Here is a 114,305-nt window from a genome sequence, read left to right on the forward strand (position 1 = left end):
GAGCACGGCCAGGTCCTGGAAGACGGTCCGCCGGCACAGCTCATCGGATCCGAGGACGGCCGGTATGCCGCGCTGCACGAGGCGTGGGTGTCCTCGCTGGCCTGAACCTCAGTCGGTCTGCCCCGCGAGATCCATCGCCATCAGGCTGATCAGGTCGTATGCCGTGTGCGACGCCGCGATGCCGGTGATCTCCGCGTGGTCGTATGCCGCAGACACCTCCACCACATCGGCTCCGATGATGTGGCAACCGGCGAGGCCGCGCAGGATCTCCAGCAGTTCACGACTGGTCATGCCGCCGGCCTCCGGTGTTCCGGTGCCCGGCGCGTGCGCGGGGTCGAGCACGTCGATGTCCACCGAGACGTAGACCGGTCGGGTGCCGATCCGCTGACGCAACCGGTCAACCACCTCGTCGACGCCCTGACGCAGGACATCAGCGGCGGTGAGGATCCCGAAGCCGAATCGACGGTCGTCTTCCAGGTCCTTCTTGCCATAGAGCGGTCCGCGGGTGCCGATGTGACTGAGCGCCTCGGTGTCGAGAATGCCTTCCTCGACGGCACGGCGGAACGGTGTGCCGTGTGTGTACTCGGCGCCGAAGTAGGTGTCCCAGGTGTCCAGGTGGGCGTCGAAGTGCACCAATGCAACAGGACCGTATGCCGCAGCCGCCGCGCGCAGCAGCGGTAGTGACAGGGTGTGGTCACCGCCGATGGTCATCAGCCGGGATCCGCGATCGGCATACGAGCGCGCGGCGTGCTCGGCGGACTCGATCGCTGCATGGATGTCGAACGGGTTGAGGTCGATGTCGCCGCCGTCGCTGACCTGCACCGTGTCGAAGGGCGCGATGTCCAGTGCCGGGTTGTACGGCCGCAGCAACCTGCTCGCCTGGCGGATGTGCGCCGGGCCGAACCGTGCACCAGGTCGGTAGGACACACCGGAATCGAACGGCATACCGAGCACGACGATGTCGCTGGTCGGCACCTGGTCCAGACGGGGGAGCCGGGCGAAGGTCGTCAGACCTCCGAAACGTGGTGACGCGGATCCGTCCGCTGGTCCGATCGGCGTGGTCATGCAGGTTCTCCTCGCAGGCGATCCGATGACGCGCATCACAACACGCCGAGGGCAAATCTAGTGCTGCACCCTCACCCCTGGGCTCGATCTTCGACACCAGGGCGGGCATCGCCGCCGCAGCGTCGAATATCCGCGCGAGCGCGGACCGTGCACGGAGTCTCGCCGCTAGTTGCCGGCACCCAGCTGCGAGAGCAGCTCACGCTCCTCGGCCGCGCTGAGACCGGCTTTCCGCTGCCGCCCAGGTCCTGCCTGTAACTCCCAGGCGAGGGTGTCGGTGATCGACTCGCGCATGTCGCGGGTGCGCAGCCCGGTGGCATACGCAGCATCGACTGAGCGGGCCATGAAACCGGCGTATGCCGCACCGGGCAACCACAGCGGCAGGCTGCGCGGACCGGCCCACGGTTGCACACCTCGCTCGGTCAGCCAGTCCGCATCGGCGAGCACCAGTTCGCCGCTGAAGGCGGTCACCGCAGCAACATCCAGGAAGTAGTCGTGCATCGTCGTGACACGCCCGGAAACGTTGAGGGTCCCGGCAATTCGGCTGGTTGCGGCAAGGACGAGGAAGTCCGCCAGGTCGCGGACGTCGATGAGCTGCACCGGCTGAGCGCCGCTCGCAGGTGCGAGCACCCGTCCCTCTGCCGCCGGATGCGCCAAGCGCAGCGGCCAGTAGCCGGTCCGGTCGGAGATGTCACCGGGACCGGTGATCAGACCGGATCGCGCGACGAGGAAGCGATCCGCGGTCAGAGCCGCAGCCAGTGCCTGCTCACAGGCCACCTTGCCCTCTCCGTAGAACTCGTCGCTGTACGCCGTGGTCAGGGCGGGCAGCAGCGGCGCGTCCTCGGCCGCGCCCGGCCGGTCGTGGGTGGCGTACACCGAGCACGACGACACCAGCACCCAATGCTCGATCCGTGCTTCCAGCGCCGCCACCGCGCCAGCCACGTGGGCCGGATCACGCGCGACGTCGATCGCGGCATCGAATTCGCCCGCCAGTCGCGAATACCCTTCATTGTCGGCACGATCCGCCTTCACAAGGGTCGCGCCCGTCGGCACCGGACCATTGCCGCGGGCGAGGCAGACGACGTCATGACCCTGGACGAGTGCGGTCGAAGCGACCTGGTGACCGAGCCATGACGTGCCGCCGAGAACGAGTACGCGCATCCGCTCAGCCCATCACGGCAGACCTCGCACGGCAAGGTCACCGACCGTCAGGCCCTGCCTCGCCTACGCTTGGCCCATGGAGCGGCGGATCTTCGGAATCGAGAACGAGTACGGCGTCACCTGCACGTTCGACGGCCAGCGCCGGCTCACGCCCGACGAGGTTGCGCGCTACCTGTTCCGCAAGGTTGTCTCGTGGGGTCGCTCATCGAATGTCTTCCTGGGCAACGGTTCACGGCTGTATCTCGATGTGGGCAGCCACCCGGAGTACGCCACTCCCGAGTGCGACGACGTGCGTGAGGCGGTGATCCACGACAAGGCCGGCGAGCGGGTCATCGAGGGCCTCGTCGAGGATGCACAGAGCCGTCTCGCGGACGAGGGCATCGAAGGCAAGATCTTCGTCTTCAAGAACAACACCGATTCGGCAGGTAACTCCTACGGTTGTCACGAGAACTTCCTCATCGGTCGCGCGGGTGAGTTCCAGAAGGTCTCCGACATACTCATCCCGTTTCTCGTCAGCCGGCAGATCACCTGCGGCGCGGGCAAGATCGCACTGCTCGGTCACAAGCCGACCTACTGCGTCAGTCAGCGTGCCGACCACATCTGGGAGGGCGTCAGCAGCGCAACGACGCGGTCACGACCGATCATCAACACCCGGGACGAACCGCATGCGGATGCCGAGCGGTACCGGCGCCTGCACGTGATCGTCGGTGACAGCAACATGAGTGAGACCACCACGATGCTCAAGCTCGGCTCGGCCCACCTGGTGCTGCGGATGATCGAGGAGGGCGTCAGCATGCGGGATCTCAGTCTGGAGAACCCGATTCGCGCCATACGCGAGATCAGCCACGACATCACCGGGCGCAATCCGGTGCGCTTGGCCAACGGCCGGGAACTGTCCGCGCTGCAACTGCAAACCGAATATTTCGACAAGGCCAGCCAGTTCGTCGACCAGAAGGGTCTGACCGACGATCTCACCAAACGGATCATGGATCTGTGGGGCCGCACACTGACCGCGGTCGACACCGGCAATCTCGGCATCGTCGACACCGAGATCGACTGGGTGATCAAGCACAAACTGCTCGACCAGTATGGCGCGCGGCACGATCTGCCCCTCGACCATCCCCGGATGCTGCAGCTCGATCTGACCTATCACGACATCAACAGGCGTCGCGGCCTCTTCTACCTGCTGCAGCGTCGTGGGCAGGCTGCTCGGGTGTGTTCGGATGTCGAGGTCTTCCAGTCAAAGACCTACCCGCCGCAGACGACACGCGCGAAGTTGCGCGGCGACTTCATCCGCGCGGCGCAAGCGCACCGCCGGGATTTCACGGTGGACTGGGTGCACCTGAAGCTCAACGACCAGGCGCAGCGCACGGTCCTGGTGAAGGACCCGTTCGCCGCCACGGACGCCCGGGTGCAGCGCCTCATCGACGGGATGTGAGGGCAGGTCGCACAGCCCGCCGCGTTATGGTGGGCGCCGCCTGGTGGCACATGATCTGTCAGGTGTAGTTCGACCCAGAGTCCCCCGACATACCAAGAGGTTCGATTTCGTGCGCCGTTTCCCAGTCCGTCTGCTCGCACTCGGTGTCCTGCCAGCGGCGCTGCTCGCCGGCTGCGGCAGCAGCAAGTCCAACGCCACGGGATCCAGTTCGTCGGCTTCGACGTCCGCGTCCAGCTCGTCCTCGGCCACCACGACGAGCATCGCGCCACAGGACGTCAGTCCGATGTCGGCCATCAAGGTCAACAACCCCAACAGCTCGAATCCGACGATCACTTTGGGCAAGAAGCCCTTCCAGGTCAACAAGACCACCGTCGACGTGCTCACCAAGGGCACCGGTGCGACGGTCGGCGCCGACCAGGTCGCTGTGGTCAACTACGCGGTCGCCGACGGCGCCAGCGGCAAGATGCTGACCCAGACCTTCACGACGCCCGTGCCGATCTACATGAAGGACCCCAGCCAGTTCCCGGGCCTGATCACCGCCCTGAAGAACGTCAAGGTCGGCACGGCCGAAACTGTCGCCATCCCGCCGGCCGACGGCTTCGGCACCTCCGGCAACAGCACCTACGGCATTGCGCCGACCGACACCCTGGTGTTCTACATGAAGGTCACCGCCGCCACCAACCCGCTGGTGAGCGGCACCGACGCCGCGCCGAAGTCCGGTTTCCCGACGGTCAAGATGAACGGCCCGGCCTCCCCGGCGACGATCACGATGCCTGACGCGAACCCGCCCAAGACGCTGGAGTCGCAGAATCTGATCAACGGCACCGGGGCCACGGTCAAGAAGGGTCAGACCCTGATCGTCGCCTACACCGGCGTCGTCTGGGTCAACGGGAAGGCCGGCACACTGTTCGACTCGACCGGTTCCCGCGCGGGCGCGCCGGCGTCCTTCGTCATCGGCGAGGGCCAGGTCATCACCGGCTGGGACAAGACCCTGGTGGGCAAGAAAGTCGGCGACCGTGTCCTGATCGTGGTGCCTCCGGCCGACGGATACGGCAGCAAGGGCCAGACGAACTCCTCCGGGCAGACGATCATCAAGGGCACCGACACGATCGTCTTCGTCGTCGACATCCTCGGTGTGGGCTGACCGGGCACCTTCGACTTCCTAGGAGCACCAATGGTTTTCAACGAGAACACCACCAAGCCCGACATCGACTTCCCCGGTGACGAAGCGCCCGCCGACCTCGTGATCGAGGACATCGAGGTGGGCGACGGTCCGCAGGCTCAGGCCGGCGACCAGATTCGCGCACACTACGTCGGCGTCGCATGGTCGACCGGCGAGGAGTTCGACTCCTCCTGGAACCGCGGTGAGCCGCTCGGCTTCCAGGTCGGCGTCGGCCAGGTGATCCCCGGGTGGGACCAAGGCCTGGTCGGTATGAAGGTCGGCGGCCGGCGCAAGCTCACCATCCCGTCCCATCTCGCGTATGGCGACCGTGGCGCCGGCTCGGCGATCGGGCCGGGGGAGACACTGATCTTCGTGGTCGATCTGGTGTCGGCCAACAAGCCCGGCGCCGGAGCAGCCTTCGGCATCGGCTGAGGCGCCGCCAGCACGTCCCGATAGCGTCGGATCCATGGAATCACCCCATGGGTCCGGCGCTTTCGATCTGGGTGCGCTGCAGCACGCCGACGGCGACCCGGACGGCCAGTCCGGCGAGAGCACGCTGACCGTCGTCATCGCCCTGATCGCGAACGTCCTCGTGGCTCTGGCGAAGTCAGCCGCAGCGGTGTTGACCGGATCGGCCTCGCTCGTCGCCGAGGCCGCGCACTCGTGGGCCGATTCGGGCAACGAGGTCCTGCTGCTGGTCGCTGATCGCCGCTCCCGACGCGCTCCGGACGAGCAGCATCCGCTGGGCTACGGCCGGGAGGCCTACGTCTGGTCCATGTTCGCGGCCATCGGCTTGTTCGTCGCCGGTGCGGCCGTCTCGATCTGGCACGGGATCCAGGAGTTGATCAACCCCGAGCCGGCGAGTGATTTCGCGATCGGTTACATCGTGCTGGTCATCGCGTGCGTGCTTGAAGGCGTCTCCTTCCTGCAGTCCGTGCGGCAGGCGAAAGCCGGAGCGCAGGAGTTCGACCGCGACCTGCTCGAACACGTCCTGGCCACATCGGACCCGACGCTGCGCGCGGTGTTCGCCGAGGATGCTGCCGCCCTCATCGGGCTCGTCGTCGCGGCCGTCGGCCTCGGTCTGCACCAGGCCACCGGATCACCTGCCCCGGACTCCATCGGCTCCATCGTCGTGGGTGTGGTGCTCGCCGTAGTCGCGGTCATCCTGATCCGCCGCAACCTGCGCTTCCTGGTCGGGGAGGAGGTCGACCCGCAGGTGCGCTCGGCAGCATTGAAGTCCATCCTTGCCCGGCCGGAGGTCGACCGGGTGACCTATCTGCGGCTGGAGATCGTCGGCCCGCGAAAGGTCTACCTGGTGGGGGACGTCGACCTCGTCGGCGATTCGGTCGAGCACACCGTCGCCGAGCAGCTGCGTGCTCTCGAGGCCAGGATCTGCGAGGGTCCGGCGGTCGTCGGCGCGGTGCTCAGCCTGTCCGCTGCCGACGAAGAATCGCTGGTGCCCTGACCCAACCGTCGACGACGATTCGCGCCCGGTCGATGAGATACGGTCGGGCCATGGCTTCGCCGTCACCCGCCGCAAAGACCGAGCGGCTGCTCAATCTGGTGATCTGTCTTCTCTACACCCGCCAGCCGCTGTCCAAGGCGCACATCCGACGAGCCGTCCCGCAGTATGGCGAGTCCACCTCCGACGAAGCCTTTGACCGCATGTTCGAGCGTGACAAGGACGAACTGCGCGACATGGGAATCCCGCTGCGCATGGAGCCTATCGACGCCTATTTCGACGACGAGACCGGATATCGCATCGACCGTCGCGAGTATGCCCTTCCCGAGATCGCATTCGAGTCCGACGAACTCGCTGTGCTCGGTCTGGCCAGCCGCACCTGGCAGCAGGCCAGTCTCGCCGGCCCGGCGGCCACCGCCCTGCGCAAACTCGAAGCCGCCGAGGTCGAGCGTGACGCCTCGTCACTCGTCGGCCTCGAGCCACGGATTCGCACCAGCGAGCCTGCCTTCACCGCAGTCAAGGATGCGGCGCTGCGGCGGCGGGTCATCACGTTCACCTATCGCAAGGTCGGCGGCGACGCATCCCAGCGGCGGCTGCAGCCGTGGGCTGTCACCAACTGGCACGGCCGCTGGTATGTCACCGGGTTCGACCTCGACCGAGCTGCGCCGCGCGTGTTCCGCCTCAGCCGGATCGAGGGTGCGGTCCGAGCGTCCGGCAAGGATGCCGCCTATGACGTCCCGGCGGACCACGATCCGTTGGTGATGATCGCCGGATCCGAACCTGCCAGCACGCCGCTGAGCGCGACCCTGCTCGTGCGGACCGGCGCCGGCAACGCTCTCCTGCGGCGGGCAGCGTCGCGGACCACCACCGAGGTCGGGACGGAACTCGTGATCGGCTTCACCGACGCGGAGCTCTTCGCGGACGAGATCGCCGGATTCGGCCCGTCTGTGCGTGTCGTCGATCCGCCGGAACTCCGTCAGGCCGTGATCCGCCGGCTGCAGGCGGCGATGCAGAGCAACGGAGCAGCCTGATGCCCACCAACGAGAGCGCGACCGACCGGCTCGCGAGACTGCTGACGATGGTGCCGTGGCTGATCAACCGGCAGGGTATCGACATCGCCGAGGCCGCCGCCGAACTCGGCGTCACCCCTGCGCAGGTCGAGGCCGACCTCAACCTGCTGTTCGTCTGCGGGACGCCCGGGCACATGCCCGACGACCTGATCGAAGCCGAGTGGGATGTCGGGCGGGTGTACCTGCGCAATGCCGACACCATCGCCCGGCCACTGCGGCTGGGCCTCGACGAGGCAACGGCGCTCATCGTCGGGCTGCGCGCCCTGGCGGCCGTCCCCGGCCTGGACGAGCACGACGCCGTTGATCGCGCACTGGCGAAACTCGTCGAGGCTGCGGGTGATTCGAGCACCGCTTCCGACCGGGTCAAGGTCGCACTGGCTACGACGGTGCCGTCGGACACGTTGTCGGCAGCCCGGACGGCACTGGCCGGTCATCGCCGCGTCCACCTGACGTACGTCGTCGCCTCGCGGGACGAGACGACCGAGCGCGACGTCGATCCGATGCGGTTGATCAGCCTCGACGGCCACTGGTATCTCGAAGGCTGGTGCCATCGCGCCGCAGATGTCCGGCTCTTCCGGCTGGATCGCGTGGTCGGCATCGACGTGCTCGACGTCGACGGCACCCCGCCGGCGGAAGCTCACCCGCGGGACCTCGGGACCGATCTGTTCACTCCCGGTCCGGACGACCTGCGGGCGACCCTGCGACTGCAGCCGGAGGCGGCCTGGGTCGCCGACTATTACCCGGCCGAGACGGTGGATCGGCACGCCGACGGCACATTGACGCTGACTGTCCGCACCGGCGACCTGACCTGGTTGCGGCAATTGGTATGGCGCCTCGGTGGTGCGGCCGAAGTCCTTGAACCCGCCCACCTGCGTTCCGAAGTGGCGCAGGGCGCCGCGGAGGCACTTGCGGCATACGGCCTGTGATGCCGTGGTGGGGATGGGTCCTCCTGTGGCTCGCGCTCACAGTTGTCGGTGCCGCATATGTCGCCTGGCGGTTGTGGCGCCTCTGGTCGCCGCTGAAGGCACTGGGGCGGGAACTCGCTCAGGCGAGCGATCGTCTCAGCGAGATCGAGCAGCGGGTCCGGGATCTGGAGAGCGAACTGCGGGATGTCGACGACCTCGCGGTGCTGCAGCATCCGGCCGTCGTGCGGCAGCAGCGCGCCGACCTTCGCCGGCGAACCCGTGCGGAGCGGGCAGCACGCCGACACGCACACCGCCCGGACTGGGTCGATCACGTAGACTGACACGTAGGTGCGACCGACGTGAGGTCGACCGCATTCATCCTCTGAGGAGTTCGTCATGTTTCGTGGTGCGATCGAGCCGTGGCACATCGTCATCCTGGTGCTCGTCGTCGTCATTCTGTTCGGTTGGAAGAGGCTGCCGGACGCCGCGCGCAGCCTCGGCCGGTCAGCGCGCATCCTGAAGAGCGAACTCAGCGACCACGAAGACGGCAACAGTCCGGCCGCAGGGCAGACCGTTCCCGGTCAGACGGCACAGCCGGGTGCCGTCCCGGGAGAAGCGTCGGTTCCTGGCTACCAGCAGCAGTGGGCTCAGCCCACTGCACCCGAGCAGTCCGGCTATCAGCAGCCCGCTGCCACCCCCACATATCAGCAACCTGCCGGATATCCGCAGCAGCCGGCCCCGGCACCTGCCTACCAGCAGCCCGCTGCCTACCCGCAGCAATCGCCGGTCCAACCCGCCTATCAGCAGGCGCCCGTTGCTCCCGCACAGACCCAGCCGACTCAGACCCAGCCGTCGCAGCAGCAGCCTCAGGCATATCCGCAGCAGCCTGGTAACCAACCGGGCGCGGGCGCCTGATCCACTGCCTCAGGGCAGATCTCCGGCGAAAGACGACTCACATCGATGGCGCTGTTACGGCGTAAGGACAATCCGGAAGCCCGGATGTCGTTGGGGGAGCACTTCCGCGAATTCCGACGACGGGCGCTGATCGCGGCACTGGCAATCCTTGTTGCCGGCATCTGGGGCTGGATCATCTACGAGCACACAATCATCCCGTGGCTCGAGCACCCTCTCGACGTGGTGCACAAGCACAACCCCCGGGCCGGCCTGCTCAACTTCAGCGCCAATGGCGTGACGGAAGCATTCGGCATCAAGCTCAAACTCTCGATCTGGTTCGGCATCCTGGTGTCGAGTCCGATCTGGCTGTGGCAGATCTGGGGATTCCTTGCACCGGGGTTGACCAAGAAGGAGAAGCGGATCAGCCGCGGCTTCATCTGCACCGCTGTCCCGTTGTTTGCTCTGGGTTGCTGGGTGTCCACACTCGCGCTGCCCAACGCGATCTCGTTCCTGATCGGCAGCACGCCGAACACCAGCCTCAGCGCCAACTTCACCGACGCCAACAAGTACGTCTCCTTCGTGACGAAGTTCGTCCTGGCCTTCGGCTTCGCCTTCCTGTTGCCGGTCTTCCTCACCGGTCTCAACATGCTGCGCATCCTGCCCGGCCGGTTGATGATCAAGAGCTGGCGTGTGGCGATCATGCTCATCGCCGTCTTCTCCGCCGTGATGAGCCCGAGCCCCGACGCCTGGTCGATGCTGGCGCTCATGGTGCCGATGATCGTGCTCTACTTCGCGGCAGTCCTTATCGCTCTGATCCTGGACAAACGCCGCGCCAAGGCACAGGGCGACGCCCGGCCCGACTGGCTCGACCTGCCGGACGATCAACGCTCCACGCTCTGACCGGGTCGGGCAACTAGCCTGACCACCATGCCGAATCCCGTTCAGCGCGACGCCGCTGACAGTCGCAACACTGGTGACGGTTCTGAACGACCGCGGTTCGACTCCAGCCACGTCACCCGTTTCGCCGACGGCTACGACTTTCCGCTCGACGATTTCCAGGTGCAGGGATGCACCGCAGTTCAGCAGGGGCGCGGCGTGCTGGTCGCGGCTCCCACTGGTTCCGGCAAGACCGTGGTGGGCGAGTTTGCGGCATACCTGGCGGTCCAGACCGGGCGAAAGACGTTCTACACCACGCCGATCAAGGCGCTGTCGAACCAGAAATACACCGACCTGTCCGAGCGGTATGGCGCAGCCTCGGTCGGCCTGCTGACCGGTGACTCCTCCATCAACGGTGAGGCACCGATCGTGGTCATGACCACCGAGGTGCTGCGCAACATGATCTACGCCGGCTCAGCGACCCTGGAACGTCTCGGTTTCGTCGTCATGGACGAGGTGCACTATCTGGCAGACAGGTTCCGCGGAGCCGTCTGGGAGGAGGTCATCGTCCAACTACCTCCGTCGGTGCAGGTGATCTCGCTGTCGGCGACCGTGAGCAACGCCGAGGAGTTCGGCGACTGGTTGCGCGAGGTGCGCGGCGACACCGACGTGATCGTCGAAGAACACCGGCCCGTGCCGCTGTGGCAACACATGATGGTCGGCCGGTCGTTGTACGACCTGTTCGTCGACGACGACCGTGACAGCTCGCGATTGCGTGTCAATCCTCAACTGCTGCAGCGCATTTCGCAGATCGAAGCAGACCGGGGGAGTCGTTACGGCAGACGCGAGGACGCCGGTGCGCCACGGGGGCGCCACGGCCGCACGAGGGGTGGCAGCGGCCGCGAGGTCGTCCGACAGGGCCGCCCGCCACGCGGCCCGAGCCGTCCGGAGGTCATCGAGGCCCTCGACCGCGACGGGCTGCTGCCGGCAATCACCTTCATCTTCAGTCGTGTCGGCTGCGAAGCGGCCGTGGGACAACTGTTGTCGTGGGGCACCAACCTCATCAGCGATCAGGCCGGCCGACGGATTCGCCGTCTGGTCGAGGAGCGTGTCGCCGGACTTCCCGAGGAGGATCTCGCCGTCCTCGGTTACTACGACTTCGTCGAAGGCCTCAGCCGCGGGTTCGCCGCGCACCACGCCGGCATGCTGCCGACCTTCCGCGAGATCGTCGAGGAGTTGTTCACTGCCGGCGAGATCATGGCCGTGTTCGCGACCGAGACCCTCGCACTCGGCATCAACATGCCGGCCCGCACCGTCGTGCTCGAACGCCTGGTGAAGTACAACGGCGAGACCCACGCCGACATCACGCCCGCGGAGTTCACCCAGTTGACCGGGCGTGCCGGTCGTCGCGGGATCGACTTCGAGGGCCACGCCGTGGTGCTGCACTCACGTGGCCTCGAGCCCGATGCCGTTGCGGGTCTGGCGTCGACCCGGACCTTCCCGTTGCGATCGTCCTTCGTCCCCACATCGAACATGGCCGTCAATCTCGTTGCGCAGGTGGGCCGTTGGCGGGCGCGGCAGGTCCTCGAGCAGTCGTTCGCGCAATTTCAGGCGGACCGCGCTGTCGTGGGGATCGCCCGCGCCATCCAGCGCAATGACGAAGCTCTGGAGGGTTATGCCGAGGCCATGCGTTGCCACCTCGGCGACTTCACCGAGTACTCCGGACTGCGCCGACGACTCAGCGACCTCGAGAAGGCCACCGGCAAGCGCCGCTCCGCCAGCAGGCAGGCCGCGGCAGCGGTGTCGCTGACACAGCTGACGCCCGGTGACGTGATCAGCGTGCCCGACGGACGTCGGGCCGGTTACGCCGTCGTCATACCGCCGGACCGGCGGCCGAAAGCGGGTGCCGACCCGACCGTGCTCACCCTGGACGCACAGGTGCGCCGGCTCACCGAGACCGATGTGCGCGACGAGGTCGAGCCGGTCAACCGGTTGCCGATCCCTGCGTCGTTCTCCAGTCGCAGCCCGCGGGCGCGTCGCGACCTGGCGTCGAGCCTGCGCAATCTGCTGCGTGCGGAACCGCCGCCCGCGCCCGGCAAGGACAACGGCCCCGACCTACAGGACGCGCAGGAGCGCAAGCAGATCGAGCAGTTGCGCGACCAACTGCGCCGGCATCCGTGCCACGACTGTCCCCATCGCGAGCAGCACGCGCGATGGGCCGAACGCTGGTGGCGGCTGCAGCAGGACACCGAGGGCCTGCGCCGCCAGGTCGACAGCCGCACCCACACGGTCGCGCGGACCTTCGACCGGATCTGCGACCTGCTGTCCGAACGCGGCTATCTCTCCGCGGACGGCGAGCGAGTCACCGCCCAGGGGGAAGTGCTGCAGCGTCTCTACGCGGAGAAGGATCTGCTCGCCGCGGAGTGCCTGCACCACGACGTATGGCGCAGGCTGGACCCGGCATCACTGGCCGCCGCCGTCAGCTCGCTGTTCTACGAGCCGCGGCGCGATCCTCAGCCCGAAGCTCCGCGCATGCCCAACGATGCCGTGCGCGACGCCCACGCGGAGATGGTGCGCATCGCCGTCGGCCTCCAACAGGCCCAGCGGCGATTGGGTTTGGCGGTGATGGGGGAACCCGATGCCGGAATCGCCTGGGTCGTGCACCGATGGGCAGGCGGCGGCCGGTTGGAGACCGTGCTGCGCGACAGCGACCTGTCGGCAGGTGACTTCGTGCGGCGCTGCAAGCAGCTCGTCGACCTGCTCGACCAGATCGCCGCTGCGGCAACACATGCGGTGCTGCGGGAGAACGCTCGCGCGGCAATCGACCTCGTGATGCGCGGTGTCGTCGCGGCCGACCGCCTGGACTGACGTGGCAGGATGCCGGTATGGCCTTCAACCCCAAGCATCTGGCTCGCGGTGAGCAGATTGACATGGAGATGCGAACCCACGCCAAGGCGATCCTCGGACCGATCCTCATCGCAATGGTCACCATCGTCATCGCCCTTGCCGGATCGGTGTGGTTCAGCGACAAAGGCTGGTCGGGGTGGCTGACGCTCGCCTTGTGGATCGTCGCGCTCATCGTGCTGGTGTGGTTCGTCGTGGTGCCGGTGCTGCGGTGGTTGACCACGATCTACGTGATCACCAACCGTCGGCTGATCACTCGTCGCGGCGTCATCAGCAAGTCAGGACGCGACATACCGCTCTATCGCATCAATGACGTGTCCTACGAGAAGGGCCTGCTCGATCGCATGCTCGGGTGCGGCACGCTCGTGGTCCACGATGCCACCGAGCAAACCGGTGTACGGCTGTATGACGTGCCGCGCGTCGAAGAAGTGCAGGTGCGGCTCAACGAGCTGCTGTTCCACCACGACGACGGTGGCGACGATGACGGCACCTTCCCGCCCGGCGACCCCCGCTCGCACCACGGACGTTCCGGCTACTGACCGACCACCCCAGCGGCCGCGGACGTGCTTCGCACCGCATCGTCACGCTCCGGCGAGGGGATCGCCCGCCGCCTCACACGCTCAACGCAGCCAGCAATCGGCTGACCGGCGTACGCAGATCGGCCTGTGCCACAAGCTCGTCCAGTCGAGCTGGATCCGCGACGCGAGTCGGCACGGACGGGTCGAAACCTGTTGGTATGTCGATGTTTCGGGCGACCTGCACCACCGTGGGTGCGACGTCCAGATACGCCGATGCGGCCTCCAGACGCGCGCGCTGAGCACCCTTCAACGTCGGATCGCCGCTGCTGACCGCGGCACGCAGCGACGCCAGATCGCCATACCGGTTGATCAGCGCCGCAGCGGTCTTCTCGCCGATCCCGGAGACTCCAGGCAGCCCGTCGCTGGCGTCACCGCGCAAGACCGCCATGTCGGCATATGCGGCGCCGGACGACACGTCGTACTTCTGCTGGAGAAAGGCCTGATCGACGACGTCGGGTGTTCGGACGCCACCTTTGGCAGTGTAAAGCACCCGGACGCTCTGCTCGTCGTCGACCAGCTGGAACAGGTCACGGTCACCGGTGACCACGTCGACCTCACTGACGCCGTGCGCGCGCACGGCCAAGCTGCCGATCACGTCATCGGCCTCGTAGCCGTCGACACCCAGACGGCAGATGCCGATCGCGCGCAACACTTCGACGATCACCGGCACCTGCGGAGTCAGGTCGTCCGGCGATTCCTCGGCACCGGCGGTTCCTTCGGTGACGCGGTGCGCCTTGTATGACGGGATCGCGTCGACGCGGAACTGCGGCCGCCAGTCGTTGTCCCAGCAGGCGACAAGGTCGGTCGGAGCGTGGTCGTTGACGAGCGTGGCGATCATGTCGACAAATCCGCGAATCGCATTGTTGGGCAGGTCGGACGGGTTGCGCCGCCGGTCCGGCACACCGTAGAAGGCCCGGAAGTACAGGCTGGCCGAATCCAGGAGCAGCAGACGCCGTTTCATGTGCCTATGCTGCTGCACCGAGCCGACACCGGACAAACGGGCCACGTTCGTCGACAGCGGTGCAGGTCAGCCTCGCGCAGGGTTGCCGGGGCCGGGGGCCTCGTCGCACTACAGTGCGTCCATGGAGGATCTCGACCGGCGCATCGTCGAACTGCTGGCCGCCGACGCCCGGCTCAGCTACACCGATCTGGGCAAGTCCACCGGGTTGTCGACGTCGGCGGTCCACCAACGGGTGCGCCGTCTGGAAGAGCGCGGCACACTCCGTGGTTATCGCGCCGTCGTCGACGCCGAACAGGCCGGTATGCCGCTCACCGCGCTCATCTCGGTCACTCCGGTCGATCCGGCTGCACCGGACGATGTGCCAGAGCGGCTGCACGACATCCGCGAACTGGATTCGTGTTTTTCCGTGGCAGGCGACGAGAGCTACGTGCTGAAGGCGCGCGTTGCCGGCCCGGGTGAATTGGAACTGTTGCTCGCCCGGGTTCGCGCCGCCGCCAATGTCACCACCCGTACGACGGTCGTGCTCAGCACGCCATGGGAAGACCGCTCACCGTTGGCCACGCAGTCGCATCCGTAGTGACGACCTCAGCAGGACGCCGGCCCATCTGGAGCCGACCTCGGCTGCACGTCATCGGGCGATGGGCGCGAACAACGCGCGGGTGATCGTCTGCAGGTCACCAGGAGCCACCTCGACGTCCATGCCGCGCCGTCCGCCGCTGACCAGCACCGTGGCCAGTGTGGTCATCGAATCGTCCAGCACGGTGGTGAGTGGCCGCTTCTGTCCGATCGGACTGATGCCGCCGACGCGGTACCCCGTCATACGTTCGGCCACCTGCCCGTCCGCCAAGGTTGCCCGCTTGCACCCCACCGCCGCCGCGAGGGCTTTGACGTCGAGTCGCTGCGACACCGGCACCACCGCGACCACCAGACCTTTGTCATCGACACGGTCGGTTGCGACGACGAGCGTTTTGAAGACTCGCGCGGGATCGACGGCGAGCACCGCAGCCGCCTCCGCGCCATACGCGGTGACCGACGGGTCGTGGTGGTACTCGTGCACCGTGAAGGCGATGCCGGCCGCCGCCATGGCGAGCGTGGCCGGTGTGACTGGTGAGGGCGTCGTTTTCGATGTGTTCGCGCGCGGATTCACACCGTCCATGATGGGCTACGGCGTGTCGTCGGCAACACGCCGTCGCGTCGGGATGAATCTGGATCCGAGCGCGGCAGGCTGACCTGCACGAACGCAGATCGTCGCAGGTCAGACGACGGTTGACAGGTGAGCCAGGATCGGTAAATTCAGGTCTCACGTCCCGCCGCTGCGGGGAGGGGCGACAGGCTACGGATGGGCCCGCTGTCTAGTAGAAAACGTGCGCTGCATGCCGCGGCGTATTGGTCCCAACGACGATGCGGGCCCATCTGTATGCCGCACAGCTTCGCTTCACCCGGGTCACCTACGCTGTGCGGGTGATCGTGCGCCTCGCCCTCGCCGTGGCCGGTGGCCTGTGCATCTGGCTCTCCTTCCCAGGCCCCGCTGTCTGGCCGTTGGCCATCGTCGGCGTCGCACTCCTCGCAATGGCGACGCGCGGTTCGCGGCCCAGAGCGGGATTCCTGCTCGGTCTCGTCGGCGGGTTCGCCTGCTTCGGACCCACGCTGCACTGGGCGGGCACGTATGTCGGGGCGGTGCCGTGGCTCGCGCTGTCGATCACCGAATCGGTCTACATCGCGGTGATGTGCGCGCTGTGCTCGCTGGTGCAGTCTGCGCGTCCGTGGAATCGGCTCCCGCCGTGGGCACGTCGCATGTTGACGCCCGCAGACGGCCCACACATCCGGCCGTTCGCGATCGCCCTGTTGTGGGTGCTGCAGGAGGCCATCCGCGACTCGATGCCGTTCGGTGGATTTCCCTGGGCACGGTTGGCGTGGTCCCAGGCCGGTTCACCGCTGTCGCACCTCGCGTCCATATTCGGAGCGCCCGGGTTGACCTTCACCGTCGCTCTGCTCGGTGGAGCACTCGCCGTCGCCGCGGAACGCATCCGGACACGCGACGTCGCAGGCTGGGCCCGCCGATGCTGGCCGGCCGTCGCGGCGATCGCCGTCGTCGCGGTGTCCGCTGGATACCCCACACCGACGAACGGCCCCAAGCTGCAGGTCCTCGCCATACAGGGCGATGTGCCGACGGCAGGACTGGAATTCAATGCGCAGCGACGTGCCGTGCTTGATGACCATGTCCGCGAGACCGACAAGGCTGCGGCCAAGATCCGCGCCGGGCTCATGAAGCAGCCCGCGGTCGTGATCTGGCCGGAGAACTCCTCCGACATCGACCCGACGCGCAATCCGGACGCGGCGACCGAGATCACCCAGACCGTCAACAACCTCGGGGTGCCGCTGATCGTCGGAGCCGTGCTGGATCAGCCGGTGGGGCACACCAGCAACACGTCGCTGTTGTACGAGCCGGGCAAGGGGATCGTGGCGGAGTACGTCAAACAGCACCCGGTGCCGTTCGCGGAGTACATGCCGTACCGCTCGTTCTTCCGGCACTTCTCCAGCAAGGTCGACCTGGCCGGCAACTTCGTCGCCGGACACAAGACCGGTCTGTTCACGATCCCGACGACGACCAACGGTCAGGTGAAGATCGCCCCCATCATCTGTTTCGAAGTCGCCTACGACTCACTGACCCGCAATGCGGTGCGGGACGGCGCGCAGATCCTGGCGGTGCAAACCAACAACGCCACCTTCGGATACACCGCCGAATCGGAGCAGCAGCTGGCGATCTCCCGTATCACGGCAATCGAGTACGGCCGGTCGATCGTGCACATCTCGACCGTCGGTGTCAGTGGTTTGATCACCCCGGACGGCGTCGTGCACGACAAGACAAGCCTGTTCACAGCAGCCGCTCTGGACGGTGCACTGCCGTTACGCACGCAGATGACGCTCGCGACCGAAGTGGGCGCTGTTCCGGAATGGATCGGTAGTGCTGCCGCGTTGCTCCTGTGCGGCGTTGCCATCGTTGCGAACCGGTCGTCTCGTCGCTCGAAGGCAGCGACGACCCCACAGCAGAAAGTTCATGAGCTTGCCTGAGATCACGACGCTCGACACCGCGGCCGACAAGGTGCTGGTGCTGATCCCGACATACAACGAGCGCGAGAATCTGCCGGTGATCGTCTCCAAGGTGCGGTCGGCGGTGCCGCACGCGCACATCCTGGTGCTCGATGACAATTCGCCCGACGGAACTGGTGCACTCGCCGACGAGATCGCCGGCAACGACGATCATGTGATGGTGCTGCACCGCACTGCGAAGGAAGGTTTGGGCAAGGCCTATCTGGAAGGCTTCGCGTGGGGCCTGGACCGCGGTTACGACCGGCTGGTCGAGATGGATGCCGATGGTTCACACCCCGCCCAAACACTGCCGACCCTGCTCGAGGCCGCGCGCCATGCCGACCTTGTGATCGGTTCACGCTGGATCCGTGGCGGACGGGTCGTGAATTGGCCGTTGAGCCGCAAGGCCCTCAGCGTCGGCGGCAACATCTACATCAAGACCTTGCTCGGCATGGGTGTCAACGACGCGACGGCGGGTTACCGTGTCTATACGGCGTCCGCCCTGCACACCATCGGACTGCAGGATGTCGCGTCGTACGGTTACTGCTTCCAGGCCGATCTCACCTGGCGTGCGGTGCGATCAGGCTTGACCGTCGTGGAGGTCCCGATCACCTTCGTCGAACGGGAGATCGGAGAATCCAAGATGAACCCCGACATCGCCCGTGAGTCGCTGCTCAACATCACACAGTGGGGTATTGCCTATCGCACCGACCAGGCGAAGGCGCTGGTCGGCAAGGTCGGTCGGCGGGTGGTCGGCGCCCGGCGGCGGGTGACCTCGTGAGCAAGACGGGTCGCACCTCGCGACTGCCGTTCTGGGCGCGCCTGCTGCTCGTGCTGGCCCTGCTGATGCCGGTGATCGAGATCATCGTCATCGTCGTGGTGTGGCATGTCATCGGCTGGTGGACACTCGTAGCGCTTGCAGCGTGCTTCGTCGTCGGAGTGCTGGTCATCAAGCGTGCCTCTCGCGAGGCTGTGAGCGAGTTGCGGGAAGCCGTGCGCACCGGGCGACCGCCGTCGCAGCAGCTTGCGGATGCACCACAACTCGTGGTCGGCGGTGTGCTTCTGCTCGTGCCGGGTTTCGTGACCTCGCTGATCGGACTCATCGCGATCCTGCCGGGCGCACGGCACCTGTCGAGGGTGATCGTGCGCGCACTGTTGGCCCGACGGGTGGTGCAGTTCACCGCCACGCCGTATGGCGGCAGCGGTGCGTCACCGCGCGCCGACCACATCGCACACGACAGCCGCAGCGGCGACATCATCGAGGGCGAGATCGTCGAAGACGACCGCCTGAACTGATAGCGCCGGCGGCCGGCCACGATGCTCACAGCGTAAACGAAGGGCCTGACCGAGTCCGGTCAGGCCCTTCGTCATACGTCGGCGGCGGGCGCTCAGGCGCTGCGCTTGCGACGCGGCTTCTCACCACGCGAGGCACGCAGCAACGTGAGGCGCTCCTCCAGAAGTTCCTCGAGCTCCGGGATCGAGCGGCGCTCCAGCAGCATGTCCCAGTGGGTCCGGACCGGCTTGACCGGCTTGCGCTGCGGCTCGGGGCCGTCCTGCAGCAGAGCCTCGGCTCCGCAGCGGCATTCCCAGATGAGCGGAACGTCTGCCTCGACGGAGAACGGCAGTTCACTGACGTGGTTCTCGGGGCAGACATACCGCACCAGCTGCCGCTCGCTGAAGGCAATTCCGTCTTCAGTCTCCAACGACAGGGTGCTGAGGTTGGTCCCTCGCAATGAACGCTCTGCCATGACCCATCACTTCTTCCCACATATTGGCTGCCGCCCGCGAAATCCAGGGCTTGCGAAACGGCGATCTACGTGCTGCAACGGTCGACGCTGTCGTGATGTTCCCGACAGGTGAACATCCACCGGACGGTGGCTCGCCAACCGTGATCTCGCCCTGTAGGACGTGGCAGACGCCGTTCTGGTTGCCTTGTCTCGGCGCCGGGCCCATAGGACCCTGTCGCGTATGGCGGTGCTCACACCACCTGTGGCGGGGTGTTTCCGGCGGTGATGATGCCCTCACGAACCTGTACACCTCTCAACAGGACCGCGCCAACTCCGAAAAAGACAACCAACGCGACGATCGACAGCCGGTAGTCGTGAAACAACTGGTAGACCAGACCGAACACCAGGGTTCCAAGCCAACTGGTGCCGCGCTCCATCGCCTGATAGAGGCTGAAGTACTCCGATTCGCGCCCGACCGGCACCAGTCCGCTGTAGAGCGAGCGGCTCAGCGCCTGGCTGCCGCCGAGCACCAGACCGATCGCGACCGCGAGCAGCAGCCAGAGCAGGAACTGGCGCTCGGGCAGGAAGAACGCGATGCAGACAACGGCGGTCCACAGATAGAGGCTGGAGTAGATGAGCCGCTTGGCGCCGTGCCGGTAGGCGAGTCGACCGAAGCCGAGTGCGCCACCGAACGCGATGAATTGCACCAGCAGGATGGTGATCACCATCTGGCTGTCGCTGAACTTCAGCTGCTTGGTGCCGTAGAGACTCGCCGCCACGATGACCGTCTGGATCCCGTCGTTGTAGAACAGGTAGGCGAACAGGAACCTGCGCGTCTGCGGATACTCCTTCAAGCCCGCGAAGGTGGACCGCAGCTGGCCGAAGCCGGCGCCCAGTCGGCGACTGCTGGCGACGGGCACGCCGCGCAACTCCCGCAGCCCGCGCAGCGGGATGGTCGCGAAGCCGGCCCACCAGAGGCCCGCGACCAGGAAGGTCACCCGAACCGCCGCTGCGGTGCTCAGGCCCAGCGCGGTGTGGACCGTCAGCAGCACGAGGGTTGCTGCCAGCAGCAGCCCGCCGCCGAGGTAGCCGTAGGACCAGCCCTTGGAAGAGACGCGGTCACGGTCGTCCGGCGGCGTGATGCGGCACATGATCGCTGCATAGACGATCAGGCTGCCGCCGAGGCAGAGGTTGGCGATGATGGCCAGGATCACGCCCAGCTGCCAGTTCGTGCCACCGATGAAGACCATCGCCGCGGCGGCCGTCGCACCGACTGCAGTGAATCCGCCGAGGAAACGAACCGGATGGGTCGAGCGGTCGGCGAGAGCGCCGATGAAGATCAACACGATCGCCGAGATGATCGTCGAGACGGTGAGGGTGTAGGGCACCAGTGACCCGGGTGCGACGCCGATGCCCAGCACCGAGATGTTGGTGTGGCAGGTCTGATCGCTGCTCTGCCCCGGGCACGCCGCAAGGTTCGCGATCGACGTCAGGTATGGCGCGAACAGCACCGTCGCGGTCACAGTCGCGTATGCCGAATTCGCCCAGTCGTACCAGTACCAACTACGTTGCAGTCGCTGCTCGCGCGGCGTGGAGGTCATCGAGGCGGCCGCGTTCGGGGTGCTCACGCAGGAACTCTGGCACACCTGCCCTGCCCGGTCAGCCTGCCACCGCCGGTGATTCGTCGGATGTGTCATCGAGGACTTCGCTGGTGTCCGCGAAGGCGGTGCGAGGGACCAGCAACAGGGCTCCGGCTGCCAGCAGAGCGGTTCCGGCGCACACCGCCCACACGGTGATGTACCCCGACAGAGGGGAGTGGCCGGTGGAGGAGTCGGTGTCCTTCATCCCGGTTGACGCGAGCGCGATCGCGAAGATGGACGAGGCGAGCGCGCCGCCCAGGGTCTTGGTGGTGTTGGTCATGCCGGTGGCGAAGCCGGTGCGGTCAGCAGGCGCTGCGGCGGCAGCCGTCGCGGGCAGCGCCGCGACCAGACCACCGGAGCCCACACCGATGACGCACATGTTGACCACCGCTTCGGTCAGACCGGTGTGCAGCACGATCCATCCGGCATACCCGACGGCGACGAGCACACTGGCGGTCACCAGGCTGCCGCGCGGCGTGAGTTTCCTTGCTGCGTATGGGAATCCGAGTGCACCCACGACCATCGTGATGACGTAGCAGCCGATCAGCACCGACACGAAGGATGCTGATGCGTTGAGGCCGTAGCCGGTGACTTTGGGATCGGTGCGCGCGAAGGTCGACAGCGGTATCTGAGCACCCAGCACCGACATACCGGACAGGAATGCCGTCAACTGAACCGGCCATTGATCCCGGCGGCTGATCAGCCGGATGTCGACAAGAGGATCGTCCGTGCGCAGTTGCAGCCGGCTGAACGGGATCAGCAGCACCACGGCGACCAGCCCCAGCACCCAGCCGGTCACATCGGTCACCCCGTGCAACCGGATGAGGATGAGCCCGCCCATGAGCAACGCGATGATGCCGGTGATCGCCGCGAAGCCACGCAGATCGAGTCGGCCACGATCGGTCGGCGGTGCGGCTTCGACGCCGAACCACACGACCGCGACGCAGGCGGTGACGAAGACAGCGGGGATCGAGAGCACCACGGTGATCGGCAGCACCGAGATGAGAGCGCCACTGGCCAGTGCACCGACGATGACGCCGGCTTCGAGGGCGGCTACGAGTCGTGCTGTCGCTTTGCGGGTCAGCCGTGCGTTCTGCCCGGTGCCGGCGGTGCGACCGTGGATGATCGAGACCTCCATCGGCAGCCAGACCGCGTAGAACCCCTGCAACGACCAGGCGATCAGGAACGTCGTGAAACTCGGTGCCACGGCGACACCCCACGACGCGAGCGCTGTCACGGCGCCGGTCAGCAGCAGCACCTGCCGGTGGCCGATGAGGTCGCCCATGCGTGCGAGCACCGGAAGCGCGATCGCACTGACGACCAACTGCCCGGCCTCGAACCAGTTGACGTCGGCCACGTGCATCGACAGGTGCTGGGCGATGTTGGTGTAGATCGGGGTGTAGAAGCCCTGCAGCACGCCGCTGGTGAGCTCGACACAGACGAGGAAACCGACCAAGCGTGCGATCGACGGGACGCCCAGAGCGGGGCGCGGCAGCGACGTGCCACTCACGCGGGCAGCCTCTCAATGAGTTCGCGGAACCACCACACGCCCTCGGCGAGAGCGTCGAGGTGCAGGTGCTCGTCGACGCTGTGAATGCTCTCACGCTGCACCCGGGACATCCGGAAGGGCGCGAATCGATAGACGTTGGAACAGATTTCGGTGAAGAACCGGCTGTCAGTTGCCGCCATCATCACGTATGGCGTTGCCACCGCCTCGGGAAAGACTGTCTGGATCGCACCCGTCACGTGCTCCCACGCAGGACCGGAGGTGGGGGAGAGCGGGCTCGGTTCGGACCCGGACAGCAACACCACCTCGACCTGGTCGTCGTCGACGACCTTGGTGATGTGAGCCACCGCGTCGGCCACGCTTTCGCCGAGCATCACCCGCACATTGACCCCGGCGGTCGCCGTGCTCGCCAGGACGTTGTGACCGGGCGCACCACGCAGCCGGGTGACGGCCATGGTGGTGCGGGTCATCGCGGATGTCTCGGGTCCAAGCCGATCGAAGGCCGCCGCCAGCAGTCGTCGCCTGCCGTGGGTCAATGCGAGAGCCAGCCGCACGGCACCGGACGAGTGGCGACCGACGCGGTCGATCATCTGAACTGTCGGCTCGGGCATCGCCCGCGTGAACGGGTGATTCTCCAATCGGCTGATGGCTCTGGCCAATCGGGCAGTCGTGCCCATCCGCGGGGGCATCGACGCGTGTCCGCCGGCACCGGTGACCCGCAGTTCGACGTCGGTGACGCCCTTCTCGCTCACTCCGACGACGGCGACAGGCCCGTCGACGCCGGGAAATGCTTCGCCGGCGACAGCGCCACCCTCGTCGAGCACCAGCCACGGCGTGACCCCACGCCGGCTCAACTCCGCGACCGCCTGCGCCGCGCAGTCGCCCGAGACCTCCTCGTTGGCCCCGAAGGACAGGTAGACGTCTTGCGCCGGTGTGAAGTCCTGCGCAAGCAGCAGCTCCGCAGCTTCGCAGATGGCGATCAGCGCGCCCTTGTCGTCGAGGGTGCCACGACCCCAGATGACGTCGCCGTCGACAGCACCGTCGAATGCCGGTTGCTGCCAGGGGGTTTCGTCGTCGATGGGGACGACGTCCTGATGAGCCATCAGCACGAGCGGCTGCGCGGCACTGGCACCGGCCCAATGGAACAGCAGGCCGTGATCGCCGATCCTGGTGAGAGTCAGACGCTCGTGGAGGAGCGGGAACTCTTCGCGCAACGCATCGTGCAGGGCATCGAAGGCGGCCCCGTCGGCGACACCCTCATCGACATACGACACGGTCGGGATCCGGACGACACGCTGCAAGGTCCTGGCGGCCCGATCACGCAGGTCGTCGAAGTCCGGCGGACGGGTGGCGGGTGTCCCGAGCTCATCCAAGGGGCGATACCCCCGCACCGCGGTGACCACGGCCGCCACCGAACTCGCGGCGACCACACCCGCGGCGAGCACTTTCACATTCGGCATGCGCTCACAGTAGGTGTGTGCGCCGCCGCTGCCCAGGAGGCGACCGGCGTGGCCGAGACCTCAGACGAGCAGGCCGGAGTAGATGCGCCTCGCGGGGTCGTGCGACTGCCGCACCTGCGCCAGCCTGGCGCGGTTCCCCGCGTAATAACGGCTCGCCGGCATACGGCTCTCGAGGTAGTTGACGTAGCCGCCGACGGAGAACTTCGTGACGTCGCGGTGGGCGCTGTTGATCCAGTTGTATGCCGAGGCGTACCCGGAACTGGCAGCAACATTGCAGTACCACTGGATCGAGGCACTGTGGCGGCGCCACGGGAAGGCTGTGCCGGTGGGAGCGACGTCACCGACCGCACCGGTCAGTGGGTCCAGCAGAGCGCTCGCGGTGCTGCCGGCCCTCGAACGCGCAGCGACCGCACCGACGATGGCGTCCGCGGTGTCTGCCGTGACGGCCGCGAGAACGTCAGAGCCACCGGCGAAACCCTGTCGTTTCGACGTCGTTCCGCCGCCGAGGTACAGGATGCTGTTCGCGTAGCTCATCTCCTGGTACTGCGTTGACACCGGTTCCGCACCGATCGCGCCGATCAACGCCGCGGCGGCGGACCTCTCGTAGCCCGCCTCGGTCACCCCGAGGATGCTCGGCGTGATCGCGCCGTTCCCGTCGGCGTCGATGTGGACACCGGCCCACTGGCTGCGCGGTGCACCCTCAGACCAGGTGGACCAGCCGGTCACCATGCGGGTCGCGTCGGCGCTGGCGAAGTAGAGGCTGAAGATTCCTTTCGAGGTCGCCTGGTGGGTGCGATAGGTGAGGCTGGTGGCGATCCCGATGTTGCCGCCGCCGCCCCCGCGCAACGCCCAGAAGATGTCGCTGTTGTGAGAGCCGTCGGCGGTGACGGTCTCACCGTTCGGCAGGACCAGGGTGGCCGACTGCAACTGGTCGCAGGTGAGGCCGTGGGCTCGTGAAGCGACACCGAGCCCACCACCGAAGGTGAGTCCGGCCGCTCCGACCGTGGGGCAGGTGCCGGTGGGGAAGGTGCGTCCGTAGGGGAGCAGGGCATTGTGCGCCTGGTAGAGACCGACGCCCGAGCCGATCGTCGCCAGGCCGTTGGCGCTGTTGTAGTCGACCGACTGAAGGGCACGTATGTCGAGCACCATGGTGCCGTTCTGAGCGGAGGCGCCGACGTATGAGTGACCTCCGGAGCGGGCGGTGACCTGAAGATTGAAACGTCCGGCGAAGGCCATCGCCTGGGCGATGTCGTGGGCGCTGTGCACACCGAGCACTGCGACGGGTGCAGAGCCGTCATACCGGGTGTCGAAGAGCAGTTTCGACGAGGAGTACTCGCTGGTGCCGGGCAGGTCGACCGGGCCGCTGACGGTCTTGGCGAAGGCAGTCCAATCCGCGCGGGTCGGTCGCGCCGTGGAGGAGCGCCACCCACCAGCAGTGGCGATGTCGTCACGGTGCACGACTGCGACCGCGGCTGTTGCTGCGATTCCGGCGGTACCGATCACGGCGGAGCGGCGAGTGATCTTCTGCATACCTGGTGGACGCCGCAGACCGGCCGGCGGTTGGCCCCGACGTCGCTGAGGTCGAACGGAACTCGAGAGTGGGCTGGATCTGAACTGAGCCGGACCCGAGGTTGAGGTGGCACTTGTTGTCGTTGAGACGCTGTCGTAACGACAACGACCGCCAGGTCGACCTGGGCGCAGCCCGACTCTGAGGTTGAGCTGGCACCAGTTGTCGTTGAGACGCGGTCGTAACGACAACGACCGCCAGGTCGACCTGGGCGCAGCCCGACTCCGAGGTTGAGGTGGCACTTGTTGTTGTTAAGACGCGGTCGTAACGACAACGACCGCCAGGTCGACGGGCAGACAGACGCCCACGCCGCCGGGAGCCTGACGACGACGGCTACGGCGGGCGACGACCGTGTGGATAACTTCTGCGTTCCACGGCGGGCGGCGGGCAGGGTGGCCCGATGAACCCACGAATTCCTGTCGGCAGCACCGATCGGCCGCTGACCGCGGAGCGTCTTGCGTCCGCCGTCGACCGACTCACCACATTTCCAGATCGTCAGCGCGGCTGCGTGTTGCTGCTGTTGCTCGGGCACGACCGGATCCTTCGGGCGCCGGTTCTGATCGAGGACGTCGACGAGACGACAGATCCGCTGACGGTCACCGAGACCTTCGAACGCCTGGCGCGGGTCGTGCGCGACTGCGACGGTTCGGTGGTCTTCGTGCGTGGGCGCAGCGGCACATCAGCGGTCACCGCGCAGGACCAGTCGTGGGGGCAGTGCATGCGTCATACGTTCGGGGAACTTCTTTATGCGTGCTTCATCGCGACGCTTGAGTCAGTCGTCGAGCTTCCGGCGCGGTCCGCGGCCGCCAGTTGAGGGAGATCCTGCCGGCGAGCTCAGATTGCGCAGCCGTCCGGGCCGCAGACCTGCGCCGAGTCACCGCGCACCTCCAGCGGATGCTCCGCACGCCACGCTTCGTCGAGCACCTGGGTGAAGGTAGCTGCGGGCTGCGCTCCGGACAAACCGTACTTCCCGTCGATTACGAAAAAAGGAACGCCCTGTATGCCGTAGGCCCGCGCCGCCGCGAAGTCGTCTTCGACCGACTGCCGAATCATGCTGTCCTGCAGGGCATTTCGCACGTCTGCGGCGTCGAGGCCGTGCGCGGCACCGATCGCGACGAGCGCCTCCGGATCGCCGATGTCGATGCCCTGTTCGAAGTGTGCTGACAGCAGATCCTCTTTGACTGCGTCTGCGACTCCGTGCTTCGCCGCCAGGTGCAGCAGGTGGTGAGCCGGCAGGCTGTTTGCGACGACGAGTCGGTCGAAGTCGTAGTGCAGTCCCTCCGCCTCCGCCTGCGCAGCGACCTGGCCGGTCATCTGGAGCACCTTGTCACGAGGCATCCCCTTGCGCTCGACGAGGTAGTCGACCTCGGAGCCGTCATAGTGCGGCGGAAGGGTGGGGTCCAACTGGAAGCTGTGCCACACCACCTCGACATCGTCGCGGTGCGTGAACTCGCGCAACCCTGCCTCGAAGCGACGCTTGCCGATGTAGCACCACGGACACGCAACGTCTGACCAGATGTCGACCAACATGCCGCCGTCAACGCCACGGTCGCATGCGGCATTCCCGTTCGAGAGCGAGTGGCGGGCACTCGCCGCGGCATACGTGCATGATGGCCTCGGGGTGCACCCGACCGAGCCCCTGCGTCGACGCAAGGATCTACGACCGATGAGCCGTACCCCACTCCGCCATCCCGCTGACAGTCACGACGTGATCCAGGTCGTCGGTGCCCGCGAGCACAACCTGAAGGGCGTCAGCCTGCAGTTGCCCAAGCGGCGGCTCACGGTGTTCACCGGGGTGTCCGGATCGGGCAAGAGTTCGCTGGTCTTCGGCACGATCGCAGCCGAGTCGCAGCGGATGATCAACGAGACCTACAGCGCCTACCTGCAGGTCTTCATGCCCTCGCAGACCCGGCCGGACGTCGATGTCCTCGCGGGACTGACCACGGCGATCGTTGTCGACCAGGAGCGGCTCGGGGCCAACCCGCGTTCGACCGTCGGGACGGCGACCGACACCGGGGCCATGCTGAGAATCTTGTTCAGCCGGCTTGGCGAGCCGAACATCGGCTCACCGCAGGCATTTTCGTTCAATGTCAGCTCGATGAGCGGCGCCGGAGCAGTCACGATGGAACGCGGCGGCGAAACGGTCAAGGAGCGGCGCAGCTTCAGCGTCACCGGCGGCATGTGCACACGATGCGAGGGCCGTGGCTCGGTGACCGACATCGACCTGACCCAGCTGTATGACGACAGCCTGTCGCTGGACGACGGCGCCCTGAAGATTCCCGGCTACAGCATGGACGGCTGGTTCGGGCGCATCTTCCGCGGCTGCGGGTTCTTTCCCACCGACAAACCGATCCGCAGATTCACCAAGCGGCAACTGCATGACCTGGTGCGCAAGGAGCCGACGAAGATCAAGGTCGACGGCATCAACCTGACGTATGAGGGGCTGATCCCGAAGATCACCAAGTCGATGCTGTCCAAGGACGTCGAGGCCCTGCAGCCGCACATCCGTGCCTTCGTCGAGCGCGCGGTGACCTTCGCGGTGTGCCCGGAATGCGACGGGACCAGGCTGAGCGAGCTGGCCCGCTCCAGCCGGATCGACGGGACCAACATCGCGGAGGTCTGCGCGATGCAGATCACCGACGTGCAGACCTGGCTGGCGGGCATCGACGAGCCGTCCGTGACACCACTGGTCGAGGCGTTGCGCCAGACCCTCGACGGATTCGTGCGCATCGGGCTGGGCTACCTGTCGCTGGATCGACCCGCCGGCACGCTGTCGGGTGGGGAGGCGCAACGCGTCAAGATGATCCGCCATCTCGGTTCGGCACTCACCGACGTCACCTATGTCTTCGACGAACCGAGCATCGGCCTGCATCCACACGATTTGCAGCAGCTGAACGCTCTGCTGTTGCAGTTGCGCGACAAGGGCAACACCGTGCTGGTCGTCGAACACAAGCCGGAGACGATCGCGATCGCCGATCATGTCGTCGACCTCGGCCCGGGAGCGGGAACAGCGGGCGGTGAGATCTGTTTCGAGGGGAACGTTGCCGAGCTGCAGCGCAGCCGGACCGTGACCGGTCGCCATCTCGCCGATCGCACGGCCGTGAAGCCGTCGGTGCGCACGTCCTCGGCGACGATGACCGTGCGCGGTGCGGATCTGCACAACCTCAAGGACGTGGACGTCGACATACCGCTCGGCGTGCTCACGGTGCTGACCGGTGTCGCAGGGTCGGGCAAGAGCTCGCTGATCGACGGTTACGTGGCCGGCCGCGACGGCGTGGTGTGCGTCGACCAGACTCCGATCAAAGGCTCGCGACGCAGCAGCCCTGCGACATACGCCGGGGTCCTCGATCCGATCCGCAAGGCGTTCGCCAAGGCCAACGGCGTCAAACCTGCTCTGTTCAGTGCAAATTCAGAAGGTGCCTGTCCGGTGTGCAAGGGAGCGGGGGTGATCTACACCGATCTGGCGATGATGGCCGGCGTCGCCTCGACGTGTGAAGAGTGCGACGGCCGGCGCTTCCAGGCGTCGGTGCTGGAGTTCACCCTGGGCGACCGGAACATCAGTCAGGTGCTGGCGATGTCGGTCGACGAGGCGGCTGGATTCTTCGGCGCCGGTCCGGCGAAGACACCGGCCGCGGCGCGAGTCCTGCAGCACCTGGCCGAGGTGGGACTGGGCTACGTCAGCCTCGGGCAACCGCTGACCACCTTGTCCGGCGGCGAACGGCAACGTCTGAAGCTCGCGACGCACCTGGGCGAGAAAGGCGGGGTTCTTGTGCTCGACGAACCGACGACCGGACTGCACCTCGCCGACGTCGATCAGTTACTGCGACTGCTGGACACCCTGGTGGATGCGGGCACATCGGTGATCGCCATCGAGCATCACCTGGCGGTGATGGCGCATGCGGACTGGATCATCGACCTCGGCCCGGGAGCCGGACACGACGGTGGCACCGTGGTTTTCGAGGGCACACCCGCTGAACTCGCGACTGCCGGGTCCACCCTGACCGGTCAGCATCTGGCGTCATACCTGGCAGGCCGCCAGCCGGCGAACGCCCGAGAGGTATGACGGGACTCCGCGCTTTATTCAGGTTCAGATCTACATCTTGCATATATTAGGAAATATCCTAAACTAGCTGGTATGAAGGCTTCGATCGTCATCACCGCCGATCAAATCGGCAGTCGCCGTGGCAGCTCGCCGCCGGCGAAAGTCACCCTCGATCTGCTCGAACCACTGGTCCATGGGGCCGGTTCCAGAAAGTTCGCGCAGCAGGCGGGTGACGAGATCCAGGGATTGCTCACCACCTCAGTCGACGCCGTCTCGGCGCTGGAAGTGCTGACGAGAGTGGGGAAGTGGCGGGTCGGCGTCGGCATCGGCATGGTCGACACCCCCGTGCCACGGGACGTGCGCGTCGCCAACGGATCCGCCTTCGTCGCGGCACGGCACGCGTTGACGGCGGCGCGCGGCGCACCACAGGACCTTCGCGTCGAGGCAGCCGATGCACCAACGGGGCGGGCGACGCGGGTCGCCGACGGTGTCCGCGACCTGCAAACCGCACTGTGGCTGACCCGGATCGTGTGGCGCCGACGCACCGACACCGGGTGGCAGGCCATCGACGCGGTGCAGCAGTCGCGCACCCAGCAGGATGCAGCGCTCGCGCTGGGGATCACGCCCTCCGCGCTCAGCCAACGACTCAGCGCGGCAGCACGCGAGGAAGGCCAGGCCGGCAGTCGCCTGGCCGCCGTGCTCATGGACGCTCTGCGCGACGCAGTCGCCGCGAACCTCGGCACCGCTGTCGGCACCGACCGATAGCGTCGGGCGACATGAGGAGTGCTCTGGTCATCGCCGCTCTCGGTCTTGTCGCGGTCTTCGCGGGCATCGCCGTGACCATGGGTGTCTTCCGCTTCATCGACGCCAGCGACCGGCATGCCGATGACGCTCACGCTGAGCAACCGCAGGGGGAGCGGTCGCAGGTCGCGCACACGATGGAGTCCGCTGCGTCCGCCCTGCGGGGTGGCGCGTGGATCGGCGCGCTCGAGCGCGCCGCCATCTTCGCCGGACTGATCGCCGGCTGGCCTGAGACCATCGCGATCGTGCTCGCGGTCAAGGGCCTGGGTCGTTATCCCGAGCTCAAATCCGGCGAACAGCCGGCAGTTGCAGAGCGATTCATCATCGGCACGTTCGTGAGCGTGCTGTGGGCGTGTGGTTGCGCCGGCGTGGCCCATTGGCTGACGACCTGAGCGTGGGTGCCGTGCGGTCCTCGCCGACGTCATAGGGGCTGTCAGTTGAACCAGCCGACATCGGCATACACGGCGCAAAACCCGTCGGTACGCCCTAGATTTAGCTCGCCGCTGGTGGGCGGCGGCGGACTCGCCCTGTGACAGGAACAGCCACAGAGCCATCGCAGGATCGATGTGACGAGATGAATCGATGCCGGGGTTTTGTGGGCGTCTGTGTGCTCCTGTTGTCCACCTTGTGGATCGCGTCGACGTCGATGGCCGCGGCCGCCACGCCCGCGCCCACAATCGTGTCCGGCTGGACGACGACCGCCTTGACCGCGGGCCGGGGATATCCGGTCTCGACGCCGGTCACCGTGCAGACCGGCGCGGGCCACGCCATACGGCAGGTTCGGCTGCAGCGACAGACCTCGGGCGCGTCGACGTGGTCCACGATCTCGACCCTGTCCACGACATCGGCCGGCACGGCGACCATCACGTATGTCGTCCCGGGCATCGGGACTTGGGCCTACCGGCTGTATGTCGCACCCACCGCCACGGCCGCGGGCGTGACGACCACCAGCAGAACGGTCACAGGGACAGTCGGAGCGGGCTGCTCGAACCCGCTCGTCTCAGTGTTCGATATCCAGCCCGGCGTTTACCCGTTCGTCGGGCTGGAGTTCGACGGTGGCAACGGGCTCACTGTCAACTGGGGTGGCGCCGGGAGCGGGACAACGGCAGGGTCCGGCAAGGCACCACTGCTGAGCTACGGACCGAACCCGGGATGGCTGTCCTACACCTATACGACGCCTGGCACCTACACCGTGATGGCCTGCGGCAGCGCAACCCACTTCGCGGACGTACCGACAGTCAACCTTGGGGAATTTCCCCAACCCCACCTGACGCAACTGTTGAGCTTCGGCTCTCTTGGCATCACCGATCTCACCGACGCCCTCGCCGAATCACCGGTCACGGTCGTTCCGTCGGCACTTCCAAGAGGAGTCACCAACCTCAGCGGGATGTTCGAGAACGACTGGTTGTTCAACTCTCCGATCGGCTCGTGGGACACCAGCAATGTGACCGACATGAGTGAGATGTTCTATGGGGCCGCCTACTTCAACCAGCCCATAGCATCGTGGAACACAGCGAAGGTTTCGCAGTTCCAAGGGATGTTCAGCCAGGACCCTGCCTTCAATCAGCCGATCGGTGATTGGAACACCGGCGCCGCCACCAACATGAGCGGGATGTTCTGGCAAGACGCTGCCTTCAATCAGCCAGTCAGTGCGTGGAAGACCGCTGGTGTCACAGACATGAGCGGCATGTTCGGCATGGACCCGTTGTTCAATCAGCCCATCGGCAACTGGAACACCAGCAAGGTCACCGACATGAACTCGATGTTCTGGGAGGACACCGATTTCAATCAGCCCATCGGCAACTGGGATACCAGTGAGGTCACCGACATGGGTCAAATGCTTGGCATTGATCCGGCCTTCAACCAGCCCATCCGCAACTGGAACACAGCCAAGGTCACCGACATGAACAGCATGTTCTGGAACGATGCGAAATTCGATCAACCGATCGGCAACTGGAACACCTCGCAGGTCACGAACATGAGCGGACTCTTCCTCGACGCTTCGCACTTCAACCAACCAATCAGTAACTGGAACACCTCGCAGGTCACGGACATGAGTTGGATGTTCGACGGTGATCCGATCTTCAACCAGCCGATCGGCAACTGGAACACCGCCCGAGTCACCGACATGAACGGCATGTTCTGGAACGACCCGGTCTTCGATCAACCGATCGGCAACTGGAACACCTCGCAGGTCACGGACATGAGTTGGATGTTCGACGGTGATCCGATCTTCAACCAGCCGATCGGCAACTGGAACGTTTCCCGGGTTCAATACATGAGATACATGTTCACGAACGACAGGAGTTTCAATCAGCCGATCAAAGCGTGGAACACCATGAGCCTGGAGGGAATGGGTGGCATGTTCGAGAACGACACCGCCTTCAACCAGCCAATCGGATCATGGGACACGTACGGCGTCATCAACATGAGCCATACCTTCGACCACGCCACCGCATTCCAGCAATCCATCGCCTCGTGGCCAGTCGGCCTCGACACCATCAACATCTCCGGAATGTTCGACGGCACCACCCAATCCACCGCCAACTACGACGCGCTCTTGATCCATTGGGCCTCCGAAGACGTCGCCCACGGGCTGGCATTCTCCGGCGGCAACAGCAAGTACTCCCCAGCCGCAGCCAGCGCACGCGAGCAACTGATCAAGCAAGACGGCTGGACGATCACCGACGGCGGGCCGGCGTAATGGCGACTGGCTCGACCACACTGCGACAGGACACTGCATGAAGCTCGTTCTCACCTCGGGCGGCGTGACCAACGCCAGCATTCGCGCCGCGCTGGTGGACCTGCTCGGCAAGCCGATCGAGGATGCAAAGGCACTGTGCATCCCGACTGCGATGCACGGCCATCCCGGCTGCTCTCCCTACATGACCCGGGACTTCGTTGCGGGAGAAGCGAATCCGCCGATGTGCGACCTGGGATGGAAGTCCGTCGGCCTGCTCGAACTGACCGCGTTGCCGACGATTGACGTCGAACGGTGGAGCGCTTGGGTACGTGACGCTGATGCGCTGCTGGCCGCGGGAGGCGCTGCGACATACCTCGCGTACTGGATGAAGCAGTCGGGGCTCGCCGAGCTGCTGCCCGATCTGCGCGACACCGTCTGGGTTGGGCTGAGCGCCGGCAGCATGGCCATGACGCCATGCATCGGCGACGATTTCGTCGCGTGGGCGCCGCCGGGTGGGGGCGACGACTGCTTGGGTGTCGTCGACTTCTCGATCTTCCCGCACCTGGGGATGATGCCGGAGAACCTCATGCGCGATGCCGAACGATGGGCCGCCGAACTCGGGTCACCGGCATACGCAATCGACGATCAGACCGCGATCACGGTGGTCGATGGCGAGGTCGAGGTCGTCTCCGAGGGGGAGTGGCGGAAGTTCAATTGACGCGCTGCGCCAGCTGACCCGGTTCGTCGACCGTGTGGGAGAGGATGAGGGATGACCCGACTCGCCGCCCTTGTCATCAATCGCCGCTGGTGGGTCATCGGAGCGTGGATCGTGCTCGCGCTTGTTGGGGGGTTCGCGGCGCCTCGAGCTGTGTCGAACCTCTCCTACGCCTTCGATCTGCCGGGCCAGCCCGCGTCGATCGCGAACCAGAAGATCGCCGCGCAATTCGGCGCCACCGGTGGTGACAACGCTCCCGTCATACTGCTCGTCAAAGGCTCGGGCGAGACCACTGATGAGGTCGCTGCCCGGCTGAAAACCGTTGTGCACCAGGCTATTCCGAGCGCACGTGTCGCTACCTGGGTCGACCAGCCGAAGCTGCGATCGAGTGACGGTTCGGCCGGTGTCGCTCTGGTCTACCCACCCGTCGCTGCCGGCCCGAAGGCATACGCCACCGCGATCCCCACGCTGGAGCGGGCGATCGGCCAGGCACGAATCCCCGCGACCCTCACCGGTGTCGACGTCGTCGCTCAGCAAGGGGGAGGGGGAGTGAGTGTGTTGGCCGAGACGATCTTCGGGGCACTCGCCGCTCTGGTCGTGCTGGTGCTCGTCTTTGGTTCGTTCCTCGCGCTGACGCCACTGTGCGTGGCGGCCGCCTCGATCCTGTCGGCATTCCTGTTGCTGTGGGGATTGACCGGTTTGACGCAGGTGTCGTTCGTCAGCCAGTATCTGCTCGCGCTCATCGGGCTCGGCGTCGCGATCGACTATGCGCTGCTGATCGTGACGCGGTGGCGTGAGGAGCGTGGCAACGGCGTCGAACCCGAGGCCGCGATCACCGCCACGATCACCAGCGCGGGACGTTCGGTGCTGTTCTCGGGCGCGACTGTGGCGATCAGCCTCGCGGCCCTGGTGGTGCTGCCGGTGCCGTTCCTGCGCAGCATCGGTTTCGCCGGCCTGCTGATCCCGATCCTGGCCGCGGCCGCCGCGTTGACTCTGTTGCCCGCCATCCTGCTGGTCGTGGGGGATCGGCTGTCATGGCCGCATCGCCGTCGCAGCAGTCCCGACAGTCATCTGTGGGCCGGCATCGGCCGGCACGTCGTGCGGCACCGGTGGATTTCGATCGTCGGGGGACTGGTCATCCTGCTCGTCCTTGCGGCTCCGGTTCTCGGACTGCGACTCGGCGCGGCGACGAACTCGTCGATGGCGTCGACCGGCGGACCCGCAGCTGCGGCCATCAGCACCATCGACGACAGCGGCATCGGCCGGGGTGTCACACAGCCGATGGAGATCCTGACGTCGGATCCGGGAGCGGTGCTTGCCGCGCTCGACGGCCAACCCGGCATCTCCGGAGCCGTTGCTCCGGACTCCTGGCGTTCGGGCCGTATGGCGGTGGTCGACGCCTGGACCACGTCCGACCCGACCAGCACCGCCGGGTCGACCGCGCTGAAGCAGGCGCGGGCAGCGGTCGAGCGCGCCGGTGGGGAAGTGGGCGGCATACCGGTGCAGAATCTCGACTTCATCCACGCGGTCTACGGCAACGCGATCTGGGTGCTGTTGATCATTGTCATCGTCACGATGATTCTGCTCAGTATGGCGCTGCGCTCGATCGTGCTACCCGTGAAAGCCCTTGCACTGAATGTGGTTTCGATCGGAGCGGCGTACGGCGTGACGGTGCTCATCTGGCAGGACGGCTTCGCCACGAAACTGTTGTTCAACGAGCAGCCTGCCGGTGCAATCACCGTGTGGGTGCCGATCGCCGTCTTCGCGTTCCTGTTCGGGCTGTCGATGGACTACGAGGTCTTCCTGCTGTCGCGCATCCGCGAAGAGCATGACCGTGGCCACAGCACAGACGAGGCGACAGTCGCCGGTGTGAGCCGAACCGGTCGTTTGGTGACGTCGGGCGCGCTGATTCTCTTCTTCGCGTTCATCTCGCTGTCGCAGATCCCGCAGACCGAGGTCAAGATCCTCGCGACCGGATTGGCGCTGGGCATCATCATCGACGCGACACTCGTCCGCGGCGTGCTCGCGCCAGCGCTGGTCGCCGCGCTCGGCCCTCTCAACTGGTGGCTGCCGCGGAAATTCCACCGCGATCGTGACGTAGTGACAATCTCGGCCGAGGAGGGTTAGCTGCGGCGGACGTCGGGAGATGCGTCGATTTACGTGAACTCGAACTTGACGATGCACATGAGATCAGGTCGTGGGGACTGGACGACGAGTTTTGTCGGGTAGCAGAGTGGACCACGGGATTGTCGTTGTCGCAGCTTGTCGACTTTCAGCGTCAGCTGATCAATGAACCGCCCGACGACCTGATCCGACTCGGTGCACTTTGGGGTGACGACCTGATTGGATACGTCGTCCTTGAAGGTCGCGGCGCGTCTCGCGAGCTGGGTTACGTGGTGGGCCCGTCGCGCCGGTGGGGCATGGGCTTCGGCTCGGCCGTCGCGGGAGCTGGCTTGCGGTACGGCTTTGGACAGCTTGGGATTCAACGCATATGGGCTGAGGCGAGGCGATCGAGTTCTGCCTCCATACGCATTCTCAAAGGACTCGGCATGACAGGCCGGGGGCCGAGCCTTCACCACGCCGACGGCGACGAATGCGAATGCGACGAGCGATTCGAAGTTACTTCAGACGGTTGGGACGCTGATCTGCGGTCATGGTCCACAGATCACCAACGGGTTCGGTAACAGTGACCCAACCCGGCCCGACTCGATGCCCCGCACAAAGGTTCATCGACCAAGCTGTCCTGCTCGAGTCCATGCGGCCAGCGCTACCCATGAGACAGATCGCACCGCCCGTTATCGATAAACCTCGCGACGGTGCCCGACCTCGACCACGATCACTTCGAGTACTCCGTCGTGGATCTCGTAGATGACGCGGTAGTCGCCAATCCGGATCCGCCAGGCGTTGTCGACACCGGACAGCTTCTTCACCCCGTCCGGGCGCGGGTCAGCCGCTAATCCAGCGATACCCGCCAGGATTCGCCGACGGATCGGCGGATCCAACCGGCGGACCTTGCGCGCGGCCGCAGTCGTGAACTCAACTGCATAGCCACTCACAAGTCCGCATCCGCCAGAAGCTCATGCAGGCTGACCCGGACGCCATCGTCGGCGTCCTTGGTCGCCCGGTACGCGGCGAGATCAGCCTCGTCTTCCAACTGCTCCAGTCGGAGAGCGTCCTCGACCGACACCAGCACCGCAGCCACTTTGCCGCGGCGAGTAATGCCGACACGCTCGTGCCCGTACGCCGCTCTGTTGATCGTGTCGCTCAACGTCGCCCGAAGGTCCGCGACGGAGACTTGGCTCCTCATCTCGCTCATACGTACCAGAATATGGCTGTAACGCACGAAATGTACATAACAACACTTGCGCAAAACCTTCGGGCATCAGAATTGGCGAGGAACCATTGAGGTCCTCGCAGCGCACAAGCAGTCGCGCCGAGCTAGCGTTCCTGCATGGAGATGATCAGGCGCTTCGATCCCGAGACCTTCGCCCGAGGCCTAGAGGATTGGCGCTGGCTGATCGACGGTCGCGACCTTCAGCCGATCGCGGCTTCCATGTTCGGGGACGTCTTTATGCAAGGGGAGGACGGTGTCTGGTTTCTTGACTGCATCGAGGGCACTCTGACGGTCCGCTGGCCAACCGCGGGGGTGCTGCAAGCCGAACTGAACACGCCCGAAGGGCAAGACCAGTACCTGCTCGGAGGAATCGTGCTCGCTGCCGAACAGCGGGGCATCCATCCGGGGCCCGCGCAGGTGCTCACGTTCAGGGTGCCTCCGGCCCTGAGTGGCCCGATCAGCGCAGATAATGTCGACACGATGGACTATGTGGTGTCGTCGTCAATTGACGGTCAGCTTCACAGACAGTTGAAAGACCTCCCGCCCGGCACCCAGATCTCGGGTGTCGCCTTCGATGAGTCATCGCCGGCCTAGTTCGCGTCCTTACGCAACCGAAGAGCGATCAGTCTGCCAATAGCGCAGCCCTACCTCGTCGAAACGCCACTCGAGCGCCTCAAGGCCTTCCGACATCTTCAAACGACGCTCGGCCTCGGTGATGGGAATGAGCCATAAAAAGTCGACGTGGCGATCACCGACATGTGCCACCTCAAAGGCAGGACCGAAGGCATACGGCAATGAAACCAGCAGATGGTCGCAACGGGAGCCCGGCATCTAGGGCTCGCCAATGGGCAAAGTGTGGCCGATGCCCAGTTTGCCGCCGCGGTTGTAGAAGACCGTCATCGCGAGAAGTTCGACGGCGCGGGCATTCTCGGACGGAGTGCAGATGACAAACTCGGTGCCGCGGTGGTCGCCTCCTGTTGCCGCCCAGCCTCCGATCGAAACGGATGTCCACACGTCTGTCGTCACAGCCGGTGCAATCCTGAGGGCGCGAAAGTGCGGATTCTGAGTCAGAATTGGCCCAGCAGCCCACGTGAATGGGTCGACCTGACGGCCGGCGAAGAACCGCCGCGCATGCTCTTCCAGCGCGCCGCAGACATCGTCGCAGGGCGGGAAATCGGCCATCCGTTACGCCCAGGGCCGGTCGTAGAGATTTCGCGACGAGTTCGCGGCACATCCACGAAGCTCCGTAACAGTTGCGGTCTCGCTGTCCGAACTAACGGCGAAGTGGTGACAGACCACATCCACGCGCGGCATCCTTCCCGGCAGGCGATGCCGTTGTCATATGAGTACCTGCGCTCGAACGAAAGGCCGCGACGTAGGCGATGTATACCGGTGCCAAGGATATGCCGTGGCACTCGAAGGTGACGGCGAAGTGACCAAGCGCTTCGGCGATGAGCGCGGCCAGCGCACGTCGCGGTGGACTCATGCGGGGTGCCGAGTCGCTTCGTCCGGGCGAAGGCAACCTTGACGTCGCAGCGGGTCGACAGGACGCCCCGGGCGGCAACCACAACACGCTCTGACGCGGCTCCGCTATTGAGCAGGTATGCGCGGGAGTCGATGGGGTGGGAGTAGGCGGGGGAGCCTCCATCGGCAAATTAATCGCTGGCCGCTCAGCGCGCTGCCTGGAACGCTGCTCGACATGACCAGTAGCGAAGTATGGGACGAAGAGACCGCCGCCAAGTACGACGCGTATTCCGCTGAGCACTTCGCGCCGGACGTTCTGGATCCGACGGTCGACGTCCTTGAGCGGCTCGCCGAGGACGGCCCGGCGCTGGAGTTCGCAATCGGCACTGGTAGGGTCGGTATCCCGCTTGCGGCGCGCGGCGTTTCTGTGACAGGAATCGAGTTGTCGGAACCGATGGTGCGACAACTCCGACAGAAAATCGGCGAGGACGCGTTGCCGGTCGTCGTGGGCGACATGGCGACCACGGTGCTCCCCGGCGCGGGAACGTTCTCGCTTGTCTTCCTCGTGTGGAACAGCATCTCGAACCTCCGGACGCAGGCTGAGCAGGTGCAGTGCTTCAGGAACGCGGCAGACCACCTTCGGCCGGGCGGACGATTCGTGATCGACCTCTGGGTACCGCCGATCCAGCGCCTTCTGCCAGGCGAACAGGCGGTCCCCATGAGCGTTGACGAAGGGCACCTTGTCTTCGACACCTACGACCTGGTCACCCAGGAGTGCGCCTCACACCACTACTACCGCGAAGACGACGGAAGCATTCGCTATGGCTCAGGCCACTTCCGCTACATCTGGCCGGCCGAATGCGACCTGATGGCTCAGTTGGCGGGCCTCGAACTCGAGTCTCGATCAGCCGATTGGAAGGAAAACCCGTTTCTCGCCACCAGCGGCAGCCACGTCTCGGTCTGGCGTAAGGCCTGATCGCAGCAACAACTGACGGGTAGATCAGCTCGTCTGTCTCAACTCGCGTGCGGCGGCGATGTACTCGGCGTAGTTCGTCGCCGACTACATCGCCTGCGCAGATCCGGCAACAAATCGATTCAACCTGGCAGTGCTTGGCCACCTCGATATGCACGTTGAACAGCGAAAACACGGATTGCGTCGGACCACAGCAGTTGTTGAGGTCTACCTTTACCCCGTTAGTTAACCGCCGATAATCTATATTATGTCAAGTACTAGTCTGCGTATTGCATCAGATGAGTCATTCGGACGGCTGCGCGCCACTACCCCGGGGCCGACGGCTATTACGATTCTGACCTGCATAAACGTCTAGGCGGAGTTGGCGGCACCGGACTGAAGTTGGTCGTTGATGGCGCCGCGGGCCCGGCGACCCCTTGATGACGACACGCCGCTGACCTGCATTGATGCGCGATGATCTCATCTGATGCATCATTGAATCACTGGATGTAACCAGATTTGCTGGAGTTTCGATGCGGACAGCACCATCGGCGCACGCGGCCACCACTGATAAAACAACAGCGTGAGACCTTCTGTCCGACTGCACGGAACCATGCGCCACCTCTATGGAGTGCTATTGGAATGGATACAACTAGGAGCAGCGCCGGGACACTCGTGGCCGCAGCGGCGACGCTTTTTGTCTTTTCAAGCTGCGCGTCAACCGGGACAAACGAACCTCCCATTTTCGCCTACTATTGCGGCTACAAGGATGTTGCTGCAAACCTAGCAGAACCTCTGCCCTTACAATCTGCGCACTCCTCTAATGACATACTGCCCGGGCCGAACCTTTATTACACTAGCACCGGATGCAGCACAGGAAATAGACTCTCCGCTGACCCGCCGTCGTCGGCGAAGATCGTGAACCTCGCCTACGCGGCCAACGGCATTCCGTCGCTGGTGCAAATAAATGTTATTGCTGATGGTTACCTGATAATCGGTGATCGGGAGATACCAATAAAGCCCGATTTAAAATAGGGCAGAGCATCCGAGATCTGGACGAGATGAAAGTACCGTCGGCCAGACAAAGAGCCCGTGCGTAGCCGTCAGTGCGTACACAGATGATCGGCAGCTCCCCGCGGTAGACCGCGAAGTTCCCAACCGAGCCGCCACGGCACGGCCGAACCCAGTAACCCCGACGCCAGGTCTTGCCTCAGTCGCCATGGACGTCAGGACAGTCAGCGGTACAGCAACCACACATCGGACCACGGCCGAGGTCGATGTCTGCTTCGTTCCCGCACGTGCAATCCGGGTATGTGCATTGGGACCCCATTCTCGACTGACGACATCCAGCGAATCTAGCCAGCACGGGGCCTCGCAAGCGAGTGAGTTATCCGGCCGAATACACCGGAGCTTGATACGCAGACTGTCCAGTAGAAGTCTCCGTTGTATCGGCTAAATCACTCCACCGCCGGCTATGCGCCCGTTGCGGGCTTCGTGACGGCCTCCACGAAATGCTCGGCGAACCACCGCAACCTCGTCCGTGGGGCCAACTTTGCGCCCGGGCACTATCCACGCCGAATCCCGCGCGAAGGCGGCCATCGGAGCTCAACGCGTGGACTTATCCGATGGGCTCCCTACTTCGGACGCGCGATCAGATCGCTCTCACATCTAAGCGCCTCTGCCGATGACAGGTCGGAGCAAGACTGTAGGTTTGGTGCCGTGCGACTCCCCTCTGGCGACGGTGCTGAGGTCCAGATCCGACCGGTCGCATATCAGTTCCCATGGATTGCGACACCCGGCGATTGGGACGCCAACTGGCTCATGGTCGAGGGCGTGGTCCGGCTCAGTAACGGCGAAGGCTGGTCCTTCAGTGACCCGTGTCTGACCACGTGGGAGGCTTCTTCGATCGCCGAATGGCTGCGCCAAGTGGCCACCGGGAGCGCGCAGCCGTCGGCATTCCCCAGCGAGGACGACGAGCGCCTCCAGATCTTCACTGAGCCCAACCTCGCCTTGAGCTTGGAGACACGTGTACAGGGCAGAGTGACCATCCGAGTTCACATCTCGGTTCAATCGTTGCCTCCTTGGCTAACTGCCGATCACGACAAGGACCTGTTCGACTACTTCGTTTCGTTGAACGTCAGTGAGGCAGATCTGCAAGGCGCGATTGACGATTGGGCGTCGGAGATTGCGGCTTTTCCGAATCGCTAGCTCGTACCGCCCGCCAGCGCCGCGGCACGTGGAACGCTGCTCGTGCGTCGAATCGGGCGCGGTCGACCACGAATACACGCGCAGTTTGTTACGCAACTGCCCAGCACGACGCATCTCTTCGTGACTGCATCAGCTCTAGAGTCATCGAGTGCCCACGACACTGCCGTACGTTTCCCTGCCGCTCGACCAGGAAGACATCCGCTACGCCTACGGCCCTGACTCGGCGCCGCGTACTGGCGTTGAACCGGGCATGCTCGAGGAAATTCGTGTCGACGCGAGCCTGATGTTTCCCGGCACGTCACGGAAAGTTTGGCTGCATTGTCCGGCTGGCGTTTCGTTCTCCGATGACTGCGCTGTGATGTTCTTCAACGACGGCTGGTGGTACCTTGATCCCGACGGTGATGTTCGCGGTGCGATCGTCCTAGACAACCTCGCCGCAACCGGCGATATCCCGCCCATGATCGGCGTTTTCGTGGATCCCGGAGTTCTCGATGGCGATGGTATGCCGACGAAGCACCGTAACGCTGAGTACGACGCCTTCGACGCTGCCTATGGGAACTTCCTACTCGATGAGGTGTTGCCACTGGTCGCCCAGCGTTTCCCTATCTCCGGCGACCCGAGAATGCGCGGAATCTGCGGCGGAAGCAGCGGCGGTGACGCGGCCATGACTGCAGCCTGGTACCGACCTGACGGTATAGGAAAGGTGATCGCGTTCAACGCGAGTTTCGCCCAGATGCCTGGGGGAAATCCATATCCTTCACGACTAGAAAGCGAACTGGCCAGATCAACGAGGATCTTCTTGCACGCTGCGCACCGAGATTTGAACTGGAATGCCCGCGACCACAACTGGTTCGCCGAAACTCTGGAGACTGCAGCGGCACTCTCTCGATCTGGCTACGACTTCCGGCTGGTCGTCGGCGACGGCGGTCACTCCCCCAACCATGGTGGCGTGCTGCTGCCGGACGCGCTGCGCTGGCTTTGGTCGGAGATCGCTCAGAAGTAGGTGAAGGACGACCGCAGCGAGGAGATCAGCATCAATCTGCCCATCATCACCTGCGCCTGACGCCACGTCGGCTGCTGCCCGCGACGCTCGCCAGCGGCTGCGCGCTTCCTCCCGCGACGTACTCCCCGTCATGACGACACCGACCCGAGTCGACCGGTTCGTGGGCAAGCTCGACCAACTGAGCGGCAACCGACAGCCGAAGTTCTGGTCGATCGACAACCCGGCACACGAGGTCCGCGCATCACGGCGATCGGCCTCGTGGTCTTCGCGCCGCTCATGCTCGACCCGTCGGATGCGCTGCTCGTCGCAATGTCATCGGTCAAAGATCATCTCGGCTTCCAGCTCGACGCGACCATTGGGCAGCTGCTCGCGAATTTCGTTCTCCACAAAGCCCATTCGCCGATACAAGGCGCGTGCCCGAAGGTTCGATTCGATGACGTGCAGACGGACACCGTGGTCTCCCCCAGCTCGTGCCCACGTGAGCACACATCCGATGAGATCGGCCGCCACCGATGTGCCCCGCGCTGCGGGCGCGACCCACATCGAGATGAGTTCCGGCAGGTCACGGTCATCGGCGCGGGCGATGCGGACCATCCCAACCGGCTCGTCACCAGCGAATGCGAACCACGACGGCTGCCCGCACCAGTCGCGCCACAACTGCTCGGGGTAGGCGAGGGCAGCGTCATATGTGCCGCCGAAGGCATCCGGTGCATCGGCCAGCGCCGCCAACCGCACCGCGCGATAGGTCCGCCATTCCTCCACACGAAGGGATCGAATCGTCACGGTGTTCACGTAGGTCAACCTCTCAGGTGACGGGCCGGACGAAGTCGGTGACGCCGGCCAGCCGGGTGAAACCTGCCGAGACGTATGCCGCAACGCCACCCACGTTGGCGGTCGGTGTGCAGACGGCAACCGATGACGATCCCAGCTCCTGCAAGGCGGCCGCTGCGGCTTGGGTGATGCGGCGGCCATAGCCTCGACCGCGATGGTCTGGATGTGCACCCAGCGGCTCGATCAGTCCCCGTCTGCCCTCCCCCGCCGACCAGACCGTCGTCGCTGCGACTGCGTCATCGTTGGCGTCGTAGCCGACCAGGCAGCGCGCACGGCTGTATGCCGGTGACTCGGCCAACGCCCGCCACGTGGCGACGGTCATCGTCGAGTTGGCGAAGGCAGCGCGGTGGACCGCGATCCGGTCGCGAAGGAGCTGCTCCGCAGGGCGGCTCCGGTCAAGGGCTGCGATCCGAAGTCCTTCAACCACAACGGGTTCCGTGAGCGAACAGACCAGCGGAGTCCATGACTCTCCGGGTTGCCAACCCGCGGCCAGGAGACCAGCGCGCAGGGCCGAGCCGAATCGTGCCTCGACCGAACCACCGCGACGGGCAGAGCACCGCGGGCCGGCTCGGTCAGATCTGCGATCAGATCGTCCGCAACAGCGATGTCACCGTCGGCGTCCGGTGCGACCGCCATACGGATCAGGGGCTCGTCCTCATCGACCATGCCCACCGCCACGATGGTGCTGCCGCGGCGCCATACCCGAATGGTCTTCGCCAATGCGGCCGACCCGAGTCGGCAGTTCCACCCGAGGTCACCGGGGTGCAATTGAACTGCAATGTCGTCGTGTTGCCAGTCGGCGAGCACGGCGTCGATCTCGGGCAGGTCATCGGCGGTGATCGTTTCGAGGGTGATTCCCATGGGGACGATCAGATCAGTCCGCGCTTCCTCCCGCATCCGAATTTGTTGACCTGCCAGCCAGATCGAGTCGAACGACACGGATGTCCACCTCCTGATCTGGCCGTGCCGCCCGAACCATGTCGGTCATCTGGTCCATCGCCGTCGGATGCCGCTGCGCGTACTCGCCGAGCACGCGCGCTGATTCTGGTGCGTCCAGCGGAACCGCGACTCCCGGCACATCACGAAGCGTGCCGATGGACACCCGCACAGCCGGATCGGCGACGATGTTGCGATACCACTGGGCGGAGCTCCCGAATCCGGATGCCACGAAGATCGTCGTCGTATCCAGGCGCTGCACGCACTCAAGCACGACATGGCGCGGCTCCCCCGACACGCGACCGCGGTGCTCCAGCATCAGAAACCGCGATCCGAGAATCCATCCGAAACCGTGCCGATACAGCGGAAGTGGCGACCTGACCAACCAGCGAGTCGTCAACAAGCGTCCACCGACGACTGCGCCCACGTTTGATCCCACGATCAGCACGCTAGCCACATTCATTGCACTGTGCAACGAATGTCGTTGCTCCGGAGCTGCTCCTTCCCCAGGTCGAACAGGTAGCTGTAACCGCGCCCGTATGACGTGAACCCGCAGCGCCGCACGATCGGCCCGGAGGTGCCGATTCTGGCGTGCACCAGAGCCAGCGTTGCGCCGTGGTCACGCCCAACCTGCAGTCGTCGCAACAGCACCGCCCGGTAGGCGCCGCGCCCGCGGGCGTCCTCCAGCGTCGCAGCACCCCACAGCCGCGCGACGCCGTCAACGACCTCCAAGCCACCGTTCGCCACCGGGCGGCCGTCGGCATACGCGACGACCCGCCAGCCGGTCTGCTCCGCATCCGGCTTGGCCAGCTCGGCCAGCTGATGGGCCCGACGCTCGTCCTTCGCAGGCGGCGCACCCCAGACGGCATTCCCCACCAATTCGTAATCGTCCAAGGCGGTTTCGTCGGTGACAAGGACGGTCTCGATGCCGTCGACCGGCCCGACGTCGGGCAACCGCTCACTCATATCGAAGGCGTAGATGTCACACGTCTCGTCCAACGATGCACCCGCGGTGAGAAGCGCATCCCCAAAACCGTCGGGCGCGGTCGACGGGCTGATCCACCATTCCATCGAGGACTTCGAACGTTCGATCGCGGCGGAACGGACCCGCGCGATCAGCGTGGGCAACTCGTCCTGAGCCAGACCGGTTGCCAACGGAGTCACCGAGAACTCGGTGAACGCCCACGCGGGGTAGTGGATCACCTGGACGCCGTCGATCTCGAAGCTCGTGGCCTCCGGCGGGATCCACCGCCAGGCATCGGATGCTGCCATAACCTGCTCAGTGCTCCACATCACGGTCGCCACGCTACAGACCGCGCCGTGTGGCAGCACAGGGTCGACGACCCACCTGGCAGACTCGACGAAATGGTGCGCGACTTGCTCAGCCGAATCCTCGGCATCACGCGGTCCGACGTCATACATCACCGCGAGACAATTGACGGCGCCAGCACTCATTGGGTGCAGCGTCGTCGTGGCGCCGATGGTGACCGCACCATCGTCCTCATCCCCGGTCTGTCGATGTCATGGCGGGCGTATGTCGGAGTCATCGACGCGCTGCCGTCGACCCGGCGTGTGATCGCGGTCGACCCACCCGGCCACGGGCGTAGCGCGCGCCTCGGTTCAGCCCTCGACTCGGGACACCAAGCCGATCATCTTGCGCGCTGGCTCGACCACCTCGGCATCAGCGACATCGATCTGATCGGTCACTCGATGGGGGCGTTCACTGCTGCTCGCCTCGCGTCGCGCCGCCCGGGAACCGTCCGCAGCCTGACACTTCTGTCGCCCTCCCCCGACGTACGGTGGCCGAGGTTCCGCTCCCACGTCGCAGCGATCGTGCGCGGGGCGCCGGGCGAGTCGCCATACGTGCTGGTGCAGGCCGCGACGGATTACGTGCGCGCGAACCTGTTTGTGCTGAAGGGCTTTTGGGCGGACATGAGTACGCCGGCTGCCGATCTGGTGTCCGGCATCGGCTCGCCGCTGATGGTCGTGCGCGGCTCCGATGACCTGGTCTCTAGTGATGCCTGGTGCAGCGAACTCGCGGAGTGTGCGGCGGGTGTGCTGCGGACCGTGCGTGGCGGCGCACATGGTCTGCCGCAACAGGACCCGACGAGGGTCGTCGATCTGGTGATCGCCTTTACCGACGAGATCACTGCGCACAACTGATGCGGACCTGGTCACCGCGCCAGGCGGGCCGGCGACACAGAGGCCGCGGATCCAGCTCAGCCCGAGTTGCGCAGCGCCGTGGCCAGACCGTTCATGGTGAGAAGGATCGCCCGACGCACCTGCTCACCGTCGTCTCCGGAGCGATACCGCCGCAGCAGTTCGACCTGCAGGTGGTTGAGCGGCTCGAGATACGGAAACCGGTTGTAGACGGAGCGTTTCAGAGCAGCGTTGTCCTGCAGCAGGTCGTCAGAGCCGGTGATCTCCTTGTACATCCGGACCGTCAGCTCGTGCTCGGCGCGGATCATTCCGAACACCCGTCGGCGCAGCTCGTCGTCCTGCACCAGTTGCGAATACCGTTGTGCCAGGCCGAGATCGGACTTGGCCATCACCTGCGCCATGTTCGACATCACCGTGCGGAAAAACGGCCACGTGCGGTAGTACCCCGCCAGTTGCTCACGTCGTTGCGGGTCGTCACCGATCCACTCGCGGAACGCAGAGCCCACGCCATACCAACCCGGCAGCATCACCCGGGACTGCGACCACGACATCACCCACGGGATCGCCCGAAGATCCGAAATCGCCTCTGTCGGCTTGCGACTCGCAGGTCGGGAGCCGATGTTGAGTGCGCCGATCTCGGCCACCGGCGTGGACTGCTTGAAGTATTCGACGAAACCGTCGGTGTCGTGCACCAGCGCCGAGTATGCCGCCCGCGCGCGCTCGGCGAGGTCGTCCAGCACCGAATAGGCTTCATCCGCGGCCCCGCCCAAGCCCTCGGTGTCGAGCAGCGACGACTCGAGCGTGGCTGCCAGCAGAGTCTCAAGGTTGCGCGCGGCCATCGTCGGCTCGGCATACTTCGCGGCGATCACCTCACCCTGCTCGGTGATGCGCAGCGAGCCGCGCACCGCGCCCGCCGGCTGGGCCAGGATCGCGTCATAACTCGGTCCGCCACCGCGGCCGACCGTGCCGCCGCGACCGTGGAACAGGCGGAGCCGGATTCCGGTTTCGCGGGCGACCTCGACCAGGTCGAGTTCAGCGCGGTAGAGCGCCCAGTTCGCTGCGAGGTAGCCGCCGTCCTTGTTCGAGTCGGAGTACCCGAGCATGACTTCCTGCTGCATGTCGTTACCGGCGACGATGGCGCGGTAGACAGGCACGTCGAGCACCGCCCGCAGCGTCGCGGCGCCGGCGCGCAGGTCCTCGATCGTCTCGAACAACGGCACGATCAGCACTGGGCAACGCGCGGCGCCCGGGTCGTCCGGCGTCCCGGCCTGCAGGATGCCCACCTCACGCAGCAGCAGGGCCGCTTCGAGCATGTCGCTGACCGAGGTGCACATCGAGATGATGTAGTGCGGAACCGCAGCCACACCAAGGGTTTTCACCGCATGAGCCGCGGCCTGCAGGATGCCGAGCTCCCGCTGGGTCTGCTCACTGAAATCGGCGCCGTCGGCGATCAGCGGTCGTCTGCTCGAGAGCACGTCCGTCAGCACCGCGACCCGGGCGTCCTCGTCGAGCGCGAGATAGTCGGCACACACCCCCGACCACGCGAACAGCTCGGCGACCGTCTGCTCATGCACCTCGGAGTTCTGTCGCATGTCGAGACCGGACAGGTGGAATCCGAAGGTCTCGACGGATTCCCTGATCCGCAGCAGCCGGTCGTCAGCGATGAGGTCGTCGCCCTGAGCGCGCAATGACCCGTCGACGACGTCGAGGTCGGCGAGCAACTGCGCCGGTGTGTCGTATGCCGGTGCGCCTTCGACGTCGACCGCGATCTCCGGACGGTACGAGAGCAACGTCGCGGCCGACGCGGTGAGACGCCCGCTGATCCAGCGCACTGCCCGACGATAGGGCTCGTCGGAGCGACCGTCTGCCGAATTGCGGTCGGCCAGCTCGGACAGCTCATCAGTCACCGACACCAGCCGGACCGACATCGACAACTCCTGCTCGAGGTCGGCCAGCTCGCGCAGGTAGTGGTCGATCGCGGTCTCGGCCGTGCGGGTGGTAGCCATCCGGACGACCTCGGCGGTGACGTTGGGATTGCCGTCCCGGTCGCCGCCGATCCACGACCCCGGCCGCAGCATCGGCTCGGCCAGGAGGTCATGGCCGGGGTACAAGCTGCGCAGCGAGCGACGCAACTCGCCGTTGATCCGAGGCATCACCTCCAGGAAGGCCGCCTCGTAGTAGCGGAGGCCGACCTCGATCTCGTCGGTGATCTTCAGTCGTTCCAGCCGGATCAACGCGGTCTGCCACAGCGTCAGGATCTGCCGCCGAATCTGCACGTCCAGCCGTTCAGCGGACTCGCCGGCCTCCAGCCGCTCACGCTGGCGCATCAATTCGGTGATGCGGTGCTGGGTCTCGAAGATCGTGCGCCGGCGGGTCTCAGTGGGGTGCGCTGTCACGACGGGTGCGACCAGCGCGTTCGCGAGCACCTCGTCGACCTCAACCGGATCCAGCCCCGCCGCTTGCAGTTTCGCGTAGGTCGCGGCGAGCGAGGAGTCCTGCGGAGGCTCGCCGGCCCGCTCGTGCAGCGACCTGCGACGCTCGCGATGCAGGTCCTCGGCCAGATTGGCGAGCAGCGCGAAGTGTGAGAACGCCCGGATCACCGGCAACGCCACATCGACGTCGACACCTTCGAACAGGTGCGTCAACTGCTGCCGGTCGACCTCGAGACGGCGCACGCCGAAGGACGCCCGTCGAGCGGTTTCGACCAACTCGAAGACCTCGTGGCCGTTCTGCTGGTCGATGGTCTCCCCCAGCATTCCGCCGAGGAACCGGATGTCGGCTCGGAGGGGCTCGGTCGCATCGCGGCCGATGTCGTCGACATCGGGGAGCGGCGCGGGCTGAACGATGTCGTCGGTGCGATCGGCCGTCATGCTCCCAGTATCCGCATGACCGGCACCTCGCGTCGGCGGTTGCGCACTGTGAGATGCACGACGCCACCGTGACGAAGCGAGCGCATGGGGACTAGCTGCGCTGGTGCTCCGAGTGCCCGATGGCTTGCTCGATCAGATCGGCGACGTGCTGGTCTGCGAGACGGTAGATCATCGACCGGCCGTCGCGTTCGGCTTCGACGAGGGACAGATTGCGCAGGATTCGCAACTGGTGGGAGCACGCGGAAGTTTCCAGTCCAGCCCGTTCGGCGAGCGCACCGGCAGCGCACGGCCCCTCGACAAGCTCGGCCAGGATCCGCAGCCGGGACGGTGTCGCGAGCGCTTGGAGCGTCGTTGCGACCGTCGCGCTGCCGACAGTCTCGAGACGCTGGCTGATTGTGCCAACGTGTGTCGCGCTGACCCGGTGTCCCATGGTGCGAGATCCTAAACTGTCTATGTTTGAATACCTGTTCAAGTATTCCCATAGCGGGTGTGCGGACGACACGGACGAGGAGCAGATGAGCACCGTCATACCTGACGATCGCACCAGCCACCGGGCGGATACGGCGTCACCGGTACGCAAGACCCGCCTGATGGCACTGACCGAGGTGCGTTGGGCCGCCGCTGCGCTGCTGCTCTTCTTGGTCGCGCTGCCCCTTCAACTCGCCTCGGCGCCCGCCTGGATCTGGCTCGTGCTGTATGCCGCTGTCTACGGCTGCGGTGGTTGGGAACCGGGATGGGCGGGCCTGCGTGCGCTGGGCGAACGAACTCTGGACGTCGACCTGCTGATGGTGGTCGCGGCCATCGGAGCGGCCGCAATCGGTCAGGTCGTGGACGGCGCGCTGCTCATCGTCATCTTCGCGACCTCGGGCGCGCTGGAAGCGCTGGCGACGGCACGAACACAGGACTCGGTGCGCGGTCTGCTCGATCTGGCGCCGGCCACCGCAACACGCATCGATGACGACGGCCATGAGTCGGTCGCTCTCACCGATGATCTGCGCATCGGAGATGAGGTGCTGGTGCGGCCGGGCGAACTGCTCGCTGCCGACGGTCACGTGGTGCGGGGAGCCAGCGATGTCGATCAGATGAGCATCACCGGGGAGCCGCTGCCGGCCACCAAGAGCATCGGCGACGAAGTCTTCGCGGGTACCATGAACGGCTCCGGCACGCTGCGGATCCGGGTATCTCGAGACCCGCACGAGTGGGTGATCGCCCGCATCGTCGACATGGTGCAAGAGGCCTCCGAGACAAAGGCCCCGACCCAGTTGTTCATCGAGAAGGTCGAGCAGCGTTACTCCATCGGGATGGTCACTGTCACACTGGCGGTCTTCGTCGTACCGCTGCTGCTCGGCGAACACCTCGCGGCTGCGCTGCTGCGGGCGATGACCTTCATGATCGTGGCGTCGCCGTGCGCGGTGGTGCTCGCGACGATGCCGCCGCTGCTGTCCGCAATCGCCACGGCCGGGCGCAACGGCGTGCTGGTCAAATCCGCTGTGGTCATGGAGCAACTCGGCCGTATCGACACCGTCGCGGTCGACAAGACCGGCACGCTGACGGAGGGCGCACCAGTCGTCACCCACGTCGAGGCGATCGACCCGGCGCACTCCCCCGACCAGTTGCTGTCGTGGGCCGGGGCAGTTGAGCAAGGCAGCGAACACCCTTTGGCTGCAGCGATACTCGCGGAAGCCCGCGCCCGCAAGGTCGTGCTCCCGTCCGCGGACGACTTCGCGTCGACGCCGGGAGCAGGAGTCAGTGCCGTGGTCTCCGGCGTCCGCACCGCCGTCCTGTCGCCGGTGCGATCCCGGGAGCAACTGACACCGGACGCCGGCCGGCGGGTGCAGACCCTCGAAGCCGACGGTCACACCGTCGTCGTCCTGCTGCGAGGGGATCAGCCCGTCGGACTCTTCGCCCTCGCCGACCGGTTGCGCGACCGCTCCCGGGCCGCGATGGCCGACCTGGCGTCGCTGACCGCCTCAGGACCGTTGTTGCTCACCGGCGACAACGCCGCCGCCGCGACGCACGTCGGCGCCCAGGTGGGGATCACCGACATACGGGCCGGGCTGCTGCCGCAGGACAAGGTGTCAGCGATTCGGGTCGAGCAGGCGGCGGGACGGCGAGTGCTGGTCGTCGGCGATGGTGTGAATGACGCCCCCGCGCTGGCCGCGGCCGACGTCGGCGTCGCCATGGGCGGTGCCGGGGCCGACCTGACGCTCGACACCGCCGATGCGGTCGTGGTGCGCGACGATCTGCTCACCGTCCCGGCAGCCGTCCGGCTATCGCGTCGCGCACACCGGATCGTGCGGCAAAACCTCCTGATCGCCGGGGCCTTCATCACGGTGCTCGTCGCCTGGGATCTCATCGGCTCGCTGCCGCTGCCATTGGGTGTGCTCGGGCATGAGGGGTCGACGGTCGTGGTCGGTCTCAACGGCCTGCGTCTGCTGCGTCGCGACGCCTGGGAGACCGGAACCACCATCGCCGACGGGATGCCGTCGTCATAGCCTGAGCGCGATGACCTCGCTGACCGCACCGCTGCGCCGGCTCCGCGCACGCGGGACGGCACCGGTCGGCGAACCCGCACCGCCGATGCCTCGCGAAGTCTGGGTCCTGGTGGCAGCGAGTTTTGTCATCGCGCTCGGTTACGGCGTCGTCGCACCGGCGCTGCCGGAGTTCGCCCGCAGCTTCAATGTCAGCATCACCGCTGCGTCTGCCGTCGTCTCGGCATTCGCGATCATGCGACTGATCTTCGCGCCCTCCAGCGGGCGTCTCGTGCGAACACTCGGCGAACGACCTGTGTACCTGATCGGTCTGCTGATCGTGGCCGTGTCGACCCTGGCGGTCGCATTTGCGCGCAGTTACTGGCAACTCATGGTCTTCCGCGGCCTCGGCGGCATCGGGTCGGTGATGTTCAGTGTCTCGGCGATGGGCCTGATCATCCGGATCGCGCCACCGGCAATCCGCGGGCGTGTCTCCGGGCTCTATTCCTCCAGCTTCGTGCTCGGCGGCATCAGCGGACCGCTGATCGGCGGCGCACTCATCGGATTCGGCCTGCGCGTGCCCTTTGTCGTGTATGCCGTGGCGCTGTTCATCGCGATCGCCGTCGTCTATGTCCAGCTGCGCGGCAGTCACCTGGCCACCATCGACGCGACGCCGTCCACGCCGACGATGCGACTTCCCGACGCGCTGCGCATCGGCGCCTATCGGTCGGCATTGTTCACCGCGGTGATCTTCGGCTGGGTGTACTCACTTCGGGTGTCGCTGGTTCCGCTGTTCCTCGCCACGGCGTTGCATCAGCGACTCGCCATCGCCGGATTGGTCCTTGCGACATACGCGTGCGGTGATGTGATGGCGATGATCCCGGCGGGCCGGTTGTCGGACCGCATCGGCCGGCGACCGCTGTTGATCATCGGCATGAGCGTCATCGCCGGCGGCACCGCGGTGCTCGCGATGAGTCACTCGATCCTGCTCACCTTCGCCTCCACGGTCGTTGCCGGCTGGGGCACCGGCATGGTCAGTCCGTCGATCCAGGCCGCTCTGGCCGACATTATGTACGGCCACGGCCGAGGTGGGCCGGTGCTGGCGACGTATCAGATGAGTCAGGACCTCGGCACCGTCACCGGACCGCTGATCGCCGGTGTGCTCGCGCAGACGATCAGCTACGCGGCGTCTTTCTGGATCACCGCGGCCTTCGCCGCCTGCGCTGCCCTGGCCTGGGTCTTCGTGCACGACACCCGGCCGAAAACTCACGCAGTCGCGGCTGTTCCCACCGAGATGGCCGGCCCGGACTGACCCGACCGTGTCACTCCGAGTTGCTCGGACCGCACATGTTGAGCACCGTCGTCATCGCAGACTTCTCCGCGGCTGTCACCCAGAGGCCGTAGGCGGCCTTCACCACGATCTGCTTCTCGACATACGTGCACCGGTAGGCCTTGTTCGGCGGCAACCACGACGCGGCATCCGCATCGCCCTTCGCCGCGTTCTGACTGCCGTCCACCGCCAGCAATTCACGTGGGTCGTTGGCGAAGTCCCGCCGCTTCGTCGCATTCCAGTAGCTCGCCCCTGTCTGCCAGGCATCGCCGAGCGCGACCAGGTGATCGATCTGTATGACGGAGCTTGTCGAGCGACCGCGATGAAACGAAATACGCTCTCCCGTATATGGATCCAGCAGCACGCCGGTCAGGATCACGCAGTTGTGCGTGTCCGGTTTGACGGTGATCGCCGTGAGATCGCGCCGGAGGATGTCGTTGCGGGTGTCGCAGCCGTTGTGACCATCGGCGACCGACACGTCATCGGACCACGCGGGCCCGAACTGCGCCCTGCTGTACCCGGTCATCGGCGCGCGACCCTTCACCTGCAGCGTCGCCAACTGAGCCAGTGCCTGCCGCGCGGCGGGAGCGAGCGGCGCGATGCCCGCCGGGCCCGACGCGGACGGCCCTCCGGTTGCGCTGGCCCTCGGAGCAGTCGACGGTGCCGAACCAGCGCACCCGGCGGTCGTGCCGGCGATGGCGAGGGCCGTCAATGCGGTGACGGCCACCTGGTGTGAACGCATGAGCCTCCCCCTCAGGACAGATCGGCAACGTATCGGAAGCGTTCTGGACGCAGCCGCGCGGCATACGTCATCAGGATGATGACAGGGCGGTGTCGTATCGTCCGCGCGGCAGAAGCCCCGGGCGTCTGACCTGCCCTACGCTGACGCCGTTGCCCGTGCCAGCCACCGTCCCGAAAGCGAATCGTGAGTCACCTCAGTTATCTGCAAGCCACCGTGATGGGGCTGCTCCAAGGAGTCACGGAACTGTTCCCGGTCTCCAGCCTCGGCCACTCCTTGCTGGTGCCGGCCTGGATCGGCGGGTCGTGGTCCGCACTGGTGACCCAGCAGGACTCCAAGGGTGCAACGCCTTTCCTGGCGTTCATCGTGGCGCTGCACGTGGCGACCGCTCTGGCCCTCATCGCCTTCCAGTGGCGTGACTGGTTGCAGGTGCTCGGTGGCATCGGTGATCTCGTCCGCGACCGCAGGATCTCGACACCCCGCTCGCGACTGACGGCGCTGCTCGTCGCCGCGACGATTCCGATCGGCATCATCGGCCTGGTGCTCGACAAACCGCTGCGCACCGTGTTCTCTCACCCGCTGGCGGCCGCGATCTTCCTGACCGCCAACGGCGTCGTGCTGTTCATCGTCGAACGCCTCACCCAGCGTGCGCGCACTCAACCACAGCCGGCGCACTCCGCCGACGAAGGTCACGCCGAGACCGACTTCTCGCGGACCGGTTTCGTGGAGGCGATCGCGATCGGCACCAGCCAGGTGCTGGCATTGCTGCCCGGGATCTCGCGCTCCGGTGTGACGATCTCGGCCGGTCTGCTGCGCGGCTGGTCGCACGAGAAGGCAGTGCACTTCGCCTTCCTGCTCGCGACCCCCGTGATCCTGGCCGCCGGCGTGCTGAAGGTGCCCGAACTGTTCGGCCCGGAAGGCAAGGGCATCGGCGGTGAGGTGATGGTCGGCTTCGTCGTCGCCTTTGCAGCGGCCTACGTCTCGGCGCGCTTCCTGACCCGCTTCCTGCGCACCCGGACGCTGTATCCCTTCGTGATCTACTGCCTGATCGCCGGGATCATCAGCATCATCCGCTTCGCCTGAGCCGGCCTCGAGGTCTGACACCAGCTTTCATCCGACGTTCACCCGTCGTTCCTCGCGCGTCCCAAGCCCTCCCAGGAGTACACCCCAGCATCGTCGTGCCCGTCCACGACACCGGGTCGTGGACCGCCTCGAAGGACTGCCATGTCGGATGTGTCTCGTCGGAATCTGCTGCGGGGTTCTGCAGCAGTCGGAATCGCCGGAGCCGGGACGGCTCTGCTGCAGTCGAAGGCCTTCGCCGCCCCGACCCTGGTCACCGGGCCGGCCGTGGCAGGTGCACCGACTGCGCAACAGATCCACCTGCAGTATGGCGGCGACCCGCGCACCCAGATGACGGTCTCGTGGGCGACGCCGGCATCGGTGCGCCGGCCGCGAGTGCGCCTCAGCGATCAGCACGGCCACGTCATACGTGAGGTGCCTGCCGACACCCGCAGCTACGTCGACGGCATCAACAAGGTCGAGACGATCTGCCACCACGGCAGCATCGGCGGTCTGCGACCGGGGGCGACCTACGTCTATGACATCCTCGCCGACGGCGCCGCGCCCGTGCGCGGCACGATGACCACGGCGCCCGCGGGCCCGGCAGCCTTCCGGTTCACCAGCTTCGGCGACCTGTCGACACCGAACACCGCGTGGAAGAAGTCCTCGCTCAACGCGGCGACCGCCGTCCACCAGGTCGCGGCCTTCAACCCGTTGTTCCACCTGCACAACGGCGACCTGTCCTACGCGAACGACAACCAGCAGTCGCAGCCGCAGGTGTGGGGCGACTTCATGAACAACATCCAGACCGCAGCCGGCCACATCCCGTGGATGCCCGCCCTGGGTAACCATGAGACGGAGTGGGGCAACGGGCCGCTGGGCTATGCGTCATACCAAACACGGTTCGCGTTGCCGGACAACGGATTTCAGCGGCAAGGCTGGCAGGGCAACTGGTACAGCTTCCAGGTCGGCTCGGTGCTCTTCGTCGCGCTGGACGCCAACGACGTGATCTACCAGAACGACGGCTCGGCCAATCCGGACGCCTCGAAACAAGGGCTCTACATCCGTGGCTACAGCGGCGGCGCGCAGCAGCGCTGGCTGGAGCAGACGCTCCGAGCGGCGCGGCGCGACCCGGGCATCGACTGGATCATCCCGTTCCAGCACCAACTGGCGATGTCGTCATCCGCAAGTGGATCCGGCGGCGACCTCGGCATCCGGGAGGCATTCATGCCACTGTTCGACGTATATGACGTCGACCTGGTGCTGTGCGGTCACGACCATGACTACGAACGCACCTACACGGTGCACGGGGTCGACCACGGCAGTGACTGGCTACGCCCACAGGTGGTCGGCACCGGTCTGCGCACGATCGACGTCACCCACGGCCGGGTGCACCTGACCCTCGGCGGCGGCGGAACCTCCGGACACGACGACGTGTATGGCGCAGACACCGTCGGCTCGAACCCGGTGTATGGCGGCGACCCGGTCGCGCAGGTCTACACCGACCGTCCGGCCGACGCGATCTTCAAGGCGGACGCCAGCGGGTCCGAGATCGCCACCTGGTCGGCAGTGCGTGACAGCGACACCTCGCACCCGTGGGGCGTCGCGACATTCGACGTGGACCCTGGCTCCTGGCACAGCGGTCAGACGTCCATCAAGGTGACCTACTGGCACACGCCGGCGGCTACCCTGGCGAACCCGTTCCCCGCGCCGACGCCGTTCGATTCGTTCACGCTGACCAAGACTCGCTCACACGGCTGGGGCTGACTCCCCCATCGCCGATCGCGGGACGCGGGTGCGCGGGTCCTTGCGCAGACGTTCCGCACCAAGTGACACCAGATAGGTCGCGAAACTGATGAAGGTGATGAAGACGCTTGCCTTCATGTTGGTCGAGATCAGCACCACGCTCAGCACGAATCCGCCGACTGCTGCGAGCAGTGCGAACGCGATCGAAAGCCCGCTGACCGCAAGCGGATTGGCGGTCCAACGACGAGCTGCTGCTGCCGGAGTGATGGTCAGGCTCAACACCAGCAGGGTGCCGACGATCTGCGCCGCCTCGGTGACGGTGATCGCCAGGACGAACAAGAAGACCAGCCCGAGTTTGTCGACGGCAACACCACGAGCGCTTGCGACGTCGGCGTCCACCGACGCGAACAGCAAGGGCCGGTAGATCCCGACCATGACGACCAGCACGATGAGTGTCACGATCGCCAGGATGAGCAGATCGCTGGTGCTGACCGACACGATCGAGCCGAACAGGATGTTCGTCGCCGCCGAGGCGTACCCCTGGTAGAAGGTCAGCAGGAAGACGCCGAATCCGAGGCCGAAGGCGAGCACCACGCCGATCGCGGTGTTTCGTTCGCTGCGCCGCCGGCCGAGGAGGCCGATGGCGGCTGCGACCACGAACGACCCGACCAGCGCGCCGGTCACCGCATCGTTGACGATCAGCAGGCCGGCGACCGCGGTCGGGAACGCGAGCTCCGCGGTGCCGTGCACGGCGAAGGCCATGTCCCGCGTCACGACGAACGGCGCCACGAGTCCACTGGCGAGCGCGATCAGCGTCGCGGCGATGAGCGCGTGCTGTGCCCACGGCTGCTGCAGGTACATCCACGTCTGGCTCACGACGCGATCACCTCGGTCGGGCCGCAGTGGTGCGACTTGTCCGGCGACTCGCCGCCGCCGACCACGATGACACGTCCGCGCACGCGCAACACGTCGATCGGCGTGCCGTACAGCTGTGTCAACCGCTCGCTGGTGAGCACCTCCTCCGGCGTGCCGGTGGCCCAGTTGCCCGACACCAGATACAGGATCCGATCAACCATCGGCAGAATCGGGTTGATCTCGTGGGTCACCATCAGGATCGCGGTGTCCGAGGCGCGCCGGCGCCGGTCGATCAGGTCGAGCACGCCCTCCTGGTGGTTCAGGTCGAGCGACGTCAGCGGCTCGTCGCAGAGCAACACGTCTGGATCGCTGATCAGTGCCTGTGCGATCCGCAGCCGCTGCTGCTCACCTCCCGACAGACGACCGATCGGCACATTCGCGTATGCCGTCGCGCCCACCGCCTCGATGGCCTCGTCCACTCGCGCACGTGCGGCGCGGGTGGGCCACGGCATACCGAACCGGTGCCCGTCGACTCCCATCGTCACCAGATCGCGTCCGCGCAGGCCGAGGTCGGCGTCGAAGATCTTCTGCTGCGGCACATAGCCGACGGTCGAGCTGCCGCGGGTGGGCTCACGACCGGCGACGGTCAACGAGCCGCCGGCCAGTGGCAGCAGACCGAGGAGTGCCTTCAGCAGCGAGGTCTTGCCCGTTCCGTTGGGGCCGAGGATGGCGACGAACTCGCCTGGCAACACGTCGAGTTCGAGGTGCTCCCACAGGGTGCGCCCACCCACCACGAGCTTCGCGTCCCGGAAAGAGACGGCCGGTTGCCGGTCCGTGTGCGCCATCAGCCACCGAGCGCTGTCAGTAACGCCTGGGCCTGACTCAGCTGCCAGGCCTGGTAGTCCTTGGCGGTCGGTGGCATCGTCTCGGTCACGGGCACGATCGGCACCCCGCTGGACGTGGCGAGCGCCTTCAGCTGATCGGTCTGGGCATCGGTCACCTGGGCGTTGTACAGCAGGGCCTTGACGGTGTGTGTCTTGAGGGCCTGATCGAATGCCGCCGTGTCGGCCGGGCTCGGGTCGTCGCCGTCTTCAACCGCCTGGGTGAAGCTGGCCGGGATCCCCAGATCCAGACCGGCAGCCTGCACCAGGTAGCCCGGCACGCGCTCGGTGTAGGCGATCTTGGTGCCGGCATACTTCGTCTTGATCTTGTCGATGACCGCAGTGATCGGCGCCAGGCTCTTGGTGAAGGCGGCGGCGTTGGCCCTGAACGTCGCTGCGTTGTCCGGCTGGATCTTGCCCAGATCGGCGGCAATCGCAGTGGCCAACTCGGGCATCTTGGCGGTGTCGTACCACAGGTGCGGGTTCGGGTTGCTGCCGCCGATGCCGAGCACCTTCGACGCCGTGATCACCGTGCGGTTGCTGTCGGGTGCGGTCTGCAGCAGTTGGTTCATGAAGTCGTCGTAACCGACACCGTTGTCGACGACGAGCCGTGCGCTCTCGATGTCGGCGGCATTCTTGGCACTGGATTCGTACTCGTGCGGATCGGTGTTCGGGTCACTGATGATCGAGGTCACCTTGACGTGAGAGCCGCCGATCTGACTGACGATGTTGCCGTAGAAGTTCTCCCCCGCGACCACCGAGATGGTGCCCGTCGCGGAGCTTCCACTGTTGCTGCTTCCGCACGCACTGAGGCTCGCGGCCAGGGCCACCCCGACACCCGCCGCGATCAACCGGTTCTTCATCACTGTCCTCTTGCGTTTGTTATTGACAATCATTCTCGTCAACAAGGTTAACAGCAAGCGGCGGGTGCTCATGACCGGGCTGTACGACGCAGCCCGGGTCGTCTGACGCAACACCCTCCCGACAGCACGCTTTGAGCGCGGCGCGACAACGGGCGCCCGTCGCGACGGATCGCGCCGGACGCCCGGTGTCGGTGCGAGCAGGCAGTTCTCAGGCGAGGGAACCCATCGGATCCCAGGCAGGCAGCACGATCGGCTCGGCATCGAGCGCGTCGCGCAGTCGCGGGCTGAGCTTGTCCCTGCGGGCGGCGATCTCGAAGACGTACTCACCGAACCACGAGTCGTTCATCGTGTAGAACCCCTTGTCCGCGTGCTCGTCACCCCAGGAGTTCTCGACGCGCCACTTGCGCGGCATGTCACCGTCGAGGTCGACGCCGGTCAGCAGCATGGCGTGTGTCATCAGCGTCTCGTGGTACTCCAACCGGGCAGCCTTGTCGAGAGAGAAGGCTGTGTCATAGATCCCGGCGAAGTCGTAGAGCTCGGCATCCCAGACGCCGGCGTTGCGCTGCATCATCTTGCCCACGTCGCACCCGAACCACACCGGCTCGCCATCGACGATCGCCTCGGCCGCGAGCTTGCGCAACTCGTCGGCCTGGACATTCAGGTATCGCACGGGGTCGCCGCCGACGATGTTGCCCAGTTGGTCGACGGTGAAGGTGCGACCGCGTGGGCTGCTCGGACGTGGGTCATCGACCAGGCAGACGTAGTCGTCCACGTCGATGGTGAGATAGCGCTCGGCGAACTCCAGCGGCGACATCATGCCGGCCCGGTGGAACTCACCGGAGTCGTCGGTCCACTGCCACTCGAAGCGCTCCGGCGGTGTCCCCAGATGGATGGCGAGGATCCGGTATGCCGCAGCCATCGTCCGCGAGCGCACCTGTTCGACGTCTTCGGGCGAGCCGGCCGAGCGCACGTCACGAGCGGCTTCGCGCAGCAAGCTGCGAAGGTGTGAGTTCATCGGGGCGGTCTCGGATGACGAATGGCTTTCCGGCATCACGGTTTTGGGCACCAACCCGTGTTTCTTGACGAGCGCGGCAAACATGTTCCACTGCCCGCCGTCACCCATGACGTCCTGCATCACGAAGCCGAGCGTCCGGTCGTCGGTGGGTCGGTCCGACAACTGCGCCATCGACTCGAGGAAGTAGTTGCAGCGCTCCAGCTTGTCCCAGAACAGCAGGTGGTTCTGCGAGAACTCGAACTCCTTGAGCCCCAGACGCTTCATGGCACCGGGGCGCAGCAGGTTGAGGCCCGCGAACATCCAGCAGCGGCCGCTCTTCTTCTGGTTGGTGACGCTCCACGAGTCGAGTCGGTGCGACATCGAGGTGTCGATGCTGGTGAGGATCTCGCGGTCGAGCGCAACGTCGGCCACGGCCGTCTGTGTCACTGCGTTCTGCACGATCCGGTTGACCGGTCGTGAGTCGAAGTCCTTCTTGAGTAATTCGACGTCCTGCTCGGTGAGAGAGTGGGTCATGTTCGCCATGAACTCACACTCTCACGCAGGGCGTGCCACTTGGCAACGGTGTCATTTGTTGGTTGCCGAATCCACACGCTCGTGCGCGCGCTCGAAGTCGTCGATCGCACCGGCGGCGCCGCCGAACTCGTCTCCGAATTCACCCGCGACGAGTTGATCCTCGTCCGCTCCGGCCACCGAGTGGCCGTCCTCGTCCATGCCTTTGTCGGCGTTCTGCAGGGTGCGGTGGGCGGTCGACAACAGCGCAGCGGCGACGAGTGCGCTTCCGGCCGCGATGGCGAAGGGGACGTGGAGGTTGAAGTGCTCGACCAGCTTGCCCGCCGCGTACGGGGCCAGACCCCCACCGATGAAGCGGACGAAGCCATATGCCGCTGATGCGACGGGGCGTTCAACCGGCGAGATCACCATGACGGCCTGCGTCGTCAGAGTGTTGTTGATCCCGATCATGATTCCGGCTGCAATGACAGCGCAGATCAACACGGTGCGATTGGTCGGCCAGATCGCGATGATCGCAAGGTCGACTGCAAAGGCCGCGAGGGCGACATACAGCGTGGGAGCAGTGCCGAAACGTCGCTGCAGCCGAGGTGCTCCGAACACAGCGAACAACGCGACGAAGATTCCCCAGCCGAAGAAGACCAGGCCGAGCTTGATCGCAGACAGTTTCATCGGGAACGGCGCGTAACCGAGCATGGTGAAGAACGCCCAGTTGTAGAACAGTGCTGCCAGGCCCATTGTGAGCAGGCCGCGGTGCCGCAGCGCGCGAATCGGCGCGGTCAGGGACGTGGGATGTTCGGGCTTCGGGGTGGCCGGCAGAAAGAAGACCGTCGCGATCAACGCGATGAGCATCAGCACCGAGACGCCATAGAACGGGCCGCGCCAGGAGATCGATCCGAGGATGCCGCCGAGCAGCGGCCCGACGGCGATGCCGACACCCAGAGCGGTCTCGTACAGGATGATCGCGCCCGCAAATCCGCCCGTGGCCGACGAGACGATGACCGCCAGCGAGGTCGCGATGAACAACGCGTTGCCCAGACCCCAGCCGGCGCGGAATCCGACGATGCCGCCGATCGATCCGGCGGAGCCTGCGAGTGCTGCAAACACCACGATGAGCACGAGACCGCCGATGAGCGTCTTCTTGGCGCCGATGCGGCTCGAGACCGCATTGGTGCCGAGCATCGCAACGGCCGTGACGACCAGATAGCTGGTGAACAGCAGCGTCACCTGACTCGGCGAGGCATGCAGCTGGGAGGCGATGGCAGGCAGGATCGGGTCGACCAAGCCGATGCCCATGAACGACACGACGCACGCGAATGCGACGGCATACACGGCTTTGGGCTGATTCCACATGGATGACTGTTTGTCATCGACGGCAGCGTGACTCACGCGAAAACCTTTCGAACGACGGGGACGTGAACCTGGGAGCGGCGCACGGCAGCACTTTATATCTATATTCTATGTAAATGCAACCGCGTCATCCCGACATCGTTCGGTATGCCGGAGCTCCCCTTCAGCCGACTGGTCCGCCGGGTGAGAGCAGATCTATCCACCGGTCGGCGAGGGCCTCCCACTCGTGACGGAGCCGATCCTCCGCCGCGCGCACCTCGTCGAGCACGTCGGTTGCGGTGCGACCCGCGCGTGCCAGACCGTCCGTGTCAGCGGCCGCCCACGGCTCGATGTCGACCGCGAGAACCTCCGGGTGAAATTGCGTTCCCCACACCCGATCCCCCAGCCGGAATGCCTGGTTGGGACACCGACTTGTCTCGCACAGCGACACCGCGTCCTGCGGCAGACTGCTGATCTCCTCCTGATGCCATTCGACGGCCATGGCGTCCTCGCTCATGGCCGACAACAGCAGGTCTGCCCGCCCCGCGGAGGTGAGGCGCAGGGAGTGCAGGCCGAGCTCAGGTGCGCCGACCATCCGGGTCACTGCACCACCGCACGCCACTGCCAGCAACTCTGCACCGAGGCACAGGCCCAAGGTCGGAAGGTCGCGAGAAACAGCTTGCTGCAACAGGTTTCGTACATCCGGCAGCCACGGTGCGGCATCGTCCTCGCACGGACCGACCGCGCCACCGAGCACGACCAGGCCGAGCATCCCGTCAAGGTCACTCGGCACGGGGTCGCCGGCATACGCATGGACTGTTGTGGTGGGAATCCCGCGGTGGCGCATCCGGGCGCCGACCAGGCCGGGACCGGCGGCGGCTTCGTGCTGGATGAAGACAACGACGGGTTCGGTGTCAGGCTGCATGGCACCGAGGTTAGTGAGGCTGTCAGTGGCTCACTTGCGCGGCTTCGGGGTCTCCATCGCGCGTCCGAGCGTGATCGCCGCCGCCTTGTCGCCGCTGACCTTGATGCGGCCCTGCAGTCCGGCTTTGACGGCATTGAGGTTGCCGGTCGCCAGCTTGAGGAAGTCCGCAGAGGTCATCGAGATCGTTGTGTTTCGATCGGCAGTTTCGCCGGTCTCGACCGTCGCCACGCCGTTGACCATGCGCACGACATACCGCTCGACGGTGGGGCCACCGGTCAGCTTGAAGACGGCGGTCGTCGTCAGGCGCGCGGCCTTGCGCTTGTTGACGTGATCGGGCAGTCGGTGGAAGACCTCGGCGAGCACGATCGGCCCTACCGGCCCGGCCATCACGCGAGCCAGCGTCTGGTCGCTGACTGCCTTCACCGACGCGCCGACATCGGCCGGATCCATCGCGCCCGGGTCGATGCTGTGGTCCGAATCGTCAGCTCCTGCAAGGGTGCCCGACAGAGCGAGGGCGAGTTCTGCGTCGCCTTCGATCTCCAGCTGACCTTCGATCGCGAGCAGTCCTGCATTGGCGTGCCCGGCGAGCAGCCGCAGGAAGTCACTCGGTGAGCTGCGGATGATGACATCCCACTCGGTGGCATCAGAGCCGTCTTCCACGGTCGTGCCGCGCCAGCGCACTGTGCGGTCCAGCACCAAGTCGGCGCCGTCGCTGAGTTCGAATCCGACGACGCCGAGGATGCCGGCGAGCTTGTCGACGGGAACGTATGCCGGGATCGTCGTGAGCATCTTGTCTATGATCAGCACGGCCCGATCAGCCTGAGCCGCAAGCAGATTCAGCTGCGCCAGTGGGAGTCCCCGCACCTCGTCCGCGAGGTCGGAAGGGTCGAACTCGGCGATCCGTTGGGCGGCGCGCGCCGGGTCGATGTCGGTCAGGTCCGCGATGGTGCTCGGCATACTCGTCCCTCGATTTCGGGGTGGCGTGTGGGGCCGCTCGGTTCTCAGTGCTGGGGCATGGTGAGGATCAGTTTGCCGGTGGTCCGGCGGCCTTCAAGCGCTTGGTACGCATCGGCGGCCTGTTCCAGCGGATACCGTCCGCCGATGTCGAGGTGCAGAGATCCGTCGGCGAGCTGTCCGAGGATGTCCCCCGCGCGCCAGAGCAACTCCTCGCGGTCCTGCAGGTAGGCGCCCAGACTCGGCCGTGTCACGAACAGCGAACCGCGCTTGTTCAGCTCCTGCAGGTCGAACGGCGGCACCTGACCGCTCGCGCCGCCGAAGAGCACCATCATTCCCCGAGGACGGAGGCTGGCCAGTGATGCGTCGAAAGTGGCCTTGCCGACTCCGTCATACGCGACGTCGACGCCGCGACCCGCAACGCGGCGGATCTCCTGCGCAAGGTCACCGTCGAAGGTCGCGTAGTTGATCAGGTGTCGAGCACCCAACGCCCTTGCGATCTCGAGCTTTTCGTCAGATCCCGCGGTCGCGACGACGCCGGCTCCCTTCCCGGTGATCAACTGAACGAGCAGCTGGCCGACTCCCCCTGCGGCAGCGTGCACCAGAGCGATCTGGCCCGCTTGCACCGGCCAGGTCGACTCGACGAGGTAGTGCGCGGTCATGCCCTGCAGCATCGCGGCCGCCGCGGTTTCGAGCGACAGACCGTCCGGCACCGGCACGACAGCAGCGGCCGGAACATTCACCAGTTCGGCGGCGCTGCCTGCCGCCTGACCCCACGCGACCCGATCGCCTTCTGCGAACTCGGTCACATCGGCACCGACGGCCGTGACGACACCGGCACCCTCTTCACCGAGCACGAACGGTGTTGGGATGGGGTAGATCCCCTGACGCTTGTAGACGTCGATGAAGTTGACCCCTGCTGCGGCGACGCGGACCTGCACCTCGCGGGAATCTGGCAGCGGCACGTCGCGGTCCTGGACCTGCAGGACCTCTCGGTCGCCGGGAGTGGTGACAACAAGAGCACGAGTCATGCCCTCGACCCTATTGCGGTCGAATGAGCGACGTGCGGTACCCGCCCCTCAGCGACGCGCTTTCCACATTGGAGTGACAATGTCGCCGGCCGACCATGGACACGGTCGACAACGCCATGGATCGAGCTGCAACAGGACGTCGGGCAGCGCAGGTCAGGTGATGGTGACGTGCGAAGCTCGCGATGGGTGTGCTGCCGGATCGCGCCCGTGGCCTCGGCCATTCCCAGGAATTCGACGTGACACATGAGTGTGCTGCCGAATCGTGCCCATGGCCGTGGCCGTGGCCTCGGCTGCGGAACCGCTTCGGTGCCAAACCTCAACCTTCGTGCGGTTCGTCTTGCATCTCGACTCGAACGTATGTACGATGAGGTATGTCGATCGCACCACTGCTGGCCGAGTCGGTGGTGGAGTCTGCCTCCAGTTCGGAGTTGCTGGAAGCGGCGGGTGTGTTGATGGTGCGGGCGTTCGAGGTGATCTGCGGTGATGCTCCCGGGTTGTCCCGGGACGAGCTCTTGGCGCAGGTCGAGGCCGTGCAGCGGGTGGCGAATTCGGTGGATGGTGCCCGGGTGGTGCGGTTGGCGCAGGTCGCTTCGATTGAAGAAGTGATCGACCTGACCGGTGAGACCGAGGGTCCGCCGGTGACGTCGTGGGTGCGGCACCAGTTGGGATGGACCAACGAATGGGTCTCCTCCGAGATCGGGGCCCTGCTGGCCTGGGGTCCCCGGCAAGCCGATACCCGCCTGGACCAAGCCCTGGACGCGGTCACGTTGACACCGAGACTGTTGCGGGAGGTGGGGGCTGGCCGGTTAGCGGTGGAGAAGATGCACAAGGTCACCGCCGCCTTGGGCTGCGCGTCCGCTGAGACCGCGGCCGCGGTGGAGTCCGCGCTCCTGGATCAAGGGATTGGTGGGTTGACCACCACGCAGATTGCCAGGCGGGTCCCGAGGATCCTGGCCGACCTTGACCCGACCGCGGCAGAAGCATCCGGTGCCAAGGCCCGGGAGCGGGAGGTCGGGGTGTCCTGTCGCGCCTCCCAGGTTCCGGGGTTGAGTGAGATCAAGGTCGTGCTGGACTCAGCCCAAGCAGCGCGGATCATGTCCGCGGTGGAGCAACTGGCCCGGCAACTTCATCAGGATGCGGTGGAGGTGATCAGTTTGCCGCAATGCCGTGTCGATGCGTTGGTGGATTTGGTGTTGCAGAACGTCCACATCGACACCCACCTCACTTTCGGTATCCCCGTCATGACCGGGGTCGATGTTGATGCGGGATGTCAGGCAGGCTCGGCCGACCTCGACACCTGCTCGGATACTGCTCGGGCACGGGTCGCGGCGTTGTGTGACCGGTTGTTCCCCGACCCGCACACCATGGGCTGGACCCAGGTCGTCCGTACCGAGAACGACCCACCACCACCCGACGACCAGGACGGGTGGACTCGTGCGGTCCCACCGGAACCACCCGACGACGTCTTCGACGATGACCCCGACCATGAAATCGACTGGGACACCGCCCTGGCACACCTGGTCGACTCGCTACCCGACCCACCCGGCGAAGGCGTGTTCACCGCCGAGGCGCACCGCGGCGACTACCCGGACGGTGAAGCCTCGACCGTGCACGACAGCCCCGGCCAGTCGTCCGCGACCAGCCAGTCGGTCGAGTCGTCCGCGGTGCAGGGCCGGTCGGTCGCGGGGTTGGGTCCGGTGATCGTGCCTGGTGTCGGAACGATCCTGCCCTCCCACGTCCACGCGTTGACCAGCACGCTCGGGGTGTCCCTGGCACGCACACTCCTGGACGCGACCACCGGTGTCCTGGTCCAAGCAACCTCCACCAAGTACCGCCCCACCGCCGGCATCGCCCGATTCGTCAAAGACCGCGACCAGCACTGCCGATTCCCCGGCTGCACCCAACCCGCCACCTACTGCGACGCCGACCACGTCACCCCCTGGCCGGCAGGCGCTACGACCCCGGCGAACCTGCAATCCCTGTGCCGGCATCATCACCGGGTCAAGCACCAAACCCGGTGGCAGGTCACCATGACCACCGACGGCGTCTGCACCTGGACCAGCCCCAGCGGCCGTCGCTACCTCACCCAACCCGCCGACTGAACCGACAGGAACCCGGCACCGAGATCCGTGGTGTCAAGCACAGCCACCGGCGACGGAGTCTCCGCGCTTCACCAACTGACGTCACGGCCCGGTGGTGGGCAGACACCGATGCGGCTCGCGCGCACGAGTTCAAGACCGGCGATTGGCGCCAATTCTGCCGCTGGCAGGTCGAGTGCGAATCAGTTGTTGCCAGCAGGTGGCGTTTGACGCCATTCAGCGACACCGAAGCGAGCTGTGCAGTTCCACACCTGCTTCACCTGCTGGGGATCATGCCTGCCCGCCCGAGCAAGATCACCGATCATCCGAGGCACCAACCGCCCGTCCACGGCTGCCGCTTCCGCGAGCCGAACGACCTCCGCTCCGCGATAGTGCGAATGTGCCCCGATCTGCCGAACGTCGGCGACGAAACCCTCATGCCACTCGACCGCGCACGGCGCGTCTGCGACAGCTCGTTCGACGCGCGTCCCGCGGAAGCTCGGATCCAGGACGATCGCCTCGACGTCGGTGCGCAGATCGATGTGCCCGTGAACATGCGCCTCGACGTAGTCATCCAGCAGATCGCACTCCGCAGCGTCGGCCAGATCAGTCAGACCACAGCGATCCGCAGTGCCGAAAGCCGTCGGTGACGCGCTGCTGTCGGGAAAGCAGAACGTCGTTCGCCGCAGCGTGTGAGACGCCAACCGGATGTATGACGAGCCGAACCGCGGTGAGGCGCCGAACGACCGGTGGCGGTGATTCAGTGCCCCGTACTTGGGCCGCAGGTCCACGGTGCCACCGTCATACGCTTCACCGAAAATGGCGCTCTCCCAACGGAATCGATCACCACCCGGGTATGCGGTCAAACCGCCGTTGCTCGTCGCGGTGACGAACTGCGACAGGTACGCGCCACTGTGAACCAGGCTCTCGATCACCCACTCGTCGGCACGCGTCGTGAGTCGATCCGGATGGAAGCTGCACGTCACACGCAAGGTCGGATCCAACACGGAACCGTGTGACCGTGCCGCGACGTGCGCAAGAGCGGTCGTAACCCGGTCAGGCATCGACACCCCTTGGGGAGAAAAGTTGGACGCTGCCGATCGGCGCGAAACCAACCGCGAGCAGTGCTCGCACACTGGCGACATTTCCTGGCGACGCCGACGCCAACAGCACCTCACCCGGACACACCAGGTGCGTCGTCGCCTCGAGCACTGCGCCGATCAGACCACCGCCACGCACCTCCGGCGCCAACTCGAATCCAATTTCCGCCAGACCACCGAGGCCGCGGCCGCAGGTGACGATCACATCAGCACTGTCGGCCAAGCCCAGGACCTGCAACTCGTCGCGCCAGGAAGCAGCCAACTGCGCCCGCGGGTGCCTATCCAGATCAGGTCGCGGCACCAGCAGCCGCTGCGGACCCGGCCGCCCCCGGGCCGCCACCACCAGATCGAGGCTGTCGATCCGACCGCCGTCACCGGCGAGCGCGGTGATCACACGGGGGTCCGCCGCACCGCCGAAACCGTTGACGCCCAACGCCGTCAGTGCCTCGTCATCCCACCGCGGTGGCACGCACATGACGGCATGACCGGTGAACGCGAGAACGGCATACGTGCCCGGTCGCCACGGCGGTATACGAGTCCAACCGCCGTCGACGGGCAGAGACCGCCCATCGGCGCAGTCGGTCAGGATGCTGGCAAGTGGATGGCCTTGACGGCCCTCGCTCACTGCTGTTGCGGGGCCGCTGCCTGCAGCTGCTCGGCGTATACGGCGGTGCCGTAGGCGCAGACCTCGATGCCGGTGTTGTTGTACTCGGTCGTCTCGAAGCGGAAGGCGACGACGGCGTTCGCGCCGCGGTTCTGCGCCTCCGTTGCCAGGCGGCCCAGTGCCTCTTGGCGACACTCGATCAGCAACTGTGTGATGCCCTTGAGCTCACCGCCTGCCATCGACTTGAATCCGGCGCCGATGTTGGAGCCGATGTTGCGCGAGCGCACGGTCAGACCGAAGCATTCGCCATACGTGCCCAGGATCCGGAAGCCGGGGATGTCGTTCGTCGTCACGATGATCATGGGCCAACAGTAGGCAACGACAGAGGTGTATGTCGGGCAACTCGCGCAACGACCGCAATGTCCGCGCCGACGCTCCGGCACGTCAGGCGAGCAGCTTCAGCAGAACCGCCTCAGGCGAAGGGGGCCGGGTCGCCGGCGCCGATGCGGACGACTTCGGGATACCCCTGTGAGTAGTCGATCACCGTGGTCGGTTCGATGCCACACTCCCCGGAATCGATGACCGCGTCGACCTGATGGTCCAGCTCCTCCTTGACCTGCCACCCGTCCGTGAGGGGTTCGTCCTCGTCCGGCAGCAGCAAGGTGCTGGTCATCATCGGCTCACCGAGTTCCTTCACGAGCGCACAGGCCACCGGATGGTCGCTGATGCGCACGCCGACGGTCTTGCGTTTGGGCTGCAAGAGCCGGCGGGGCACCTCCGAGGTCGCGGGAAGGATGAAGGTGTACGGCCCGGGAGTCGCCGACTTGATGGCGCGAAAGACCTTGTTGTCGATGTGCACCAGCTGCCCCAACTGTCCGAAGTCGGCACACAACAGGGTGAAGTTGTGCTTGTCGTTCAACTGCCGGATCCGCACGATGCGGTCCCGGCCCTCCTGATTGCCCATCGTGCAGCCGAGCGCGAAACAGGAGTCGGTCGGATACGCGACAAGTCCGCCGTCGCGCAGGATCTGCACCGCCTGACCGATGCTGCGCGGCTGCGGATCCCTAGGGTGGACGTCGAAGTACCTGGCCATTCCCCCACGTTAGGACCAAACGCGTGACAACGCTGCCTTCCTGGGCCGAAACCCTTGACCTGCAACCGCATCCGGAGGGCGGATGGTACGCCGAGACCTACCGCCACCACACCTCCAGACACTTTCCCGCGCCGTATGACGCACCGCGCTCGCTCGCGACGGCGATCTACTTCCTGCTGATGCCGGGTGAATCCAGCGCGTGGCATCGGGTGCACTCCGACGAACTCTGGCTGCATCACCGAGGCGGCCCGCTGGAACTGTCGCTCGGCGGTGACGGCCAGGATCCGCAGTCCGCCACGACAGTGGTCGTCGGCAGCGAGATCACTGCCGGTGAGCGACCGCAGGCTCTTGTGCCGGGAGGCCACTGGCAGGCGGCGCGGCCGCTGCGCGACGAGCCGGTGTTGGTGTCGTGCATCGTGGTGCCCGGCTTCGACTTCGCCGATTTCGAGTTGCGCTGAACGCACGCCGTGTTGGACTCGACGTGTTGAACTTGCTGCGCGCTGAGCCCGAGTTGCCTTGAGCTCAAGTTCGGCCGAGCGGCCGCGCTCAGGCGCCCCACGTGGCGGCCAGCGTCCGCATCACCTTCAGATCACGCGTCGTCGCGACGTTGCCACCTCGTTCGAGCACAGCATTCGAGACCTTCGCCTCATGCGTGGATTTCGCGAGCCACCAATAGGTTTCGCGACCGTGCGGATACAGGCGCTCCCCCGGAACGTCCCACTGCACCTGTCGCTGTGTGTGCTCGTCGGTGGGCGGTGCGTCATACAACGTGACGTACTGCCGGGTGGCGCCGCCGGGCAACGGATCGGGCAATGTGTCGACCAGGTGGAGGATCTGAGACAGCTCCGCGGGCGTGCGCAGGATGCATGGCACAGGGAAGCCGAACTCCGCCTCGATGATCTCCTCGAGAGTCGCCTTGACCTTGGCAGCACTGCGCATGGGCGTCGTGACACGCACGTTGCCACTCTGGATGTAGGTCTCGACATCGCTGAAACCGTTGCTGGACAACAGAATCCGCAGGGTCTCCATCTTCACCCACCGCGGACGTACGTTCACCGCTCGCAGGAATGCGACATACGTCGGCATCGCGCGGACCGCCTCAGGCTTCGTGCATGGTCACGTCGGTCGGCAGCAGCACCGTGCGACTGACGGTGCACAATCGCTCATGCGACTGGCGGATCGCGTCGGGCAGCACCTCACGCGCCCGGTCACCGTCGGCGCCGTCGGGGAAGCGCACCGTGAAGGTCACGTGGATCGGCCCCATGTGGTTGCCGTCGTCGTCACGCAGCTTGTCACCTTCGGCGACCACCTCGAAGCTCGTCGGTTCGCTGCGCCGGCCCGTGAGGATGTCGACGTCGATGGCCGAGCAGCCCGCAATGGCGGTCAGCAGGATTTCGACCGGGGTGAACTGCTCATCGCCGCCGCTGCCGAAGTCGAAGGTGCCACCGCGAGCGTTGGTGGCGCGGAACGTGCCCGAAGCCGTCCGAGTGAGGCTGACCGACCGATGCTGATCCTGAATCGTCATACAGGCCAGCCTGCCACTACCGTGACAACTCGTGAGCGCGCACTCGGACCACAGCATCATCCTCATTCGGCACGGTGCGACCGAGTGGTCGCGTGACGGGCGGCATACCGGCACGACCGATCTGCCGCTGTTGCCCGACGGAGAAGCCGATGCCCGCAAACTGCGCGAGCAGGTCGCCGAGCTCGACGTCGTGGCGACGTTCTGCAGCCCGCTGCAGCGGGCGCGTCGCACTGCCGAACTTGCCGGCCTGACGGATGTGCGCATCGACTACGACCTGCGCGAGTGGGATTACGGCGGCTACGAAGGCATGTCGACGCCGCAGATCCGCGAAAAACTCGGCGACCCGAGCTGGGAGATCTTCGCTGACGGGGTCGTGCCCGGTGCCACTCCCGGGGAGACTGTCGAGGATGTCGCAGCCCGCGTCAGCCACGTGGTCCGCAAGGTCGTGCCGCTGATGGACCACGGCAACGTCGCTCTCGTGGCGCACGGCCACTCGCTGCGGATCTTCGCCGCGATCTTCCTGCGGCAGCCACCACGGATGGGCGCGCAGTTGATGCTCAATGCGGCGTCACTGTCCAAACTCGGGTTCTACCACGGCACACCATGCATCCAGGTGTGGAACGAGGGCGGCGACTTCGCCTGACCCGGCCGCGCTCGGTGCTCCTCCGATCACTGTGGCTGCCGGCCGACCGTTGCGCTCAAGGCAGCGGCCAGGTGTGCACCGGCTCGTTGGAGTGCATGCCGTCGAGGTACCGCTGCAGCATGCCTGACAGGGCCGCCGCTCGATCCTTGCCCTGCTCCTCCAGCCCGTTCACGCAGGCGATCTGCCACGATGCGCCGTTGACGCCCGCACGGCAGCGGTCCTCGATGACGCCGAGGTAGCGATCGCGCACCGCGGTCGCGACGCCCCACTTGGCGAGACCCTCGTGCGCAAGCGGTAGCAGATGGCGCAGGACGAGTTCGTCGGCGGACACCTCGCCGAAGCCGGGCCAGTAGACGTGCGCGTCGATACCGCGACGAGCGCACGAGGTGAAGTTGTCCTCGGCGGCGGAGAAGCTCATCCGGGTCCACACCGGCCGGTCGGAGTCGGCGAGTATCTTCACCACGCCGTAGTAGAAGGCGCTGTTGGCCATGCCGTCCAGGATCGTCGGACCGGCCGGCAGCACTCTGTTTTCGATCCGCAGGTGCGGTTTGCCGTCGACGATGTCGTAGATCGGCCGGTTCCAGCGGTAGACCGTGCCGTTGTGCAGGCGCAGTTCGGACAGCCGCGGCGCCTTCCCCGCCTCGAACAAGGCGACCGGGTCCTCGTCGCTGGTCTCGGGCAACAGCGCCGGGAAGTAGCGCACGTTCTCTTCGAACAGGTCGAAGATCGAGGTGATCCAGCGCTCCCCGAACCACACGCGGGGACGCACCCCCTGAGCCTTCAACTCCACCGAACGCGTGTCGGTGGCCTGCTCGAACAACGGGATGCGGCTCTCGTGCCACAACTGCTTGCCGAAGAAGTACGGCGAGTTCGCGCCGATCGCCAGCTGTATGCCGGAGATCGCCTGCGCGGCGTTCCAGTGGTCGGCGAACAGGTGAGGTTGCACCTGAAGGTGGAGCTGCACCGATGTGCACGCCGACTCCGGGGCGATCGAATCGGCATACATGGCAAGGCGTTCACCGGTGAGGCCCTCGATGTCGATGAACAGATCCTCGCCGCGCGCCGCGAAGATCGCCTCGTTGAGTGCGGCATACCGGGCATTGGCGCTCATCCACTGGGTCGTGAAGTGCTCCGGCATGATCGTGGGCAGGATCCCGATCATCGCGATCTGCGCATCTGCCTCGAGCGCCATCTTCTCGGCCCGGTTGAGGCTCGTCCGCAGGTCCGCCTCAAGTTCCAGGGCTGCATCCCCCGGCATCGGGCGCGGGCTGACATTGAGCTCGATGTTGTACTGCCCGAGCTCGGTCTGGTAGTCCTCGTCCGCGATGCTGCGCAGCACCTCGGCGTTGTTCATCGTCGGTTGCATGTGGCTGTCGACGAGATTCAACTCGATCTCCATGCCGGTCAGCTGGCGCTCGAACTCGAAGCTGTGGGTGGTGAGCATCCGCTCGAAGACGTCGAGGTCCTGCCGCACCTTTTCGCGGTAACGCTGTCGCTGCTCGCGCGTGTATGACGTGCTGGAAACGTCCTCGCCCATGGCCAGCCTTTCGATCGGCACCCTGTGGGCGCAACGTTCGCACATTTGCCTGTCGCGTGTGAGAAATACCGCGTTTCGCACACGCCGGACCAGTTACCGGCCGCTGTCGGTGGCGGCATTTAGTGTCGCGGCATGCGCTTGATCCACACCTCCGACTGGCACCTGGGCCGTGGTTTCCACGGTGTCGGGTTGCTCGGTGCGCAGGCGCACTACCTCGATCACCTCGTCGACCTCGTGACCGCCGAAGGCGTCGACGCCGTGCTGGTGTCCGGCGACATCTATGACCGGGCCCTGCCGTCACCCGACGCGGTTGCGCTGCTGGACGACGCACTCGCCAGGCTGCTGTCGACGGGTGCGCAGGTGATCATGTCGAGTGGCAACCACGACTCCGCCATACGTCTCGGTTTCGGGTCGCGGGTCATGGAGCACGCGGGACTGCACATCCGCACCTCCGTCGACTCAATCGGCCGCCCGGTCGATCTGGGCGGTGCGGTGGTGTACCCCATCCCGTATCTCGAGCCGTCTGTCGCAGCGCCTGTGTTGGGCGCCGACGAGCGGACCCACGCCGGCGTGCTGCGAGCGGCAATGAGCCGGATCCGTGCAGACATGGCTTACCGGCAGGTGCCGTCGGTCGCGATGGCCCACTCGTTCGTGACCGGCGCGACCACCTCCGACTCCGAGCGCGACATCAGCGTCGGCGGGCTGGGCGCGGTGCCGCTCGATGTCTTCGCCGACGTGTCGTATGCCGCGCTCGGCCACCTGCACGGGCATCAGGCCCTTGCTGACGGGGTTCGGTATTCCGGCTCCCCCGTCGCCATGTCGTTCTCCGAGACCGACCACGTCAAGGGCAGCATCCTGGTCGACCTCGGCTCTGGGCAGCCGGGCTGCGAGTTGGTGCCGGCGCCGGTCGAGCGGCGCCTTGCCCGGCTGCGCGGGACGCTCCCCGAACTGCTGGCGGACCGTTCGCTCGACTGGGCGCAGGACGCCTGGTGTCAGGTGGCGCTGACCGACCAGGCGCGACCTCGCGGGGCGATGGCGCGGATTCGAGCGCGCTTTCCGCACACGGTGCAACTGGAGTTCGCGGCACCGGGCGGTGACCTGGCCAGGCGTTCATATGCCGCGCGGATCGCCGGTCGCACCGATGTCGACCTGTGCTGCGACTTCCTGCAGCACGTCCGCGGCGGGGTCGACACCACTCCCGGCGAGCGACAGGTTCTCAGCTCGGCCTTCGCCGCAGCGGCTGCCAATCGCGCCGAGCACGAGGGCGAGGGCCAGGTGCGCGTTCGGCGAGAAACCGGCGCCGCATGAAGCTGCATCGTCTTCGGATCACCGCGTTCGGCCCGTTCGCCGACACCCAGGAGCTACACCTGGACGACCTCAGCGCATGCGGGCTGCATCTGATTCACGGGCCGACCGGCTCGGGCAAGACCTCGATTCTGGATGCCCTGTGCTACGCGCTCTACGGCACCGTGCCGGGCGTGCGTGGCAATCGCTCCCTGGTCAGCGAACACGCGCCGGCCGGCACGCAACCCGAGGTGGAGGTCGAGTTCACCGTGGCCGGGCGACGGTTGCGCGTGCTGCGCACCCTCGACCACCAGGCGCCCAAGAAGCGTGGCACCGGCACCACGCCTCGTCGCGGACGGGTGCAGGTGGACGAGGCCGATGGTGACCGGTGGCGCACCATCGCCAGCCGGGCCGACGAGGCGGGGCAACTCATCGGTGACGCGCTCGGCATGGGGGCTGATCAGTTTCAGCAGGTCGTGCTCCTTCCGCAAGGCGAGTTCGCGGCCTTCCTGCGCGCCAAGCCAGACGAACGCGCCGCTGTGCTCGGGCAGTTGTTCGACATCCAGCGGTTCCGTGACGTCGAGGCGTGGCTCAGCAGTCACCGACGCGAGTTGGCCACCCAGCTGACGGTGGCGGACTCCGCCATCGCCGCAGAGGTGGCTCGTGTCGGTGACGTTGTCGCCGAGCTCGAGCTGGTCCCCCCAGCGGATGTGACCATCACACCCGATGCCACCTGCCCGGTGACCGAACTACCCGCATCCATCGCTGCCCTGCAAGCGCAGGTGTCCGACGCAGTGACCGCCGCGATGGCCGACAGCGATGCAGCCGACGGCATGCGTGCGACCGCGACCGCAGCGTTGCAGTCGGCTCAGACCGCCGTGCAGGCGCGGCTGGACGCGGCCGCTGCCGCCGCGGTGGTCGAGTCGTATGACGCTGCCCGTGACGCACACACTGCTGCTGTCCGGCGCGCCGACCGCGCCGAGATCGCCGCTCAGGTGATGACGCTGGTCACGGAGAACGAACGTCGCGAAGCCGATCTCGAGAGCGCCGCGACCGACCTGCGCGACGTGGCCGGCGAACTCGCCATCCATCTCGACACGGCCGCATCGGCACTGCTGGATGTCGACGATGCGACCTCGGAGGTGCTCGACACTTTGCAGGCTCGGTTGGGCATCGGCTCGGACGTCCTGGCGCAACTGACCGCGGCGCAGCCCCGGGTCGACCATGCCCGCGAACGTATGACGCAGACCGCCGCCGCTGTGCAGACCGCCAACGACAGCCACACCGCGCTCGTGGCGCGCCACGACGCAACAGCGTCTCAACGGCAGGAGGCGCAGGCCAAGCTCAATGACAGCGCTGCTGATGCGGCCGATCTGGCCCCGGCGCAGCAGCTGCTACATCAGATCGAATCTTCAATCGCCACAGCACAACTCGTGATCGATGCATGTCGCGACACCGACGCGGCAAGCCGTGCGGAAGTTGCGGCGAAGCAGGACTTCCATGATTGCGAGCGGCTGGTGATCGATCTTCGCCGCCGGCGCCTGGCCGGGATCGCCGCCGAGCTGGCGGTAGATCTCGACGAAGGTTCGGCGTGCCCGGTGTGCGGTTCCGAGTCACACCCCGACCTCGCCCAGCCCGCCGACGGAGCCGTCACCAGCGAGCGTGTTGCCGACGCCGACGCAGCCGCGGCAGTGGCGCTCGGCCGTCTGCAGGACGCAGCCGAGATCCGCAGTGCCGCGAGTGCACGCCGTGATGCTTATCAAGAACGCCTGCGCCAGGAGTACGCCGAGCTGCTGGGCGCCTCACCCGAGCCCGACCCGGCGGTCACGACATCCGGTGCGCTGGGCGACATCACGGGCGACCTCGCGACGCTCGATGCGACCAGCGACCTCGCAGATCAGCTGGAGATCCTGCGGACTCAGCGCGAGCGGTGCCAGGAGCGTGTGTCGACAGCGGCTCGCGCCGACCGCATCGCGCAGGCGAGCCGTCAAGCCGTGCAACAGGCGCAGGCTGAACTCCAGCAGATCGACGAGTTGCTGACGGCCGCGATGGTCAGGTTGACCGCCGCACAGACAGAGGCCACCGCGGCTCGTGACGGGTTCGCGGCGGAAGCAGCCGCCGCGCAGTTGTTGGCCGAACGCCACGCCGCCGAGTGTTGCTGCAGGACCGCCGATCCCGGCTGCGACACGGAGCCGGTCGCGGCTTGCTCGGCGCAGCGCCACCATGAGCGGGCGATCGCGCTCCTGATGCAGCTGCGTCGGGCACTCGGGCATGAGGACACCGCGAAACGCGAACTTGCGGCCGCGTCGACGGCGACGGCCGCGGCACTGCGCGAGCACGACTTCGGGTCGGCTGGGGACGCGCGTGCCGCAGCACTCTCGCCGGCGCAGATCGCCGCGATCCGCGAAGACCTGACCAGACAGCAGCAGGCCTACGCCAAAGCGCAGGGGGTTCTCGAGCTCCCCGCTGTCCAAACGGCACTGGCCGAGCCGGAGCCGAATCTCATGGCGGCACGCCAGACGCTGGCTGACGCCGATCGTCAGGTCAGAACGGCTACGACGCATCTGGCGGCCTGCCAGCGTGCTCTCGGTTTTCTGCAGCGCAGCCACTCGACGGTGACCGCTCTCGTCGACGAGTCTGCCCAATTGCGAAGCGAATTCGACACTGTCGCCGCTGTCGCTGATGCCGTCAACGGCGGCGGAGACAATGTGATGCGGATGCGGCTGACGTCATACGTTCTCGCTGCGCGGTTGGAGACGGTGACCGCGCTGGCCAACGAGCGACTGCAGGTGATGACCGAGGGGCGTTACCTGCTGCAGCACCATGACGGGCTCGCCGCGCACGGGGTCAAATCCGGTCTCGGCCTCCAGGTGATCGACAACTGGACCGGCACCACCCGCGGCACCGACACCCTCTCGGGCGGAGAGTGCTTCATCGCATCACTGTCGCTGGCCCTGGGGCTCGGCGACGCGGTGCTGGCCGAGTCCGGGGGCCGCCAGCTCGAGACGCTGCTCGTCGACGAGGGTTTCGGCTCGCTGGACGAGCAGACTCTCGAGCATGTGCTGGAGGTGCTCGACGAGCTTCGCTCCGGCGGACGCGCGGTGGGCGTGGTCAGTCACGTCACCGAGCTGCGCAACCGCATCCCGGCCCAGATCGAGGTGCGCAAGACCGACCGCGGCTCACAGATCCTGGTCCACGCGGCCACGTCCTCCCCCGCTGCCTGACGACCCTGTGCCAAGCTGACCGCCGTGGCCAGACGCATCCGACAAGCCGACAAGCTCCAGCACGTTCGGTATGACGTGCGCGGTCCGATCCTGGTCGAGGCCGAACGCCTGGAGTCCGAGGGCCATCGCATCCTCAAGCTGAACATCGGCAATCCCGCGCCCTTCGGTTTCGAGGCCCCGCAGGCAATCCAGCAGGACATCGTCCATCACCTGTCGGAATCCCAGGGCTACAGCGATTCGCGTGGCATCTTCTCGGCCCGCACCGCCGTTGCGCACTACTACCAGAGCCGCGGCTTGCGGGATGTCGGCGTCGGCGACATCTTCATCGGCAACGGGGTCTCCGAGCTCATCTCGATGGTGCTGCAGGCCTTCGTCGACGACGGCAACGAGATCCTCGTGCCGGCGCCGGACTACCCGTTGTGGACAGGCGCCGTGAGCCTCGCCGGCGGCACCCCCGTGCACTACCGGTGCGAGGAAGCCAACGGCTGGAATCCCGACCTGGCCGACATCGAGGCCAAGATCACCCCCAACACGCATGCGCTGGTGCTGATCAACCCGAACAATCCGACTGGCGCGGTCTACAGCGAGGACATCGTCCGCGGTTTCGTCGACATCGCCCGACGGCACGACCTCGTCCTGATGAGCGACGAGATCTACGAGAAGATCCTGTTCGACGACGCCGTTCATCACCATGCCGCGACCTTCGCCGGCGACGACGTACTCTGCCTGACCTTCTCCGGACTGTCCAAGGCCTACCGCGTGTGCGGTTACCGCAGCGGCTGGCTGGCCATCACCGGCCCACGCCACCTGGCGACCGACTTCCTTGAGGGGCTGACCTTGCTGGCGAACATGCGGATGTGCGCGAATGTGCCGGCCCAGCATGCGATTCAGACGGCGCTGGGCGGCTACCAGTCGATCGAGGAGCTCATCGTTCCCGGCGGCCGGTTCTATGAACAGTCGATGACCGCGTGGCGGTTGCTCAACGAGATCCCCGGAGTGAGCTGTGTGCGCCCACAGGGCGCGTTGTACTGCTTCCCGCGACTGGACCCGCAGGTGTACCCGATCAAGGACGACCAGCAGTTCGTCATCGACCTGCTGCGCGCCGAGAAGATCCTGGTCACCCACGGCACCGGCTTCAACTGGTTCGAGCCGGACCACTTCCGCCTGGTGACCCTGCCGGACGTCGGCACGCTCACCGAGGCGATCGGTCGAATCGGCAATTATCTGAGCACGATTCGCGCCTGACGGTCACCTGGTGCGGCACACGTGCCCGTGGGCCGCGAACCCTCTCGGACTCAGATACACGCCGCGAGCGAGGCCAGCAGGCGATCGACATCCTCGATGCTGCTGTATGGCGCAAGCCCCACCCGCAGACCGCTGTCGACACCGAGGCGCCGCGCGGTCTCCAGCGCGTAGAACGTCCCGGCCGGCGCGCTGATCCCGTCGGCGGCCAGTCCGTCGGCGACCTGCTCTGCCGGGATGCCGTCGAACGTCATGAACAACGTCGGCGTCCGGTGTGCCGCACGCGAGTGGACCGTGACCCCGGGCAATGCCGCCAGACCCGTCTCGACCCGCTCGCGCAGCGTCCGCTCATGCTCGCTCAGAGCGTGCAGTGACGTGTGCAACCGCGTCCGGCGGGTGCCCTCGCCCGGTGCGAGACCGGCGAGCACGTCGACCGCAGCCGTGACGCCGGCCAGTAACTCGTACGGCAGGGTGCCGAGTTCGAAACGTTCCGGCATCGCGTCCGTCGACGGGCGCAGTTTGTCCGGAGCGAGGCTGTGCAAGAGATCGGCACGACCGGTCAGCACGCCGCAGTGCGGCCCGAGGAATTTGTACGGCGAGCAGACATACAGGTCCGCGCCCAGCGCAGGCACATCGACGAACTCGTGGGCCGTGTAGTGCACGCCGTCCACGAACAGCAGCGCCTTGGTCCGGTGGACCGCGTCTGCGATCGCCGGTATGTCGGGCATCGTGCCGATCAGGTTGGATGCCGCGGTGACGGCGACGAGGCGGGTCCGGTCGTTGAGCGCATCGGTGATCGTCGACAGGTCCAGCTCGCCGGTCACCGGGTCGAAGTCGGCCCACCGCACGGTCGCCCCGCAGCGCTGCGCCGCGAGCAGCCACGGCCCCACGTTCGCGTCGTGATCCAGTCTGCTCAGGATGATCTCGTCGCCCGCCTGCCACGTCTGCGCCAAGGTGCGGGACATCTCGAAGGTGAGCGCGGTCGAGCTGCGGCCGAAGGCAACGGTCGCACGGTCGACACCGAGCAGGTCGCCGATCGCCTCCCGCGCAGCGATCACGATGGCATCGGCATTGCGCTCGGCGGGGGTGCGGCTGCCACGGTTCGACAGCGGCGCGGTCAGCGCGCCATACACGGCCTTCGCCACCGGTTCAGGCGTCTGGGTGCCGCCGGGTGCGTCGAAGAACGCCTGCCCGCTGCGCAGCGACGGGATCAGGGCACGGACCGCCGCTACGTCATACAGCTCGGATGTGGCGTGCTCCATGGTGTGTCCTCCGATGTGCGCAGAAGTGAACGTGCTCAGCATGCCAACCACCGCAACGGCTCACACCACCGCCTGTTTCCGGCGGTGAGCTCTGGCCCGGCTCGCCGTCCAGCGCGTCGGTGTCGTAGCCCGCTGCCAGACTGCGTCCATGACCATCGATCTCACCGCGCCCGGCACTGCCGTCGGCGTGCTCGCGTCCGTGTCGCTCGAGTGCGCCGACACCGTCGAACTCGCCGATTTCTACCGACGGCTGTTCGACGGGTCGGAGTTCTTCCGAGCACCGGACGGCTCGGTGATCTGCATCTCCACCGGCACCGTCTACCTGACCGCGATGCGGGTCGCGGGCTACGTCGCGCCGACCTGGCCGGCGCCCGGCGCCGGCGGCATCGTCCACCTCGACGTCGCGGTCGACGACCTGGCGCAGTCCGTCGAACGCACGATCGCACTGGGTGCGACCGAAGCCGACCACCAGCCGCAGCCGGCGCTCTTCCGGGTGATGCTCGACCCGGCGGGTCACCCGTTCTGCCTCACCACCGCGAGGCCTTGAGACCACGAAGGTCCGGTCCCGACAGCGCTGTGTCAGGACCGGACCAGGTCGCGTGCGTCAGTCTTCGAAGGCCTCCGGCGACGGGCACGAGCAGATCAGATTGCGGTCGCCATACGCGCCGTCGATACGACGCACCGGCGCCCAGTACTTCCGCAACGGGTCGACGCCGGCGGGATACGCGGCCTCGGCGCGGGTGTACGGGTGGTCCCACTCGTGCGTCAGTGACACCGCGGTGTGCGGTGCGTGTCGCAGTGCGGAGTCCTCAGCCGTGACCTTGCCGTCGAGCACATCCTGGATCTCGGCGCGGATCGCGATCATCGCGTCGCAGAACCGGTCCAGCTCGTCCAACGACTCGCTCTCGGTCGGCTCGACCATGAGCGTGCCCGCGACCGGGAACGACATCGTCGGTGCGTGGAAGCCGTAGTCGATCAGCCGCTTGGCGACATCGTCGACGGTGACGCCGGACTCCTTGGTCAGGCCACGCAGATCGAGAATGCACTCGTGCGCGACCAGTCCGTCCTCACCGGCATACAGCACCGGGAAGTGCGAACCCAGCCGCTTGGCGATGTAGTTCGCCGACAGGATCGCCGTCTCGGTCGCCTTGGTCAGCCCTGCGCCGCCCATCAGGCGCACGTAGGCCCACGAGATCGGCAGGATCGATGCCGAGCCGTATGGCGCAGCCGACACCGGCCCGGTCTCGGTGTCCAACTCCTGCGCCAACGGGTGACCCGGCAGGTATGGCGCCAGGTGGGACCGCACGCCGATCGGGCCCACGCCGGGACCGCCGCCGCCATGCGGGATGCAGAACGTCTTGTGCAGGTTCAGGTGCGACACGTCGCCGCCGAACTTGCCCGGCTGCGCCAGTCCGACGAGCGCGTTGAGGTTGGCGCCGTCGACATACACCTGGCCGCCGGCCTCGTGCACCAGCGAGCACAGCTCTGAGATGGTGTCCTCGAAGACGCCGTGCGTCGAGGGATAGGTGACCATGATCGCGGCGAGCTGCTCGCCGTGCTGCTTGATCTTGCCCTTGAGGTCGTCCATGTCGATCTCGCCGCTGGCGGCTGTCTTGACGACGACGACCTTCAGCCCGGCCATGACCGCGGAGGCGGCGTTCGTGCCGTGTGCCGAGGCCGGAATCAGGCAGATGTTGCGCGCGGACTCGCCGCGCGCCTCGTGGTAGGCGTGGATCGCCAGCAGGCCGGCCAGCTCACCCTGCGAACCCGCGTTCGGCTGCAGCGAGACGGCGTCGTATCCGGTGATGTCGCACAACCACTGCTCGAGGTCGGCGATCAGCGAACGGATGCCGACGGTCTGCTCGCTCGGCGCGAACGGGTGCAGGTTCGCAAACTCCGGCCAGGTGACCGACTCCATCTCGGTCGTCGCGTTGAGCTTCATCGTGCACGACCCGAGCGGGATCATCCCGCGGTCGAGGGCATAGTCGCGATCGGCGAGTGAGCGCAGATAGCGCAACATCGCCGTCTCGCTGTGATGGCTGGAGAACACCGGGTGCGCGAGGTAGCTGCTGGTGCGCAGCAGGGCCGGGTTCCAGGACGGCTCGCCTGTTCCGGCGACGGGTGCGTTGACGCCGAATGCCGCTGCCACTGCTGCGAGTTCGGCGTCGCTGGTGGTCTCGTCGACACTCACCGACACGTGGTCGGCATCGACGCGCCATACGTTGATGCCGCGCTCGAGAGCCGCGGCGACCACCGCATCCGCGCGACCGGGCACGATCGCGGTGACGGTGTCGAAGTACGCGTCGCTGGTGATCTCAACTCCCGCCGCAGCCAGCGCCTCGGCAAGCCCGACGGCCTTGCCGTGCACGTCCTGCGCGATGCGCTTCAGCCCGGTGGGGCCGTGCCACACGGCATACATCGACGCCATGACGGCCAGCAGCACCTGCGCTGTGCAGATGTTGGAGGTCGCCTTCTCCCGGCGGATGTGCTGCTCGCGGGTCTGCAGCGCCAGGCGGTATGCCGGTTGGCCGTCCGCGTCCAGACTCACACCGACCAGGCGGCCGGGCATGGTCCGCTCGAGGCCGTTGCGCACACTGAGGTATCCCGCGTGTGGTCCACCGAATCCCATGGGCACACCGAAGCGCTGGCTGGTGCCGACGGCGATGTCGGCGCCCCACTCGGCGGGCGGGGTGAGCAAGGTCAGTGCCAGCAGGTCTGCAGCCGCGGTGAGCAGCGCGCCCGCGTCGTGGGTCACCTCGGCGAGGGTGGACCAGTCGGTGATCGACCCGTCGGCGGCGGGGTATTGCACGACGACACCGAAGACGTCCCGCTCCCCCGCGACCGCCCGCAGGCCGGCAGCGTCGGTGACGCCGCGCAGGTCGGCGACGACCACGTCGATGTCCAGCGGCAGGGCACGGGTCTGCGCGACGGCGATCGACTGCGGCAGCACCTGCGCGTCGACGACCAGCACCGCGTCAGCGGCGGCCTTGGAACTGCGACGCATCAGGGTCATCGCCTCGGCGACAGCCGTGGCTTCGTCCAGCAGCGACGAACCTGCGGTCGGCAGGCCGGTCAGGTCGGAGACCACGGTCTGGAAGTTCAGCAGCGCCTCGAGCCGGCCCTGGGAGATCTCCGGCTGGTACGGCGTGTAGGCGGTGTACCAGGCGGGATTCTCCAGGATGTTGCGACGCACCACCGACGGGGTGTGGGTGCCGTAGTACCCCAGGCCGATCATCGAGGTGAGCACTGTGTTCTGCTCCGCCTTGGCGCGCAACTCCGCGATGACCGCGGGCTCAGAGGCGGCCGCCTGCAGATCGAGGGCGGCGGCGGCTTTGATCCCACCGGGTATGGCGCGCTGCACGAGCGCGTCCTTGCTTGCGACGCCGAGCACGTCGAGCATCGTGGCGACGTCGTCATCGGTGGGACCGATGTGACGGCTGACAAAATCGGGCAGGTCGACGTGCGACATGGGCGACACCTTCGATGAGGAGTGGGACAGGCAGGTCATGCCCTCCCCTTCTGTCGGCACGGGGCCTTCAGAGATGCCTCATCCGGGTGGTCCTGGCGCCTGAGAGGTTCTGGGGAGTGATTGCCCCTTCGGCGTTCCGGCCATCTGGTGGAACTCTCCCACCCGGTGTCGCTAGCGGGCACAAATTTAGCACCCGTCGGGATAACCCCCGCGATGCAACACCATCGGGCAGTGCGCCAGCGCGGCGGCGGGATCCTGGGCGACCGCTCGTGTCTGGCGGGAGAACGGCGCGCGGTGGCGCCAGCCGTCCGGCGGCGGCACGAGAAGGCGTCCGAGAACACTGCCGCCGTCGTCGCGTCGGTGCAGGATCTGCGTCGCCGCCTCGCGCGCCTGATCCATCCAGCGTGCTTGCGCGCTGTCCGTTCGCCAATTGCCGGTCACCCATGTCAATCGCGCCTCGTGGTCGGCCACCGCCTGAGCGCCGCGCTCGGTCAGTCGGACCATCTTCACACGGCCGGCTGCCGCCTTCTCCATGGCCACGTGGCCGTATTTGAGCAGCGGCGTCAGCGCAGCGGTGAACGCCTCGCGGGAAATTCCGCTGTCGCGAATCGCCTCGGTGACCGGTGTCGGCTGCACGCTCAGCACCCGCAGCACGTCGGACGCGAGCGGCAGCGAGATCTCACCGGGTTGCTCGTAGTCGGCGATGAAGGTGTGCAGCACCGCCGACAGCAAGGCGGTGGTCTCCTCGGACGGCGGCAGGTCCGGCGAGTGCCACTCCGGCTGCCGTCCGAACTTCTTCGATGCGGCAATCACCGGCAGGTATGGCGGTGCTGGTCGACCGAGGCAGTCTCGCAGTCCGCTCAGCGCCTCGCGCAGTTGCGCATCCGCCTCGTCGAACTGCTCGCGCCATACGGCAGCGGTGTCATCGGCGGCGGCAGCCCAGTGATCGCAGGCGCGCTCACCCGCAGCCGTCAGCGCGAGGGTCGCTGCCGGCGGAACCGGCTTGCCCGGCCCGGCCCATCCGGAGATGCGCAGATATCCCCATCGGTGCAGCCCCGGCAGGTTGACCGTGCCGGACAGTGCGGCCACGGACGACACCGGCACCGGCTCACGCGCCAGCCAGCGCAGCAGGTTGGCGTAGAACGCGTAGGAGATCAGCCACGGCCCTTGGCCAGGCGACGCACCCAGGGTTGTGCGGTGAGGTGAATGTTGCTCGAACCAGTTGTCGATCTGGATCGTGTGTGCGATCAGCAGCTGCGAAAGGCAGCGCGGCAAGGCACCGGGGTCATCCGATGCACCCATGGCCGATCAGCCGGCGTTGCGACGGGCCCGACGGTCGCGGAGTTCGTCGCCCGGGTGCTCGGCCGGGGTCAGCGCGTCGGGGCGCTCCCCGGGCAGTTCGGACAGTGAGCCCTCGACTTCCCGCCATACCGTGCCGAGAGCGATACCGAAGACTCCCTGACCGCCGCGGAGCAGGTCGATGACCTCGTCGTCGGAGGTGCACTCGTACACGCTCGCACCGTCGGACATCAGCGTGATGCCGGCGAGTTCGGACACGCCGTGCTCGCGCAGCACGCTGACGGCGACGCGGATCTGCTGCAGCGAGACGCCGGTGTCCAGCAGTCGCTTGATGACCTTGACGACAAGGATGTCGCGGAAGCTGTAGAGACGTTGGTGGCCGGAGCCCGTGGGATTGCGCACCGACGGCTCGAGCAGGCCGGTGCGGGCCCAGTAATCCAGTTGCCGGTACGTGACACCGGCGGCACCGCACACTGCGGGGCCCCGGTAACCCACGGACTCGGTCATCTCCTCGGGCAGGTCGTGCGTGAACAGCGCCTCCTGCATCGGGGCAGGCGCGCCCGTGTGCACGGACTGAGCTTCACCCTTGCTGGTCACAGCAACCTCCACGGCGGCAATCTGACTGGTTCATCAGCGCGCCGGACCGGCCCGTGATGCTCGGTAAAGGTATGGCGCGGCAGCACCGCATGCAACGACCGCCGGGCGTGTCGCCATCAGCAATCCGAACCTTAACCTTCGATGAAAACATTAGGGTTGATCTTCGTCGGGTGCGGTTTCGCCGGGTGGCATCTCGAAATCCTCGGCAGAAACGTTGTCCAGGAACTCGCGAAAGCGCTCCACCTCGTCTTCCTCCTCGACCGGCACGTCGACGCCGACCTCGTCGAGGATCTCTTCGTCGACGTAGATCGGAACGTCCGCCCGTAAGGCGAGTGCGATCGCGTCGGAAGAACGCGAACTGATGTGCCGGTCGCCGTCGATGACGAGTTCGGCATAGAAGATGTGCTCTTGCATCGAGGTGATGACGACCCGGCTGAGCGCGTGACCCAGACCGGACAGCACGTCGACCATGAGGTCGTGGGTCAGCGGTCGGGGCGGAGTGACGCCCTGTTGGGCGTAGGCAATGGCGGTGGCTTCGGGAGCACCGATCCAGATCGGCACACACCGGTTGCCGTCGCGTTCGCGTAACAGCACGATCGGCTTGCTCGTCGGCATTTCGACTCGCACACCCATCACGTCAACCTGTTTCACGCCTACCAAACTACCCCCGTGTGACCCCGGACCGCACCAGAGCCAGATGCAGGGCCAGGCACTGCCGCACCACTTCGGACTGATCGGCACGCCCCGGACCCGCAGTCAGACCCTGCACCAGCGCGACCTCTCGCTCGGCCGCAAGGCGGAACGGTCGCAGATGACGAGCTTGAACGCCATACGCGAGCAGTCCGGCGGCCGCCTCGGCGACCTGCAGATCCGAGGTGCTGAACAGTCCGTCGTCACCCTCGGTGACGAGCCCGAAAGACTCCAGATCGGCCAGATCCGCGCGGTCGAGCCCGCACGCGCGTTGGAGTTCGGCACGGGTCAACCGCACTGATCGGTCCGGTGAGCCCAGATCGACATCCGTGGGAAGGTCAGGGTCGGGCGTTGTCGCGGGAGCCTGCGGCAGTCCGTCGTCGTCACCTGCCGGCCGCAGGCCACGGTCATAGGCGTCGAGAGCCTCGCGGATCACCTTCAGCGGCCAGTACTTCTCCCGCTGACACGTCAGCACGAATCGCAGGCGGTCGATGTCACGCTCGGAATACCGTCGGTAACGGGACCGTGTGCGTTCCGGTGACACGAGATCCTGGCTGTCCAGAAAGCGGATCTTGGACAGCGTCAGATCGGGGAAATCCGGACGTAACCGGTCGAGCACGGCGCCGATGGTGAATCCCGCGTCGGTCACCGTGCCCGGACCGCCGTCGTCATTGCGAGGCAGCGCCGTAGAAGACCAGCCGGAACTTGCCGACCATCACCTCGTCGCCGGTCTGCAACTCGCGCGAGTCGATCAACGCTCCATTGACGTAGGTGCCGTTCAGTGAGCCCACGTCGGTCACGGCGAAGCCGGTGTCCGTGCGGCGGAAGACCGCGTGCCGCCGGGAAACAGTGACGTCATCGAGAAAGATGTCGCTGGCCGGATGGCGTCCGCTGCTGACCTCGTTGTCGTCGAGAAGGAAGCGGGCACCGGCATTGGGTCCGCGCAGCGCGATCAGCAGCGCGGTGCCCGGACGCAGCGCGTCAATGGTCGCCTGGTCCGAGGACGACAGGCGAACCTCACCAGCAGTGACGCGCTCGGGTGTCGCCGGCTCTCCGACAGCGGGAATGCGCGCCGTCGTGGCATCGCCACCAGCGAAGTCGCTGTCATCGTTGGTCATTGGTCAACCCTAAAGGATAGAAGGAGGGCGCGAGGGGCGTGCCGCTCAGCCGAGCTCGGATTTGTACGCCTCGACGTCCTTCAGTGCCCCGGGGGCCGACGGGTCGCTGAGCTTGATCTCGTACATCCAGCCCTCGCCATACGGGTCGCTGTTCACCAGTTCGGGGGTGCCGTCCAACTGCTCGTTGACCGCCGTCACCTCTCCGGACAGCGGTGCGTAGAGGTCGCTGACGGACTTGGTGGACTCGACCTCGCCGCAGGAGTCGCCGCTGCTGAGGTTGTCGCCCACAGCCGGCAGGCTCACGTAGACGACGTCACCAAGCGCGTCCTGGGCGAACGCGGTGATGCCGATACGGGCGACACCCTCGCCCTGCTCACGGACCCACTCGTGATCGTCGGTGTAACGCAGGTCGGCAGGGTATTCGAGGTCGCTCATGAGTCTCCTTGTGTGACAAGTGATTTGCGGCTGCGTGGGTGAGCGTAACCAGGCCGGATCGGCCCACGCAACGAGGTGTGTACCAAGTGATCCTGCCCTGCACCGTAACGCGTACGTATGACGGCCGACTGTGCGGCCGCTTCGCTGCGACCGGCCAACCGTCAGACGGCCTGACCGGCCTCACTGCGACGCACCATCTCGCGGATCTGACCGGCATACATGACCCCGGCAAGCCAGTACAGCGCGGTGCCCCACCACACGAAAGCCCAGCCGATCGGTTGAGCGACATGGCCCCACCCGTTGTGCAGGCTGCCGAGCAGCACGAGAGGGAAGCCGTAGATCAGGCAGAAGGTCGCCGACTTGCCGACGAAGTGCACCGGCGGGATCGGCAGGCGGTGCTTGCGCAGCGTCGGGCCGAAACCGAAGACGAACGCCTCACGCACGAACAGCACGATCACCAGCCACCACGGAATGATGTCGCGCCAGGCCAGGGCGACGATGGTGGAGACGATGTAGAGCCGGTCCGCCGCCGGGTCGAGCAACTGCCCGAGGCGGGTCACCAGGTTGTACTTGCGGGCGATCTTGCCGTCGAGGTAGTCGGTGACGCCGGAGGCGACCAGCACCCAGAAGGCCCACAGATCGTGTTTGCCCACGATGAGCCAGAGGAAGACCGGCACGCCGACGAGGCGTGCGATCGACAGCAGGTTGGGTGCCGTCCAGATCTGTTTGCGGAGCGGCAGCTGCTCGGTCACGCTCCGAATGTTAGGCCCAGGCGTTCGGGGTGAGTGCAGACGGTCATGCGCGTGCCACGCACGAAGGCCACGAGCGTCATACCGAACTCGGCAGCTGCGTCGATGGCCAGGCTGGAGGGAGCCGACACGCATGCCAGGACGGGAATGCCCGCCATCGCCGCCTTCTGCACGATCTCGAAGGACGCTCGCGAAGACACCATGAGAATCGTCTCGTCGGTCGCCTGACGGTTCATCAGAGCCCAGCCGGTGACCTTGTCGACTGCGTTGTGGCGCCCGATGTCCTCCCGTATGACGATCGCGTCACCGGAGCGTCCGAACAGACCGGCCGCGTGTGTGCCGCCCGTGCGGTCGAAGACCGGTTGACCCGCACGCAGCAATTGCGGCAGTTCGGCGACGCGCTGGACGTCGAACGTGGTCGCCGGTTCGCTCACGATGGCTTGCCGGGTGAAGGCAGCGGAGCCGGTCACGGCGTCGATGCTTGATTTGCCGCAAAGACCGCACCCGCCGTACGACGCCAGACTGCGCTGGGCGGACACCGGCAACGTCTTGGCCGTCGTGCGCAACTGGACCTGCAGCACATTGAGGGTCTCGGTGTCGGTGCAATAGCGCGCGGCGATCACGTCGTCGGGGTCACTGATGACGCCCTCGCTGCGCAGCAGGCCGTGCGCGAGTTCGACGTCATGACCGGGGGTTCGCATGGTGACGGTCAGGACAGCGTCGTCGACCCGCAGCTCCAGCGGTTCTTCGACGGCTGCGGTTTCGCTGCGCGAGGTGGATCCTGTCGCGAGGTCGACCCGGATCACCTTGCGTCGCGCCGTCAGCCTGCCCATGAACCCACCTCCGCCGACGTGGTCAGGCGGAGCGTCGCAGCGGACGCACGATGCCCTCGGTGATCGCGCTGGTGCGTGCCACCCGACCGTCCTTGCCCAAAGTCACCACAGACGCCGAATCCACCGGTATGACGGGGGTTTCGTCGCCAAAGATGCCACTGGAGGCCACAACGGAGAAGCCGTCACCGGTCATCAGCGACAGGTCGAGGTAGGGCGGTGGTGTCGTCACGTCACTCGGCCACAACTGCACACCCTCGGGCTCCTTGCCGGGCTCGTGCAGGCTGATGAGGTGCACCTCGTCGCCGGCCAACAGGAGTGCGTTCAGGCTGCTGGTGGTCAGCTCGTGCCAGCGGATCCGGGACATGACGCGACCGGCGGCGCGTGCCACGGCCGCTCCCCCACGTTTGTTGCCCAGTGCGTCACGAAGCCGCGCGAAGTAGCGCTCGCTGTCGGTGCTGCCGGCTGGCGCGGGCGCACCCGGGGGCAGCAGCACATCGAGCCGATCCTGCGGGAAGATCGCTCCGTTGTGGGCGAAGGCAAGGCCATCGGCCACGAACGGGTGGGTGTCCTGCTCGGTCAGGCCGAGACCGGGCGTCGCCATACGCAGGTGCAGCAGGCCACGTCGAACCGGCATACCCGTGGTGAACTGCTCGAACTCCGGGTCCTCCATCGCCGCCATCGTCGAGCGATGGGTGTGAAGTTCGTCGTCGCCCTCGACATACCAGGCCATCCCCCAGCCCTGCGCGTGCACGCATGCCAGATCACGCAGCCGGGCCAGCGCCGCATCGCCGATCACCTCGGCCACCGTGACAGGACGATCAGCGGACCAACCGAGCAGACGACACACGACTTGCACCTCCGGAAACTACGTTCTTGAACCGTTGTCCATCATGCGCCGGACCTGGCTGGTACTTCTGACCGGGTCCAGAAGGTGGTCTGCAAGTTCGCGCACGTGACGGCTCGGCGCGCGGCATTTCCGCATGGTCATGTCCGGCGTCTTCGCGCCCACAGACGGACGCGTTCCATAGTGTTCGCGCGAAATTTGCGGATAATGGGTCGCGATCGCGGGCGTCACAGGTGACCATTCCCTGGGAAGGAGGTCCCACCATGGGTGTTCTTGTGCTCAACGCCGGTTACGAGCCGTTGCACACGGTGTCGGTCAAACACGCCATGAACATGCTGTGGCGGGGCGTCGCCACCGTCGAGGAATCGCACCCTGGGGAGACCTTCGGGCCGTTCCCGATGCCGACGGTGCTGCGGCTGGTGCGCTACGTGAAGATGACGTGGGCCTACGCGCGGCGCTCGGGTCTGAAGCTGACCGACGCGAGCGTCAAGATCACCTGGGAGCAGTGGTCGCGCGGCACACCCGTCTACAGCCAGGTCGGCGTCCTCAAACGCGATCACGGGCAGTGCGCCTATTGCGGCCAGCCGACCGCGACCACGATGGACCACGTGCTGCCGAAGTCGCGCGGCGGCACGACCAGTTGGGACAACGCGGTCGCGGCGTGCGAGCCCTGCAACCAGCGCAAGGCTGACCGCACGCCGGACGAGGCCGGCATGACGTTGTTGTGGCAGCCTTTCGTGCCGACTCGCGAAGACCTCGACTGGTGAGGTTGCGACCGACGGTGCGACGTCACACGGGCAGCTGCAGATGCGAGCGGCCATGGCCGTCCAGCCCCAAACCGGCGCTCTGATCGAGCAGCCAGGGGGCTGCTGGGAGCGTCGCCGTCAGGTGCGGTTGATTCGTCATGGCTACGATCGCCGTCCATGTCCAGAAGGCCGTCAGTGCGAACCACGTCCCCGCAGACGCACGGCCTGATCACCCTGTGCCTGCTGGCCATCGGTGCAGGTGCCGGTACGGGCTTTGTCGGCGGCACATTCCGCTGGTGTCTCGAGCGGGCCGGAGACGGCAGTGTCGATCTCGTGCACTGGGCTCACCGGTTCGGCGTCGCCGGTGTGCTGATCCCGGTCGTCACCACCGCAGTGTGCGCGGTGCTGGCGGGCCGGATCGTGCGATGGGTGCCGCTCGCGGCAGGTAGCGGCATACAGCACGTCGAAGCGGTCAACGACGGCGACGCCGACGCGGCTCCGCTGATACTCCTGCCGGCGAAATTCCTCGGCGGCCTCCTCGCGATCGGATCGGGTCTGGTGCTCGGGCGGGAGGGCCCCACCGTGCACATGGGTGCGGTGATCGGTGCCGAGGCCGGGCGGCGCGCCCGGCGCAGCGAGCAGGATGTCCGGCTGTTGCAGACGTCCGTCGGTGGCGCCGGACTTGCGGTGGCGTTCAATGCGCCCATCGGTGGTGCGTTGTTCGTGCTCGAAGAGGTGACCAAGTCCTTCACGATCCGGACGGTGCTGCCGACTGCCCTGGGCGTGGCGACGGCAGTCGGTTGTTCCCGGCTGATTCTGGGCGATCAGCCGGATTTCGCCGTGCCGTCGATGGCAGCGCCCTCCTTGGCATTGCTTCCGTTGTTCATCGTGTTCGGCCTGCTGACCGGATTGCTGGGCGCGGCATACAACCGGACGGTCATCGGATTCCTTGCGTTGATCAAAATCTTCGAAGCCATACCGATGACGGTCAAGACCGCCGGCGTGGGTGCGGCCGTGGGCGTTGCCTTGTTCGTGCAGCCGCTGACTGTCGGTGGAGGCGACCGGCTGACGCAGGAGATCCTCGGCCGCGCCTCTTTCGCGGTGCCTGCGTTGGTGTTCTACTTCGTCGTCAGATTTCTGATGGGGCCGTTGTCGTATTCCGCCGGAACGCCCGGTGGCCTGTTCGCCCCGCTGCTGGCCCTGGGCGCGTTGTGGGGTGGCCTCTTTGCGAGCGTGTCCGGCTGGGTCCTCCCGATCGGGCACCTTGCGGCACCGATGGCGATCGTCGGTATGGCCTCATTTTTCGCGGCCACGGTCCGCGCTCCCCTGACCGGGATCGTCCTGGTCATCGAGATGACCGCGATCACCTCGGTCACGGTGCCGATGCTGGCGGCCACCGGCTGCGCGGTGCTCGCGGCTGCGCTGGTCAGGTCGGCGCCGATCTATGACACCCTGCGAGCTCAGATGCTGGCCGGCATGGCTCCTTCGAAGGAAGGTCCGAAAGACTGAGACACGTGGGCGAATGCGTTCTCACGCAACGGCGTTCACGATGCTTCCGGCAAGCGCCCGACGGAGTGCTCCACCGCCTCTGCGACGTCGACCATGGTGTGCTCGGCACCCGGACGGGCGATCAACTGCACCCCCACCGGCATATCACCTACGAACCCGCAGGGCAGGGATAGCGCAGGGAATCCCGCGAAGTTCGCGATGAACGTGAACGCGACCGCCGCTGTCGGCGCGCTCGCCGCCTCGACCGGCGGTGCGACGAAGCCGACCGTGGGAGTGGCGATCACGTCGGCATCGTGCATCAGCGCAGACAGCCGGTATGCCGCGCGAGATCGCTGACGCACCGCTGCGGCGTAGTCGGTCGCATGGGCAGCGCGTGCCGCTTCGACCTGCTCGAGAACGGTGTCGGTCAGCAAGGCCCGAGCGTCGGGGTCGGCCAGAAGCGGGCGTAGCTGCGCTGCCCGGCCCGCGGCCACCATCAGCGCGAAGGCGTCGAAAAGCTCGGCTGTTGCAAGTGCTGAGGTCTCCCGTTCCACCCGGCCCGCCGGGTCGAGCGCGTCGAACGCCATGGCCGCCACGTGCGGATCGAGACGGTCATCCAGCCCAGACGTCGACATCCAGCGGATCCGCATGGGACCGGCGTCCGGATTGCACGCGACACGCATGGGCTCGGAGCCGGTGAGGACGGCGTTGACCAGCGCCACGTCGCGCACCGAGCCGGCGACCGGCCCGACCACGGTGAGTTCGGGGCTGCTGCGGTATCCGTGATGATCGTGAACAGCACCGGGCGTCGGTGCGACGCCCACGACACCGCAGAATGCCGCGGGCACGCGATTGCTCCCACCGGTGTCGGTGCCCACGGCGAACGGCACGATCCCCGCAGCGACTCCCGCAGCGGCTCCGCCACTCGAGCCACCGGCGATGCGTGTCGGGTCGTGCGGGTTGACGCATTCGGGGCCGAGCCGGTTGGCGGTGCGCGGGAGCGCCGTGAACTCCGGCAGGTTCGACAGCCCGACAGGTATGGCGCCGGCTGCGATCAACCGCTGCACGACGGGGCCGTCGTGCGGTGCGATCTCGTGCCGGCGCGCCAGAGACCCATAGGACGCCGACAGCCCCGCCATACTCTCCGTGCCCTTGACGGTGAACGGCACTCCGAACAGTGGCCCGGGCGCTCGTCCATCGGCGACGTCCCGCTCCAGGCGCGCCGCGATCGCGTAGGCGCGGTCCTGTGCCGGATCGAGCATCGAGTGGATGACGTGGTCGACCTCGCCGATGCGGTCGAAGACGTTGCGGACGACTTCTGTCGGCGTGGTCCGTCCGGACAGAACCGCAGTCCGGACAGCTCCGATGTCAGGTCGAGACGCAGGTATCAGAGTTGCCGGAGTTGTCGAGCCGCGATCGTAGGTGGGCATCGTCATACTCCTGGCTGTTCGCCAGTGCCCGTCGCGTCGTTCATCAGCGACGGTATGACGGTGCCGACGCTCGCGGCATACAACACGAGCCGGGTTGTCAGGCGGTCGGCACCCCACGGCTTCGGCGACTGGCCGGGGATCGCCGGATCGCCCTCGTGCAACCACAATTGTTCCGGGCCGGCGGGTGAGTACTGGATGAGCAGCCGCGCGGGTGCGTCGCCGGTGTTGACGTAGCCGTGCAGCACGCCGCGTTCGACGAACAGGCAGTCGCCGACGCCCAGATCCTCAGCTTCGCCATCCGCGTGCCAGGAGCGGATGCCTCCTGCGAGCACGACGACAAGCTCGTCGGCGTCGGGATGCAGGTGCAACAGCGGACCAGCCTCGGGCACGACGATCGCCTCGGTCAGTGACAGCGCGCCACCGGTTTGTTCGGCAGTGGCGAGGAAACGAAGCGTGTCGCCGTTGAACCACCGCTGGTCAGCGGACGCCTGACGCAGCACCAGTGGAGATCTGTCCTGAGTGTGCATATCGATAGCCATGTCTCGACCATCGCTCCGAGGCACATGCGCCTGCCACCCAATCCGGATATACGGAGCAGCTGGCCTAGCCCGAAACCGCGCCGTTCTTGCGGCCGAGCACAGACACTCGCATAGCCATCCGTTCATCGCCGCCACTCATTTGAGCGGCCGTGCTGCTTCGCGCGGATATGACGATGTTCAAACGATCACGTTGCGCTTATTTCGAATACTTCGACCCTTTCACTGAGGAGTCGCTACTGGCGACCTCACGAGTCTCGTGCCAGAGCCGGCAGGCACCGAACGTGCAGCATCCGCTCGACGTGGCCTTGAGGCCGTGCTTGGCGAGGAGGGTCCTGTACGACTGCACCTTGGCGGACAGACAACGGAACTTGCGGTGCCCCGCTCGGCATTGACCGCGCTAGCGCAGGTTATCGACAGTTTCGCGCATGGCGAGAGAGTCACCATCGTCCCTTCACAGGCCGAGCTCACGACACAACAGGCAGCGGACGCGCTCAAACGTGTCACGACCGTTCCTGATCGGCCTGCTCAAGGCCGGTCAGATCGAGTACCGCGAACCTCGTCGTGTCGCCGGCGCGTTCCATCACCCGGACGTCGGCGTACAACTCAATCTTGTCCCACCCGCGACTATCGATCTCACAAATAACAAGGACCGAACCCCAACCGAGGGTTCGGTCCTTGCAGGAGTCGTGCAACATCACACCGGTCGGGCTGACAGGATTTGAACCTGCGACCCCCTGACCCCCAGTCAGGTGCGCTACCAAACTGCGCTACAGCCCGATCTTGCTATGCCCCGTAGGGCGTCCGAAACGATATCGCACGAACGCGATTCGCCCCAATCCGGATCAGCGCTTGCGCTTCTCGCGGACGCGCACGGACACCTCGATCGGTGTGCCCTCGAATCCGAACTGCTCACGCAGCCGACGCTCGAGGAACCGGCGGTAGCCGTGCTCAATGAAGCCCGAGGCGAAGATCACGAACCGCGGCGGGCGGGTCGACGCCTGCGTGGCGAACAGGATGCGCGGTTGCTTGCCGCCTCGCACCGGGTGCGGGTGGCCGGCGACGACCTCGCCTAGGAAGGCGTTGAGACGGCCCGTCGGCACGCGCTGGTCCCACGAGTCCAGCGCCACCTCGATCGCCGGCACCAGGCGCTCCACGTGCCGTCCGGTCAGCGCCGAGATGTTCGCGCGCGGCGCCCACGCCACAAAAGCCAGGTCGCGCTCGATCTCGCGCTCGAGGTAGTGGCGCCGCTCCTCGTCCAGCAGGTCCCACTTGTTGAAGGCCAGCACCAGCGAACGCCCGGCGTCGACAACCTGCTGCACGACCCGCACGTCGGCCTCGGCGATGTTGTCCTCGGAGTCGATGAGTACGACGGCGACCTCCGCCTTCTCGATCGCGGTCTGCGTGCGAAGCGAGGCGTAGAAGTCCGCTCCACGTGTCATGTGCACGCGGCGCCGGATGCCGGCGGTGTCGACGAATCGCCAGGTCTTGCCGCCCAGTTCGATGTATTCGTCCACCGGGTCGCGCGTCGTGCCGGCGACGTTGTCGACGACGACGCGCTCCTCCCCCGCCAGTTTGTTCAGCAGCGAGGACTTGCCGACGTTGGGTCGGCCCACCAGCGCCACGCGGCGCGGCCCTCCTCGCTGATACGCACCCGGCACAGCCGATTCACGCGGCAGCACCTCCAGCAACGCGTCGAGGGCGTCACCGGTGCCACGACCATGCAACGCCGAAACGGGCCACGGCTGGCCGAGCCCGAAGGACCACAGTGACGCGGCCTCCAACTCGGTGCGCTGGTCGTCGACCTTGTTGGCCAACAGCACGACAGGCTTCTTCGAACGACGCAGCAGCTTCACGACAGCCTCGTCGGTGTCGGTGGCACCGACCGTCGCGTCGACGACGAAGAGCACCGCGTCGGCGAGCTCGATGGCCACCTCGGCCTGTTCGGCAACCCGCAGATGAATTCCCTGAGCGTCAACCTCCCAGCCACCGGTGTCGACGAGGGTGAACGGGCGGCCGGACCACTCGGCGTCGTACGCGACGCGGTCACGTGTCACACCGGGGACATCCTCGACGACTGCCTCACGGCGGCCGATGATGCGATTGACCAGCGTGGACTTGCCGACGTTCGGGCGACCGATGATGGCGACGACCGGATGGACCGGCTCGGACTCCTGCTCGTCGAAGCCGATGCCGTCGACATCGAGCAGCGCGCGGTCCTCCTCGCTCAGCTCGAACTCATCGAGCCCGTGTCGCAGCGCGTTCTCGACCGATTCGTCCTGGGTGGGATCAGACATTCCCCCATCATCCCTGACCCGGGGCCGAAACCGTTATTCGGCCGACGGGGCTGCATCCGCCGAGACGTGCGGCAACGACAACCCGGTCTCGCGCACAGCCTGAGCGACATGCTCCGCCAGATGCTCGCGCAGGTCTTCCGTCGCCAACTGCAGGCGCTGCCGGCCGGGAACCCCTGGCAATTCAGGCAGTTCGAATGGCTCACCCACGACGACACGCATCTCCGACCGCAGCCGGGGCCACGAATCGCGGCCACCGGTGCCCACGGTGCCGAGCACCGCGACCGGCACGATCACCGCGCCCGTCTGCTGGGCCAGCCACGCCGCGCCCTGCTGCGCCGTCTCGACGGTGCCGCCGCCGCGGGTGCCCTCGGGGAAGATCCCGACGCCGCCCCCAGCGGTCAACACGTCCTTCGCGGCCATCAGCGCGGACCGCTCGGCGCTGTTCTGGTCAATCGGGATCTGGCCCATCGCACGCAGCAACACGCCCCATGCAGATGAGAAGTAGGACCGCTTCACCAGGAAGCGCAGCGGACGGGGCGTGAAGATGAACACGATCGGCCCGTCCAGGAAGCCCACGTGGTTGGACACCGCGATGACCGGGCCGGCCATCGGCATCCGTTCGGGGTGCACCGCGCGCACGTCATACAGACCGCGAGCGGCGACCACACCGAACTGGCGACCCGCCTTAACGAGCCTCGGCCGGAAGGTTGATGTCGTCACCGACTGCCTCCTTCACCACACGCAGCACGGCCTGCACCGACTGCTCGAAATTCAGATGCGAGGTGTCGACCGTCACGACACCGTCCGCCGCAGTCGTGAACTGCGACACCGTCGAGTCGGCACGGTCACGGTCGATGATCTGCGAACGTGTCTGCTCCACAGCGACTTTCAGCTGTTTGGAACGTCGCGCCATCCGCGCCTCCTCACTGGCAGTCATCAGGATCCGGACGGGAGCGTCGGGCGCCACGACGGTCGTGATGTCGCGCCCTTCGGCGACCGTGCCGCCCTTCAGCGCGACGCCCTCGGCGATGAGCTCGCGCTGCCGCCGGAGCATGTCCGCGCGCACGTCAAGGTTGGTCGCGACCGCCGACACGACGGCCGTCACCTCCTCGGAACGGATCTCGCGGTCGATGCGCCGACCAGAGACCGAGACCGTCGGCGATCGAGGATCGGTGCCCATCGCCAGATCGAGGGTGCGACAGTGCTCGGCGACACGCGCGGTGTCGGAGGGGTCGATGCCGTCGTTCAGGCAGGACCACGCGAGCGCGCGGTACATCGCGCCGGTATCCAGGAAGCTCACGGACAGGGCGCGGGCGACTGCTTTGGACACACTTGACTTGCCGGTGCCGGACGGTCCGTCGACGGCGATGACCAATGGCTTACTCATGCACGCTCCACCCCTTGTCTTCCAACACGACTCGCAGTCGGTCCAGCACACCAGGCAGCACCGACAACTCCACCAGCCCCACCGGCGCGCCGACGCCGTGCTCCATCCGCAGGTCCTCCAGGTTGATGCCGGCATCGCCGACATCATTGAAAAGCCGTGCGAACGCACCCGGTTCGTCCGGGATGGGCACAACCACCGTCGAGTATGACGCGGGCGCCGCGCCATGTTTACCGGGAAGCCGAGCATGGCCCAACTGGCCGTCGGAGATCGCCCGCGCGATGACGCCGCGTCCTCCGCCGATGGTCGCGCCCGTGCCCGACGCTGTTGCGACCGCCGTCGCCTCAGCTTCGGACGCCAACTCCTGCAGCGACGTGGCGACATCGAGCAACGACTGCGCGACCCGCTTCACCACAGGCGCAACAGCCGCAGCATTGCCGGCCAGGATCTGGGTCCACAGCATCGGGTCGCTGGCCGCGATGCGTGTCACATCGCGAATTCCCTGACCCGACAACGAGATAGCGTCGTCAGGCAACTCCCGCAGTTGTGCAGCGACCGCCGAGGCCGCCAGTTGCGGCACATGGGAGACGAAGGCCACCGCCTGGTCGTGCTCGTCGGCAGACATCTGCACGATCGCGGCGCCGGTCAATCGCACCAGTGCCGCCACCGCCTCGACGGCGTCCGGGCTGGACTCGGCTCCCGGGCACACCACCCAGGTGCGCCCTTCGAACAGGTCTGCCTGCGCTGCGACCGCGCCAGAGCGTTCACGACCCGACATCGGATGGCTGCCGACATACCGCGCGAATTCGGCTGCGGTGACAGTGGCTCGCACCTCGGCGGCCACACGGCCCTTCACCGAGGCCACGTCGGTGACCACCGCACGTGGCCAGCGCCGCAACTCCGCGGCCACCACCGACGCAGCCACGTCCGGAGGAGCTGCCACGAAGACGACATCCGGCAGGAAGTCGTCGCCATCGGCATACACCGCGCCCGCGCCCAGATCGCGTGCCAGCGCCACGGCTGTCGGCGACGGATCCGCCAGCGAGACCTCGACGTCGTGCCGACGCAGCGCCAGACCGATCGAGGTGCCGATCAGCCCGGTCCCCACGATCCGGACGGATGCCGCGCTCACAGACCGGCGGCCTTGTAGAGCCCCGCGACCTCCTGGCGCGTCAGCGGGCGCAGCTTCCCCGGGCGCAGGTCGCCGAGGCGGACGGGACCGACGTCGGTGCGTGACAACGACTCGACGGGGTGGCCGACGGCCTCCAGCATCCGGCGCACGATGTGCTTGCGACCCTCGTGCAGAACCACCTCGACCAGCGCCCAACCTGGTTTGGAGTCAACGACTTTGAAGGAATCAACGGCGACCTTGCCGTCCTCGAGTTCGACGCCTTCACGCAACTGCCGGCCCAGGGTACGCGGCACGGGGCCGGGGATCATCGCGACATACGTCTTGGGCACGCCGTACGAAGGGTGCTGCAACCGGTTGGCGAGTTCACCGTCGTTGGTGAGCAGCAACAGGCCTTCGGTGTCGACGTCGAGGCGCCCGACGTGGAACAGGCGCTCCTTGCGCTGCTCGACATACTCACCGACCGACGGACGGCCCATCTCGTCACTCATCGTCGAGACGACACCCAGCGGCTTGTTGAAGGCGAGGTAGACCCGCGACTCGTCGAGCTGGATCCGCTCGCCGTCGACATGCACGGTCTGTCGCAGAGCGTCGATACGGACACCGAGCTCGCGCACGACGTGCCCGTCGACCTGCACCCGGCCCGCGGTGATCAGGTTCTCGCACACCCGTCGGCTACCGACGCCGGCAGCAGCGAGCAGCTTCTGCAGGCGTATGCCGTCGGGGTCGTGCACATCGATCTCGGGCACAGCCGGCCCAGCGGCCTTCGGCCTCGGTGCGCTCCTGGTGCTGCGATTGCCCGACGGGCGCCCGGTGCCACCGGACCGTCCCGTCGATCGTGCGCCACTTGTCGGGCGGCCACCCGATCGGGCACCACCCGTTCTGCCCGCGCCGTTGCCTCGCTGATTGCCTGTCATCCGTGTCCCTGCTCGATCAGTTCGTCCACCACGTCCGCGTCCGGCAGGTATGGCGCCAGCGCGGGCAGTTCGTCGAGCGAGCTGAGCCCGAGTCGCTGCAAGAAATAGGGGGTTGTGCCGTACAGCATCGCACCCTGCTCACCCTCGGCCCCGACTTCGGCGATGAGGCCGCGCGTGACCAGAGTCCGGATCACGCCGTCGACGTTGACGCCGCGCACCGCGCCCACCCGCGAACGCGAGATCGGCTGCCGGTAGGCGATGACCGCAAGGGTCTCCAGCGACGCCTGGGTGAGGCGGGCGTGCTGGCCGTCGAGGAGGAACTTCTCGACCGCCGGCGCGTAGTCGGCGCGACTGTAGACACGCCATCCGCCGTTGATGCAGCGGAGGGTGAATCCCCTTTGCTGATCCGCGTATTCGTGGTCGAGGTCTTCGATGTGCTCGGTGACGTAGTCGACGGGCAGTTCCAGGGCGGTCGCCAGGTCGAGAGCGGTGACCGGTTGGTCAACGACCATCAGGATCGCCTCGATGGCGCTGCGGGCTCCACCGGGGAAGGAATGCACGTCGAAGGCCGTCTGCTGCGGCTCGCCAGCCGGTGCGTCGGTGGAATCCGCGGTGACGTCACCGGACCCGGCCACCGGTATGTCGGTGGCCGTCTCGACGTCGCCCTCGTTCACCGGCCCCGTGTCGTCATTCATCCGCACTGCCCTCCTCCGCCACCGGTGCTGCGTTCTCGTCTGCTTCGTCGAATTCGTCACTGACGCTGACGTCGCCGCGCTCGTCGCCACTCCAGCGAACGGTCAACTCCCCCAACGCTTCCGGCTGCTCGAAGGTGATCGCCGACTCCTTGAACAACTCCAGCAACGCGAGGAATCGCGCCACGATCACCAGGGTCGAGTCGGCATCTGACACCAACGAGCGGAAGGTCGCCTGACGGCGGTCGCGCAGTTCGGCGATGACGATGCGCGCCTGCTCACGGACACTGACGGCCGGAGCGTGCAGGTGCGCGAGGCCGACCGCCGGCTCCGGCCGCGGCGTCATGGCAGCGGCGGCGATCCGGGCCAGTTGTTCGGGGGTGATGTTGATGACCAGCTCGGGCAACAACTTGGCGAAGCGCTCCTCCAGCCCGGCCTGGCGGGCAGTGAGGCGCCCGGCGGTCGCCATACGTTCGGAGAAAACGGCGGAGACGTCCTTGAACGCGCGGTACTGCAGCAACCGGGCGAACAACAGGTCACGCGCCTCGATGAGCGCCAGGTCGTCCTCGTCGTCGGGGCGGGTGTCCGGCAGCAGCCGGGAAGCCTTGATGTCGAGCAGCGTCGCGGCGATCAGCACGAACTCCGAGGCCTGGCTCAGATCCCACTCCGCCGACGCCTGCTGTGCGGTGCGGATGTGAGCGATGAATTCGTCGGTCACCCGCGCCAGAGCGATCTCGGTGACATCGAGTTTGTGCTTGGCGATCAGCCCGAGCAGCAACTCGAACGGCCCGGAGAAGACGTCCAGATGCACCTCGAAGGGCACCGTCGCCTGACGACGGGTGAGCACCCCGCCAGGGACGGCTGCCGCGGGTTGCACCTGCGCCTCAGCCGTGTCGACCATGGTCATGTCCTCAGGCGGCGCCGCCACGCGAGATCAGCTCGCGCGCCAATTGCCGGTAGGACTCCGCCGCTCCGTGGTTGGAGGCGTAGGTCGTGATGGGTTCTGCCGCCAGCGTGGCGTCCGGAAACTTCACCGTGCGGCTGATGGCGGTGTGAAAGACCTTGTCACCGAAGTGGTCGACCACCGAGCGCACGACGTCACGGCTGTGCAGTGTGCGACCGTCATACATCGTGGCCAGGATCCCGTCGATCTCAAGACGCGGGTTGAGCCGGTCGGTCACCTTGTCGATCGTCTCGACCAAGAGGGCCACCCCGCGCATCGCGAAGAACTCGCACTCCAGCGGGATCAGCACGCCGTGCGCCGCCGTCAAGGCGTTGACCGTGAGCAGACCGAGCGAGGGCTGGCAGTCGATGAGGATCACGTCGTAGTCGTCGGCGACCGGGCGCAGCACACGTGCCAGCACCATCTCGCGCGCCACCTCTCCGACCAGCTGCACCTCGGCGGCGGACAGGTCGATGTTGGCCGGCAGCACGTCCAAGCCGCTCGTCGCCGTGTGCTGGATGACGTCGTGGATGTCGATCCCGCGTGACACCAACAGGTTGTAGACCGTGGTGTCGAGCTCGTGCGCCCGGATCCCGAGACCGACCGACAGGGCGCCCTGCGGGTCGAAGTCGACCAGCAGCACCTTCCGGCCGTACTCGGCGAGCGCAGCTCCGAGATTGATGGTGCTGGTCGTCTTACCGACGCCGCCCTTCTGGTTGCACATCGCGATGATGCGCGCGGGACCGTGACTGCTCAACGGCGGCGGGACCGGAAATGTCGGCAGCGGACGGCCCGTCGGGCCCATCTGCTCCTGCGAACTCACGTGCCTGCTCCCGGTGGTGTGACGGTGTTCTGCCTCTCGGCGATCGGGCACCAACTTAGTGCATCGGCCGCTGCGCAGGTTCGGGCGGCAACGACCGGTATGACGTCGCGACCGGGTTCAGCGGGCGCGCGGATGTGAACTGGCGAAGACCTCACGCAACTGCTGGACCGACACCATCGTGTAGATCTGCGTCGTGGTCACCGAAGCGTGGCCGAGCAGTTCCTGCACCACGCGCACGTCGGCACCGCCGTCCAGCAGATGGGTCGCGAACGAGTGGCGCAGGGTGTGCGGGCTGAGATGCCCGGGCAGGTCGGCGCGCTGTGCCGCGGTCTGTATGACGGTCCACGCCGATTGGCGCGACAGCCGCCCGCCCCGCTGGTTGAGGAAGACGGCCGCGGTGCCCTTGCCGGCGGCAGCGAGCGCCGGACGCGCCCGGACCAGATAGTTGGACACGGCCTCCTTGGCGAAGCTGCCGAGGGGCAGGATCCGCTCCTTGTCGCCCTTGCCGACCACACGCACGCTGTCGCTCGCCAGGTCGAGATCGTCGACGTCGAGGCCGACAGCTTCACTCACGCGGGCACCGATCCCGTAGAGCAGCTCAAGCAAGGCCCGGTCGCGCAACGACGCCGGTGTGTCTCCGACGCCCGCAGCCGCGAGCAGCCGCTCGACCTGCGCCAGCGGGATCGCTTTGGGCAATCGCGCCGGCGGACGAGGGGGCGCGACAGCCGAGGCGACATCGGCGGTCGTCTCACCCTCGAGCGCCAGAAATTTGTGGAAGCCGCGCACCGCGACCAGGGTGCGTGCCGCGGAAGCCGCTGCCAGAGGCGGATGCTCGGCGCTACCTTCGCGAAGAGAGGCAAGGAACCCCGCGATCTGTTGCTCCGTCACACCGCTGGGTGTCGTCACACCGATGGTGAGCAGATACTCGGCATACCTGCGCAGATCGCGCGAGTAGGCCCTCAAGGTGTGCGCCGAAACGCCACGTTCGACACGAAGGTGGTCCAGCCAACCACGCGTCGCACGTTCCAATTCGGTTGTCACACTTCACATTGTCGCCCAGCACAGGGCATTGGGTTCGACAGGACGTCGACGAAGGGGACCTCGATGAAGCTGTATGCCGACCGCCCGGACCGTCGACGCCGTCAGGTGATCGCGGATGCGCTGACTTGCGTGTGGGTGGTGGTGTGGATCTGGGCCGGGTTCCGTGTCCATGCGCAGATCGAGGGGTCTGCCGCTGGTGCCCGTCGACTGGAATCCGGCAGTGGTTCGGTGGCGCAGCACCTGTCCGATGCCGGATCCGCCGTCGCCAAGATCCCGTTCGTCGGATCAGGTGTGGAGAAACCGTTCAAACAGGCCGCACAGGCGAGCGGTCAGCTGCAGTCGGCCGGCAAGGACATCGCAGTCAACCTCGACCGGATGGCGTGGGGTCTGGGCATTGCCGTGGCGCTCCTGCCGCTGGTCGTCGCGGCGATCTGCTGGTGGCTGTCACGCGGCCGTTACGCAAGAACCGCCGGCGTCGCGGCCACGCTGGCACGACTGCCCGGCGGCGAGGACCTGCTGGCATTGCGCGCATTGACGGAGTTGGCACCGAGCGCGCTCACCGCCGTCGACTCCGCTCCGGCCGCCGCGTGGCGTGCGGACGACCGGAGCGTCATACGTGCGCTGGCACATGCCTATCTGGACATGCTGGCGCTGGACCGGGTCACTGCCAGTCCTGAGCCGGAAGCCATCGAATAGCGTCAGTTGTGTTGCGGCACAACGAGTTCCGCGCGCAGATCGGCCGGATTCGGTTGCCATGACAAGCGATCCGCGGTGACCTGGTCACCACTGCGGATGTCCTTGACCTGATCACCGCCGCCGTCCCCTGCATCGGGGAACCACACGAACGGTATGCCGCGGCGATCGGCGAACTGGATCTGCTTGCCGAACTTGGCGGCCTTCGGCGCGACCAGCGTCGGGATTCCGCGCGCTCGCAAGGCGGCACCGATCCGCATCGACTCCGGCCGCGACTGCTCGTCGTTCACCGCCACCAAGACAGCCACCGGCGTCTCGCGGGACGCGGTCAGGCCTTCTTCACCGATCAGCAGTCCGAGCAGCCGCGAGACCCCGATCGACACACCGACGCCGGGGTAGGTGCGTTTGCCGTCGGAGGCCAGTGCGTCATACCTGCCGCCGGAGCAGATCGAGCCGTATGCCGGATCGCGGTCGAGCACCGTCTCGTAGACCGTGCCGGTGTAGTAGTCCAGGCCACGAGCGATCTTGAGGTCGGCGACCAGCACGCCCGGAGCGTGTTCGGCAGCGGTGCGCACGACATTCGCGAGTTGCGCCAGCCCTTCGTCCAGCACCGGGTGCTCGACGCCTAGGGCACGCACCTGCGCCACGAACGAGGTGTCGGAGGTGCAGATCTGCGCCAGCGCAAGACTGAGGTCAGCCTGACGTTCGGTCGCACCCGTCTGGATTAACAGGTCCCTGACCGCCTGCGGTCCGATCTTGTCGAGCTTGTCGACGATGCGCAGCGTGCCGATGATGTCGTCGATGCCGATTCCGCGATAGAAGCCTTCGCAGATCTTGCGGTTGTTGGCGTGGATCGAGTAATCGCCGATCGGTAGCCGCGAGAACACATCCGCGATCACCAGTGGCAACTCGGCCTCGTAGTGGTCGGGAAGTTCTCCCGCGTCGATGATGTCGATGTCAGCCTGGATGAACTCGCGGTAGCGGCCCCGCTGCGGTCGCTCGCCCCGCCACGCCGACTGGATCTGGTAGCGGCGGAACGGGAAGGTCAGCTTGCCGGCGTTCTCAAGCACGTAACGGGCGAACGGCACCGTCATGTCGAAGTGCAGCCCGAACTCGACCGGCTCGTCGGCGGACGCCGCCAGTCGGCGTACACCGTAGATCTCCTTGTCGGCGTCCGCGCCTTGTCCGGCGAGACGGTCGACCGTCTCCAGAGCGCGGGTGTTGATGGAGGCAAAACCGTGGAGTTCGAAGACCTCACGGATCGTGTCGAGCACGATCAACTCGGCGATGCGTTCCCTGGGCAACCATTCTTGAAAGCCGCTGATCGGCGTGACCTTGCTGGCCATGATGTGTGAAAGTCCTTACGGGTCAAAGGTTCTGCAAGTACGGGTTGGTGGCGCGCTCCCGCGCCATCGTGCTGCCGGGGCCATGGCCGGGCAGCAGCAGAGTGTCGTCGGTCAGGGGCAGGACGACCTCGCGCAGCGAACGCTCCATCGCAGCGTGGTCGCCGCCGGGCAGATCGGTGCGACCGATGGACCCGGCGAACAGCACGTCGCCGGTGAGCATCGTGGTCGTCACCTCCGCCTCGGCAGGCACGCCGTCAGGAATGCCGTCGAGCGCGAACATCACCGACCCCTCGGTATGCCCGGGCGCATGTCGTATGCCGAATCTCATGCCGGCGATCTCAAGTTGCTGACCGCCGACGACCTCGACGACGTCGGACGGCTCGGTCCAAGTGGCACGCGAACCGAACTGCTGCTCGAACATCCCGATGATCTGCGGCCCGACCGACGTCAGTGGATCGCGCAGGCGGTAGCGGTCATCGGTGTGGATGTAGGCGCCGATCTGCCCGCCGCACACCGGCGTCACCGAATACACGTGATCGATGTGTCCATGGGTGAGCAGCACCGCCGCCGGTTTGAGACCGAATTCCTGCAGAACCTCACGTAGCTGCTCCTCGACTCCGATGCCGGGGTCGACCACGACGCACTCCTGCCCACGGCCGGTGGCCATCACATAGCAGTTCGTGCCGAAGGCGGCTGCAGGAAAGGAGACGGCGAGCACGCCCCCGAGGGTACCGGGCACCCAGCACCGGCATACAGCGGTTATGGGCAGGATGACAGCCGACGAGGACGGCGAACCAACAGGATTGGCCGGCTGCTCCCCTACACTGTCCTCGTTTGGCCGCCGCCTGCGACCGAACCCAAGTTGCCCGCCTGCGTGATCAAGGAGAAGGTGCGTGCGTTCGACCCGGAGCCGGTCCGCCCTGACAGCAGCGTGTGCCTGTGCCTGCGCGGCCGTTGCGCTCGCCGGGTGTGGCTCGGCCACGTCCAACACCACAGCCTCGAGCTCCGCCGGCATCGGTGCGCAGCCGTCGGCATCGTCGTCGGTCAATGCCTCCGGGCTGAAATGTTCGACCGCGCCAGGCACCAACGCGAACCCGCCGCAGTATTCGCTCCCGTCGAAATCGGTCGCAGAAGGCAAGACGTTCGTTGCCACCGTCGTCACCAACTGTGGTGACCTGACATTCGAGCTGTATGGCGACAAGGCCCCGCAGACGGTGGCCTCGTTCCTGCAACTGGCCGCGAAATACTGGGTCAACAGCCCCTGCCAACGATTGACCACCGCAGAGTCCGGCATCTACGTGCTGCAGTGCGGCGACCCGACCGGCACCGGCTCCGGCAGCCCCGGCTACGGCTTCGGCATCGAGAACGCGCCTTCCAACGGCGACTACCCCGCCGGCACCCTGGCGATGGCACGGGCCAGCTCCCCGGATTCCAACGGCGGGCAGTTCTTCATCGTGTATGCCGACACGCAGCTGCCCACCGAAGGCGGCGGCTACTCCATCTTCGGCAAGGTCATCGGTGGAATGAACATCATCGACGCCATCGCCAAGGCCGGTTCGGACAACACCAACGGCGCAGGCGACGGCCACCCGAACCAACCGATCAGCATCCTCAAGATCACCGTCACGGAGAAGAAGGCATGACCACCATGTCACCGCAGAATCCCGACTCATCGAACAGCGACACCACCGAGACGGTGTCCTCGCCCGAGACCGTCGAGGCGGTGAACACCGTCGAGGAGCAGACCCCTGTGGTCGCCGTCGGCGCAGACCCCAGCGAGGACTCCGGCGACGACCGCCCGGCGCCTGCTGCGACGGCCGACGATGTCGAGAAGGCTCCGGTTGTTCAGGAACCGGCAGGTGAGCAGGCTCCGGCCACGACAGCGGCCGTCCCCGGGACATCCGCTCCCAAACCGAGCGCACCCGCGCCCAAGCCGACTGCTCCCTCCCCCGCATCGATGCGTCCCCATCCGCCGACCGCTGCTGCTCCGACCGTTCCAGTGACGAGCGAGTCCACCAAGTTCGGCAGGGTCGCAGAGGACGGCACAGTTTTCGTCATCACACCTGACGGCGAGCGCGAGGTCGGCTCGTACCCAGAGGCCACCCACGAGGAGGCCTTGGCCTACTTCGCGCGCAAGTACGACGAACTCAACGCATCCGCGGTGCTCCTGTTGCAGCGCGTCGTGCAGACCGATCTGACCGTTCACGACGGGCACGAAGGTCTGCGCGCGCTGCGCGAGCAGGTGTCCGGCGCTCACGTCGTCGGCGATCTGGCCCAACTGGACGCCACCGTCGAACAGGTCGCGACGGCACTGAAGGCTAAAGCTCAAGTGGAAGGTGAAGCGCGCGCTGCCGCTCGGGCCGAGTCGGCCGCCAAGCGCGAGACGCTGGTCGCCGAAGCCGAGACCATCGCGGCACAGCCGGTCGAGAAGGTTCAGTGGAAGCAGAGCACCGCCCGGATGCGAGTGCTGCTGGATGAGTGGAAGGCGATGCAGCGCGACACCACCAAGCTGGACAAGCCCACCGAGAACGCCCTGTGGCAGCGGTTCAGCGCCGCCCGCAACGGCTTCGACAAGGCGCGTCGCTCTCACTTCGCCAAGCTCGATGAGCAGCACTCGGCTGCCAAGACCGAGAAGCTGCGCCTCATCGCCGAGGCCGAGAAGCTGGCGACCTCCAAGGACTGGGGCCAGACGGCAACCGCCTTCAAGCGATTGATGGGCGAGTGGAAGCGCGCGGGCCGCAGCTCCCGCGCCGACGACGACGCCCTGTGGGAGCGCTTCAAAACCGCTCAGGACTCGTTCTTCAACGCGAAGGACGAGGTCACGGCTGCCGAGAACGAGCAGTTCGAGGCGAACCTCGTCGTCAAGGAGGACCTGCTCAAGCAGGCCCGGGCATTGCTGCCGGTCAAGAACCTCGGCGCCACCAAGGCCGCGTTGCGCAACCTGCAGGACAAGTGGGATGCCGCGGGCAAGGTGCCGCGCAAGGACATCGAACGTCTGGAGAAGGCGATGCGCGCCGTCGAGACCACGATCCGCGAGGCCGAGGACTCCAAGTGGAAGCGCGTCGACCCCGAGGTCGCCGCGCGCGCCCAGTCGATGGTGGACCAGCTCGAGAAGGCCGTCGCTGATTTGCAGGCGGATCTGGCCAAGGCTGAAGCCGCGGGAAACGCCAAGAAGGTCGCCGAGGCGAAATCCGCACTCGAGGCCCGTACGGCCTGGCTGGAACAAGCCCGGCGCGGTCTGCAGGAGTCGGGGCGCTGACGATGACGGTCACCTCTGCGACAGTCACCTCCGCCGGGCAAGGGCTCATCGACTACCTCGGTGCCAGCCCGACGCCGTTCCATGCGGTCGCAGAAACCGGCCGGCAGTTGGGCGATGCCGGATTCGTTGCTCTCGACGAGCGCGCGCAATGGCCGACCGAGCGCGGACGATACTTCGTCATACGTGGCGGGTCGTTGATCGCCTGGTCGACGGAGTCCTCCGACGGTCCGACGAGCCGGATGCGGATCGTCGGGGCGCACACCGACTCGCCCAACTTCCGGATCAAGCCGCAGCCGGATCTGACTCGCGCGGGCTGGCAACTGCTCGGCGTCGAGTCGTATGGCGGGATCATCGCGCCCAGTTGGCTGGACCGAGACCTTGGTGTCGCCGGCCGCGTGACGGTGCGTGACGGTGACGGTGGCGCGAAGGAGCGCCTGTTCCGCATCGACGAGGCCATCCTGCGGATCTCGCGGCTCGCCATACATCTGGATCGGTCGGCCCGAGACGGCGAGCAGTTCAACGCACAGCAGCACCTTGCCCCGCACTGGGGCATCGGAGACACCTGCAGCGATTTCCGCGCGTATCTCGCGTCGGTGCTCGGCATCGAGGCGGGCGACGTTCTGGCGTGGGATGCGATGACCTTCGATCTGCAGCCGGCGGCCTTCATCGGTCGCGATCGTGAGCTGATCGCAGGTGCCCGGATGGACAATCTCGCGACGTCGTATGCCGGCACGAGGGCGATCATCGCCGCAGCGGAGGAGGGCCCGGCCGTTCCGACGACGCAGGTCCTGGCGCTCTTTGACCACGAGGAGATCGGCTCGATGTCGGAGCGGGGAGCATTCTCGTCGTTCCTGACCACGGTGCTCGAGCGCATCACCACCTCGCTGGGCGGCACCCGCGAGGACATGCACCGGGCGTTGGCCGCGAGCGTGGTCGCCAGCGGCGACATGGCGCACGCGACGCATCCCAACTATGCCGACCGTCACGAGCCGCAGCATCAGATCGCGATGAACGGCGGGCCGGTGCTGAAGGTCAACACCAACTTGCGGTATGCCACGGATTCTGTTGGTGCAGCAGCATTTTCGCTGGCCTGCGAGCAGGCTGACGTGCCTGTCCAGACGTTCGTCGTGCGATCAGATCTGCCGTGCGGGTCGACCGTTGGCCCGATGACGTCTGCGCTGACCGGTGTGACGACGGTGGACTTCGGTGCTCCTACCTTGTCGATGCACTCCGTGCGGGAACTCGTCGGCACGCAGGACCAACAGATGTATGCCGCAGCTCTCACGGCCTTCCTCTCCCCCGCCTGACGCACCACTTCTCACGGCGCCGGTCCGCGGGGGACGGCCGCCCCGCCGGGCCAGCGCCCCGCCGGGGCCAATCGCCGGGGCCAGCGCCCCGCCGGGGCCAATCGCCGGGGCCAACACTCTCGCGTGCGCCCACGAGAGCGCGCCCATTCTGTCGCTCTCGCCGCCCCGTGCCTTGGTGGCCTTGCGTTGACCTGGCAGCCGATGTCGTTATCACCGCCCCGCAACGACATCTACCGCCAGGTCAACCATCGGCGCCGCCAACGACATCGGCGACCTGGCAGCAGCAGTCGTTATCACCGCCCCGCAACGACATCTACCGCCAGGTCAACCAATCGCTACCCGCCTCGCACAGTGTGGGCAGCGGCCAGGTGTCGGGCGCGTCTCGCGAGCCAGGCCGGTGCGACGTGTCAGACGTTGAGCGCCACGCGCAGTGCTTCAAGGGCGGCGCGCGGTGCGTAGTTGTCAGCGCTGTTCAACTCGATCACGTTCCAGCCGGCATGCCGCATCCGTCGACGCCGCAGTTGGTCGGCCCGGCGCTGTTCGTGCGTGAAGTGATACTCCCCGTCATACTCGGCAATGAGCTTTTGCTTCAGCCACACGAAGTCGCCGATTCCGAGCCAATTGCCCTCGCGGTCGTGGACGGCGACGGTGAGGAGCGGCTCCGGCAGGCCGTACTCGAGCATCCGCAATCGCCACAGCGTCTCCTGCGGCGACAGCACCCCGCAACGCACGAGGCCCGCAGCCCGTCTCGCGACTACCGCACCGCGCATCCTTTTGGCGTTGATCGCTCGCCCGCGCAGTCGCTGCAACTGCAGCTTGTCCTGACCAACGATGGCGTCGCCGAGGATCACCAGGTCACGCAGCGACAGCGCGGCCGCCAGATCAAGCCACGTGTCGATGTGGCTTGTGACACGAATCCCGTTGGCCACCAATATATTTCGAAATCCCTGATGCGAACGCACACCGACGCGTCTGACACGACGTCCGCTCGGCACAGTGACATCCAGCAGTTCGTCGTCCGTGTGCGGCATCGGCAATCCGAGCAGTGTCGCAGCAGTGCGATGGCTGAATGCGGCTGGCGATGGGAGCACCAGGGTGTACGCGCGTGCACGAGTGATCAGGTCCGGGTCTGGTGTGGCGATGCGCACGCCTCGTGTCGGCGCGAGCAGGGCGGGCACTCGCAGCTGCCCTGGCGTCACGCCGAGGCGCGTGGCCTCGGCGAAGGTGAAACTGTCACCGAGCTCGGACGGCAGGGTGGCGCGTGGTCTGGTCATTCCGGAAGTGTGCGCACTTCTGGCAGAGTCCCGCAGACGGAATCCACAGCCTCAGCGCTGATGCGAAAAATGGGGCCACCGGAGCTGTCGGCGTCGACTTGGCGGTAGTGGTCGTTACGAGCGCCGCATAACGACACCCTCTGCCACCTCAACGTGGGGAGAAAGGCAAAGCGTCGCGGGCGGTGCGAAACGGCGCCAACGGGCGACCAGATGTCGGTGACCTGGCGGTCGCGGGCGACCATAGGTCGCTGACCTGGCGGTAGTGGTCGTTACGAGCGCCACATAACGACACCCTCTGCCACCTCAACGTGGGGAGAAAGGCAAATCCGCGCAGGCGGTGCGAAACGACGCCAACGGGCGACCATAGGTCGGTGACCTGGCGGTCGCGGGCGACCATAGGTCGCTGACCTGGCGGTAGTGGTCGTTACGAGCGCCACATAACGACACCTTCTGCCACCTCAACGTGGGGAGGGAGGCAAATCCGCGCAGGCGCGCTCATGCCTGGTGTGCGGCCTCCTCGCGGCGGTGACCGGTGCCGGTGATGCGGTAGACGTCGAAGACGCCGTCGATCTTGCGCACCGCCTTGATGACGTGATCGAGGTGGCTGGGGTCGCCCATCTCGAAGGTGAACTTCGACATCGCGACGCGATTGCGGGTCGTCTGCACCGATGCGGACAGGATGTTGACGTGCTGGTCGGACAGCACCCGCGTCACATCGGACAACAGACGGTTACGGTCGAGCGCCTCGACCTGCAGTTGCACGAGGAAGACCGACGCGGCCGATGGCGCCCACGCAACATTGAGCAGTCGTTCCGGTTGCGACAGCAACTGCTCGGCATTGGTGCAGTCACGCCGGTGCACGGACACGCCCTTGCCGGTCGTCACGAACCCGATGATGTCGTCGCCCGGCACGGGCGTGCAGCATCGCGCGAGTTTCACCCACACGTCATCGGTGCCGACCACGGTGACACCCGGATCTGCGGCGGAAGCACGCCGGTTACGACCGACCGGGTTGGTCGCCTCAGCGAGATCCTCTGTCGTGCCCTCCTCGCCTCCGAGGGACGAAACCAGTTGCTTGACAACGTGTTCCGGAGACACGTGCCCGTCACCGACAGCGGCATACAGGGCGTCGATGTCGGCATACTTGAGTTGCTCGGCGACACCGGTGAGCGAGTCGTGTGACATCAGCCGCTGGATGCCCAGCCCCTGTTTGCGGATCGTGCGCGCGAGAGAATCCTTGCCGTTCTCGATTGCCTCCTCTCGACGCTCCTTGGAGAACCACTGCCGGATCTTGTTGCGCGCCCGCGGACTCTTGACGAAGCCGAGCCAGTCGCGTGACGGCCCAGCACCGTCAGCCTTGGAGGTCAGGATCTCGACGACGTCGCCGTTCTCGAGGGTGCTCTCCAATGGCACCAAGCGCCCGTTGACGCGACCGCCGATCGTGTGATGACCGACCTCGGTGTGCACGGCATACGCGAAATCCACCGGGGTCGATCCCGCAGGCAGACCGATGACCGAGCCCTTGGGCGTGAAGACGTAGACCTCGCGCGAGCCGACGTCGAAGCGCAGCGACTCCAGGAACTCCCCCGGGTCTGCCGTCTCCCGTTGCCAGTCGAGCAACTGCCGCAGCCACGTCATGTCGTTGACCGGACCGGTCTTGTCGGGCCCCTCTCCCGCCCCGGGAGCCTTCTTGGCGTCCTCCTTGTACTTCCAGTGGGCCGCCACCCCGTACTCAGCCCGGCGGTGCATCGCGAAGGTGCGGATCTGGATCTCGACCGGCTTGCCCTCGGGGCCGATGACCGTCGTGTGCAACGACTGGTACATGTTGAACTTCGGCATCGCGATGTAGTCCTTGAACCGACCCGGCAGCGGACTCCACCTCGTGTGCAAGGTGCCGAGCACGGCGTAACAGTCGCGGACGGACTCGACCAGCACGCGCACCGCAACCAGGTCGTAGATGTCCTCGAAGTCGCGGCCGCGGACGATCATCTTCTGGTAGACGGAGTAGTAGTGCTTGGGCCGTGACGTGACCGTCGCCTTGATCTTGGCGGCGCGCAGATCGGCGGTGACCTGGTCCTGCACCGTGCGTAGGTACTCTTCACGTGCGGGTGCCCGATCGGCCACGAGGCGTGCGATCTCGTCATACACCTTGGGATAGAGCGTCGCGAACGACAGGTCCTCCAGCTCCCACTTGATGGTGTTCATG

General features: G+C 66.4%; 109 protein-coding genes, 1 tRNA gene, 1 pseudogene and 1 riboswitch (2 of these 112 cut by a window edge). Of the genes and pseudogenes, 47 read left to right on the forward strand and 64 right to left on the reverse strand.

Annotation, left to right across the window (positions count from 1 at the left end; translation table 11 throughout):
• A protein-coding gene (locus BKA23_RS07820; protein WP_170226419.1) for an ABC transporter ATP-binding protein crosses the window boundary here: on the forward strand, positions 1–105 show its final stretch. 1,770 nt of this gene lie to the left of the window's left edge; 105 of the gene's 1,875 nt are visible here — the last part of the coding sequence; its start codon lies beyond the left edge, outside the window; it ends in the stop codon at positions 103–105.
• Positions 106–108: 3 nt separating this feature from the next.
• Here the strand turns inward: BKA23_RS07820 and speB are convergent, their stop codons facing one another.
• Both speB and BKA23_RS07830 read right to left on the reverse strand, forming a co-directional pair.
• The gene (speB, locus tag BKA23_RS07825) at positions 109–1,065 is read right to left on the reverse strand and encodes an agmatinase (RefSeq protein WP_145227017.1); all 957 of its coding nucleotides are present in this window, start codon (positions 1,063–1,065) and stop codon (positions 109–111) included.
• 165 nt (positions 1,066–1,230) lie between these two features.
• Positions 1,231–2,223 carry an NAD-dependent epimerase/dehydratase family protein gene (locus BKA23_RS07830; protein ID WP_145227019.1) on the reverse strand — a complete coding sequence of 331 codons (993 nt, stop codon included), beginning with the start codon at positions 2,221–2,223 and terminating at the stop codon, positions 1,231–1,233.
• A 76-nt stretch (positions 2,224–2,299) separates the two neighbouring features.
• Here BKA23_RS07830 and pafA point away from each other — a divergent pair, with 76 nt between their 5' ends.
• From pafA to BKA23_RS07885, 11 genes are all read left to right on the forward strand, one after another.
• Positions 2,300–3,661 carry a Pup--protein ligase gene (gene pafA / locus BKA23_RS07835; RefSeq protein ID WP_145227021.1) on the forward strand — a complete coding sequence of 454 codons (1,362 nt, stop codon included), beginning with the start codon at positions 2,300–2,302 and terminating at the stop codon, positions 3,659–3,661.
• 109 nt (positions 3,662–3,770) lie between these two features.
• Positions 3,771–4,805, forward strand: a complete 1,035-nt coding sequence (locus BKA23_RS07840; RefSeq protein ID WP_145227023.1) for an FKBP-type peptidyl-prolyl cis-trans isomerase — start codon at positions 3,771–3,773, stop codon at positions 4,803–4,805.
• A gap of 30 nt (positions 4,806–4,835) precedes the next feature.
• A complete protein-coding gene (locus tag BKA23_RS07845) occupies positions 4,836–5,255 on the forward strand; it encodes an FKBP-type peptidyl-prolyl cis-trans isomerase (RefSeq protein ID WP_145227025.1) in 420 nt (139 codons plus the stop codon).
• Positions 5,256–5,289: 34 nt separating this feature from the next.
• Positions 5,290–6,288, forward strand: coding sequence for a cation diffusion facilitator family transporter (locus BKA23_RS07850; RefSeq protein ID WP_145227027.1), 999 nt, complete (start codon positions 5,290–5,292; stop codon positions 6,286–6,288).
• A 50-nt stretch (positions 6,289–6,338) separates the two neighbouring features.
• On the forward strand, positions 6,339–7,316 hold the full coding sequence (locus BKA23_RS07855) for a helix-turn-helix transcriptional regulator (protein ID WP_145227029.1): 978 nt from the start codon (positions 6,339–6,341) through the stop codon (positions 7,314–7,316).
• A complete protein-coding gene (locus BKA23_RS07860; protein ID WP_145227031.1) occupies positions 7,316–8,281 on the forward strand; it encodes a helix-turn-helix transcriptional regulator in 966 nt (321 codons plus the stop codon). The genes BKA23_RS07855 and BKA23_RS07860 overlap by 1 nt, the downstream gene beginning before the upstream one ends.
• Entirely contained in the window at positions 8,281–8,601 is a 321-nt protein-coding gene (locus tag BKA23_RS07865) for a hypothetical protein (protein WP_145227033.1), read from the forward strand. The genes BKA23_RS07860 and BKA23_RS07865 overlap by 1 nt, the downstream gene beginning before the upstream one ends.
• Before the next feature lie 55 nt (positions 8,602–8,656).
• A complete protein-coding gene (gene tatA, locus BKA23_RS07870) occupies positions 8,657–9,175 on the forward strand; it encodes a Sec-independent protein translocase subunit TatA (RefSeq protein WP_145227035.1) in 519 nt (172 codons plus the stop codon).
• A 45-nt stretch (positions 9,176–9,220) separates the two neighbouring features.
• Entirely contained in the window at positions 9,221–10,054 is an 834-nt protein-coding gene (gene tatC, locus BKA23_RS07875) for a twin-arginine translocase subunit TatC (protein ID WP_246104513.1), read from the forward strand.
• A gap of 27 nt (positions 10,055–10,081) precedes the next feature.
• A complete protein-coding gene (locus tag BKA23_RS07880; protein ID WP_145227038.1) occupies positions 10,082–12,898 on the forward strand; it encodes a DEAD/DEAH box helicase in 2,817 nt (938 codons plus the stop codon).
• 17 nt (positions 12,899–12,915) lie between these two features.
• On the forward strand, positions 12,916–13,473 hold the full coding sequence (locus tag BKA23_RS07885; RefSeq protein WP_145227040.1) for a PH domain-containing protein: 558 nt from the start codon (positions 12,916–12,918) through the stop codon (positions 13,471–13,473).
• A 73-nt stretch (positions 13,474–13,546) separates the two neighbouring features.
• On the opposite strand, the gene BKA23_RS07890 is transcribed toward BKA23_RS07885, so the two are convergent.
• A complete protein-coding gene (locus BKA23_RS07890) occupies positions 13,547–14,473 on the reverse strand; it encodes a 5'-3' exonuclease (RefSeq protein ID WP_145227043.1) in 927 nt (308 codons plus the stop codon).
• 121 nt (positions 14,474–14,594) lie between these two features.
• Here BKA23_RS07890 and BKA23_RS07895 point away from each other — a divergent pair, with 121 nt between their 5' ends.
• Positions 14,595–15,050, forward strand: coding sequence for an Lrp/AsnC family transcriptional regulator (locus BKA23_RS07895; RefSeq protein WP_145227045.1), 456 nt, complete (start codon positions 14,595–14,597; stop codon positions 15,048–15,050).
• A 51-nt stretch (positions 15,051–15,101) separates the two neighbouring features.
• On the opposite strand, the gene ybaK is transcribed toward BKA23_RS07895, so the two are convergent.
• Positions 15,102–15,620 (reverse strand): Cys-tRNA(Pro) deacylase, encoded by a 519-nt coding sequence (gene ybaK, locus BKA23_RS07900; RefSeq protein WP_281287541.1) that lies wholly within the window; start codon positions 15,618–15,620, stop codon positions 15,102–15,104.
• 314 nt (positions 15,621–15,934) lie between these two features.
• Here ybaK and lnt point away from each other — a divergent pair, with 314 nt between their 5' ends.
• Genes lnt through BKA23_RS07915 form a run of 3 tightly spaced genes read left to right on the forward strand, consistent with a single transcriptional unit; the run spans position 15,935 to position 18,859 of the window.
• Positions 15,935–17,545: an apolipoprotein N-acyltransferase gene (gene lnt / locus BKA23_RS07905; protein ID WP_211841624.1), complete on the forward strand. Its 1,611-nt coding sequence runs from the start codon at positions 15,935–15,937 to the stop codon at positions 17,543–17,545.
• Positions 17,532–18,344: a polyprenol monophosphomannose synthase gene (locus tag BKA23_RS07910; protein ID WP_145227051.1), complete on the forward strand. Its 813-nt coding sequence runs from the start codon at positions 17,532–17,534 to the stop codon at positions 18,342–18,344. The genes lnt and BKA23_RS07910 overlap by 14 nt, the downstream gene beginning before the upstream one ends.
• Positions 18,341–18,859 carry an FxsA family protein gene (locus BKA23_RS07915; protein WP_145227053.1) on the forward strand — a complete coding sequence of 173 codons (519 nt, stop codon included), beginning with the start codon at positions 18,341–18,343 and terminating at the stop codon, positions 18,857–18,859. Before BKA23_RS07910 ends, BKA23_RS07915 begins: the two co-directional genes overlap by 4 nt.
• A 92-nt stretch (positions 18,860–18,951) precedes the next feature.
• Here BKA23_RS07915 and BKA23_RS07920 read toward each other — a convergent pair whose 3' ends face one another.
• From BKA23_RS07920 to BKA23_RS07940, 5 genes are all read right to left on the reverse strand, one after another.
• Positions 18,952–19,311, reverse strand: a complete 360-nt coding sequence (locus BKA23_RS07920; RefSeq protein WP_145227055.1) for an RNA polymerase-binding protein RbpA — start codon at positions 19,309–19,311, stop codon at positions 18,952–18,954.
• Positions 19,312–19,541: 230 nt separating this feature from the next.
• Positions 19,542–20,918: an MFS transporter gene (locus BKA23_RS07925; RefSeq protein ID WP_246104514.1), complete on the reverse strand. Its 1,377-nt coding sequence runs from the start codon at positions 20,916–20,918 to the stop codon at positions 19,542–19,544.
• 31 nt (positions 20,919–20,949) lie between these two features.
• A complete protein-coding gene (locus BKA23_RS07930) occupies positions 20,950–22,440 on the reverse strand; it encodes an MFS transporter (protein WP_246104515.1) in 1,491 nt (496 codons plus the stop codon).
• The gene (locus BKA23_RS07935; RefSeq protein ID WP_145227057.1) at positions 22,437–23,897 is read right to left on the reverse strand and encodes a M20/M25/M40 family metallo-hydrolase; all 1,461 of its coding nucleotides are present in this window, start codon (positions 23,895–23,897) and stop codon (positions 22,437–22,439) included. Before BKA23_RS07935 ends, BKA23_RS07930 begins: the two co-directional genes overlap by 4 nt.
• 60 nt (positions 23,898–23,957) lie before the next feature.
• Positions 23,958–25,427, reverse strand: a complete 1,470-nt coding sequence (locus tag BKA23_RS07940) for an FAD-binding oxidoreductase (protein ID WP_145227059.1) — start codon at positions 25,425–25,427, stop codon at positions 23,958–23,960.
• Between the two features lie 437 nt (positions 25,428–25,864).
• On the opposite strand from BKA23_RS07940, the gene BKA23_RS07945 reads away from it, so the two are divergent.
• Complete coding sequence (locus BKA23_RS07945) at positions 25,865–26,278, forward strand: hypothetical protein (RefSeq protein ID WP_145227061.1); 414 nt, start codon at positions 25,865–25,867, stop codon at positions 26,276–26,278.
• A gap of 20 nt (positions 26,279–26,298) precedes the next feature.
• Here BKA23_RS07945 and BKA23_RS07950 read toward each other — a convergent pair whose 3' ends face one another.
• Entirely contained in the window at positions 26,299–26,994 is a 696-nt protein-coding gene (locus tag BKA23_RS07950) for a DsbA family oxidoreductase (protein WP_145227063.1), read from the reverse strand.
• 136 nt (positions 26,995–27,130) lie between these two features.
• Between BKA23_RS07950 and BKA23_RS07955 the strand changes: the two genes are divergently transcribed.
• The 7 genes and pseudogenes from BKA23_RS07955 to BKA23_RS18235 all read left to right on the forward strand — a co-directional run.
• Complete coding sequence (locus BKA23_RS07955) at positions 27,131–29,527, forward strand: ATP-binding cassette domain-containing protein (protein WP_145228343.1); 2,397 nt, start codon at positions 27,131–27,133, stop codon at positions 29,525–29,527.
• Between the two features lie 72 nt (positions 29,528–29,599).
• Positions 29,600–30,271, forward strand: a complete 672-nt coding sequence (locus BKA23_RS07960) for a hypothetical protein (RefSeq protein WP_145227065.1) — start codon at positions 29,600–29,602, stop codon at positions 30,269–30,271.
• An 11-nt stretch (positions 30,272–30,282) separates the two neighbouring features.
• On the forward strand, positions 30,283–30,699 hold the full coding sequence (locus BKA23_RS17790) for a hypothetical protein (protein WP_211841625.1): 417 nt from the start codon (positions 30,283–30,285) through the stop codon (positions 30,697–30,699).
• 182 nt (positions 30,700–30,881) lie between these two features.
• Positions 30,882–33,011: a BspA family leucine-rich repeat surface protein gene (locus BKA23_RS07970; RefSeq protein ID WP_145227067.1), complete on the forward strand. Its 2,130-nt coding sequence runs from the start codon at positions 30,882–30,884 to the stop codon at positions 33,009–33,011.
• Between the two features lie 37 nt (positions 33,012–33,048).
• Positions 33,049–33,708, forward strand: a complete 660-nt coding sequence (locus tag BKA23_RS07975) for a Type 1 glutamine amidotransferase-like domain-containing protein (RefSeq protein WP_145227069.1) — start codon at positions 33,049–33,051, stop codon at positions 33,706–33,708.
• Positions 33,709–33,759: 51 nt separating this feature from the next.
• Positions 33,760–35,832, forward strand: coding sequence for an MMPL family transporter (locus tag BKA23_RS07980; protein ID WP_145227071.1), 2,073 nt, complete (start codon positions 33,760–33,762; stop codon positions 35,830–35,832).
• Positions 35,833–35,873: 41 nt separating this feature from the next.
• A pseudogene (locus BKA23_RS18235) lies at positions 35,874–36,389 on the forward strand (GNAT family N-acetyltransferase); the annotation flags it as partial.
• 111 nt (positions 36,390–36,500) lie between these two features.
• On the opposite strand, the gene BKA23_RS07990 reads toward BKA23_RS18235, so the two are convergent.
• Together BKA23_RS07990 and BKA23_RS07995 are read right to left on the reverse strand one after the other, a co-directional pair.
• On the reverse strand, positions 36,501–36,761 hold the full coding sequence (locus BKA23_RS07990) for a type II toxin-antitoxin system RelE family toxin (RefSeq protein WP_145227073.1): 261 nt from the start codon (positions 36,759–36,761) through the stop codon (positions 36,501–36,503).
• A complete protein-coding gene (locus BKA23_RS07995) occupies positions 36,758–37,021 on the reverse strand; it encodes a type II toxin-antitoxin system Phd/YefM family antitoxin (RefSeq protein WP_145227075.1) in 264 nt (87 codons plus the stop codon). Before BKA23_RS07995 ends, BKA23_RS07990 begins: the two co-directional genes overlap by 4 nt.
• A gap of 135 nt (positions 37,022–37,156) precedes the next feature.
• Here BKA23_RS07995 and BKA23_RS08000 point away from each other — a divergent pair, with 135 nt between their 5' ends.
• Entirely contained in the window at positions 37,157–37,633 is a 477-nt protein-coding gene (locus tag BKA23_RS08000) for a hypothetical protein (protein ID WP_145227077.1), read from the forward strand.
• A gap of 9 nt (positions 37,634–37,642) precedes the next feature.
• Here the strand turns inward: BKA23_RS08000 and BKA23_RS08005 are convergent, their stop codons facing one another.
• Together BKA23_RS08005 and BKA23_RS08010 are read right to left on the reverse strand one after the other, a co-directional pair.
• Entirely contained in the window at positions 37,643–37,870 is a 228-nt protein-coding gene (locus BKA23_RS08005) for a suppressor of fused domain protein (RefSeq protein WP_145227079.1), read from the reverse strand.
• Positions 37,871–38,221: a suppressor of fused domain protein gene (locus BKA23_RS08010; RefSeq protein ID WP_145227081.1), complete on the reverse strand. Its 351-nt coding sequence runs from the start codon at positions 38,219–38,221 to the stop codon at positions 37,871–37,873.
• A gap of 421 nt (positions 38,222–38,642) precedes the next feature.
• Here BKA23_RS08010 and BKA23_RS08015 point away from each other — a divergent pair, with 421 nt between their 5' ends.
• The 4 genes from BKA23_RS08015 (at position 38,643) to BKA23_RS08030 (ending at position 42,666) form a co-directional block, all read left to right on the forward strand.
• Positions 38,643–39,479, forward strand: coding sequence for a class I SAM-dependent DNA methyltransferase (locus BKA23_RS08015; RefSeq protein WP_342783596.1), 837 nt, complete (start codon positions 38,643–38,645; stop codon positions 39,477–39,479).
• Positions 39,480–40,097: 618 nt separating this feature from the next.
• A complete protein-coding gene (locus BKA23_RS08020; RefSeq protein WP_145227083.1) occupies positions 40,098–40,490 on the forward strand; it encodes a hypothetical protein in 393 nt (130 codons plus the stop codon).
• A 684-nt stretch (positions 40,491–41,174) separates the two neighbouring features.
• A complete protein-coding gene (locus BKA23_RS08025) occupies positions 41,175–41,663 on the forward strand; it encodes a WapI family immunity protein (RefSeq protein ID WP_425473760.1) in 489 nt (162 codons plus the stop codon).
• A 148-nt stretch (positions 41,664–41,811) separates the two neighbouring features.
• A complete protein-coding gene (locus BKA23_RS08030) occupies positions 41,812–42,666 on the forward strand; it encodes an alpha/beta hydrolase (protein WP_246104516.1) in 855 nt (284 codons plus the stop codon).
• A 312-nt stretch (positions 42,667–42,978) separates the two neighbouring features.
• Here BKA23_RS08030 and BKA23_RS08035 read toward each other — a convergent pair whose 3' ends face one another.
• From BKA23_RS08035 to BKA23_RS17630, 5 genes are read right to left on the reverse strand one after another with little or no spacing between them, the layout of a single operon-like run.
• Positions 42,979–43,449, reverse strand: coding sequence for a GNAT family N-acetyltransferase (locus BKA23_RS08035; RefSeq protein WP_170226420.1), 471 nt, complete (start codon positions 43,447–43,449; stop codon positions 42,979–42,981).
• A 22-nt stretch (positions 43,450–43,471) separates the two neighbouring features.
• Complete coding sequence (locus BKA23_RS17795) at positions 43,472–43,819, reverse strand: GNAT family N-acetyltransferase (protein WP_211841626.1); 348 nt, start codon at positions 43,817–43,819, stop codon at positions 43,472–43,474.
• Positions 43,816–44,358 carry a hypothetical protein gene (locus BKA23_RS17800; RefSeq protein ID WP_211841627.1) on the reverse strand — a complete coding sequence of 181 codons (543 nt, stop codon included), beginning with the start codon at positions 44,356–44,358 and terminating at the stop codon, positions 43,816–43,818. The genes BKA23_RS17795 and BKA23_RS17800 overlap by 4 nt, the downstream gene beginning before the upstream one ends.
• Positions 44,359–44,371: 13 nt before the next feature.
• Positions 44,372–44,872, reverse strand: a complete 501-nt coding sequence (locus BKA23_RS08045) for a nitroreductase family deazaflavin-dependent oxidoreductase (protein WP_145227089.1) — start codon at positions 44,870–44,872, stop codon at positions 44,372–44,374.
• Positions 44,873–44,892: 20 nt separating this feature from the next.
• Positions 44,893–45,705 (reverse strand): GNAT family N-acetyltransferase, encoded by an 813-nt coding sequence (locus tag BKA23_RS17630; protein WP_170226421.1) that lies wholly within the window; start codon positions 45,703–45,705, stop codon positions 44,893–44,895.
• A 93-nt stretch (positions 45,706–45,798) separates the two neighbouring features.
• On the opposite strand from BKA23_RS17630, the gene BKA23_RS17635 reads away from it, so the two are divergent.
• Entirely contained in the window at positions 45,799–46,596 is a 798-nt protein-coding gene (locus tag BKA23_RS17635) for an alpha/beta fold hydrolase (protein ID WP_170226422.1), read from the forward strand.
• Between the two features lie 56 nt (positions 46,597–46,652).
• Here the strand turns inward: BKA23_RS17635 and ppc are convergent, their stop codons facing one another.
• Together ppc and BKA23_RS08065 are read right to left on the reverse strand one after the other, a co-directional pair.
• Positions 46,653–49,463: a phosphoenolpyruvate carboxylase gene (gene ppc / locus BKA23_RS08060; RefSeq protein WP_145227095.1), complete on the reverse strand. Its 2,811-nt coding sequence runs from the start codon at positions 49,461–49,463 to the stop codon at positions 46,653–46,655.
• A 91-nt stretch (positions 49,464–49,554) separates the two neighbouring features.
• Positions 49,555–49,893, reverse strand: a complete 339-nt coding sequence (locus BKA23_RS08065) for an ArsR/SmtB family transcription factor (RefSeq protein WP_145227097.1) — start codon at positions 49,891–49,893, stop codon at positions 49,555–49,557.
• 22 nt (positions 49,894–49,915) lie between these two features.
• Here BKA23_RS08065 and BKA23_RS08070 point away from each other — a divergent pair, with 22 nt between their 5' ends.
• Together BKA23_RS08070 and BKA23_RS08075 are read left to right on the forward strand one after the other, a co-directional pair.
• Positions 49,916–51,958 carry a heavy metal translocating P-type ATPase gene (locus BKA23_RS08070; protein ID WP_281287542.1) on the forward strand — a complete coding sequence of 681 codons (2,043 nt, stop codon included), beginning with the start codon at positions 49,916–49,918 and terminating at the stop codon, positions 51,956–51,958.
• A 10-nt stretch (positions 51,959–51,968) separates the two neighbouring features.
• Positions 51,969–53,246: an MFS transporter gene (locus BKA23_RS08075; protein WP_145227099.1), complete on the forward strand. Its 1,278-nt coding sequence runs from the start codon at positions 51,969–51,971 to the stop codon at positions 53,244–53,246.
• Positions 53,247–53,256: 10 nt separating this feature from the next.
• Here the strand turns inward: BKA23_RS08075 and BKA23_RS08080 are convergent, their stop codons facing one another.
• On the reverse strand, positions 53,257–54,006 hold the full coding sequence (locus tag BKA23_RS08080; protein WP_145227101.1) for an HNH endonuclease family protein: 750 nt from the start codon (positions 54,004–54,006) through the stop codon (positions 53,257–53,259).
• 183 nt (positions 54,007–54,189) lie between these two features.
• Between BKA23_RS08080 and BKA23_RS08085 the strand changes: the two genes are divergently transcribed.
• Complete coding sequence (locus tag BKA23_RS08085) at positions 54,190–55,086, forward strand: undecaprenyl-diphosphate phosphatase (RefSeq protein ID WP_145227103.1); 897 nt, start codon at positions 54,190–54,192, stop codon at positions 55,084–55,086.
• Positions 55,087–55,227: 141 nt separating this feature from the next.
• Positions 55,228–56,829, forward strand: a complete 1,602-nt coding sequence (locus BKA23_RS08090; protein ID WP_145227104.1) for a purple acid phosphatase family protein — start codon at positions 55,228–55,230, stop codon at positions 56,827–56,829.
• On the opposite strand, the gene BKA23_RS08095 is transcribed toward BKA23_RS08090, so the two are convergent.
• The 8 genes from BKA23_RS08095 to BKA23_RS08130 all read right to left on the reverse strand — a co-directional run bounded on the left by BKA23_RS08095 (position 56,812) and on the right by BKA23_RS08130 (position 65,168).
• Positions 56,812–57,684 (reverse strand): metal ABC transporter permease, encoded by an 873-nt coding sequence (locus tag BKA23_RS08095; protein WP_145227106.1) that lies wholly within the window; start codon positions 57,682–57,684, stop codon positions 56,812–56,814. The two genes, BKA23_RS08090 and BKA23_RS08095, sit on opposite strands and share 18 nt — an antisense overlap.
• Entirely contained in the window at positions 57,681–58,508 is an 828-nt protein-coding gene (locus BKA23_RS08100) for a metal ABC transporter ATP-binding protein (protein ID WP_145227108.1), read from the reverse strand. Before BKA23_RS08100 ends, BKA23_RS08095 begins: the two co-directional genes overlap by 4 nt.
• Entirely contained in the window at positions 58,508–59,407 is a 900-nt protein-coding gene (locus tag BKA23_RS08105) for a metal ABC transporter solute-binding protein, Zn/Mn family (RefSeq protein ID WP_145227110.1), read from the reverse strand. The genes BKA23_RS08100 and BKA23_RS08105 overlap by 1 nt, the downstream gene beginning before the upstream one ends.
• A gap of 208 nt (positions 59,408–59,615) precedes the next feature.
• Positions 59,616–60,944: a C1 family peptidase gene (locus tag BKA23_RS08110; protein WP_246104517.1), complete on the reverse strand. Its 1,329-nt coding sequence runs from the start codon at positions 60,942–60,944 to the stop codon at positions 59,616–59,618.
• A 42-nt stretch (positions 60,945–60,986) separates the two neighbouring features.
• Positions 60,987–62,318, reverse strand: coding sequence for an MFS transporter (locus BKA23_RS08115; protein WP_246104518.1), 1,332 nt, complete (start codon positions 62,316–62,318; stop codon positions 60,987–60,989).
• Between the two features lie 124 nt (positions 62,319–62,442).
• On the reverse strand, positions 62,443–63,183 hold the full coding sequence (locus BKA23_RS08120) for a type 1 glutamine amidotransferase (protein ID WP_145227112.1): 741 nt from the start codon (positions 63,181–63,183) through the stop codon (positions 62,443–62,445).
• A 30-nt stretch (positions 63,184–63,213) separates the two neighbouring features.
• On the reverse strand, positions 63,214–64,140 hold the full coding sequence (locus BKA23_RS08125; RefSeq protein ID WP_145227114.1) for an SCP2 sterol-binding domain-containing protein: 927 nt from the start codon (positions 64,138–64,140) through the stop codon (positions 63,214–63,216).
• A 44-nt stretch (positions 64,141–64,184) separates the two neighbouring features.
• Positions 64,185–65,168: a quinone oxidoreductase family protein gene (locus tag BKA23_RS08130; protein ID WP_145227116.1), complete on the reverse strand. Its 984-nt coding sequence runs from the start codon at positions 65,166–65,168 to the stop codon at positions 64,185–64,187.
• Between the two features lie 371 nt (positions 65,169–65,539).
• On the opposite strand from BKA23_RS08130, the gene BKA23_RS08135 reads away from it, so the two are divergent.
• Positions 65,540–67,270 carry an HNH endonuclease signature motif containing protein gene (locus BKA23_RS08135; protein ID WP_145227118.1) on the forward strand — a complete coding sequence of 577 codons (1,731 nt, stop codon included), beginning with the start codon at positions 65,540–65,542 and terminating at the stop codon, positions 67,268–67,270.
• A 179-nt stretch (positions 67,271–67,449) separates the two neighbouring features.
• Here the strand turns inward: BKA23_RS08135 and BKA23_RS08140 are convergent, their stop codons facing one another.
• The 4 genes from BKA23_RS08140 to BKA23_RS08155 all read right to left on the reverse strand — a co-directional run bounded on the left by BKA23_RS08140 (position 67,450) and on the right by BKA23_RS08155 (position 70,043).
• Entirely contained in the window at positions 67,450–68,310 is an 861-nt protein-coding gene (locus tag BKA23_RS08140; protein WP_145227120.1) for a DUF3626 domain-containing protein, read from the reverse strand.
• The gene (locus BKA23_RS08145) at positions 68,303–68,971 is read right to left on the reverse strand and encodes a GNAT family protein (protein WP_145227122.1); all 669 of its coding nucleotides are present in this window, start codon (positions 68,969–68,971) and stop codon (positions 68,303–68,305) included. Before BKA23_RS08145 ends, BKA23_RS08140 begins: the two co-directional genes overlap by 8 nt.
• The gene (locus BKA23_RS08150) at positions 68,968–69,312 is read right to left on the reverse strand and encodes a YbjQ family protein (protein ID WP_145227124.1); all 345 of its coding nucleotides are present in this window, start codon (positions 69,310–69,312) and stop codon (positions 68,968–68,970) included. The genes BKA23_RS08145 and BKA23_RS08150 overlap by 4 nt, the downstream gene beginning before the upstream one ends.
• A gap of 110 nt (positions 69,313–69,422) precedes the next feature.
• Positions 69,423–70,043, reverse strand: a complete 621-nt coding sequence (locus BKA23_RS08155) for an L-threonylcarbamoyladenylate synthase (protein ID WP_145227127.1) — start codon at positions 70,041–70,043, stop codon at positions 69,423–69,425.
• 23 nt (positions 70,044–70,066) lie between these two features.
• Between BKA23_RS08155 and BKA23_RS08160 the strand changes: the two genes are divergently transcribed.
• On the forward strand, positions 70,067–70,501 hold the full coding sequence (locus BKA23_RS08160; protein ID WP_145227129.1) for a cupin domain-containing protein: 435 nt from the start codon (positions 70,067–70,069) through the stop codon (positions 70,499–70,501).
• Between the two features lie 88 nt (positions 70,502–70,589).
• Here the strand turns inward: BKA23_RS08160 and BKA23_RS08165 are convergent, their stop codons facing one another.
• The gene (locus BKA23_RS08165; RefSeq protein WP_145227131.1) at positions 70,590–71,129 is read right to left on the reverse strand and encodes a DUF1697 domain-containing protein; all 540 of its coding nucleotides are present in this window, start codon (positions 71,127–71,129) and stop codon (positions 70,590–70,592) included.
• Between the two features lie 13 nt (positions 71,130–71,142).
• Complete coding sequence (locus BKA23_RS08170) at positions 71,143–71,568, reverse strand: OsmC family protein (RefSeq protein ID WP_145227133.1); 426 nt, start codon at positions 71,566–71,568, stop codon at positions 71,143–71,145.
• 31 nt (positions 71,569–71,599) lie between these two features.
• On the opposite strand from BKA23_RS08170, the gene BKA23_RS08175 reads away from it, so the two are divergent.
• Positions 71,600–72,211: a histidine phosphatase family protein gene (locus BKA23_RS08175; RefSeq protein ID WP_246104519.1), complete on the forward strand. Its 612-nt coding sequence runs from the start codon at positions 71,600–71,602 to the stop codon at positions 72,209–72,211.
• 55 nt (positions 72,212–72,266) lie between these two features.
• Here the strand turns inward: BKA23_RS08175 and BKA23_RS08180 are convergent, their stop codons facing one another.
• Positions 72,267–73,748: a glutamate-cysteine ligase family protein gene (locus BKA23_RS08180; protein ID WP_145227135.1), complete on the reverse strand. Its 1,482-nt coding sequence runs from the start codon at positions 73,746–73,748 to the stop codon at positions 72,267–72,269.
• 132 nt (positions 73,749–73,880) lie between these two features.
• Here BKA23_RS08180 and BKA23_RS08185 point away from each other — a divergent pair, with 132 nt between their 5' ends.
• From BKA23_RS08185 to BKA23_RS08195, 3 genes are read left to right on the forward strand one after another with little or no spacing between them, the layout of a single operon-like run.
• Positions 73,881–75,056: an exonuclease SbcCD subunit D gene (locus BKA23_RS08185; protein WP_145227137.1), complete on the forward strand. Its 1,176-nt coding sequence runs from the start codon at positions 73,881–73,883 to the stop codon at positions 75,054–75,056.
• Complete coding sequence (locus BKA23_RS08190; protein ID WP_145227139.1) at positions 75,053–78,256, forward strand: AAA family ATPase; 3,204 nt, start codon at positions 75,053–75,055, stop codon at positions 78,254–78,256. The genes BKA23_RS08185 and BKA23_RS08190 overlap by 4 nt, the downstream gene beginning before the upstream one ends.
• A gap of 24 nt (positions 78,257–78,280) precedes the next feature.
• Positions 78,281–79,501, forward strand: a complete 1,221-nt coding sequence (locus BKA23_RS08195) for a pyridoxal phosphate-dependent aminotransferase (protein ID WP_145227141.1) — start codon at positions 78,281–78,283, stop codon at positions 79,499–79,501.
• 50 nt (positions 79,502–79,551) lie between these two features.
• Here the strand turns inward: BKA23_RS08195 and BKA23_RS08200 are convergent, their stop codons facing one another.
• Complete coding sequence (locus tag BKA23_RS08200) at positions 79,552–80,760, reverse strand: cysteine desulfurase-like protein (RefSeq protein WP_145227143.1); 1,209 nt, start codon at positions 80,758–80,760, stop codon at positions 79,552–79,554.
• Between the two features lie 148 nt (positions 80,761–80,908).
• Between BKA23_RS08200 and BKA23_RS08205 the strand changes: the two genes are divergently transcribed.
• Positions 80,909–81,307, forward strand: coding sequence for a VOC family protein (locus BKA23_RS08205; RefSeq protein WP_145227145.1), 399 nt, complete (start codon positions 80,909–80,911; stop codon positions 81,305–81,307).
• Between the two features lie 57 nt (positions 81,308–81,364).
• Here the strand turns inward: BKA23_RS08205 and gcvP are convergent, their stop codons facing one another.
• From gcvP to BKA23_RS08255, 10 genes are all read right to left on the reverse strand, one after another.
• Positions 81,365–84,229, reverse strand: a complete 2,865-nt coding sequence (gene gcvP / locus BKA23_RS08210) for an aminomethyl-transferring glycine dehydrogenase (RefSeq protein WP_145227147.1) — start codon at positions 84,227–84,229, stop codon at positions 81,365–81,367.
• Between the two features lie 77 nt (positions 84,230–84,306).
• Positions 84,307–84,400, reverse strand: a riboswitch (glycine riboswitch).
• 15 nt (positions 84,401–84,415) lie between these two features.
• Entirely contained in the window at positions 84,416–85,531 is a 1,116-nt protein-coding gene (locus BKA23_RS08215) for a winged helix-turn-helix transcriptional regulator (protein WP_145227149.1), read from the reverse strand.
• Positions 85,532–85,537: 6 nt separating this feature from the next.
• Positions 85,538–86,074, reverse strand: a complete 537-nt coding sequence (locus BKA23_RS08220; RefSeq protein WP_145228359.1) for a MerR family transcriptional regulator — start codon at positions 86,072–86,074, stop codon at positions 85,538–85,540.
• A 201-nt stretch (positions 86,075–86,275) separates the two neighbouring features.
• The gene (locus tag BKA23_RS08225) at positions 86,276–86,776 is read right to left on the reverse strand and encodes a bifunctional nuclease family protein (protein ID WP_145227151.1); all 501 of its coding nucleotides are present in this window, start codon (positions 86,774–86,776) and stop codon (positions 86,276–86,278) included.
• A gap of 10 nt (positions 86,777–86,786) precedes the next feature.
• Positions 86,787–87,464: a transcriptional regulator FtsR gene (ftsR, locus tag BKA23_RS08230; RefSeq protein ID WP_246104520.1), complete on the reverse strand. Its 678-nt coding sequence runs from the start codon at positions 87,462–87,464 to the stop codon at positions 86,787–86,789.
• Between the two features lie 19 nt (positions 87,465–87,483).
• The gene (locus BKA23_RS08235; RefSeq protein ID WP_145227153.1) at positions 87,484–87,933 is read right to left on the reverse strand and encodes an FHA domain-containing protein; all 450 of its coding nucleotides are present in this window, start codon (positions 87,931–87,933) and stop codon (positions 87,484–87,486) included.
• Positions 87,934–87,978: 45 nt separating this feature from the next.
• Positions 87,979–88,368, reverse strand: coding sequence for a glycine cleavage system protein GcvH (gene gcvH, locus BKA23_RS08240; RefSeq protein WP_145227156.1), 390 nt, complete (start codon positions 88,366–88,368; stop codon positions 87,979–87,981).
• Positions 88,369–88,529: 161 nt separating this feature from the next.
• Positions 88,530–89,120, reverse strand: coding sequence for a cardiolipin synthase ClsA (clsA, locus tag BKA23_RS08245; RefSeq protein WP_145227158.1), 591 nt, complete (start codon positions 89,118–89,120; stop codon positions 88,530–88,532).
• A complete protein-coding gene (gene fdhD / locus BKA23_RS08250; protein WP_145227160.1) occupies positions 89,117–89,950 on the reverse strand; it encodes a formate dehydrogenase accessory sulfurtransferase FdhD in 834 nt (277 codons plus the stop codon). Before fdhD ends, clsA begins: the two co-directional genes overlap by 4 nt.
• 22 nt (positions 89,951–89,972) lie before the next feature.
• A complete protein-coding gene (locus tag BKA23_RS08255) occupies positions 89,973–90,797 on the reverse strand; it encodes a class II glutamine amidotransferase (RefSeq protein ID WP_170226423.1) in 825 nt (274 codons plus the stop codon).
• Between the two features lie 260 nt (positions 90,798–91,057).
• On the opposite strand from BKA23_RS08255, the gene BKA23_RS08260 reads away from it, so the two are divergent.
• Positions 91,058–91,561 carry an HNH endonuclease gene (locus BKA23_RS08260; RefSeq protein WP_145227164.1) on the forward strand — a complete coding sequence of 168 codons (504 nt, stop codon included), beginning with the start codon at positions 91,058–91,060 and terminating at the stop codon, positions 91,559–91,561.
• A gap of 174 nt (positions 91,562–91,735) precedes the next feature.
• The gene (locus BKA23_RS08265) at positions 91,736–93,049 is read left to right on the forward strand and encodes a ClC family H(+)/Cl(-) exchange transporter (RefSeq protein WP_211841628.1); all 1,314 of its coding nucleotides are present in this window, start codon (positions 91,736–91,738) and stop codon (positions 93,047–93,049) included.
• Positions 93,050–93,084: 35 nt separating this feature from the next.
• Here BKA23_RS08265 and BKA23_RS08270 read toward each other — a convergent pair whose 3' ends face one another.
• From BKA23_RS08270 to xerD, 12 genes are all read right to left on the reverse strand, one after another.
• Entirely contained in the window at positions 93,085–94,458 is a 1,374-nt protein-coding gene (locus tag BKA23_RS08270) for an amidase (RefSeq protein WP_170226424.1), read from the reverse strand.
• A 2-nt stretch (positions 94,459–94,460) separates the two neighbouring features.
• On the reverse strand, positions 94,461–94,997 hold the full coding sequence (locus tag BKA23_RS08275; protein ID WP_170226425.1) for a cupin domain-containing protein: 537 nt from the start codon (positions 94,995–94,997) through the stop codon (positions 94,461–94,463).
• A 703-nt stretch (positions 94,998–95,700) separates the two neighbouring features.
• Positions 95,701–95,774: transfer RNA gene (locus BKA23_RS08280), tRNA-Pro, on the reverse strand.
• Positions 95,775–95,839: 65 nt separating this feature from the next.
• The gene (gene der, locus BKA23_RS08285) at positions 95,840–97,291 is read right to left on the reverse strand and encodes a ribosome biogenesis GTPase Der (RefSeq protein ID WP_145227172.1); all 1,452 of its coding nucleotides are present in this window, start codon (positions 97,289–97,291) and stop codon (positions 95,840–95,842) included.
• Positions 97,292–97,324: 33 nt separating this feature from the next.
• A complete protein-coding gene (locus BKA23_RS08290; protein ID WP_246104521.1) occupies positions 97,325–98,011 on the reverse strand; it encodes a lysophospholipid acyltransferase family protein in 687 nt (228 codons plus the stop codon).
• A complete protein-coding gene (gene cmk, locus BKA23_RS08295; protein ID WP_145227174.1) occupies positions 97,977–98,678 on the reverse strand; it encodes a (d)CMP kinase in 702 nt (233 codons plus the stop codon). The genes BKA23_RS08290 and cmk overlap by 35 nt, the downstream gene beginning before the upstream one ends.
• Entirely contained in the window at positions 98,671–99,807 is a 1,137-nt protein-coding gene (locus BKA23_RS08300) for a prephenate dehydrogenase (RefSeq protein WP_145227177.1), read from the reverse strand. Before BKA23_RS08300 ends, cmk begins: the two co-directional genes overlap by 8 nt.
• The gene (locus BKA23_RS08305; protein ID WP_145227179.1) at positions 99,804–100,721 is read right to left on the reverse strand and encodes a pseudouridine synthase; all 918 of its coding nucleotides are present in this window, start codon (positions 100,719–100,721) and stop codon (positions 99,804–99,806) included. The genes BKA23_RS08300 and BKA23_RS08305 overlap by 4 nt, the downstream gene beginning before the upstream one ends.
• A complete protein-coding gene (gene scpB / locus BKA23_RS08310) occupies positions 100,718–101,416 on the reverse strand; it encodes an SMC-Scp complex subunit ScpB (RefSeq protein ID WP_145227181.1) in 699 nt (232 codons plus the stop codon). The genes BKA23_RS08305 and scpB overlap by 4 nt, the downstream gene beginning before the upstream one ends.
• Positions 101,409–102,314: a segregation and condensation protein A gene (locus BKA23_RS08315; protein WP_246104522.1), complete on the reverse strand. Its 906-nt coding sequence runs from the start codon at positions 102,312–102,314 to the stop codon at positions 101,409–101,411. The genes scpB and BKA23_RS08315 overlap by 8 nt, the downstream gene beginning before the upstream one ends.
• A 10-nt stretch (positions 102,315–102,324) precedes the next feature.
• On the reverse strand, positions 102,325–103,161 hold the full coding sequence (locus BKA23_RS08320) for a ParA family protein (protein WP_145228365.1): 837 nt from the start codon (positions 103,159–103,161) through the stop codon (positions 102,325–102,327).
• A 135-nt stretch (positions 103,162–103,296) separates the two neighbouring features.
• The gene (gene xerD, locus BKA23_RS08325) at positions 103,297–104,220 is read right to left on the reverse strand and encodes a site-specific tyrosine recombinase XerD (RefSeq protein WP_145227185.1); all 924 of its coding nucleotides are present in this window, start codon (positions 104,218–104,220) and stop codon (positions 103,297–103,299) included.
• A 63-nt stretch (positions 104,221–104,283) separates the two neighbouring features.
• On the opposite strand from xerD, the gene BKA23_RS08330 reads away from it, so the two are divergent.
• Entirely contained in the window at positions 104,284–104,916 is a 633-nt protein-coding gene (locus BKA23_RS08330; RefSeq protein ID WP_145227187.1) for a hypothetical protein, read from the forward strand.
• A 2-nt stretch (positions 104,917–104,918) separates the two neighbouring features.
• Here BKA23_RS08330 and hisS read toward each other — a convergent pair whose 3' ends face one another.
• Together hisS and BKA23_RS08340 are read right to left on the reverse strand one after the other, a co-directional pair.
• Complete coding sequence (gene hisS / locus BKA23_RS08335; RefSeq protein ID WP_145227189.1) at positions 104,919–106,259, reverse strand: histidine--tRNA ligase; 1,341 nt, start codon at positions 106,257–106,259, stop codon at positions 104,919–104,921.
• A gap of 22 nt (positions 106,260–106,281) precedes the next feature.
• A complete protein-coding gene (locus BKA23_RS08340) occupies positions 106,282–106,977 on the reverse strand; it encodes an MBL fold metallo-hydrolase (RefSeq protein ID WP_145227191.1) in 696 nt (231 codons plus the stop codon).
• A 175-nt stretch (positions 106,978–107,152) separates the two neighbouring features.
• On the opposite strand from BKA23_RS08340, the gene BKA23_RS08345 reads away from it, so the two are divergent.
• Genes BKA23_RS08345 through BKA23_RS08355 form a run of 3 tightly spaced genes read left to right on the forward strand, consistent with a single transcriptional unit; the run spans position 107,153 to position 110,825 of the window.
• A complete protein-coding gene (locus BKA23_RS08345) occupies positions 107,153–107,902 on the forward strand; it encodes a peptidylprolyl isomerase (RefSeq protein WP_145227193.1) in 750 nt (249 codons plus the stop codon).
• Complete coding sequence (locus BKA23_RS08350) at positions 107,899–109,518, forward strand: DUF349 domain-containing protein (RefSeq protein ID WP_246104523.1); 1,620 nt, start codon at positions 107,899–107,901, stop codon at positions 109,516–109,518. Before BKA23_RS08345 ends, BKA23_RS08350 begins: the two co-directional genes overlap by 4 nt.
• Positions 109,519–109,520: 2 nt before the next feature.
• Positions 109,521–110,825: a M18 family aminopeptidase gene (locus BKA23_RS08355; protein WP_145227195.1), complete on the forward strand. Its 1,305-nt coding sequence runs from the start codon at positions 109,521–109,523 to the stop codon at positions 110,823–110,825.
• Between the two features lie 407 nt (positions 110,826–111,232).
• Here BKA23_RS08355 and BKA23_RS08360 read toward each other — a convergent pair whose 3' ends face one another.
• Together BKA23_RS08360 and BKA23_RS08365 are read right to left on the reverse strand one after the other, a co-directional pair.
• Positions 111,233–112,099: a DUF559 domain-containing protein gene (locus BKA23_RS08360; protein WP_145227197.1), complete on the reverse strand. Its 867-nt coding sequence runs from the start codon at positions 112,097–112,099 to the stop codon at positions 111,233–111,235.
• A gap of 495 nt (positions 112,100–112,594) precedes the next feature.
• A protein-coding gene (locus BKA23_RS08365; protein ID WP_145227199.1) for a RelA/SpoT family protein crosses the window boundary here: on the reverse strand, positions 112,595–114,305 show its 3' portion. Its footprint extends 608 nt past the window's final position; only the last 1,711 of its 2,319 coding nucleotides appear in the window; its start codon lies off the right edge, out of view — the gene reads right to left on this strand; its stop codon occupies positions 112,595–112,597.

The organism is Rudaeicoccus suwonensis, assembly GCF_007829035.1.
Taxonomy (GTDB): Bacteria; Actinomycetota; Actinomycetes; order Actinomycetales; family Dermatophilaceae; genus Rudaeicoccus; species Rudaeicoccus suwonensis.

What these genes read in the sequence shown, in the direction of transcription:
- BKA23_RS07975 (WP_145227069.1), top strand. Translation starts at nt 33,049, where the DNA reads ATGAAGCTCGTTCTCACCTCGGGCGGCGTGACCAACGCCAGCATTCGC.
- BKA23_RS08000 (WP_145227077.1), top strand. Translation starts at nt 37,157, where the DNA reads ATGGAGATGATCAGGCGCTTCGATCCCGAGACCTTCGCCCGAGGCCTA.
- BKA23_RS07995 (WP_145227075.1), bottom strand. Translation starts at nt 37,021, where the DNA reads ATGAGCGAGATGAGGAGCCAAGTCTCCGTCGCGGACCTTCGGGCGACG.
- BKA23_RS07955 (WP_145228343.1), top strand. Translation starts at nt 27,131, where the DNA reads ATGAGCCGTACCCCACTCCGCCATCCCGCTGACAGTCACGACGTGATC.
- BKA23_RS08015 (WP_342783596.1), top strand. Translation starts at nt 38,643, where the DNA reads ATGCGCGGGAGTCGATGGGGTGGGAGTAGGCGGGGGAGCCTCCATCGG.
- BKA23_RS08070 (WP_281287542.1), top strand. Translation starts at nt 49,916, where the DNA reads ATGTTTGAATACCTGTTCAAGTATTCCCATAGCGGGTGTGCGGACGAC.
- BKA23_RS17790 (WP_211841625.1), top strand. Translation starts at nt 30,283, where the DNA reads ATGAGGAGTGCTCTGGTCATCGCCGCTCTCGGTCTTGTCGCGGTCTTC.
- BKA23_RS07845 (WP_145227025.1), top strand. Translation starts at nt 4,836, where the DNA reads ATGGTTTTCAACGAGAACACCACCAAGCCCGACATCGACTTCCCCGGT.
- pafA (WP_145227021.1), top strand. Translation starts at nt 2,300, where the DNA reads ATGGAGCGGCGGATCTTCGGAATCGAGAACGAGTACGGCGTCACCTGC.
- BKA23_RS07910 (WP_145227051.1), top strand. Translation starts at nt 17,532, where the DNA reads ATGAGCTTGCCTGAGATCACGACGCTCGACACCGCGGCCGACAAGGTG.
- BKA23_RS08125 (WP_145227114.1), bottom strand. Translation starts at nt 64,140, where the DNA reads ATGCCGAGCACCATCGCGGACCTGACCGACATCGACCCGGCGCGCGCC.
- BKA23_RS07895 (WP_145227045.1), top strand. Translation starts at nt 14,595, where the DNA reads ATGGAGGATCTCGACCGGCGCATCGTCGAACTGCTGGCCGCCGACGCC.
- BKA23_RS08180 (WP_145227135.1), bottom strand. Translation starts at nt 73,748, where the DNA reads ATGGGCGAGGACGTTTCCAGCACGTCATACACGCGCGAGCAGCGACAG.
- BKA23_RS08270 (WP_170226424.1), bottom strand. Translation starts at nt 94,458, where the DNA reads ATGCCCACCTACGATCGCGGCTCGACAACTCCGGCAACTCTGATACCT.
- BKA23_RS08170 (WP_145227133.1), bottom strand. Translation starts at nt 71,568, where the DNA reads ATGACGATTCAGGATCAGCATCGGTCGGTCAGCCTCACTCGGACGGCT.
- gcvH (WP_145227156.1), bottom strand. Translation starts at nt 88,368, where the DNA reads ATGAGCGACCTCGAATACCCTGCCGACCTGCGTTACACCGACGATCAC.
- BKA23_RS07980 (WP_145227071.1), top strand. Translation starts at nt 33,760, where the DNA reads ATGACCCGACTCGCCGCCCTTGTCATCAATCGCCGCTGGTGGGTCATC.
- BKA23_RS08305 (WP_145227179.1), bottom strand. Translation starts at nt 100,721, where the DNA reads ATGACAGGCAATCAGCGAGGCAACGGCGCGGGCAGAACGGGTGGTGCC.
- BKA23_RS08080 (WP_145227101.1), bottom strand. Translation starts at nt 54,006, where the DNA reads ATGCGTTCACACCAGGTGGCCGTCACCGCATTGACGGCCCTCGCCATC.
- BKA23_RS07920 (WP_145227055.1), bottom strand. Translation starts at nt 19,311, where the DNA reads ATGGCAGAGCGTTCATTGCGAGGGACCAACCTCAGCACCCTGTCGTTG.
- BKA23_RS08155 (WP_145227127.1), bottom strand. Translation starts at nt 70,043, where the DNA reads ATGGCCAGGTACTTCGACGTCCACCCTAGGGATCCGCAGCCGCGCAGC.
- BKA23_RS08110 (WP_246104517.1), bottom strand. Translation starts at nt 60,944, where the DNA reads ATGGCGAACATGACCCACTCTCTCACCGAGCAGGACGTCGAATTACTC.
- BKA23_RS08020 (WP_145227083.1), top strand. Translation starts at nt 40,098, where the DNA reads ATGGATACAACTAGGAGCAGCGCCGGGACACTCGTGGCCGCAGCGGCG.
- BKA23_RS07880 (WP_145227038.1), top strand. Translation starts at nt 10,082, where the DNA reads ATGCCGAATCCCGTTCAGCGCGACGCCGCTGACAGTCGCAACACTGGT.
- BKA23_RS08185 (WP_145227137.1), top strand. Translation starts at nt 73,881, where the DNA reads ATGCGCTTGATCCACACCTCCGACTGGCACCTGGGCCGTGGTTTCCAC.
- BKA23_RS17795 (WP_211841626.1), bottom strand. Translation starts at nt 43,819, where the DNA reads ATGACCGTCGCCACGTGGCGGGCGTTGGCCGAGTCACCGGCATACAGC.
- BKA23_RS07950 (WP_145227063.1), bottom strand. Translation starts at nt 26,994, where the DNA reads ATGTTGGTCGACATCTGGTCAGACGTTGCGTGTCCGTGGTGCTACATC.
- BKA23_RS08315 (WP_246104522.1), bottom strand. Translation starts at nt 102,314, where the DNA reads ATGGTCGACACGGCTGAGGCGCAGGTGCAACCCGCGGCAGCCGTCCCT.
- BKA23_RS08205 (WP_145227145.1), top strand. Translation starts at nt 80,909, where the DNA reads ATGACCATCGATCTCACCGCGCCCGGCACTGCCGTCGGCGTGCTCGCG.
- BKA23_RS08075 (WP_145227099.1), top strand. Translation starts at nt 51,969, where the DNA reads ATGACCTCGCTGACCGCACCGCTGCGCCGGCTCCGCGCACGCGGGACG.
- BKA23_RS08130 (WP_145227116.1), bottom strand. Translation starts at nt 65,168, where the DNA reads ATGACTCGTGCTCTTGTTGTCACCACTCCCGGCGACCGAGAGGTCCTG.
- BKA23_RS07960 (WP_145227065.1), top strand. Translation starts at nt 29,600, where the DNA reads ATGAAGGCTTCGATCGTCATCACCGCCGATCAAATCGGCAGTCGCCGT.
- BKA23_RS08005 (WP_145227079.1), bottom strand. Translation starts at nt 37,870, where the DNA reads ATGCCGGGCTCCCGTTGCGACCATCTGCTGGTTTCATTGCCGTATGCC.
- BKA23_RS08010 (WP_145227081.1), bottom strand. Translation starts at nt 38,221, where the DNA reads ATGGCCGATTTCCCGCCCTGCGACGATGTCTGCGGCGCGCTGGAAGAG.
- BKA23_RS08350 (WP_246104523.1), top strand. Translation starts at nt 107,899, where the DNA reads ATGACCACCATGTCACCGCAGAATCCCGACTCATCGAACAGCGACACC.
- BKA23_RS08320 (WP_145228365.1), bottom strand. Translation starts at nt 103,161, where the DNA reads ATGGGCCCGACGGGCCGTCCGCTGCCGACATTTCCGGTCCCGCCGCCG.
- BKA23_RS08100 (WP_145227108.1), bottom strand. Translation starts at nt 58,508, where the DNA reads ATGGCGCACACGGACCGGCAACCGGCCGTCTCTTTCCGGGACGCGAAG.
- der (WP_145227172.1), bottom strand. Translation starts at nt 97,291, where the DNA reads ATGTCTGATCCCACCCAGGACGAATCGGTCGAGAACGCGCTGCGACAC.
- BKA23_RS08215 (WP_145227149.1), bottom strand. Translation starts at nt 85,531, where the DNA reads ATGGGTGCATCGGATGACCCCGGTGCCTTGCCGCGCTGCCTTTCGCAG.
- BKA23_RS08235 (WP_145227153.1), bottom strand. Translation starts at nt 87,933, where the DNA reads ATGACCAACGATGACAGCGACTTCGCTGGTGGCGATGCCACGACGGCG.
- BKA23_RS07970 (WP_145227067.1), top strand. Translation starts at nt 30,882, where the DNA reads ATGAATCGATGCCGGGGTTTTGTGGGCGTCTGTGTGCTCCTGTTGTCC.
- BKA23_RS07945 (WP_145227061.1), top strand. Translation starts at nt 25,865, where the DNA reads ATGAACCCACGAATTCCTGTCGGCAGCACCGATCGGCCGCTGACCGCG.
- BKA23_RS08090 (WP_145227104.1), top strand. Translation starts at nt 55,228, where the DNA reads ATGTCGGATGTGTCTCGTCGGAATCTGCTGCGGGGTTCTGCAGCAGTC.
- BKA23_RS08190 (WP_145227139.1), top strand. Translation starts at nt 75,053, where the DNA reads ATGAAGCTGCATCGTCTTCGGATCACCGCGTTCGGCCCGTTCGCCGAC.
- BKA23_RS08105 (WP_145227110.1), bottom strand. Translation starts at nt 59,407, where the DNA reads ATGAAGAACCGGTTGATCGCGGCGGGTGTCGGGGTGGCCCTGGCCGCG.
- BKA23_RS08165 (WP_145227131.1), bottom strand. Translation starts at nt 71,129, where the DNA reads ATGCCGACGTATGTCGCATTCCTGCGAGCGGTGAACGTACGTCCGCGG.
- BKA23_RS07940 (WP_145227059.1), bottom strand. Translation starts at nt 25,427, where the DNA reads ATGCAGAAGATCACTCGCCGCTCCGCCGTGATCGGTACCGCCGGAATC.
- BKA23_RS08220 (WP_145228359.1), bottom strand. Translation starts at nt 86,074, where the DNA reads ATGCAGGAGGCGCTGTTCACGCACGACCTGCCCGAGGAGATGACCGAG.
- BKA23_RS08150 (WP_145227124.1), bottom strand. Translation starts at nt 69,312, where the DNA reads ATGATCATCGTGACGACGAACGACATCCCCGGCTTCCGGATCCTGGGC.
- BKA23_RS07850 (WP_145227027.1), top strand. Translation starts at nt 5,290, where the DNA reads ATGGAATCACCCCATGGGTCCGGCGCTTTCGATCTGGGTGCGCTGCAG.
- tatC (WP_246104513.1), top strand. Translation starts at nt 9,221, where the DNA reads ATGGCGCTGTTACGGCGTAAGGACAATCCGGAAGCCCGGATGTCGTTG.
- BKA23_RS07855 (WP_145227029.1), top strand. Translation starts at nt 6,339, where the DNA reads ATGGCTTCGCCGTCACCCGCCGCAAAGACCGAGCGGCTGCTCAATCTG.
- BKA23_RS08330 (WP_145227187.1), top strand. Translation starts at nt 104,284, where the DNA reads ATGAAGCTGTATGCCGACCGCCCGGACCGTCGACGCCGTCAGGTGATC.
- BKA23_RS08200 (WP_145227143.1), bottom strand. Translation starts at nt 80,760, where the DNA reads ATGGAGCACGCCACATCCGAGCTGTATGACGTAGCGGCGGTCCGTGCC.
- BKA23_RS17630 (WP_170226421.1), bottom strand. Translation starts at nt 45,705, where the DNA reads ATGGCAGCATCCGATGCCTGGCGGTGGATCCCGCCGGAGGCCACGAGC.
- BKA23_RS07830 (WP_145227019.1), bottom strand. Translation starts at nt 2,223, where the DNA reads ATGCGCGTACTCGTTCTCGGCGGCACGTCATGGCTCGGTCACCAGGTC.
- BKA23_RS07865 (WP_145227033.1), top strand. Translation starts at nt 8,281, where the DNA reads ATGCCGTGGTGGGGATGGGTCCTCCTGTGGCTCGCGCTCACAGTTGTC.
- BKA23_RS07860 (WP_145227031.1), top strand. Translation starts at nt 7,316, where the DNA reads ATGCCCACCAACGAGAGCGCGACCGACCGGCTCGCGAGACTGCTGACG.
- BKA23_RS17635 (WP_170226422.1), top strand. Translation starts at nt 45,799, where the DNA reads ATGGTGCGCGACTTGCTCAGCCGAATCCTCGGCATCACGCGGTCCGAC.
- scpB (WP_145227181.1), bottom strand. Translation starts at nt 101,416, where the DNA reads ATGAATGACGACACGGGGCCGGTGAACGAGGGCGACGTCGAGACGGCC.
- BKA23_RS08140 (WP_145227120.1), bottom strand. Translation starts at nt 68,310, where the DNA reads ATGCCTGACCGGGTTACGACCGCTCTTGCGCACGTCGCGGCACGGTCA.
- BKA23_RS08355 (WP_145227195.1), top strand. Translation starts at nt 109,521, where the DNA reads ATGACGGTCACCTCTGCGACAGTCACCTCCGCCGGGCAAGGGCTCATC.
- cmk (WP_145227174.1), bottom strand. Translation starts at nt 98,678, where the DNA reads ATGAGTAAGCCATTGGTCATCGCCGTCGACGGACCGTCCGGCACCGGC.
- BKA23_RS08275 (WP_170226425.1), bottom strand. Translation starts at nt 94,997, where the DNA reads ATGGCTATCGATATGCACACTCAGGACAGATCTCCACTGGTGCTGCGT.
- hisS (WP_145227189.1), bottom strand. Translation starts at nt 106,259, where the DNA reads ATGGCCAGCAAGGTCACGCCGATCAGCGGCTTTCAAGAATGGTTGCCC.
- BKA23_RS08360 (WP_145227197.1), bottom strand. Translation starts at nt 112,099, where the DNA reads ATGACCAGACCACGCGCCACCCTGCCGTCCGAGCTCGGTGACAGTTTC.
- gcvP (WP_145227147.1), bottom strand. Translation starts at nt 84,229, where the DNA reads ATGTCGCACGTCGACCTGCCCGATTTTGTCAGCCGTCACATCGGTCCC.
- fdhD (WP_145227160.1), bottom strand. Translation starts at nt 89,950, where the DNA reads ATGGGCAGGCTGACGGCGCGACGCAAGGTGATCCGGGTCGACCTCGCG.
- BKA23_RS07890 (WP_145227043.1), bottom strand. Translation starts at nt 14,473, where the DNA reads ATGAAACGGCGTCTGCTGCTCCTGGATTCGGCCAGCCTGTACTTCCGG.
- BKA23_RS08065 (WP_145227097.1), bottom strand. Translation starts at nt 49,893, where the DNA reads ATGGGACACCGGGTCAGCGCGACACACGTTGGCACAATCAGCCAGCGT.
- BKA23_RS08135 (WP_145227118.1), top strand. Translation starts at nt 65,540, where the DNA reads ATGTCGATCGCACCACTGCTGGCCGAGTCGGTGGTGGAGTCTGCCTCC.
- BKA23_RS08260 (WP_145227164.1), top strand. Translation starts at nt 91,058, where the DNA reads ATGGGTGTTCTTGTGCTCAACGCCGGTTACGAGCCGTTGCACACGGTG.
- BKA23_RS07935 (WP_145227057.1), bottom strand. Translation starts at nt 23,897, where the DNA reads ATGCCGAATGTGAAAGTGCTCGCCGCGGGTGTGGTCGCCGCGAGTTCG.
- BKA23_RS08120 (WP_145227112.1), bottom strand. Translation starts at nt 63,183, where the DNA reads ATGCAGCCTGACACCGAACCCGTCGTTGTCTTCATCCAGCACGAAGCC.
- BKA23_RS07885 (WP_145227040.1), top strand. Translation starts at nt 12,916, where the DNA reads ATGGCCTTCAACCCCAAGCATCTGGCTCGCGGTGAGCAGATTGACATG.
- speB (WP_145227017.1), bottom strand. Translation starts at nt 1,065, where the DNA reads ATGACCACGCCGATCGGACCAGCGGACGGATCCGCGTCACCACGTTTC.
- ppc (WP_145227095.1), bottom strand. Translation starts at nt 49,463, where the DNA reads ATGACGGCCGATCGCACCGACGACATCGTTCAGCCCGCGCCGCTCCCC.
- tatA (WP_145227035.1), top strand. Translation starts at nt 8,657, where the DNA reads ATGTTTCGTGGTGCGATCGAGCCGTGGCACATCGTCATCCTGGTGCTC.
- BKA23_RS17800 (WP_211841627.1), bottom strand. Translation starts at nt 44,358, where the DNA reads ATGGGAATCACCCTCGAAACGATCACCGCCGATGACCTGCCCGAGATC.